At 60.2% G+C, this 115,343-nt stretch carries 85 protein-coding genes, 1 other RNA gene and 1 pseudogene (1 of these 87 running past the window's edge); 27 read left to right on the top strand and 60 right to left on the bottom strand.

Going from position 1 to position 115,343, the window contains the following annotated elements; translation table 11 throughout:
* The 4 genes in view from ACILSL_RS06980 to ACILSL_RS06965 are tightly spaced (at most 37 nt apart) and all read left to right on the top strand, a layout consistent with a single transcriptional unit that may run on beyond the window.
* On the top strand, positions 1–560 hold the 3' portion of the coding sequence (locus tag ACILSL_RS06980; protein ID WP_395731282.1) for an alpha/beta hydrolase family protein. 214 nt of this gene lie to the left of the window's left edge; the window shows 560 of its 774 coding nt (coding positions 215–774); the start codon falls outside the window, past its left edge; it ends in the stop codon at positions 558–560.
* A 37-nt stretch (positions 561–597) separates the two neighbouring features.
* The gene (locus ACILSL_RS06975; RefSeq protein ID WP_395731281.1) at positions 598–1,167 is read left to right on the top strand and encodes a hypothetical protein; all 570 of its coding nucleotides are present in this window, start codon (positions 598–600) and stop codon (positions 1,165–1,167) included.
* The gene (locus tag ACILSL_RS06970) at positions 1,164–1,607 is read left to right on the top strand and encodes a nuclear transport factor 2 family protein (RefSeq protein ID WP_395731280.1); all 444 of its coding nucleotides are present in this window, start codon (positions 1,164–1,166) and stop codon (positions 1,605–1,607) included. The genes ACILSL_RS06975 and ACILSL_RS06970 overlap by 4 nt, the downstream gene beginning before the upstream one ends.
* A 10-nt stretch (positions 1,608–1,617) precedes the next feature.
* Positions 1,618–3,618: an FG-GAP repeat domain-containing protein gene (locus ACILSL_RS06965; RefSeq protein WP_395731279.1), complete on the top strand. Its 2,001-nt coding sequence runs from the start codon at positions 1,618–1,620 to the stop codon at positions 3,616–3,618.
* Between the two features lie 157 nt (positions 3,619–3,775).
* Here ACILSL_RS06965 and ACILSL_RS06960 read toward each other — a convergent pair whose 3' ends face one another.
* The 16 genes and pseudogenes from ACILSL_RS06960 to ACILSL_RS06885 all read right to left on the bottom strand — a co-directional run bounded on the left by ACILSL_RS06960 (position 3,776) and on the right by ACILSL_RS06885 (position 29,173).
* A complete protein-coding gene (locus tag ACILSL_RS06960; protein ID WP_395731278.1) occupies positions 3,776–5,275 on the bottom strand; it encodes a sulfatase-like hydrolase/transferase in 1,500 nt (499 codons plus the stop codon).
* A gap of 57 nt (positions 5,276–5,332) precedes the next feature.
* Positions 5,333–7,657, bottom strand: coding sequence for a hypothetical protein (locus ACILSL_RS06955; protein ID WP_395731277.1), 2,325 nt, complete (start codon positions 7,655–7,657; stop codon positions 5,333–5,335).
* A gap of 23 nt (positions 7,658–7,680) precedes the next feature.
* The gene (locus tag ACILSL_RS06950; RefSeq protein WP_395731276.1) at positions 7,681–8,550 is read right to left on the bottom strand and encodes a hypothetical protein; all 870 of its coding nucleotides are present in this window, start codon (positions 8,548–8,550) and stop codon (positions 7,681–7,683) included.
* Between the two features lie 6 nt (positions 8,551–8,556).
* Complete coding sequence (locus tag ACILSL_RS06945) at positions 8,557–9,537, bottom strand: alpha/beta fold hydrolase (RefSeq protein WP_395731275.1); 981 nt, start codon at positions 9,535–9,537, stop codon at positions 8,557–8,559.
* 3 nt (positions 9,538–9,540) lie between these two features.
* Positions 9,541–10,293 (bottom strand): M14 family metallocarboxypeptidase, encoded by a 753-nt coding sequence (locus ACILSL_RS06940; RefSeq protein ID WP_395731274.1) that lies wholly within the window; start codon positions 10,291–10,293, stop codon positions 9,541–9,543.
* Between the two features lie 49 nt (positions 10,294–10,342).
* Complete coding sequence (locus tag ACILSL_RS06935; protein WP_395731273.1) at positions 10,343–11,764, bottom strand: sulfatase-like hydrolase/transferase; 1,422 nt, start codon at positions 11,762–11,764, stop codon at positions 10,343–10,345.
* Between the two features lie 83 nt (positions 11,765–11,847).
* Positions 11,848–13,233 (bottom strand): neutral/alkaline non-lysosomal ceramidase N-terminal domain-containing protein, encoded by a 1,386-nt coding sequence (locus ACILSL_RS06930; RefSeq protein ID WP_395731272.1) that lies wholly within the window; start codon positions 13,231–13,233, stop codon positions 11,848–11,850.
* Between the two features lie 100 nt (positions 13,234–13,333).
* Positions 13,334–17,590, bottom strand: a complete 4,257-nt coding sequence (locus ACILSL_RS06925) for a PVC-type heme-binding CxxCH protein (RefSeq protein WP_395731271.1) — start codon at positions 17,588–17,590, stop codon at positions 13,334–13,336.
* 90 nt (positions 17,591–17,680) lie between these two features.
* Positions 17,681–18,538: an alpha/beta hydrolase gene (locus ACILSL_RS06920; RefSeq protein WP_395731270.1), complete on the bottom strand. Its 858-nt coding sequence runs from the start codon at positions 18,536–18,538 to the stop codon at positions 17,681–17,683.
* Between the two features lie 30 nt (positions 18,539–18,568).
* Positions 18,569–19,321 (bottom strand): polysaccharide deacetylase family protein, encoded by a 753-nt coding sequence (locus tag ACILSL_RS06915; RefSeq protein ID WP_395731269.1) that lies wholly within the window; start codon positions 19,319–19,321, stop codon positions 18,569–18,571.
* A gap of 7 nt (positions 19,322–19,328) precedes the next feature.
* A complete protein-coding gene (locus tag ACILSL_RS06910) occupies positions 19,329–20,099 on the bottom strand; it encodes a hypothetical protein (RefSeq protein WP_395731268.1) in 771 nt (256 codons plus the stop codon).
* A gap of 2 nt (positions 20,100–20,101) precedes the next feature.
* Complete coding sequence (locus ACILSL_RS06905) at positions 20,102–20,977, bottom strand: SGNH/GDSL hydrolase family protein (RefSeq protein WP_395731267.1); 876 nt, start codon at positions 20,975–20,977, stop codon at positions 20,102–20,104.
* A 157-nt stretch (positions 20,978–21,134) separates the two neighbouring features.
* The gene (locus tag ACILSL_RS06900; protein ID WP_395731266.1) at positions 21,135–23,594 is read right to left on the bottom strand and encodes a c-type cytochrome domain-containing protein; all 2,460 of its coding nucleotides are present in this window, start codon (positions 23,592–23,594) and stop codon (positions 21,135–21,137) included.
* Positions 23,591–25,666: a hypothetical protein gene (locus tag ACILSL_RS06895; protein WP_395731265.1), complete on the bottom strand. Its 2,076-nt coding sequence runs from the start codon at positions 25,664–25,666 to the stop codon at positions 23,591–23,593. The genes ACILSL_RS06900 and ACILSL_RS06895 overlap by 4 nt, the downstream gene beginning before the upstream one ends.
* Positions 25,667–25,707: 41 nt before the next feature.
* Positions 25,708–27,906, bottom strand: a complete 2,199-nt coding sequence (locus tag ACILSL_RS06890; protein WP_395731264.1) for a DUF1549 and DUF1553 domain-containing protein — start codon at positions 27,904–27,906, stop codon at positions 25,708–25,710.
* 135 nt (positions 27,907–28,041) lie between these two features.
* Positions 28,042–29,173, bottom strand: a pseudogene (locus ACILSL_RS06885) (DUF1501 domain-containing protein).
* Between the two features lie 290 nt (positions 29,174–29,463).
* Between ACILSL_RS06885 and ACILSL_RS06880 the strand changes: the two are divergent.
* Positions 29,464–30,468, top strand: coding sequence for a hypothetical protein (locus ACILSL_RS06880; RefSeq protein ID WP_395731263.1), 1,005 nt, complete (start codon positions 29,464–29,466; stop codon positions 30,466–30,468).
* A 4-nt stretch (positions 30,469–30,472) separates the two neighbouring features.
* On the opposite strand, the gene ACILSL_RS06875 is transcribed toward ACILSL_RS06880, so the two are convergent.
* The 3 genes from ACILSL_RS06875 to ACILSL_RS06865 are packed head-to-tail and all read right to left on the bottom strand — an operon-like array spanning position 30,473 to position 33,548.
* Positions 30,473–31,912, bottom strand: a complete 1,440-nt coding sequence (locus tag ACILSL_RS06875) for a DUF1501 domain-containing protein (protein ID WP_395731262.1) — start codon at positions 31,910–31,912, stop codon at positions 30,473–30,475.
* Positions 31,913–31,956: 44 nt separating this feature from the next.
* Entirely contained in the window at positions 31,957–32,139 is a 183-nt protein-coding gene (locus ACILSL_RS06870) for a hypothetical protein (RefSeq protein WP_395731261.1), read from the bottom strand.
* Between the two features lie 47 nt (positions 32,140–32,186).
* Positions 32,187–33,548 (bottom strand): DUF1501 domain-containing protein, encoded by a 1,362-nt coding sequence (locus ACILSL_RS06865; RefSeq protein ID WP_395731260.1) that lies wholly within the window; start codon positions 33,546–33,548, stop codon positions 32,187–32,189.
* 87 nt (positions 33,549–33,635) lie between these two features.
* On the opposite strand from ACILSL_RS06865, the gene ACILSL_RS06860 reads away from it, so the two are divergent.
* Genes ACILSL_RS06860 through ACILSL_RS06840 form a run of 5 tightly spaced genes read left to right on the top strand, consistent with a single transcriptional unit; the run spans position 33,636 to position 37,550 of the window.
* Entirely contained in the window at positions 33,636–34,622 is a 987-nt protein-coding gene (locus tag ACILSL_RS06860) for a galactose oxidase (protein ID WP_395731259.1), read from the top strand.
* A gap of 36 nt (positions 34,623–34,658) precedes the next feature.
* Entirely contained in the window at positions 34,659–35,387 is a 729-nt protein-coding gene (fabG, locus tag ACILSL_RS06855) for a 3-oxoacyl-ACP reductase FabG (protein WP_395731258.1), read from the top strand.
* A 35-nt stretch (positions 35,388–35,422) separates the two neighbouring features.
* A complete protein-coding gene (locus ACILSL_RS06850) occupies positions 35,423–35,677 on the top strand; it encodes a phosphopantetheine-binding protein (RefSeq protein ID WP_395731257.1) in 255 nt (84 codons plus the stop codon).
* A gap of 23 nt (positions 35,678–35,700) precedes the next feature.
* Positions 35,701–36,711 carry a lysylphosphatidylglycerol synthase transmembrane domain-containing protein gene (locus ACILSL_RS06845; protein ID WP_395731256.1) on the top strand — a complete coding sequence of 337 codons (1,011 nt, stop codon included), beginning with the start codon at positions 35,701–35,703 and terminating at the stop codon, positions 36,709–36,711.
* Positions 36,708–37,550: a patatin-like phospholipase family protein gene (locus ACILSL_RS06840; protein WP_395731255.1), complete on the top strand. Its 843-nt coding sequence runs from the start codon at positions 36,708–36,710 to the stop codon at positions 37,548–37,550. Before ACILSL_RS06845 ends, ACILSL_RS06840 begins: the two co-directional genes overlap by 4 nt.
* Here ACILSL_RS06840 and mfd read toward each other — a convergent pair whose 3' ends face one another.
* Together mfd and ACILSL_RS06830 are read right to left on the bottom strand one after the other, a co-directional pair.
* Positions 37,551–40,754, bottom strand: coding sequence for a transcription-repair coupling factor (gene mfd, locus ACILSL_RS06835; RefSeq protein ID WP_395731254.1), 3,204 nt, complete (start codon positions 40,752–40,754; stop codon positions 37,551–37,553).
* A 109-nt stretch (positions 40,755–40,863) separates the two neighbouring features.
* A complete protein-coding gene (locus ACILSL_RS06830) occupies positions 40,864–41,586 on the bottom strand; it encodes a hypothetical protein (RefSeq protein ID WP_395731253.1) in 723 nt (240 codons plus the stop codon).
* A gap of 196 nt (positions 41,587–41,782) precedes the next feature.
* Between ACILSL_RS06830 and ACILSL_RS06825 the strand changes: the two genes are divergently transcribed.
* The gene (locus ACILSL_RS06825) at positions 41,783–43,147 is read left to right on the top strand and encodes a Gfo/Idh/MocA family protein (protein ID WP_395731252.1); all 1,365 of its coding nucleotides are present in this window, start codon (positions 41,783–41,785) and stop codon (positions 43,145–43,147) included.
* A gap of 57 nt (positions 43,148–43,204) precedes the next feature.
* On the opposite strand, the gene ACILSL_RS06820 is transcribed toward ACILSL_RS06825, so the two are convergent.
* The 9 genes from ACILSL_RS06820 to ACILSL_RS06780 form a co-directional block, all read right to left on the bottom strand.
* Positions 43,205–43,492, bottom strand: a complete 288-nt coding sequence (locus tag ACILSL_RS06820; protein ID WP_395731251.1) for a hypothetical protein — start codon at positions 43,490–43,492, stop codon at positions 43,205–43,207.
* 13 nt (positions 43,493–43,505) lie between these two features.
* Positions 43,506–44,258 carry a sulfite exporter TauE/SafE family protein gene (locus ACILSL_RS06815; RefSeq protein ID WP_395731250.1) on the bottom strand — a complete coding sequence of 251 codons (753 nt, stop codon included), beginning with the start codon at positions 44,256–44,258 and terminating at the stop codon, positions 43,506–43,508.
* A gap of 53 nt (positions 44,259–44,311) precedes the next feature.
* A complete protein-coding gene (locus ACILSL_RS06810; RefSeq protein ID WP_395731249.1) occupies positions 44,312–46,315 on the bottom strand; it encodes an FG-GAP repeat domain-containing protein in 2,004 nt (667 codons plus the stop codon).
* Positions 46,316–46,330: 15 nt separating this feature from the next.
* On the bottom strand, positions 46,331–47,935 hold the full coding sequence (locus tag ACILSL_RS06805) for a fucose isomerase (protein WP_395731248.1): 1,605 nt from the start codon (positions 47,933–47,935) through the stop codon (positions 46,331–46,333).
* A gap of 104 nt (positions 47,936–48,039) precedes the next feature.
* Positions 48,040–50,154 (bottom strand): agarase, encoded by a 2,115-nt coding sequence (locus ACILSL_RS06800; RefSeq protein ID WP_395731247.1) that lies wholly within the window; start codon positions 50,152–50,154, stop codon positions 48,040–48,042.
* 48 nt (positions 50,155–50,202) lie between these two features.
* Positions 50,203–56,880: an autotransporter-associated beta strand repeat-containing protein gene (locus ACILSL_RS06795; protein ID WP_395731246.1), complete on the bottom strand. Its 6,678-nt coding sequence runs from the start codon at positions 56,878–56,880 to the stop codon at positions 50,203–50,205.
* A gap of 233 nt (positions 56,881–57,113) precedes the next feature.
* Positions 57,114–58,520 (bottom strand): MATE family efflux transporter, encoded by a 1,407-nt coding sequence (locus tag ACILSL_RS06790; RefSeq protein ID WP_395731245.1) that lies wholly within the window; start codon positions 58,518–58,520, stop codon positions 57,114–57,116.
* Positions 58,521–58,958 (bottom strand): DUF5069 domain-containing protein, encoded by a 438-nt coding sequence (locus ACILSL_RS06785; protein ID WP_395731244.1) that lies wholly within the window; start codon positions 58,956–58,958, stop codon positions 58,521–58,523.
* A 34-nt stretch (positions 58,959–58,992) separates the two neighbouring features.
* On the bottom strand, positions 58,993–59,580 hold the full coding sequence (locus ACILSL_RS06780) for a DinB family protein (RefSeq protein ID WP_395731243.1): 588 nt from the start codon (positions 59,578–59,580) through the stop codon (positions 58,993–58,995).
* A 78-nt stretch (positions 59,581–59,658) separates the two neighbouring features.
* Here ACILSL_RS06780 and ACILSL_RS06775 point away from each other — a divergent pair, with 78 nt between their 5' ends.
* Complete coding sequence (locus ACILSL_RS06775; RefSeq protein WP_395731242.1) at positions 59,659–60,039, top strand: winged helix-turn-helix transcriptional regulator; 381 nt, start codon at positions 59,659–59,661, stop codon at positions 60,037–60,039.
* An 83-nt stretch (positions 60,040–60,122) separates the two neighbouring features.
* Here ACILSL_RS06775 and ACILSL_RS06770 read toward each other — a convergent pair whose 3' ends face one another.
* The 14 genes from ACILSL_RS06770 to ACILSL_RS06705 form a co-directional block, all read right to left on the bottom strand.
* Positions 60,123–61,571: a DUF1080 domain-containing protein gene (locus ACILSL_RS06770; protein WP_395731241.1), complete on the bottom strand. Its 1,449-nt coding sequence runs from the start codon at positions 61,569–61,571 to the stop codon at positions 60,123–60,125.
* Positions 61,568–62,440, bottom strand: coding sequence for a metallophosphoesterase (locus tag ACILSL_RS06765; RefSeq protein ID WP_395731240.1), 873 nt, complete (start codon positions 62,438–62,440; stop codon positions 61,568–61,570). The genes ACILSL_RS06770 and ACILSL_RS06765 overlap by 4 nt, the downstream gene beginning before the upstream one ends.
* Positions 62,441–62,543: 103 nt before the next feature.
* Positions 62,544–63,809 carry a polysaccharide pyruvyl transferase family protein gene (locus ACILSL_RS06760; RefSeq protein ID WP_395731239.1) on the bottom strand — a complete coding sequence of 422 codons (1,266 nt, stop codon included), beginning with the start codon at positions 63,807–63,809 and terminating at the stop codon, positions 62,544–62,546.
* A gap of 29 nt (positions 63,810–63,838) precedes the next feature.
* Positions 63,839–65,425 (bottom strand): FAD-dependent oxidoreductase, encoded by a 1,587-nt coding sequence (locus ACILSL_RS06755; protein WP_395731238.1) that lies wholly within the window; start codon positions 65,423–65,425, stop codon positions 63,839–63,841.
* An 8-nt stretch (positions 65,426–65,433) separates the two neighbouring features.
* Complete coding sequence (locus ACILSL_RS06750; RefSeq protein WP_395731237.1) at positions 65,434–67,476, bottom strand: FAD-dependent oxidoreductase; 2,043 nt, start codon at positions 67,474–67,476, stop codon at positions 65,434–65,436.
* Positions 67,477–67,512: 36 nt separating this feature from the next.
* Complete coding sequence (locus ACILSL_RS06745) at positions 67,513–68,433, bottom strand: DUF4886 domain-containing protein (RefSeq protein WP_395731236.1); 921 nt, start codon at positions 68,431–68,433, stop codon at positions 67,513–67,515.
* Positions 68,434–68,445: 12 nt separating this feature from the next.
* Positions 68,446–68,847, bottom strand: coding sequence for a YlbF family regulator (locus tag ACILSL_RS06740; protein ID WP_395731235.1), 402 nt, complete (start codon positions 68,845–68,847; stop codon positions 68,446–68,448).
* A gap of 55 nt (positions 68,848–68,902) precedes the next feature.
* A complete protein-coding gene (locus ACILSL_RS06735) occupies positions 68,903–69,616 on the bottom strand; it encodes an HpcH/HpaI aldolase/citrate lyase family protein (protein ID WP_395731234.1) in 714 nt (237 codons plus the stop codon).
* The gene (locus ACILSL_RS06730) at positions 69,613–70,683 is read right to left on the bottom strand and encodes a phosphotransferase family protein (RefSeq protein ID WP_395731233.1); all 1,071 of its coding nucleotides are present in this window, start codon (positions 70,681–70,683) and stop codon (positions 69,613–69,615) included. Before ACILSL_RS06730 ends, ACILSL_RS06735 begins: the two co-directional genes overlap by 4 nt.
* A 2-nt stretch (positions 70,684–70,685) precedes the next feature.
* On the bottom strand, positions 70,686–71,618 hold the full coding sequence (locus tag ACILSL_RS06725; RefSeq protein ID WP_395731232.1) for a bile acid:sodium symporter family protein: 933 nt from the start codon (positions 71,616–71,618) through the stop codon (positions 70,686–70,688).
* A gap of 32 nt (positions 71,619–71,650) precedes the next feature.
* Positions 71,651–74,311: a sialidase family protein gene (locus tag ACILSL_RS06720; RefSeq protein WP_395731231.1), complete on the bottom strand. Its 2,661-nt coding sequence runs from the start codon at positions 74,309–74,311 to the stop codon at positions 71,651–71,653.
* Positions 74,312–74,476: 165 nt separating this feature from the next.
* Entirely contained in the window at positions 74,477–75,025 is a 549-nt protein-coding gene (locus tag ACILSL_RS06715) for a DUF1648 domain-containing protein (RefSeq protein ID WP_395731230.1), read from the bottom strand.
* 6 nt (positions 75,026–75,031) lie between these two features.
* Positions 75,032–75,667 carry a hypothetical protein gene (locus ACILSL_RS06710; RefSeq protein ID WP_395731229.1) on the bottom strand — a complete coding sequence of 212 codons (636 nt, stop codon included), beginning with the start codon at positions 75,665–75,667 and terminating at the stop codon, positions 75,032–75,034.
* Positions 75,664–75,945, bottom strand: a complete 282-nt coding sequence (locus ACILSL_RS06705) for a DUF2089 domain-containing protein (RefSeq protein WP_395731228.1) — start codon at positions 75,943–75,945, stop codon at positions 75,664–75,666. Before ACILSL_RS06705 ends, ACILSL_RS06710 begins: the two co-directional genes overlap by 4 nt.
* A 127-nt stretch (positions 75,946–76,072) precedes the next feature.
* Between ACILSL_RS06705 and pepD the strand changes: the two genes are divergently transcribed.
* Together pepD and ACILSL_RS06695 are read left to right on the top strand one after the other, a co-directional pair.
* Positions 76,073–77,524, top strand: a complete 1,452-nt coding sequence (pepD, locus tag ACILSL_RS06700) for a beta-Ala-His dipeptidase (protein ID WP_395731227.1) — start codon at positions 76,073–76,075, stop codon at positions 77,522–77,524.
* A gap of 21 nt (positions 77,525–77,545) precedes the next feature.
* Complete coding sequence (locus ACILSL_RS06695) at positions 77,546–78,592, top strand: LacI family DNA-binding transcriptional regulator (RefSeq protein ID WP_395731226.1); 1,047 nt, start codon at positions 77,546–77,548, stop codon at positions 78,590–78,592.
* A gap of 86 nt (positions 78,593–78,678) precedes the next feature.
* Here the strand turns inward: ACILSL_RS06695 and ACILSL_RS06690 are convergent, their stop codons facing one another.
* The 4 genes from ACILSL_RS06690 to ACILSL_RS06675 are packed head-to-tail and all read right to left on the bottom strand — an operon-like array spanning position 78,679 to position 83,638.
* Positions 78,679–80,097, bottom strand: coding sequence for an FAD-dependent oxidoreductase (locus ACILSL_RS06690; protein WP_395731225.1), 1,419 nt, complete (start codon positions 80,095–80,097; stop codon positions 78,679–78,681).
* A gap of 49 nt (positions 80,098–80,146) precedes the next feature.
* Positions 80,147–81,943, bottom strand: coding sequence for a M3 family oligoendopeptidase (locus ACILSL_RS06685; protein WP_395731224.1), 1,797 nt, complete (start codon positions 81,941–81,943; stop codon positions 80,147–80,149).
* Positions 81,944–81,950: 7 nt separating this feature from the next.
* Positions 81,951–82,982, bottom strand: a complete 1,032-nt coding sequence (locus tag ACILSL_RS06680) for a PfkB family carbohydrate kinase (RefSeq protein WP_395731223.1) — start codon at positions 82,980–82,982, stop codon at positions 81,951–81,953.
* Complete coding sequence (locus ACILSL_RS06675) at positions 82,979–83,638, bottom strand: bifunctional 4-hydroxy-2-oxoglutarate aldolase/2-dehydro-3-deoxy-phosphogluconate aldolase (protein WP_395731222.1); 660 nt, start codon at positions 83,636–83,638, stop codon at positions 82,979–82,981. The genes ACILSL_RS06680 and ACILSL_RS06675 overlap by 4 nt, the downstream gene beginning before the upstream one ends.
* Positions 83,639–83,770: 132 nt before the next feature.
* On the opposite strand from ACILSL_RS06675, the gene ACILSL_RS06670 reads away from it, so the two are divergent.
* Positions 83,771–85,075 (top strand): ATP-dependent 6-phosphofructokinase, encoded by a 1,305-nt coding sequence (locus tag ACILSL_RS06670; protein WP_395731221.1) that lies wholly within the window; start codon positions 83,771–83,773, stop codon positions 85,073–85,075.
* Positions 85,076–85,232: 157 nt separating this feature from the next.
* Here the strand turns inward: ACILSL_RS06670 and ACILSL_RS06665 are convergent, their stop codons facing one another.
* Positions 85,233–87,563: a sialidase family protein gene (locus ACILSL_RS06665; protein WP_395731220.1), complete on the bottom strand. Its 2,331-nt coding sequence runs from the start codon at positions 87,561–87,563 to the stop codon at positions 85,233–85,235.
* Positions 87,564–87,767: 204 nt separating this feature from the next.
* Entirely contained in the window at positions 87,768–88,898 is a 1,131-nt protein-coding gene (locus ACILSL_RS06660) for a metallophosphoesterase (RefSeq protein WP_395731219.1), read from the bottom strand.
* 140 nt (positions 88,899–89,038) lie between these two features.
* Between ACILSL_RS06660 and ssrS the strand changes: the two genes are divergently transcribed.
* A non-coding RNA gene (ssrS, locus tag ACILSL_RS06655) (6S RNA) lies at positions 89,039–89,220 on the top strand.
* A gap of 70 nt (positions 89,221–89,290) precedes the next feature.
* Here ssrS and ACILSL_RS06650 read toward each other — a convergent pair.
* The 5 genes from ACILSL_RS06650 to ACILSL_RS06630 all read right to left on the bottom strand — a co-directional run bounded on the left by ACILSL_RS06650 (position 89,291) and on the right by ACILSL_RS06630 (position 98,414).
* Complete coding sequence (locus tag ACILSL_RS06650) at positions 89,291–90,184, bottom strand: polysaccharide deacetylase family protein (RefSeq protein WP_395731218.1); 894 nt, start codon at positions 90,182–90,184, stop codon at positions 89,291–89,293.
* Between the two features lie 106 nt (positions 90,185–90,290).
* Positions 90,291–90,995, bottom strand: a complete 705-nt coding sequence (locus ACILSL_RS06645) for a pseudouridine synthase (protein ID WP_395731217.1) — start codon at positions 90,993–90,995, stop codon at positions 90,291–90,293.
* A gap of 33 nt (positions 90,996–91,028) precedes the next feature.
* Positions 91,029–91,358 carry a hypothetical protein gene (locus tag ACILSL_RS06640; protein ID WP_395731216.1) on the bottom strand — a complete coding sequence of 110 codons (330 nt, stop codon included), beginning with the start codon at positions 91,356–91,358 and terminating at the stop codon, positions 91,029–91,031.
* A 28-nt stretch (positions 91,359–91,386) separates the two neighbouring features.
* Positions 91,387–92,877, bottom strand: coding sequence for an Hsp70 family protein (locus ACILSL_RS06635; RefSeq protein WP_395731215.1), 1,491 nt, complete (start codon positions 92,875–92,877; stop codon positions 91,387–91,389).
* A gap of 35 nt (positions 92,878–92,912) precedes the next feature.
* Positions 92,913–98,414 carry an FHA domain-containing protein gene (locus ACILSL_RS06630; protein ID WP_395731214.1) on the bottom strand — a complete coding sequence of 1,834 codons (5,502 nt, stop codon included), beginning with the start codon at positions 98,412–98,414 and terminating at the stop codon, positions 92,913–92,915.
* A gap of 164 nt (positions 98,415–98,578) precedes the next feature.
* Between ACILSL_RS06630 and ACILSL_RS06625 the strand changes: the two genes are divergently transcribed.
* Complete coding sequence (locus ACILSL_RS06625) at positions 98,579–99,394, top strand: hypothetical protein (RefSeq protein ID WP_395731213.1); 816 nt, start codon at positions 98,579–98,581, stop codon at positions 99,392–99,394.
* A 6-nt stretch (positions 99,395–99,400) separates the two neighbouring features.
* Here the strand turns inward: ACILSL_RS06625 and ACILSL_RS06620 are convergent, their stop codons facing one another.
* Positions 99,401–100,045, bottom strand: coding sequence for an FHA domain-containing protein (locus ACILSL_RS06620; RefSeq protein WP_395731212.1), 645 nt, complete (start codon positions 100,043–100,045; stop codon positions 99,401–99,403).
* Positions 100,046–100,181: 136 nt separating this feature from the next.
* Between ACILSL_RS06620 and ACILSL_RS06615 the strand changes: the two genes are divergently transcribed.
* The gene (locus tag ACILSL_RS06615) at positions 100,182–100,646 is read left to right on the top strand and encodes a hypothetical protein (protein ID WP_395731211.1); all 465 of its coding nucleotides are present in this window, start codon (positions 100,182–100,184) and stop codon (positions 100,644–100,646) included.
* On the opposite strand, the gene ACILSL_RS06610 is transcribed toward ACILSL_RS06615, so the two are convergent.
* Entirely contained in the window at positions 100,647–101,666 is a 1,020-nt protein-coding gene (locus ACILSL_RS06610; protein WP_395731210.1) for a metallophosphoesterase, read from the bottom strand.
* Positions 101,667–101,690: 24 nt separating this feature from the next.
* On the opposite strand from ACILSL_RS06610, the gene ACILSL_RS06605 reads away from it, so the two are divergent.
* From ACILSL_RS06605 to ACILSL_RS06595, 3 genes are all read left to right on the top strand, one after another.
* Entirely contained in the window at positions 101,691–102,530 is an 840-nt protein-coding gene (locus ACILSL_RS06605; protein ID WP_395731209.1) for an FAD:protein FMN transferase, read from the top strand.
* Between the two features lie 60 nt (positions 102,531–102,590).
* Positions 102,591–104,606 carry an ATP-dependent DNA helicase gene (locus ACILSL_RS06600; RefSeq protein WP_395731208.1) on the top strand — a complete coding sequence of 672 codons (2,016 nt, stop codon included), beginning with the start codon at positions 102,591–102,593 and terminating at the stop codon, positions 104,604–104,606.
* Positions 104,607–104,708: 102 nt separating this feature from the next.
* Positions 104,709–105,443: a hypothetical protein gene (locus tag ACILSL_RS06595; protein WP_395731207.1), complete on the top strand. Its 735-nt coding sequence runs from the start codon at positions 104,709–104,711 to the stop codon at positions 105,441–105,443.
* A gap of 110 nt (positions 105,444–105,553) precedes the next feature.
* Here the strand turns inward: ACILSL_RS06595 and ACILSL_RS06590 are convergent, their stop codons facing one another.
* On the bottom strand, positions 105,554–106,816 hold the full coding sequence (locus tag ACILSL_RS06590) for a Glu/Leu/Phe/Val dehydrogenase (protein WP_395731206.1): 1,263 nt from the start codon (positions 106,814–106,816) through the stop codon (positions 105,554–105,556).
* A gap of 95 nt (positions 106,817–106,911) precedes the next feature.
* On the opposite strand from ACILSL_RS06590, the gene deoC reads away from it, so the two are divergent.
* The 4 genes from deoC (at position 106,912) to ACILSL_RS06570 (ending at position 111,878) form a co-directional block, all read left to right on the top strand.
* Positions 106,912–107,850, top strand: a complete 939-nt coding sequence (deoC, locus tag ACILSL_RS06585; protein WP_395731205.1) for a deoxyribose-phosphate aldolase — start codon at positions 106,912–106,914, stop codon at positions 107,848–107,850.
* 11 nt (positions 107,851–107,861) lie between these two features.
* Positions 107,862–109,346: an aldehyde dehydrogenase family protein gene (locus ACILSL_RS06580; RefSeq protein WP_395731204.1), complete on the top strand. Its 1,485-nt coding sequence runs from the start codon at positions 107,862–107,864 to the stop codon at positions 109,344–109,346.
* Between the two features lie 147 nt (positions 109,347–109,493).
* Positions 109,494–110,363, top strand: coding sequence for an aldehyde dehydrogenase family protein (locus tag ACILSL_RS06575; protein WP_395731203.1), 870 nt, complete (start codon positions 109,494–109,496; stop codon positions 110,361–110,363).
* Between the two features lie 39 nt (positions 110,364–110,402).
* A complete protein-coding gene (locus ACILSL_RS06570) occupies positions 110,403–111,878 on the top strand; it encodes a carboxypeptidase M32 (protein ID WP_395731202.1) in 1,476 nt (491 codons plus the stop codon).
* Between the two features lie 11 nt (positions 111,879–111,889).
* Here ACILSL_RS06570 and lexA read toward each other — a convergent pair whose 3' ends face one another.
* The gene (gene lexA / locus ACILSL_RS06565) at positions 111,890–112,519 is read right to left on the bottom strand and encodes a transcriptional repressor LexA (RefSeq protein ID WP_395731201.1); all 630 of its coding nucleotides are present in this window, start codon (positions 112,517–112,519) and stop codon (positions 111,890–111,892) included.
* Positions 112,520–112,609: 90 nt separating this feature from the next.
* On the opposite strand from lexA, the gene ACILSL_RS06560 reads away from it, so the two are divergent.
* Positions 112,610–113,281, top strand: a complete 672-nt coding sequence (locus ACILSL_RS06560) for a tetratricopeptide repeat protein (protein ID WP_395731200.1) — start codon at positions 112,610–112,612, stop codon at positions 113,279–113,281.
* A gap of 3 nt (positions 113,282–113,284) precedes the next feature.
* A complete protein-coding gene (locus ACILSL_RS06555) occupies positions 113,285–114,382 on the top strand; it encodes an aminotransferase class I/II-fold pyridoxal phosphate-dependent enzyme (protein WP_395731199.1) in 1,098 nt (365 codons plus the stop codon).
* Here the strand turns inward: ACILSL_RS06555 and ACILSL_RS06550 are convergent.
* Positions 114,373–114,984, bottom strand: a complete 612-nt coding sequence (locus ACILSL_RS06550) for a hypothetical protein (RefSeq protein ID WP_395731198.1) — start codon at positions 114,982–114,984, stop codon at positions 114,373–114,375. The two genes, ACILSL_RS06555 and ACILSL_RS06550, sit on opposite strands and share 10 nt — an antisense overlap.
* Positions 114,985–115,343 lie beyond the last annotated feature (359 nt).

The raw sequence follows: 115,343 nt of genomic DNA, 5'->3' as shown, positions 1-115,343 counted from the left end.
TCATGAAAGCGGGCATCAGCATTGCGGGATACGATTTGGGGGAGGTGCGGGGCGCACCGGCCAGCACGGCGAAGTTCACGCTGTTTTATGAGGACATGGTGAAACGAGGCTATTCCGCCAAGCCGATCCTGCTGGGGCAAAGCCGGGGTGGCATGATGACGCTGGCCTGGGCCTTCCGGCATCCTGACAAAGTCCGTGCGTGGGTGGGCATCTATCCGGTATGCAATCTCGCGAGCTGGCCGCTGAAGAATTCCAAGGCGCAGACGCTGGCTGACTTTGGCATGCCGGAGAACGAGCTCGTCGCGAAGCTGAGTGATTTCAATCCCGTGGACAATCTCAAGGGGCTTCTCGAAAACAAGGTGCCGATGTTTGTGGTGCATGGGGACTCCGATGTGGTGGTGCCCTATGAGCTGAACACGGGACTGCTTAAAGAACGCTATACTGCGGGTGGCGGGCAGATTGAGGTGAAGATGATTCCTGGTGAAGGGCACAAAGTGGGGCCGTCTTTTTTTGAGTGTCAGGAACTGGTGGATTTTGTTTTGAAGCAGGCCGCTCAATGACAACCCGCTTTGTCACGTCCCCCTTCTTCCCAGCGTCATGCTCCGAGCCCTCCTTTTTGCTTCTGCCGTTCTACTGGTGTCACTTGCTTCCGAGGCAAAGGCGCAGCAGATCATCCTGCTGAAACTGGACGATGTGATCGCGCGGCGTGTGGGGGCGAAGCCGGTGTGGGACAGGTGGCTGAAGGATGTGCAGGCGTCCGGGTTGATCGAGTTCTGGATGCATGGCTATCACATGAAGACGGCGAGCGAGCCGGGGGAGTTTGAGCATGGGACGGCGGGGGAGCAGCGGACGATTTTGGCGAAGGGTGAAAAGCTGGCGAAGGAGAAGCTGGGATTTACGCTGCCAGTGATCAAGAAGTGGTCGCCGGACTGGCTGCTGAGCAAGCATGCCGCGCCGATGTATTTTGAGAACGAGTGGGGGATGACGAAGCCGGAGGACATCACTCAGAACAACTACGATGTGCACTCTCCGGCATGGGCGGTGGGTTTTCAGAAGCTTGCACTTGCGGCGGGAGCCACCTGCCACGTGAAGTATCCGGGTCACCCCACCGAGGGCTATGACGACATCTGGAATTTTATTGTGAAACAACTGACATCCCAACCATGAAAACACTGCTGACCTCCCTCCTCTGCCTGATCTCAATCATCTCGTTTGCCGAAGAAGCGCCGCTGGCTGCGGTGCAGGCCGCGGATGATGCGCGTGTGGCCGCGATGAAAGCGCCTGATCGTGAGAAACTGGGAGCCATCTTTGCGGATGAACTGCGTTACGCCCATTCCTCCGGTGTGGTGGATACCAAGGCATCGTTCATTGAGGTGCTGCTCAAAGGGACGACGAAGTATCTGGCTGTCGATTATGCGGAGAGGAAGTTTACGTTTCCGGCACCGGGGATCGCGCTGATGACTGGGAGCGCGAAGTTCAAGATCGGCACGGAGGCGGGGAACATCGAGCCGACGCTGGCGTTTCTGGCAGTGTGGAGACTGGAGGAGGGGAAGTGGCGCTTCCTGGCCTGGCAGTCGTGCAAGCTGACACCACCACCCGCGAAGTAATCGTTTTTGCATGAAGGCGAAAATCACTCTCGGCATTTTCCTCTTCGCCGCAGGTGTCTTAGCTGTTGAGCCCCATCTGCCGCCGGGCACGAAGGCGCTGGCTTCGGCGGCGAAGAACGGGCGCGGGCCTCTGGCGCTGGTGAACCTGAATCATCATGTGCTGGGGCATGCGAAGGTGTTTGGGGGAAGAGAGGATGATTTGTTTGTGGCGGGTTTCGGCGGGCCGCAGGCGGTGCATTTGTTTCGCTGGGTGGATAGTGCGGAAACGGGCGCGCCGGTGTTTGCGCAACCGGTGGAGGTGCAGTGTGCGTTTAAGGACAAAGGCAGTGTGTTTCAGCGGAAGGATGGCGCAATCGTCGGGCTGTGGATCGACCAGGATGAGGTGGTGACGACGGAGTTTGATCGTGAGAAGGTGGAGCTTCGGGAAACGAAACGCACGAAGCTGCCGGGTGCGGTGAAAGCGCCAGGGAGTCTGGGGGTGCTGTTGAAAGCGGATGGGAGTTATGATCTGGTGTTTGAGATGTCGAATGGTGGCAAGGGGGCGGAGGGGAGTCCGAACACGGAGGAATGGCGGCCATTCAACTCATCGGGCATTGCGATGGGGGAGCTGAGGTATCGCTATCTGATGGGAGTGACGGCGGACGGCAAGGCGAGGCAGATCACGAAGACGCGGAACGAGGTGTATTTCTCGATGCATGGCATCACGGCGATCAACCTGGGAGCCGGCCATGAACGGGATCTGGTGACGGGGTCGCGGCAGGGAAATCTGGTGTATTATCACAACAAGGCGTCGAGGGGTTTTGATCTGGAGAAGAAGCGCTTCATTGCGGGCGAGGATGGGAATGCGCTGCGGCATCCGAGCATCAACCCGAGTGTGTGCGCGTATGGTGATGGCTTGATCGCGTGCGGAGAGGGATCGCTGTATTTTTACCGGTTCACGGGGAAGTTCACTGAAGACGGGGTCCCTGTTTGTCAGGAGCCGGTGTCCGTGCTGCAGGAGAACGCGGATCTTTACGCGGGCACGCTGCCAACGCCCACGACGGTGGATTGGGATGGTGATGGGGTGCTGGACATTCTGGCGGGGAATTCGGAGGGCTTTGTGCTGTTCTTCAAGAACACAGGCAGCAACGACGAGCCGAAGTTTCTGCCGGCGACGCGAGTGAAAGCTGGTGGGCGCGAGATTCAGGTGCAGGCGGGCTATGCCGGCAGCTTGCAGGGATTGCAGGAGGCGCGGTGGGGGTATCTCTCCCCCAACGTGATCGACTGGAACGGGGATGCACTGCCGGACCTGATCACGGGAGACATCACGGGGAACTACCTGATTTATCTGAATCGCGGCAGCAAGACGGAGCCGAAGCTGGATGCGGCGCATCCGATCTATTGCGATGGCGTTGACCTGCACGGCATGTGGCGCTGCCGTCCGGCGCTGGCGAAGATCGGTGAGCGTGTGGCGCTGGCGATCGTGGATGGGGACGATCACTTCCATCTCTACTGGCGCATTGATGACTACAACGTGGAGGATGGCGGAAAGCTGCTGCTGGAGGATGGGAAGCTGATCGGCGCGAGCGGCGGAGTGGGAGGGATGAGCGGGCGCTGCAAGCTGGACTTCTTTGACTGGAACCAGGATGGCAAACTCGATTTTGTGATCGGGACGGGCCGGGTGTGCTGCATTCCTGATCGTGAGACGGGCTACCCAATGGCGGCGCTGGGGCAGAACCCGGTGGTGGGCGGACTGATCGGCAGGCTGGTGGATTCCGCGCTGCCGACCAAGCTGAAGAAGACGCTCGGCACACCGCTGGTGATGCTGAACATGGGAACGAATGCCAAGATGAAGTTCGCGAGGCCGCTGACGTTTCAGGATGAGGAAGGGAAAGTCATTCAGCCCGGTGGCGCGCATGAAACAGGTGCGGTGGGGACGATGCTGGGTGGCAACGGGCCGAATCTGCTGATCTGCAATGAGGCCGGGAGGATGTTTCTGCTGCCGGGGAAAAAGCTGCAAACGAAGCCGTGAGGTTTAGCCATGTTGCGAGGGTGACTGTCCAGCAGCCGCACATGGAATGTGCGGACCACTTCGCGATGGGATGGGTTTGGGCGCGGGTGTTTGCCATGCGCTGATGGACGGGTGGGCTGTCGCCACACCCATCCTACGTTTTGCCTTGGTGCATGCGTTATTTGACGAAGCCGGCTTCGGTGCGTTTGAGCTCGGCTTTCAGGGCGGTGCGGAGCTGGGTGATGCGGGCTGCATGGGAGGCTTCGCCGATGAGGTTTTTGAGTTCTTCGGGGTCGTTTTTCAGGTCGTAAAGTTCTTCGCCGGACTTGCCATCGAGGTAGTGGACGAGCTTGAACTGATCCAGCACGACGGCGCTGTACAAAGGCACGCCCTGATCATTTTTCTGCTCCGCGCCGGTGAGGATGGTCTGGCTGACTTTGGCACCGTATTCGTTGCCCATGTGCTCGTAGTAGCAGGGGTGCGGCCATGCGGTGTCGGGCTTTTCGAGCAGCGGGGTGAGATCGCGGCCATGGGTCTGCCATGGGACTTTGACGCCGGTGATGGAGAGAAAGGTGGCGGCGAGATCGGGGGCGGTGACGGAGGCATTGCAGACTTTGCCGGTGGGGAAGCGGGACGGCATGCTGATGATGAGCGGGGAGCGGTAGTTGGCGTCATACGGTGCGAGCTTGGTACGGAAGCCGTGCTCGCCCATGGAGAAGCCCTGATCAGCGGTGTAGATGATGAGGGTGTTTTCGTACTGGCCTGATTCCTTGAGGGCGGCGATGAGCTGGCCGACGCCTTCATCAATGGCAGGGACGCATTCGTTGACCTGGCGCACCCAGTCATCGAAGCGCCTGCCTTTTTTGCTCTCGCCAAAGGCTTCGCCTCCCTTGCCTGCCATGGGATGGCCGTCGGGGCCTTTGGTCCATGCCTGTTTTTTATCGAGGTAACCGGGTTTGCCTTCGCGGGGCGGGAAGATGTCGGCGGGAACGGGCACGGCGGCGTCCTTGTAGCTGCCTTTGTGACGTTTCGCCGGGATGGACGGGCCGTGGACGCTGCCGTAGCAGACCCAGAGGTACCAGGGCTTTGCTGCATCGCGGTTTTTGCCATGGATGTAATCCAGGGACCACTGGGTGTAGTTGTCAGCAGGATAGCCTTCGATGGTCTGCTCCCTGCCATCGACACTCATGATTTGCGTTTCGTAGTAGGCGCCGGCGTTTTCGGGATGAAGCGGGCGGTTCCAGACGATCTGATGATCCCAGTCGCGGCCCCAGCCGGTGTCAGTGCCGGTGTGCCATTTGCCGATCTGCGCGGTGTGGTAGCCCTGCCTGCGCATTTCGGCAGGGATGAACGGGCACTGCCTGGGATCGTAGGTGCTGCCGGGGTATTGACCTTCCATGGACATGGACTCGATGCCGTGAGGAAAGCGGCCGGTGAGCATGGTGGCACGCGAGGGCATGCACCAGGAACCGAGATAGGCGGCATGGAAGCGCACGCCGTTTTTTGCCAGCGCATCAATGTTCGGCGTCTGCACCCAGGGCCATGAGCCGGGGTAGCAACCCACGGTTTTGGTGGACTGATCGTCCGCGTAGATGAAGAGGATGTTCGGGCGTTTCGCCTCCGCTGCAAAAAGCTGAAACGCGAAAGTGCCGAGCAGGAGAGTGACAAAGGCTTTCATGGTGCGCGGTAAACGTCACGCACCATAGCATTGTAGCCGCAAAGCCACCGAATTTGATCAGGCGGCTGTGCCTTGGGATGGAGGCGGCAGCTTGGCTGCGGGCGGGCGGGCGACTGCCGTGGGAGGCCTCATCATGGGCGGAGCAGGTGGTTTCGCGATGGGTTTCGAAATGGGTGCCGAAGGCGGCCTGGCGAGAGGCTTGGTCGCACCCGTGTAAGAGGGTGGAGGTGGCGGCTTGGCACCGGGCACGACGGGCGGCCTGGCCACATGGGCTACGGGCGGCGCTGCAACCGGTACCGCTGGTGGGACCGCAAGCGGCTGCACTGGTGGCACCGCAGTGGGAATCGCAGGCGGCTTGGCCACGGGCACAGCCGAAGGCCGAATGATGGACGAGAGCACGGAGGACGGAGGCGGCCCGGGCGGCGTCTGCTTTGGCGCATGGATCTTTTGAATCATGTCCCAGAATCTGAGCTCACGCAGCAGCGGGTGTGAGCGCAAGGCTGCGAGCACGTTGTCCTTCGTCGCAGGCGGTTCAGTGGCGAACTGATCGTAGGAGCCTTCGCGCTGGGCGGCGAGCATGCGTCCGAGTGCAGACAAGATGGCAGCTTCGGCTGGGGGAATGTGATGGAAGATGTTTTTCGCCTTGAAGGCGTTGAGCAGTTCCATGGTGAGCTGGCCGGAAACTGGGGCGATGTCATTGCGCAGGAGCAGTGTGTCGCCAGCGGCTTCCCTGACCCGCTCCAGCACGGCAATGAAGCTGCCGCGCATGGCATCACTGGTGACAATGCGCACCCGGCTGCCGCCCCATTCGAACCAGCGGTCCGAGCCGTCGAAGTTGTCATAGGACTTGCGAATGTCGCCTTCGCTGATCGTCACCGGCGGGGCAACCATGAGCTCAATGAGATCGCGTGTACGTTCACCGAGATCGATGGCGCTGGGGGATGCTGTTTCCGCCCTGGCAGCCGCCACGGCCTGCTGGAGCAGTGCGTCAACTTTCTCCGCGAGGCTTGTCCTGGAGACTGCCTGAACGGCGGCAGGGGGAGGCAGAGGTGCAGGCTGCACAGCTGTCGGTACTGGTATGGCTGCGACTGCGGGGGCCTCCACCACGGCAACGGCCACCGGGAGTATTGGGGCGGAGACTGGAAGAGAAGGCACCGGAGGGAGGACAGGCTGCGCAGCGACAGCCGAAACTACTTCGGGGGGCGGCGCAGACTGCGTGGTGCGCAAGGCATAGACTTCGGCGGCTGCGGCCAGGAGATGACGAGGGAAGATAGCGCCACCGGCGGTGAGCCGGGCCACGTCTTCCTCCAGCAGGGGATGAATGGCTGAGGTGATGCCGTCTTTCCGACGCTGCTCGATGAGCGCGGGAGTTTCGAGCCGGCAGTTGAGCAGAAGGCGCTTCTGCTCGTTGGCGATCGGCAGCATGTCGATGACAGGCAGGCGGAAGCCAAGCGGTGCATTCGAATCGGGCACACCGACACGCCCGCGCAGAGCCTGCGAGAGTGCGGCGTCCCAGGCGGCGAAACGTTCCACCACAAGGCCGATCAGCACGACCCAGTTTTCGCTTTGATCAATCAGCGCAAAGAGCAGCCGCTGCATCTCATCAAACTGGGGCTGGGTGACGACGAGGTCGAGCTGGTCGAGCACGAGGACGACGGGCGAGCCAGCCTGCGAGGCCAGCCTGCCAAAAAGCTGGATGACGACCGCCATCTCCGAGCGCGCCAGCGGTTCTGGAACACCGAGGTATTTCAGCTCGTTTTCTGTGAGGTAGGCAGCGCCGGAAAGCCACTGGGCAGCGAGATGCTCCTTGTCATCACGCAGGACATTGAGCAGGCAGCGCAAGACGCTGCGGGGGACCATGGGATGATCGGCCTCCAGGAGCTGCACCGCCTGATGGATCATCTCCTTGCGGGTCTCCAGACTGATCGACGCCCAGGCCTCGTGCAGCTGAGGAAAGGTGAAATCCTGCTCCACGACCGGTTTGAGCAGTGCATAGGCGAGCAGGCGCAGCTGGCTGTAAGGCGCCTCTTTGCCCTCCTTGCTGCGTGCCGGATGACGCAGACTGCCGACGAACCGAGTGAGGATGAAATTTTCCAATGCCTCCGGCTGCAGCGGCGGATTGGGCGCATAGGCATAGAAGATAGAGTCCGCACACTCACGCCGAAGCCGCGCAAAGAGATGCGATTTGCCCGAACCGCCAGCACCCCGCACAAAACGGACCTGGCTGCGGTGCTGAGCCCGCACCTGATCCACCGCAGTGCGCAATGCGCCAAACGGCGCGGAGTGAATGTGAGGCACGTCCAGAAAGGAGGCTGCATTCCACAGATCATTCTCGCCCACACTGGTGGACATGAAGGGATTCAGGTCAGCATAGGAGGGCATGGTCTGGGGAGTGAGTTCAGAATTCAGGAGGAAGTGGAACTGGAAAGCCAGCACCAGGAGTAACCGGGGGGGCCGAGGGACATTGGAACGAGCAGGGCACGTTCATGCTCCGGGAGGTCCTGCGGCCTTTCGCAAGGTTCTAGCAGGAGGTGCCCATTGATGTAAAGCGTCTCAATCAAATTTCGTAAAACCTGACTATCAGCCACCCCTCCGCGCTCTGCAGCCCACGCCTGATAACGGGCGAAGGTCTGGGGGATGGGAATCATGACCGAGGAGGAGCGGATGCGGTCAAGATCATACCAAGCGTGTAGATCGGCCTCTTCAGGAGCGCAGGCGGATTCAACGGGTGGTGCAGACGGTGCCGCGTCCAGCCACGCGATCAGATCATCCAGGCTGGCAGGCGGCGTGCGGACGCTGTTCACCGTGCGGAGGACTTTTTGCAAAGAACGCCGCAGCGGGGCATCCAGGAGAGCGGAAGGCTGCGGTTTGTGCGCATACACCAGCGGTTTGGCCCCCGGGAGGACAAAGGCAGCGCCTGCGGCGACGAGGCTGTCCAGTGCTGCCTCAAAGCAAGGCTGGAGTCCGGGCGGCAGTTTGGCTTTCAACTTCACGACCTGCTGCTCTTTGCCGACGGCATGCAGCCAGTGTTTCAAAAGTGCAGAGGCGGCCGTTTCCAGGCTGTGGGGTGTGAAGAGAGGCTGTGGCTTGCTGCGAGTGCCGGCGGCAATGCTATTGAGTGCGCCTGATGAGGACAATGCTGCCAAGACTGCGGCCACGGCTTTGGGGGTGGCTTCCCGTCCGACCGCTGGCTTCACGAGCTTGACGATCTCCGCTGCTTTCAGCGGAAGTTCGCTACGGCTCAAGGCCTCGCGGATGGCGTGTTCGAGTGTCATGGCAGTTCAGCGGCGAGCGGCGTCCACCTGGCGGTTCAACCAATGCGTCACATCTTTCACCACCTCTTCATGCTGCACATCATGGAGCAGCAGATGGTAGGAGCGTGTGTACCAGAGCAGTTTTTTGTCCCGGCTGCGAATCTGAGCAAACAGGGCCTGGATCTGATCTGCGGAAGAGAGCACATCATTCGGTGATGCGACGAAGAGCACCGGCATTTTCAAACGATGGGCTGATTCAGTGTTTGCATCGAGCATGCCGCCGATCGTTGAGAGCAGGCGCAGCGAGAAGGCGCTGACATGGTGGGGGGTGACCGCCATCTGACCGCCATGAGTCGAGTGCGAAGTGACTTGAATCTTCGATTCATCCACGCCTGCCAGTTCGCCGAGGGTGTAGCGTGAGCGCGGGGTGAGCCTGGCTGCGGTGTCGAGCAGGAACCGCTTGAAGCCGCTCAAAGTCGTGCGCAGCCCGGCCACGGGTGATGCGAGTATGATCCCGTCGGGATCAGACCGATTTCCGAGCAGGTCCGCCGCTGTGTGCAGGGCGATGAGGCTGCCCAGGCTCTCTCCGTACCAAAACACCGGCGTCTTGGGATGCCGGCGTTTCACCAGCGTGTGAAAAGTGGCCAGATCACGCTGCCAGGCGCTCGCTTTCGAAATATCGCCACGCTCCGCGACCACGGGATCATTCCCCTGCCCGCGCAAATCGTACGCATAGACCGCATAACCATGCCGTGGCAGTTGTTCACCCAGATACCAGAAGTCCGACTTTGCACCGCTCAAGCCGTGAATGGTGATCACCACTCCGCGAGGCCTCACTCCGGCAGGTACCGGCCACGATTTCCATGGCATGGTTTTGCCATCGTAGCTCACCCAGTCCTCAGCGCAGAGCACACCGCGACCTGCGGCTATTTTTTTTACCGAAGCACACCCAGACAAGAATGTAATAACCGTGAGTACAAGCAGGCACTGGAGGAGCGTGGTGTTCATTGTTTAATCAAGAACGGCCAGTGCTGACTCGACGAATTTCACCTGCACGCGCACGCGCGTATCGAAATCAAACTCCGAAGGCGATTCAAACGTCAGAGTGATGGGACAGCCGCGCACATGCAGCTCAATGGCTTCCGGCATTCCGGGCAGATGCGTGGGCAGCGTGCGGCGGCGGATCACACCGCGATTTGCGCGCTGACCATCGATGCTCTTGCGCGGATCGGGTGCTATCACACGAGCGCAGCGCTCGATGATTTCATGACCCACCGTTTGTCGTGCGTGATTGAGTTCATAGAGGTAGACGCCCTGCGCGTCGTAATCCTCATGGAGACAGAGCCCAAAGCGCATCGCGCGCCCAGTGATCCACTGCTGCCATGGGCCGCAGATCTCATCTGCCGTATCGTGAAAGCGGCGGTTGATGTCAAAACCGCGATGGTCGAGACGCGTGTTCAGCACAAGGCCCACCGGATTGAGGCAGGGGGCGATCAAGAAGGATCCGCGTTTCAATTCGTGCACGTGCTTCTCGGCCCAGATGAGCAGGCCCCAGGCTGAACCCGCTTCATCGCCGTGCACCCCGGTGGAGAGATAGACGGCGGGTTCGCCGGCCTGTGCCGCAGGTGATTCGAGCACGATCACGGGCATATCACCCACCTTGCACAAGGTCCTGACCCGGCAGCCAGCGGTGCGTGCAAGCACGCGCCAGCGCTGGATGAGATGCCGTGCGTCATGCGCACGATGGTTGGGGAGCAGCTTCACGCTTCTGAGAATGGCGGGGGCAGCAGGTTCGTCATTCTGAATTCGTCGTTCACGCTTTTTTCTTCTTTCCCTTCCCCTGTTTTGCAGGTGGCGCTTCTTTGGTGCGGCCTTCGTTTTTGGCCACCTCTTCAGGCTCTGGGATTCTGCCCTGGTCGTTGGTGCGTTCAATCCACTCACTGAGGACTGAACTCAGGCGCTCACGGGCGGCGCGATGCTCGGGAATGTTTGATTTCGCGAGGTTGTGGATCTCATGAGGATCCTCCTGCAGATCGTAGAGCTCCTCCTCGGGCATGGTGGGCGCAGCCAGCACGGCCTGTGCCGGCGTGAGTTTGCCCTGCGCCGCGATCTCTTTGATCAGATTCCAAACTGGATACTGCTTTTCCTTGTAGGCGTTGTGCTGGAGGAAGGGCCGGTCCGGAGTGAAGTTTCGGATGTAGCGATACCGCGCATCCGCCACGGTGCGGAGGCGAAACACCGTCATGTCGCAGCGATCCCGGGCGCCGAAGACGTATTCGCGGGGTGGCTCCGCATTGGTGCCCATGAACACACGCCCCTGCATGCCCTTTGGTTTTGGAATGCCGGCCCATGCGAGAGACGTGGCGGTCAGATCAATGGACATCAGCAACTGGTCGCTGACTTTCCCTGCCACATAACCTGCGGGGGCAGGAATGCCGGGGGGCCAGCTCAGGATGAGCGGGGTGATCAGGCCCTCTTCGTAGCAGAACTGCTTGGCGCGGACATGGGCGGCACCATGATCGCCCAGGAAACAGATGACGGTGTTTTCCATGAGGCCATCGCGATGGAGGAGTTCCATCACTTTGCCGATTTTCCGGTCCAGCTCGGTGGCGGAGTCGAGGTACTCCGCCATGTCTTTGCGGGTGACTTCGTGATCGGGGTAGTAGGGCGGGATCTCCACCTTGGCCGGGTCTGCATGGGGTGGGGCGCGGAAGGTGCGGTGAGTTTCCGAAAAATTGAGCTGGGCATAAAACGGCTGGTGCTGCTTGAGGTCATCCCATTTGGATGAGTCGAAAGACCTGGAGGGTTCCTGGAAGTTCCAGTCGGTTTTGCCGGTGCCTTTGAAGCCTGCCTCCGGCGGGAGATCTTTGACATTGGCGGTGAAGTAACCGGCCTCGCGCATGCGCTCGCTGATGACTTTTACGCCTGCGGGAAGGGTGAAGCCATCATCGCGATGGGAGCGGTGATTGTGCGCACCGATGGTGGTCTGATACATGCCGGTATTGAAGGCGGAGCGGCTGGCGGAGCAGACGGGGGCGGTGGTGTAGTAGCGGGTGAAGCGCATGCCTTTGGCGGCGAGAGCATCCAGCACTGGAGAGGAGACCTCCTTGGCGCCGTAGCAGCCGAGATGCGGGCCGAAATCCTCGGCGATGAGCCAGAGGATGTTGGGGCGTTTTTCCTCGGCGCGGAGTGTGGCGGCCAGGCAGAGGCTGAAAACAAGGAGAAAACGGATCATGCGCACAGCATGGCCAAGAATGCCGTACCGATGCAAGAAAGTATTTCTAGCGAACGCCGGATCATCCGAGGTCGGGACGAACCTTATCGCATCATTTTTTGTGCCTTGGAGATGATGCGCTCCTCAAGTGTGTCTGCAAACTTGTCCGGATGCAGCGGGTTGGACCAGTACATGAGGGAACGAAACGCTTCATAGCCGCCTTCCAGCAGCACGCGTCTGCTCGGGATGTAGGCGAGGATGTCGTTGCTGTAGCCTGCGACCCACAATGCCCCCGGCCCCTTGAACTCGCGCTTGAGGCGCAACGAATAATCGACACACGTCTCACCGCTAAGCGCCACGAAGGTCAGGTCATGGCCGAAATGCACCACCTGAAGCGGGTAGTCGTAGTGGTCGCGCAATCCGCCATTCTTGATCGCATACAATCGCTTTTCATCCCACTTGCGCTGATAGACCTCGTAGCTTTTTTCATAGCCTTCGCCCGTGCTCAGCCGTTTTTCAATCAGGTCTGCCGTAGGAATGGACTGGTAGTCTAGCCGTGTGGTCTGCCAGTCAATGCGCAGCGGGCCGTGGAGCGGTTTGGGCTTCGCATCCAGCGCCGCCTCAACCGCTGTGGCGAGGCTTTGACCGTGGCGAAGGCTGAAGATGGGACTGAAACGGGGATAGGCGTTTTGATCGCCACCACAGCCCATCATGAACAATGCGATGGTGCCTGGATGCGCCTCCTCGATCAACTGCTGCGCATGACCGGCATAGTCACCGTGCCATTGTTTGATGCTCATCGAGGTATTGTGGCAGGCGTAGCCGAACACGATGGCGCTCAGCTTGCCAGCTGTGGTTTGAACCGTGAGCACGGGCACATCATGATCCACCACGCCCTCGGGATTCGGGCTGTTTAAATAGGGATCGCCTGCCGGCTTCTCGTTTTTCAGCCTGCGGTTCATGGCGAAGCCGCAACGGGCGTGGCCATAACTGATCGTGGCCGGCTCAAGCTGCTGCAGTGACTCGCCGATGATGGCGATGATCCTGTCTCTCAGCCATGCGTTGTAGCGCAGGCAGCGCTCTTTGCGGAGAGGATCGGTAAAGCCCAGGAATTCCAGGTCCGTGTAGCGCAGCTCCGGGCCGCAATGTGTATGTGAGCAGTTCAACAGCAGCGCCTTCTCAGGCAGATTGAACTTGGTCTTTACGGCCTCAGCCACGGCATCCCTGAGCTGAAGCGTCACCTCCACGAGATCGAGAGTGACCATGACGAAGCGCTGCCCCTGCGCGTCCTGGAGTGCCAGCGCTTTTGCGTGCAGCTCCATCGCCGTGCCCTCTGCGGGAACCTCCCGGTTTGCGAAACCGGCGAGATACATCGGCTCTGTGGGTGTGATCACCGTGCTGGCGGCCGCTGCTTTCCATTCCGGCGTCTGTGAAGAAGCCTGGACAAAGGATGCGAAAACGAGGGCAAGGATCGGGAAAACAGGCTTCATGATGGGAATCATACGCATCGAGCCATGCGGATATGCCAAGCCGATGTTTGGAAGGACGGGGATCGCTTCTGACGAAGCCGGGGGGGCCTTGGCGGAACGATTACTCGCGTTTGCTCAGCAGGTACTTGAGCAGCTCCAGGGCCTTGCGCTCGGGGAGGGATTCGAGGAGGCCGGGGGGCATGAGGGAGGCGGGCATTTTCTGGCGGTCTTTGAGGTCGGCTTTGGAGATGATGACGGAGTCGGTGACGGTGCGAGCGGTGATGGCGGTGTCGGTTTCCTGCTCGATGACGCCGGAGATGACGCTGCCGTCTTTCTTGGTGAGCACGTGAAGCTGGAAGTTGTCTCCGACGACGGCGTTGGGATCGATGATGTTTTCGAGGAAGTAGTCGAGGCCGTTGCGCCAAGAGCCTGCGAGGTCGGGGCCGAGCTTGCCGCCAACGCCACCCATGGCGTGGCAGACGGCGCAGACCTGCTTGAAGGTTTCCTCGCCCGACTTGGCGTTGAAGGCCCAGAGGGGCGCGGACTGATAGGCTTTTCTGAATTTGGCGATGCTGGCTTTGGCGGCTTCGCTGGAATCGTTCACTTTGCCCCAGGTGGCGTCGAGGAGGGTGTTGATCTCGGCGTTGTTCAGATTGCGCATCTGGCGAATCTGCAGGGAGCTGAGGTGCTTCTTTTCGAAGGCGCCTGCTTTGACGGCGGTGAGCAGTGGCAGGGCGAGTTCGGCGCGGCTGGTGAGGGTGCCGAGGGCTGCGCTGCGGTCGGTGTCGTTGAGTTTTGTGAAACGGTTTATGAGGGCGCTGGCCGTGGCGGGATCGGTGGAGCGTGAGAGCAGTGGGATGACGGCGCTGGTGAAGTCGGGCTGGTCGAGAAGTTTGGCGAAGATGGGGGTGGCCTCGGTGTCGTTGACGCGTTTGAGGAGATCGAAGGCGGTGCGGCGCTGGGGGAGCGGCTGAGAGGCATCGGCGAGGATGCTGCGCATTTTGGCGAGCACGGCTTTGTCGCCAAAGAGGGCGGAGAGCTGATCGGCGGTGGCTCCGGGGAATTTGGACTGTAGCTGCGGCCAGGCTTTGGGCATGGGGGCAGTGGCTTCGTCCTTCATGCCGAAGGCGAGGATTTTGAGATCGCGCTCGGTTTGGATGGTGGGGATCAGGGCTTCGCGGCCTGCGGAGCTGGTGGCGGCGAACCAGCGGATGGAATCGGCGAGGGATGGCAGAGGTGTTTTGGCGGCGAGTGCGAGGCCACGGGGCCAGTCCTCCGCGATGACGCGACCGAGGCCGAACCAGATCATTTTGGGGAGGAAGCGGTCGTCTTTGTCTTCGCCGTGCATGGCGAGGGCGGAGGCGACGTCCCATGCAGTTTTGGTGTCGAGATTTGGCAGTGCCGACGCGAGAGCGAGGCGGACGGTAGGTGAGGGATCGGTTTGGGCGAGCTTGAGGAGTGTGGCGGGGGTGAGCTTGGGCTTGCCGGGTTCTTCGGTGGCGAGCTGGATGGCCCAGGACCGGATGATGTCGTTCGGATGGATCAAAAACTGCTCGTAACCTGAAGGTTTGTCCAACAACCTGAACGCGTGGGCCGCCATCATCCATCGAAACGCAGACTCTGGTTCGTTCATCATGCCCTGCATGAAGCCAAAATGGTAGAGTTCGAGGCCTGGACCTCCACTTTCAGCGACCCGTTCTTGAAAATGCTTTAACGCAGTCCGAAACCACCATGCGTTTGGGTGTGCCAGCGCATCCAAGAACTTGTCGTCGTCGCGATTACCCCAATCCACCTTCACGGGCTTGTAGGTCTTCTTCCATGAGATGCGGTAGATGCGGCCGTTGGTGCGGTCCCATTTTTCGTCTTCGGGATTGTGGCAATGCTGGGTGTCGGTCCAGTCTATGACATAGACGGCACCGTCGGGGCCGGTCTGGAGATCGACGGGGATGTAGTCGGGGGCGGGGCTGTAGAGGAGATCGTAGCCGGCGTGGAAGGTTTCGTAACCGCTGCCGCTGCGAACCATGTGCTGCTGATTGATCTGATGGCCGTGGAGGTTGTGGGTGAAGAGGTGGTCGCGGTAGATGGCGGGCCAGTTGTCGCCGTTGTAGATCAAGGTGCCGACGTGTGAGTGGCCGCCATAGACGGCGGTGGTGCCGGGCTTGCCTGCACCGCCTTCGCCGCTGTCGTAACGGGCGGAGGCGGGAAGGTAGTTTTGCAGGTCGGGTGCGAAGTCCGGAGCGGTGGCGGAGATGAAGGGGGCGTATTTGCTATTCGCCTGATTCCAGAAGTGGCCGTTGCGGATAGCGTTGGTGGTGCCGCCTTTGCCCCAGAAGCTGCGGCAGTGGGTCATGAAGAAGTGGCCGTTGCTGTTGTAGTCGAGGCCCCATTGGTTGCTGCCGCCGTGACAGAAGATTTCGAAGACGTGGCGCACGGGGTGGTAGCGCCAGACGCCTGCGTTCAAGGTGATGCGCTGGTCATCGGGAGTGCCGGGCTTGCCGATGTGGGACTGGGTAAAGACGCCCTGATTGCCGTAGAGCCAGCCATCGGGGCCCCAGGTGAAGCTGTTGAGGGTTTCGTGGGTGTCTTGGTAGCCCCAGCCGTCGAGGAGGATGTGGACGGCAAAAGGGAATCCGGCGGCCAAAGGAAAGGACGAAAAAGACTCAAAGGACCCAAGGGACGGGGTCTTCGGCACGGCTGGCGATTTTTCATCGGGATGATCATCGTGATCCGCGTCGGGAATGAAGAGCAGATAAGGTGCTGCGCCGATCCAGACGCCGCCGAAGCCGACTTCGATGCCGCTGACGAGGTTGAGGCCTTCGCAGAAGATTTTCTTTGTTTCGAAGGAGCCGTCGCCATCGGTGTCTTCGAAGATGCTGATGCGGTCTTTCCCCTGCCCTTCGGGCTGGCGGTTGGGATAGCTGAAGGCCTCGGCCACCCACATGCGGCCGCGTTCATCGAAGCAGAAGGCGATGGGCTGGCGCACGTCGGGCTCGGCGGCGATGAGCTCGACCTGGAAGCCGTCCTGCAATTTCATACCAGCGACGAGCTTTTGTGCGGCTTCGTTTTTCACCGTCGTGGTTTTGGCGGGATTGGGAAGAAGGTGCCAAAGGACGGGGCTTTCATCGCCGCGCTTGGTGCGGTCTGCGCTGATGCTCAGGGCTGCGGTGGCGAAGGTGGGCTTTTGAGCGTGGAAGACGAAGTCATCGAAGTTCACGTGGCCCCAGCCGGATTTGGACTGATCGACGATGCGGATGAAGATGCGTTTGCCAGCGACGGCCTCCAGATTCACGGCGACGCGCTTCATGTTTTCCTGCTGGGCGGCGCTGCTGCTCTGGATGATTTTGCCGGTGGCTTCTTCGACGATCTCGACGCGTTCGGTGTTTGCATCTGGTGCGGCACCGATGAGGAAGCTGGCCCAGGGATGGGAGGCGACGAAGCTGGTGGAGGTGAGCGTGCCGGTGCCTTTGTCGCCAGTGCGCTCGTAGCCGCCGAGCCAGAATTTGCCGGCGTGCTGGGAGTTGCCGCGTTTGCGGATGGCGACGGTGTCGCCTTCGATGGGTTGCTTGTCCCAAGCGTCGCCTTCGGCTTTCCAGCCGGAGAGGGTGCCGGTTTCGAAGCCGAGGTTGAGCTCGGAGGGTGGTGAGATGGAAGGGACGTCGGCAGTGATGGGATTGCGGGCAGGAGTGCCCGCATCACTTCGGAGCGGCATGGCGGTTTTGCCGAGGTGGGTGAGCTGGATGTTGCGGAACTGCACTTTGGCCGGGCCGGGGCCGCTGTGGAGCTGGAAGGCGATCTTGCCGCTCCACTCGGCGGCCTTGGACTCGTGATCGTCGAGCACGCTCATGAGGACATCGTTCACGCGGATCTCGACGTGGGAGGCGGTGGCGGTGATGTGGTATTTGTTCCAGTCGTTCGCCTTGTTGACGCTGGCGAGGCTCTTGGGCTCGGCGAAGACATCGGCCCAGCGACGTCCATCGGGTGCGATGCTGACGCGTGAGCCGCGCTCGACCAGAAGCGCACGGCCGTGCTCATCGTAGATGCGGCCGAGCCAGACGGCGCCCTGATCGAGATCGGCCTGGTAACCGCTAGCGTGACCGTCTGGGCTCTGCTGGCAGCGGTACTGGATGCCGGAGTTGGCACTGGGGCCGCCGGTGATGCGGAACTCGACGGTGAGATCGAAGTCATGCACCTCGCCGTCCCAGAATATCCATTCGTTGCCTTTGAGCTGCTGGCCGGAGGGAATTTCGCCAGTGATGGCTCCGTCCTCCACACGCCAGTGCTCTGCTTTGCCGGACCAGTGAGATAGCGTTTTGCCGTCGAAAATCGACTCCGCGCAAAGCGGCTGTGTGGCAAGCAGGAGAGCGCAGAGGAGTTTCATGGCGGCTGGAGCAGGGTTGGCAACCCTGCTTATACAACCGCCGGCCTCAGCATGATGCAGACATGATTTTGGCCGAATCGGACGTGAGGGTCACTTTTTCAGCACGCCGGTCACGAAAGTGTCGAGAGCTTTCGTCGCGGGATCATCAGGGAGACCGAGGTCGTTGTTGAGCTTGACGTGGCTGGTGTCCTTGGCTCCGAAGACGCTGGTGGGGATGTCGGCTTCCTTGAGGCTATTGCCCAAGCGGGCGGCCTGGGCGCTGGTGTCTGGATGTGCGGAGACGTGCAGGATGAGGAAGGGCGGGATGCTCTTGCCTTTGGCGATGTGGGTGACGGCGGAGAAGTCGAGGTGCTTCTCGGGAGTACCGCCGAATTTTTCGCGATGGCCGTTCACACGGGGTGGAAGGTGATGCACGCGCAAGCGGGTCTCCGCTGTCTCGATGATGGCGGGGACGTCGTAGGTGTCTCCATCGACGGGAACGCAGCCGATGAGGCAGTCGAAGGCGGCGCCTTCGGCCTTCAGGTAGCGGTCGTCGGTGCAGATGAGCGCTGCAAGTTCGGCACCGGCGGAGTGGCCGCCGACGAGAACGCGTTTGGGGTCGCCACCGTATTCGGCGATGTGTTTTTCCATCCAGCCGAAGGCTTTGGCGACGTCACGCGTGAGCGTGCCCATGTCCACCTCGGGGAGGAGGCGGTAGTTGGTGGAGACAAAGACGAAGCCTTTGTCCATGAACCACTGGGGCTTGAATTTCACATCCGTTTTGTCTCCCTGAGTCCAGCCGCCGCCGTGGATCCAGAAGACGACGGGCAGGTTTTTGGCATTCGCCGGAGAGTAGATGTCGAGCACGTGCCGTGCGTGGCCGTTTTCGACGTAGGGAATGCTGGACTTCACATTCTGGGAGAAAGCCGTGGCGGCAAACGCGAGAGTGGCGAGAAGAGCGAGTTTCATGGCTGGTGATCAATACGCCGCGATTCCATCTTACTTCCGAGCAGGCAGATACTTGGCCAGATCGCGCATGGCGATGACTTTGCAGCCGGACTCCTTGAGGTGCTGCATGTAGGCTTCGAATTTGACGGGGTCGGTGTTTACCCAGGGGTGCTTGATGTCGGGCACGCCGTGGAAGGTCATGACGGCGACCTTGCCGTCTTTGGCCTGAGCAACGGCGGCCTTGAACTGCTCGAGCGTGCTGTCGGGCTTGCCATCAAATGCCTGGGGCATGGTGAGAGGATCGTCTTGGGCGGGATCAAAGGCCTGCGCACCACCTGCCCGTGCGAACTGGTAGCCGCGCTCTCGCAGGAGCTTCACCGCGGCATCGCTGGTCTGGTAGCCGGGGTAACAGAAGCTGACCGGCCTGGGGATGCCGTAGGTGGCGCACTGCTGCTCGATGTACTCCACGTCTGCCGCGAGCTGCTCAGGCTTTTGTTTGGCGACGCCAGCGTGCTTGCGGGTGTGATTGCCGATTTCGAAACCGTCAGTGTCGAGGGCTTTGATCTGCTCCCAGGTCATGTAGTGCTTCTTGTCCACGAGGAACTCGAAGCCTTCGGTGATGAAGAAGGTGGCGCCGAATCCGTGCTTTTTCAGCAGCGGTGCCACGAAGGTGGCGTGACTGGCCACGGAGTCGTCGAAGCTGAGGACGACAAGACGCTCTGCGGCGGGTTCGACGGCGATGGAGCGCCAGGCAAACGTGACGGTGAGAAAGAGGGCGGCGATGGCGATGTGAACGGGCTTCATGGGGGAATCACTTCACTTTCCAAATCTTCACATCGTCGATCCACACGGTACTGGGCACGAGAAAGCTGAACCAGCGTTTCATGGGATGGGCAAAGCCTTCGGAGTAGTGGCTGGCGATTACTTTGCCGTCGATGCTGAGGCGCATTTCGTCGCCTTCCGTGACGAGAAAGAGCTCGTGCCATTCGTGGTCAGCCTTCCAGGGGACGACGACTTGTTTGGTCTTGAGCAGAGCCTCAAGTTCAGCGGGAAGCTTTTCCTTCCGCGCCTGAGCTTCCTCCCGCTTTTTGCGGATTTCCAGATTCATGACACCGGTCTTGTGGTCGATGAGAGTGATGCTGGTCTGGCTGAGGATGCCGTAGCAGAGATGTCCGGCATGGACGCCTTTCAGCTCGCGGTCCACAAAGCCAAGCTGGAGTGACTCGGCGGGATTGAAGCCGGGAAAGCGGAAGCGCACAACGGCACCGCCGTAGGTAAAGCCTGCCTCGTGATGGATGTGGGCGGCGTGCTTTGCCTCCTTGGTGGCGCTGGCGATTTTCAAGATGCCTTCATCAAGATCGGCCATCTTGATCTGCGGCACGCGATCCGCCGTGGCGCTGTTCCAGCCATTGCCGATGGCTTTGGCGAGATTTCCGTCTTCCTCACGCTCGAAGGCGTCATGGAAGATCATCTGGCCTTTTTCGCGCAGCCATGTGGCATCGTTGCGCGTTGTGGCGATGTCGGCGGATTGAAGGGCTGCGAGCGGGGACAGCAGCAGCGTGGCGAAAAGAAATACCTTCATGCTTACTTCTTTGCGCTCGCGCCTTTGGCTTTGTCCGCAGCTTCCCTGGCTTTCTTTTCAGCGGCAGCTTTGGCTTTCGCCTCAGCGGCTTTCTGCGCCGCCATGATGCTGGCGGCTTCGAGCGGCGGCCAGGAGGCTCTGGCTTTGTCGAGTTCGGCAGCATTGAGGCCCAGAGCCTGCAGCAAACCGACGGCCATGAGCTTATTGCCTTCGACATTCATGTGGACGCCATCGCTGGTGAGCACTTTCACGTTGGGCTTGTTCTCGGCCTTGATGCGCTCCTGAAACATTGCGTTCAGGTCTGCCAGCGGGAGATGCTTTTCCTTGGCGAGTTCACGAAGGAAGGCGTTGTAGGGCGCAATGAGGCCGTTCTCCTTGCTGCTGAGATTTTCCTGAATCACGGTGGCTGTCAGCATGACGGGCTTCACACCCGCAGCCTGTGCCTGATCGATGATGGCGGTGATGTTCTTCTTGTAGGTGCCGCGGGTGGAAACCTTGTCATCGTAGGTGCCGGTCTTCGCCATGACCTCATCGAGGGGCACGCCACGCGGGCCGTGCCAGACATCGTTCACGCCGCAGCTCAGCGTCATCCATTGCGGCTTCTTGCTCAGCACATCCTTGTCGAGACGTGCGAGCATCTGATCGGATTTATGCCCGCTGATGCCTGCTGGAACCGCCTCGGCTTTGATGCCATTGGCTTCCAAGCCGGCGATCACCAACCGCACGTAGCCTGCGGGATTGCCCCAGCCGCCTGCGGTGATGGAGTCACCAAGGAAGGCGATTTTTTCACCGTTTTTCACGGCGATTTCGGCTTGGACGAAGTGTGGCACCGCCATGAAGGCGAGCACAGGAAGGAGGTGGCGATAGAGACAGTACATGGTGGTTGAGTGTGGAATGATACAGCAGGCAAACGATGTGCCTGCCGTATCCTTTCTTTCTCAATCGCGGCCATTCAGGCTTCGGAGAGAAAATGACAAGGGCGAATGCGGAGTGCTGAGGACTGAAGTTCGCGCTCCATGGGTGCTTGATCTGCGATCAGGGCTTGAAGACTGCGATCTCCTTTGCCGTGGCGACATCCCAGGCGCGGACGTTGCCATCCTGATCGCCGCCGAGAACGACATCACCGAACTTGCTGGTGGCGAGCGATTGGAGGAAGCCCGTGCTACCAGCCAGTTTTTTCACCTCGCCGCCGTCACTGGTGATGAGGCGGAGCTTGGTATCCCCAGCGCTGGTGGCGATCTGATCTGCGGCACCGAGGTAGTGAATGCCGGTGACTTCCTTGTCCCAGCCATCAACGCTCTTGCGGCGGTCGCCAGTGGTCCAGTCCCAAACTTTGACGACGTTGTCGGCGCCACTGCTGGCCAGCACGCGGCCATCGGCGCGCCATGACAGGCCGAGCACGTGGTGGGTGTGACCTTCAAACACTTTCACGACTTTGCCTGTGCTCAAGTCGGTGATGCGAACGGCTTTGTCCGCACCGCCGGAGGCGAGAAGCTTGCCATCGGGTGAGAAGTCGAGCGCGAAGATGCTGTCGAGATGGCGTTCGGCGTAGTTCGTGGTGAGCTTACCCGTGGCCACGTCCCAGAGTGTGATGTCACCGCTGCGGGAAGGCTCGCCGCTGCCGATGGCGAGCGTTTTGCCGTCGGGGCTGAAGGCGAGGCTGTTGGCGCGGTCGGTGAGCTGGGAATTGCCATCGCCGGTGCCGAAGGTGCGTTCGAGGGTCCACGTCGCACTCGTGCTACCCGGCGCGATGGGTTTGCCATTCACGGTGCTCCAGGCGAGCGGCGGGCCGCTGTCCTGTTCGGCGATGAGTTCGAGACCGTTTGCGGAGAACTGCAGTGACTTGGCTTTCTTGAGGCTGGTGGTGAGAGTTTTGGCAATGAGGTCGCGATCAGCGTTCGCTTTCAGCGCCTCCTTTTTCACGACTTCCAGGCGAGCCTTCTCATCAACGACGGCTTGTTTGGCCTTCGCTTCATTTTCGGTGACGAGTTTGATTTCGTTCGCCGTGTCGGTGATCGCGGCTTCAGCACGAGTGAAGGCTTCCTGTGCGAGTTTGAGATCCGCAGCGGACTTCGTGGCCTTTTCCTGGGCATCGGTGTTCTTTTTGGCCAGTGCTTCGTCGGGTTTGGCTTTGGGAGCCTTGGCGATTTGATCCGCGATTTCCTTCGCTGCTTTCTCTGCAGCGGCTTTGGCATCTTCCTTGGGCTTGAGAGACTTCCGCTTTTCATCGAGGCCCGTTTTCGCGAGTTCCACGAGCTCGGTCAACGCAGCCGCCTTTTTGGCATCGCTGGCGGCGGCAAGTTTGATTTCGGCGGCAGCGGTCGCCATGGCTGCTTCAGCGCGTTGGAGAGCAGCCTGAGTTTGAGCAAGGTCGGTTGCGGCTTTGGCGAGAGTGGCCTGTGATGCAGCCTGCTTTTGGGCCAAAGCTTCATCTGGTTTGCCAGCGCTGGCTTTGGCCACTTCATCCGCGATTTCCTTGGCGGCTTTATCGGCGGCGATTTTTGCGTCCTCCTTGGGCTTGATGTCCTTCTTCTTGTCTTCGAGGGCCTTTTTGGCGAGCTCGGCGAGTTCGTTCGCTTTCTTCAAGCGATCCGTCTGTTCGGTGACAGCTTTCTCCGCCGTCCGGATGGCCGCCCCCTGATAAGTCTCTTCCAGCGCAGCACGCACGGCGGTGAGTGTACGCTGAGCCAAGGCCTGCTCGGTAGCGAGATCGGATTTGATGTGGGCTATGAGTTTGCCGCCGGCGGTTTCGGTGAGCTTGATGGAGTTGTCCGCTTCCTGCGTGGCGGTGAATTTGGCAGAGGGGGCGTAGGTGGGAGCTGCGGGGGAGCTGCGCTTCCACAGTTTCACCTCGCGAAAGCTGCCGGTGGCAAGGCGTGTGCCATCGGGGCTGAATGCGACCGATTGAACGAGATCGCGATGGGCGACACCGGGCTGTTTGTAGAGGCCGGTTTTGAGCAAGGTTTCATCCGTGAGCTTGGTGACGAGACTCTGGGTGGGCAGATGGTAGATGCTGATTTGATTGGCACGAGCTGCCGCAGCAAAGTCCCCCAAGGGTGCAACGGCGATGGCATAGATGGGCTGCAAGCCGGCTGGCAGCGGCTCCCAGGCGATGACCTGCACTTTTTTGGGCGAGGCTTTCGCGCCTTGGTCGATCCACGCTTTGAAGAGTGCGAGCTGCTCCGGGGTGAGATTCACGGCACCGACTTTGTTGCCCTTTGGCGGCATCTCGGAATCCCAGGTATGAGCCGCGGCCTGATACATGACGCTCTCTGCGCCTTTGCCGGGAATGATGCCCTTGTCGCTCTCGCCGCCCTTGGCCATGAGCTCGGGCGTCTCCATGTTGAGGCCGCCCTTGGTGGTGGTCTTGTTATGGCAGGCGATGCAGTTGTCCTTCAGGAACGGACGGATCTGCTGGTCGTAGTCGATGGGCGTGGGAGCCGCGGCCATGACGAAAGACGAATTCAGGATGACGAATGACAGGGCCTTTTTCATTTTTTGGCGACCTCTTTCACGCGGATGCGGATGGGATTGGAATAGACAATGAAGGTGGCTTCTTTGGGAGCCGACTTCGCGGTGAGGTCTTTGACGAGCTTGTCAGCGGTGGCTTTCGTGGTGTCAGCCGTCTTGAGGGCAGCGGTGGCGACTTTGACGAGTTCGGCTTTTTTCGGCGTGGCGTCTGCATTCGCGCTGTCGAGCTGCTTCTTGGCAGCGGCCTGCACTTCAACGGCTTTTTTGGCGTCTGCCTCGGCGGCTTTGAGTTCTTCGAGGCCACGGCGGAATTTCATCTTTGCCGGGCCTTGGAGGATGAAGCCGTAATCCCCGGGAGCGAGCTTGAGGGCTTTCACATCGAGCGTGAATTTACCAGCGGCGGATTTGGCAGGGATGTCGGCTTCAGGGGCTTTGGCGACGTCGATGAGGCCGAGGGCTTTGAGCTTGAGAGCCTCGGTGAAGTCGGCGTGGCGGGTGACTTTGAGGGCGATTTCGAGTTTGGCATCCGCAGCGACTTCGAGGATGTCGGTCTTTTCCGTCTGCACGAACGCAGGAGAGGGTTGTGCACTGACACCGAGGGCGGGCGCGCCAGTGGTGCGGTAGAGGACGTTTTCCCGGGCGGCGTCAGCCACTGCGAAGCACACGAAGCGGCTCTGCGGAATTTCACTGAGGAGAGCGGCGCCGGCAGGGGCATCGGCGCTTGCTTGAAACGCGATGTAACCCAGAGACTGCCCTTTGCCGATGAAGCCACCGAGGCAGGTGACGCCCGCAGGGAGCTTGTCTGCCTTGAGCTCAAGAGGAGTGCTCAGGGCATTGCGATTGGGGGCGATGATTTCGAGCGCGGCGATGCCTCCGCGCGGGACATTGGCGCTGCCAATCTCGCCTCCTTTGGTCTTGGCTCCAGGCAGGATGGGATTGAGGGCGATCAGCAATGCGGGCTGCGGCGCTTCCTTGAGGATGCGCAGCTCATAGGGCTGGGTGGAGGCGAAGTTGTCGCTGAGGGTGATGCGGAAGGTGCCATCGGCCTTGGCTTCGTAGGCATACGAGGGATCGCGGCTGGGGAGGTTGATACTGGGTGCGGGCACGATGGCCGGTGCATCAGCGACTTCCGCCTGCGGTTTGAGCGTTTCTTTGCCTGCCGGATCTTTAGCAAGATTTTCAATGACCAGATGCGGATCGGTGGCATGGCCAAGCTGATGGGAGTGCACCTCAATGATGAATTTTTCGCCCGCCTTGAATGGCAGATCGAAGATTTGTGGCAGGCCCTGGGATAGGAAGGAGTCCCGAACAGTCTGGCCGATCTGGATGGGGCAAACGGCCTCAAGCTTGACGGTGCGAGGAGCCGGAGGGGCTGCGGATGAAAGAGTGATGCGGTAGCCGTAATCATCGCCGGCCCGGTACATCAGTTCGTTGAGGCGCATACGGTAAGCGCCATCGGCGGGAGGAACGAAACGCATGACGCCATTGCGCATGCGGGCGAGTTCTTTGCCATTGGTGCTGGTGATGACTCCGAAGAGTTCGGTGCGAGTGTCAAAGCGGCGGCCATCGAAGCTGGCGATGATGGACTGGCCTTTTTTGGCTTCGAACGTGAACCAATGCGGTGAATTGGATTTGAAGGCCCCTTGAATGACGGAACCGACCGCCACTTTGAGAGCATTGTCGGGCTTGGCGTTTGCCCCTGGGGATTCGACGGCGTCGAGCGTGCTGATTTCAAAGACACGTGGATTGGAGACACCGTAGCGGCCGACGAAGCGGCAATCGTAGATGGCAGGCTTCAGGTCTGCGGGGAGCGTCAGGCTGATGAGATTCGGCTTGGTGCTCTTGATCGGGATGGCGCGCTCGTTGAGCAGGATCGACTGCGGGCCATCGAGGTCTGCGCCACGGAGGGTGAGCTCGACTGTGGCACCGGGTTTTCCCCCGAGAGGAGAAATCGATGTCAGGGTGGGAGACGGAAAGGTGGCCTGAGAGAACGCTGGAGCAGCGAAGGCCAGCAGAACTGAACATTGTAAACTGAACCGGAGCGAAGCGGAGATAGACTGCCGAAGGCAGCCCGAAGGGCGAGTGTAACGAGTCAAAACTGAGAACTGAAAATTGGAGCAAGGCATGGCACGAGCGCTTAATGATTGAAGAGAAACTCTTTCGTGTTCAGCAGCGCCCAGAGGATGTCCTCATAGGCTTCCTTTTTGCCTTTGAAGGCTTCATCGCCCGTTTTGCCTGCGGTCTTCTTGTCGAGATGGGTGTGGGCGAATTTGACTTCGGCGGCGTTGGGGTCGCGGCTGAGCGCGATGTGGTAGAGGTCGGTGATTTTATCATCGTCAGGCCGCGTGTCCTTCGTGAGGGTGTCGGCACGGCCGTTGCCACGTGAAAGCTGGGTCTGGATTTCGGCGGCGTTCAGCAGGTGCAGGCTCTGCGCGAGGCTGGCCTCCTGGGTGCGCTCGCACTCGCAGGCGCTGGAGGAATCGGGACGACCGAAGACACTGAGGAAGTAGGTGGTTTGGTTGTAGCTGTTGTCCGGCAGGGCGACGGCGCGCGTGCCGGGGGCCTGACCGGCGAAGCTGGTCTGGACATCGAGCAGCGTGTTGACGGAATCGTAGAGGACTTCGGCATTGAGACGCTTTGGATAGTAGCGGCTGAAATTCTGGCGGTCCTTCGCGTTGTAGGTGTTTGGAACGGCGCTGAGCTGGTAGGTGGTGGAGTTGGTGATGGTGCGGATGAGCTGCTTCAGATCGTAACCGCTCTTCACGAAATCGGCCGCGAGGGCGCTGAGAAGCTCGGGATTCACCGGCGGATTGGTCTCGCGCATGTCGTCCTCGGGTTCGACGAGGCCGCGATTGAAGAAATGCTTCCAGTAACGATTCACCAGCGTGTGGGCAAAGAACGCATTGTCCTTCTGGCTCATCCATTCGGCGAGCGCCCGGCGTGGATCCTGTTCAGGCTTCAGCTTCAATGTAGGGCCGCCAAGACTGGTGGGGGTGACGGCCTCCTTGGTGCGAATGTTCGTGGCCTGGGCCAAACCGCGCTTGTTGAAGATCATTTCTTCACCGGCAAAAGTCGAGGGCTTGCGGCTGACGTTGCTGAAGAAGGCGGCGAAACCGTAGTAGTCCTGCTGACTCCACTTCTCGAAAGGATGATGGTGGCACTGCGCGCACTGCATGCGCGTGCCGAGGAAGAGCTGCGCAACGTCCTCCATCTGCTGCTTCATTTCCTTGACCTGACGATACCAGGCGACGGGAGGATTCTGATCGAGATCACCGGAGGCAGCGACGACCTCGCGCACGAACTGATCGTAAGGCTTGTTGTCGGCGATGCTGTCACGAATCCACGAGTAGAAGAGATAACTGCCGCGCGCGAAGGTGGGCTGCGTGCGCTGGTTGCGCAGGAGGGCGCTCCACTTGTTGGCGAAGTATTCGGCGTAGTCGGGGCTGTCGAGCAAACGGTCAATGAGGGCGCTGCGTTTTGCCGCATCTTTGGAGGCCATGAAGTCCTTCATTTCTGCGGCGGTGGGAAGACGGCCGGTGATGTCGAGCGTGACACGGCGGATGAAGGTGCCGTCGTCTGCGATCTCAGACGGCGGCATGCCGATGGTCTTCAATTTCGCGAAGACGAGATCATCCACAAAGCCACGGGAGGCAGGCAGTTTTTCCACAGGGGCACCGAGAGGAACGGTGGCGCGGAAGGTGGAGACCTTGCCCTGGTAGCGGACCATCACGGCGACATCACCGGGGAGGTCAAAAAGCTGCACGCGGCCGGTTTCACTGGTCTCGGCCATCGCTTTTTCGTTGGCTTCATACAGCGCGCGCTTGGTGACGTCACGGGTGCTGCCGTCGGTGTAATGTGCGGTGACCTTGAGCTGCTGCGCTCCTTTGAGCGGCATGGTGAGCTTCGAGGGCTCAACGCTGATGCTGGCCATCTTGGGGTCGCTGTCCTTGCCATAGGGCATGCCTTCGCGAATCCAGCGCGCCAGATCGGCGTAGTCCTCGGATTTTGGATCGAGCTTCTTGCCGCCGCCGTGCGGGAGCTGGGCGGTGCCTTTGGTCAGCAGCAGGCTTTGCTCCGCCGATGCCGGAAACACGCGGCGTCCACGCGCCTCCTTGACGATGTGCTCATAGTCTTCCTGGGGTTCGAAGCCGAGGAGCGAGAGCTTGAAACCGTTCTGTCCGCCCGATTTGCCATGGCAGCCGCCGGAGTTGCAACTGCCCTTGGTGAGGATGGGCACGATGTCGTTGGCAAAGTTCAGCGGGCGCAAAGCTTCGGCCGCAAAACAAGGTGCGGCGGCAGAGAGTGCGGCGATGAGGGTAAGGCGTGAGAAGGTCATGACAGCAAGAACCTACGGGGTGGAAGGACAATTTTTGTCGTAACAAACAAAGTATGATGGCAATAATTACGATTGAAGCGCCCTTCATTGAAGAACCCAAGGGGGCGCTGGTCCGAGCTTTACCCCTTGTTTCGATCAAACCAGCTCGGCCATCGGCAGATGGCTATCGACGAGATATTGCGGTCTGCCGGTGAGATCGGTGAGGGTGGCTTTGGTGACATCAATGCCCATCTGCTTGTAAAGTGTGGCGAAGACTTCACCAAAGGCGACGGGGCGTTCGGTGGGTTCGCCGGCTTGTTTGTCGGTGGCACCGATGACCTGCCCGTGGCGCATGCCGCCGCAGGCGAGGAGTGCCGATGCGACGCGCGGCCAGTGGTCGCGGCCTCCATTGGCGTTAATCAGCGGAGTGCGGCCAAATTCACCCCAGACGACGACGGAGACATCCTTGTCCATGCCCCGCTCATGCAGATCGGCGATGAGGGCGGAAAGTCCGCTGTCGAGCAGTGGCAGGTCTTCGCGAAGCTGGCCGAAGTTGTTGGAATGGTAGTCCCAGCGGCTGAAGGCGAGCGTGACGACGCGCGCGCTTACCTCCACCAGACGACGAGCAGCAAGGAAATGTTCGGGCAAACGAGGGCCGCCGTCGTCGCGATTGCGGTTTTCGCCTTTGCCGTAGCGCTCGACGACACGCGGATCTTCACGGCTCAAGTCGAGGGCGTGAAGCAGTTTTGGGCTGGTGAGCACATTGAGCGCCTGCTCGTTGAACACATCCACCCCGCCCATGAGGCCGGTGGCATCGAGGTCACGACGAAGAACGTCAAAACTGGAGAGCAGGGACTTGCGATCACGCAGACGATCGAGCGTGATGCCACGAAGGGACATGTCTTCCGTGCCGCCGCCGCGATTTGGCTGGAAAGGAGCATGCGAGACGCCAAGGAAACCCGGCTCACCGGTGCGCGCCCTCCATGTGGCCCATTTTTGGGGAGAGGCCGACGAAGGGCGGCATGGCAGGATTGGTGCTGCCCTGCAACCTGGAAACGATGGAGCCGAGCGAAGGCCAGCCACCGGGGGGCTGCTGCTTGGAGTTGCGACCGGTGAGGCACTGAAAGGCATCGTGGCGCGAGTCACAGTCGGCGAGCGAACGAATGAGGGTGCACTTGTCCATCATCTTCGCGAGGCGCGGCAGATGCTCGCAGATCTGGATGCCGGGGACGTTGGTGGAGATCGGTTTGAACTCGCCGCGAATCTCACTCGGCGCGTCCGGCTTCATGTCGAACATGTCCTGATGCGACGGTCCGCCGGGCAGGAAGATCATGATCACCGCCTTGTGCGACTTACCGGTCTTCTGCACGGACTCGGCACGCAGCACATCATTCAACGACAGCCCGCCCATGGCGAGTCCGCCGATCTTGAGGAAGTTTCGACGTGACACGCCATCGCAATAGCCGCCGCTGGGATGTGAGTAGAGATTGAGCATGGCTGGGTGGAGGACCCCAAACCTACGGGGCGAGGGATGGGACTCTTGCCAGACCGGTGATACAGAGTGCGTTTGGTTCCAACATGAGCGGACTGATCGGACACACGATGTATGGCATCCTCGCGCTGAAAGCCGCGAAAGGACGAGGGCTGCCCATCACTCCGCCTGTTGAGCGAAATTTGCCAAGCTTCCTCTGCGGCGCGTATCTCGGCTGCGACATCCAGGTGATGCCGGAAGCGGTCTGCGTCGATACCGGACGCGAAGTGGGCTTTGGCACGGTGCCGCTGGAAAAAAGCCCGATCACCGGCGGCGCGGTGAAGCCCTGGATGCTGGAGCATGACGGGCGCAAATACCGGCCCAAAGAGATTCACGAGCTGTTTTATGGCCGTGCACATCTCGTGTTTGGCTGGGCGAAACCGGAGGTGAATCTGCGCGTGCCTTGGGACCATCTGGCGGATTACTGCGCCCGGGCGATTCGCGATGACATGGGCTCTGAGCGCGGCCTGGCCTATGCGCTGGGCTGGATGGTACACATCGTCGGTGATTCGTTGATCAAGTCGGTCCAGCCGGGCATTCGCATGCATCTGCTGGATGGTGTTTACACGCCGAGAAACCGTATCGTGCAGGATCAGTTTACGTTTCACACGATTGGCGGCGAGCTGGGCATCGACTGGGTCAAAACTTTCCGTGACATGGCGGCGACTCCGGTGGAGCCGATCCAGCCGCACTACATGCGTGTGGGCGACAAGCGTGGCGATCTCGCGCAACTTTTTGATCAAGGCTGGAAGCCAGAGCTGCAATCGCTGCTAGCGGCCGTGCTCGCCGAAAACCGTCGCTGGCTGCCTTATCACACCACCGACGTGCTGCGTGTGGTGCAGCGTGAAAGCGAGGAGGCGAAGCGCGTCAGCGGCGGGCTGGAGTTTGCCGCGATGATCGAAATGGCCGAGAGCGCGGGCATGCGGGAGACGCTGGTGACGATCGCGGAGCAATGCGCCGACTTGATGGAGCAAACCCTCGCACAGGTGCCGGAGTGGCGGGCTTTGCCAAAGCAGCGCGCCGGAGGCTGGAACAAACTCAAACGACCCTGATGTGTTAAATCAGCCCTGAAATTGGCGAGCCCATGTACAGCGTGTGGGGGCGGCCGGTGAAGTCCTTCCAGATCGTTTCGCGTGACAGGCCGAGAGCTTCGTAGATCGTGGCAGCGAGATTTTCGGGCGTCTGTGCATCGCTGACGGGATAGCCGCCGATTTTGTCGGTGGAGCCAATGACACGACCGCCTTGGATACCACCGCCGGCGAGAAGAATGCTTTGAGCGTGGCCCCAGTGATCACGGCCCGGCAGGGCGGTGGCGGAGATGCTCTTGATTTTGGGCGTGCGGCCAAACTCGCCGCCCATGATGATGAGGGTCTCATCCAGCTGACCGCTGGCGTCGAGATCTTCAAGCAGAGCACTCAGGGCCTGGTCCATCGGCGGGAGCAGGTAGTTTTTCAGATTTCCCCACGCGGCCTGGTGCGTGTCCCAGGTCTCGTTGTTGCCGAGATTCACCTGCACCATGCGCACGCCGCTCTGGACGAGCCTGCGGGCCATGAGCAGGGACCAGCCAAAGCTGTGACGACCATAGCGGTCGAGCATCTTGGGATCGACTTTTTCCAGACTGAAGGCGTCATGCACCTTGCGGTTGCTCAGCAGGCCGATGGCCGCCTGCCGGGTGGAATCAAAGGCTTCATCACCTGCCAGCGCGGTGAGATCATTGGTCTGCTGCTCCAAGGCATTGCGGAGTGAGACGCGGTCCATCACGCGATCCAGCGTGAGTCCCTGCGGCAGCGAGAGATGCGGGGCCTGAAAGCGCAGGGTGGTATCCGTTTCCAAACCACGCTCGTGATGGAAGAGGTATTTGGGATAGGCGCCGTAGTGCTTGGGGTGGTAGGGCGACATCTCCAAAAACCATGGGTCATGTTGAGCGCCAAGCGTGCCTGCGAACTGTCCGGCAAGCGTGCGGCCTTCACGGTGCACGAGCTTGTCTGGCAGCACGATGGCAGGGGGCAGGTTGTCTTTGCGCTTTGGCAGCAGCGCGGTGGCCAGCGCGGCCATGCTGGGATGATCGGACTTCTTGGGCTTCGATGGATCGAATCCCAGAGGCGCATCGCTGCGGCCGGTGAGCATGATGTGATGGCCCAGCGAGTGATCATTGCTGCCATGGGTGAGCGAACGTACCAGCGACCACTTTTCCGAAATGCGCGCGAGATTGGGCAGGTGCTCGCAGATGTGCAGGCCCGGTGTGCGGGTGCGGATGGGCTTGAACTCACCCCGGATTTCCATGGGCGCGTCAGGCTTCATGTCGAAGCTCTCATGCTGCGCGAGCCCGCCGGAAAGGAAGATGTAGATGACGGACTTTGCCCGTGGCGGCTGCGTAGCCGCGGTCATCGCCTGAAGGGCGCTGAGGTGATTCATGCCGAGGCCCAGAAGCCCCACCGCCCCGGCCTGAATCACTTCACGGCGGGAAACGGGATGTGCTGGATGCGGCAAGGACATGCGCATGGGAATACGCCCGCTAACGCCAAGACTTTCCAAACAGACTACTTCCGGTTCCAGACACCCAGCTTGATCGTGTGATCAGCGGCCGGCACATCCGCTGCAGATTTGATTCGCAAAATTTTGGTCACCACAATCGCCCCATCCTGAATCACCACACGCAAATCGGCCTCATCACCTTCTTTGAGGACCAGCCCTTCCGGGATCGTCGTTTTGATTGGATACATGGCCACCCGTAATGCCTGAAGGGGGCATGGGCAAGCCGCCTTCCACCTCAAATCAGCTCCGGCATCGGCGACCAGCCGTCGACGAGATACTGCGGACGACCGGTCAAATCATTGAGCGTGGTCTTCACGGTATCAATGCCCATGTGCTGGTAAAGCGAGGCAAAGACTTCGCCGAAATGGACAGGACGTTCGGTGGGTTCGCCGCCGAGACGGTCCGTAGCGCCGATGACCTGGCCGGTGCGGAAACCGCCACCCGCGAGCAAAGCACCGCCGACACGAGGCCAGTGGTCACGGCCCCCATCTTTGTTCACCATCGGCGTGCGGCCAAACTCGCCCCAGGCGACAACGGCCACGTCTTTGTCGAGACCACGCTGATGGAGATCTTCGACGAGAGCGCTCATGCCCTGATCGAAAAGCGGCAGATGGCGGAGGAGCTGCGGGTAGTTGTTGTCGTGGAAGTCCCAGCGGCCGAAATTCAGCGTCACCACACGCGCACCGGCTTCGACGAGACGGCGGGCGAGGAGGAAGTGCTCAAGATTGAGAGGAGCGCCGTCACCGTAATTTTTCGAATCACCCTTGCCGTAGCGTTCACGGGTTTGGACGCTCTCCTGATTCAAATCGAGCGCGGCGAGGAGCTTGCTGGAGGTCAGCACGTTCAGGGCCTGCTGATTGAAGGCGTCCATGCTGCCAACGAGGCCGCTGGCGTCGATTTCACGGCGGAATTTGTCAAAGCCAGTGAGCAGTGAGCGGCGGTCTTCGAGGCGGTCGAGTGTGATGCCGTTGAGCTGGAGATCTTCCATGCCCGCACCGTTGGGGCGGAAGGCGGCGTGCGTGTTGCCGCAGAAGCCTGGATGGCCGGGCGAACCATAGGGCGGATGTCCGGCCTTGGGAGCGAGACCGATGAAGGCAGGCATGGCGGGATCCGCCTGACCTTTGAGCTTGGAAACGACCGCGCCCAAGGAGGGAGGGTCCGAAAGACGGCCCACAGGGGCACCGCCACCGTTTGGCGGCGGGGGCTTGCCGGTGTAGCAGATGAAGCTGTCATGCGCACCGTTCGGCGAGCCGTACATGCTGCGAATCGGCACCAGCTTGTCCATGATTTTGGCCAGCCGGGGAGCGTGCTCAGAAATGTGGATGCCGGGGACGGCGGTCTTGATGGGTTTGTAGGGGCCGCGAATCTCCAGCGGCGCGTCCATCTTCAAATCATACATGTCCTGGTGCGGCGGGGCGCCGCACATGTAGATCATGATCACGGATTTGAAGCTGCGGCCCGTGCGAGCCTCCGCCTCTGCCTTGAGCAATTCCGGCAACGACAACCCGCCCATGGCGAGTCCGCCGATGCGCAGGAAGTCGCGACGCGAGACGCCGTCGCAGAACTTGCCGTGAGATTTTCCAGAAATGGTGAGCATGTGAATCCAAAATAAGCACTCAATGTGCCGGAACTATCATCAAAACGACGTTATGTGCCGGTCATGCTTCGCCCGCTGCTATGCCTGATGTCCCTCACATTGACGGCCTCCGCCGCCGATCTGCAATGGTCGCGTCTGCCTGCCCTGCCCGATGAACGCGGTTTCGCCGGTTCATTTGCCGGGGTGGTGGATGGCACGCTCATGGTCGGCGGAGGCACGCATTTCACCGACAAAATGCCCTGGGAAGGCGGGACGAAGGTCTGGTATGACACGCTGTTCGCGCTGGAGCAGCCAGAGGGAGCCTGGAAGGTGGCGGGAAAGCTGCCGACAGCCAATGGCTACGGGGTGAGCATCACGACGCCCGCCGGCTGGATCATCCTCGGGGGAGGCAACGCCACGGAGCATTTTCGTGAGGTGTTCTGGGTGAACAAGGACGCCAAACTGCCACCGCTGCCGAAACCCTGCGCCTTCATGTGCGGCTGTGAGAGCGAGAGCGTGATCTACATTGCCGGAGGCATCGAAACACCGGCGGCCACCACGGCCTTGAGCACGTTTTGGTCGCTCGATCTGAAACAACCCGGGGCTGAGTGGCAGGTGCTGCCCCCCTGCCCTGGCAAAGCGCGCATCCTGGCCTGCATGGCTGCTGTGAATGGTGTGGTGCACCTGTTTGGCGGTGCGGCATTGCATGCGGGAAAGGATGGCAAACCTGAGCGCGAATGGCTGAATGATGCGTGGTGCTACGCACCGGCCACGGGCTGGAAAAAACTGCCCGACATGCCCCGCGTCGCCGTGGCGGCTCCGAATCCTGCGCCCGTGATCGGGGACAGGATTTACATCCTGGGCGGTGATGACGGGGCCAACGTGAACTTTGAGCCCAAGGAAAAGCATCCGGGCTTCCCACGGTCCATTCTGGTCTTCGAGGTGAAAACGCAAACGTGGAGCCAGGCGGGTGAAGTGCCCTTTTCGCTCGTCACGACCAATGCCGTGCGCTGGCAGGAGCACATCGTGATCCCAGGCGGTGAGGCGCGGCCGGGAGTGAGATCCCCACAGGTCTGGAGCGGGGCGAGGAAGTGACTTGCAACTCCTCCCGGCGAACTCCAATGCTTCACGATGAATCGCAGTATTTTGATCACCGGCGCGAACGGAGCGCTGGGCCTGGCCATCGCCGAATTTTTCCTGACACGGGAAGAGGACTGCCGCGTGTTTCTCGGGGTGCGGGAGCGGCGTGAGCGGGCGCAGGAGCTTGCGACGCGATTTCCTGGCCGGGCGGACTTGATCACGCTCGAAATCACCTCTCCAGACGCCTGGAAGGCAGCCCTGGCTGAAATCGAGAGTATGGCGGCTCCCGTGAGCGTCCTGATCAACAACGCGGGCTTTCATGAAGACGCGCTGCTGGCGAACATGGCGCAGGATCAGTGGTCACGGGTTTTGGACGCCAATCTGAACGCCGTCTTCCACGGCTGCCAGGCGGTTTTACCGGGAATGATGCGGGAGCGGCAGGGGCGGATCGTGAACATCGCCTCGCTCAGCGCCATTTCTTCGCCGGCGGGACAAACCAACTACGCCGCCGCCAAGGCTGGCGTGATAGGCCTGACGCAGAGTCTGGCCAAGGAATCCGCCCGAATGGGCATCACCGTGAATGTGGTCTGCCCCGGCTATATTGAAGGCGGGCTGCCTGCCGACTGGACCCCGGAACACCTCAAGACGCTCAAAATGCAGCTCCCGATGCGGCGTTTTGCCAAGCCGGCGGAGATTGCGGCGGCGGTTTTCTTCCTTGCGAGCCCGGATGCGAGCTATATCACTGGTTCGACCCTAAAAATTGACGGAGGCCTCCTTTAGCCTACCCTCTGGACCCTACGAAACGTATCCCCTACATGCCGACCCGCCAGCGCCTCAAGGAACTAATGATCAGCGAACTCATGCTCGACATGGCCGCAGATGAAATCGGCGATGACACCCCTCTCTTCGGACCCGCAGGCATCGGCCTCGATTCCGTGGACGCCCTGCAGCTCGTGGTGATGATCGAAAAACACTTTGGCTACAAAATGGCCGATCAGGACCAGGCCAAGCGCATTCTGCAAAGTGTGAACACGATCGCCGAGGCCGTGGATCAGAAGGCGGCGGCGTGACCTCCCTGCCCTAGCCCTGCGTTTTGAAACGCCTCATCTCCATTTCCCTGCGTCTGCTCATCAGCGGAGCGCTGCTTGCGCTGCTGTTTCGGGAGCATGATCTCATCTCCGACATCGCACCACGCCTGCGGGCCCTGCTGACGAACTGGCCGTGGACGAGCGCCGGGATTGCCTTTGCGTTTCTCTCCCTGTTTCTGGCCGCCGTGCGCTGGCACATCATTCTGAGCGGCCAGGTGCCCGATCTGCCGTTCAGCATTGTGCTGCGCACGGAAATCATCAGCGCTTTCTTCAACATCAGCTCCGTCGGCGTGGTGGGTGGCGACACCTATAAAATCATGGCGCTGTCACGATGCCTGCCCGGACAGACAATGCCGGTGAGCGTGTCGCTCGTGCTGGATCATCTCACAGGACTTATCTCCGTGGCCGTTTTGTTTGCGGCCTGCATGCTGGCCCGGGCATCGCATTGGAATGAAATCGGCTATGATCTGCGCATGCTGATCACCGGTTATGCCATGTATGTTGGCGGGGCGCTTGTTGGCCTCATTATCAGCTGGTTTTCCTTCAAGCCCAGCCTGCTGGCGTGGGGACGGGGCGCTTTCCCGCGCACCATGGGCAGTCCCAGGCTGGCCAGCCTTATCGCACGCCTCTCGCGGATTCATGAAGTGGCCGCCCGGCTCTGGCAGCGCACGCTTTCGGCCGCGGTCGTTTCCACAGGCATGCATGCGGCCTTTTTCATGAGCTTTTACTGCGGCCTGCGCGCAGTGGGCGGCGTGGCACCTGTGCTGGATGTGCTGACGGCCATGCCCATCGTCGATGCAGCGGCGTCACTGCCGGTTTCCATCTCCGGGCTCGGCGTGCGTGAGCGCACCTTTGAGGCGCTGCTGGCAGGCCTGGCCAATGTACCCGAGGCCGTGGGCATTTCCGCCTCCCTGGCGGGGTGGATCTTCAATCTTTTCTGGGGCATCATCGGAGGCGTGCTGTTTCTGCGCGTCAGGCATGCTGCCATCCTATCGCCGGAGGCACAGTGCGCATGAGTTCACCACCGCGCATCGCCATCGCGCTCGGAGCCTCTTTCATGGGCTATGCCACGCATGCGGGATTTATGGCGCGACTGCATGCGCTGGGGGTGCGTCCGGTCGCTGTCTCGGGCTCTTCAGCAGGTGCCATCACCGCAGGTCTTTACGCGGCTGGCCTGGAGCAGGAAGTCATCCGGCAGGCAGTGCTCAGTCCGCGCCTTCATCTGTCTTTCGCCAGGCGCACCAAGTGGCTCTGGCACCAGCTCATCAGCAGCTTCTTTTGCCGTCATCCCGGTCTCTTCGACGCACGGGGGGCGATCACCCATTTTGAGTCGGTCGTCGGCAAGCGGACCATCGAAACTCTGTCGAACCCCCGATTGCTGATCGCTTTGAGCGACCTGTCAAAACAGGAGACCCTCTTCGTTCGCAGCGGGCCACTGGCCACGGCGATGGCTGCCAGCTCCTGCGTGCCGATGCTCTTCACGCCGCTTGAGTTTGAAAACCGCCTGTGCACTGACGGTGGTGTTGCGCATGAGTCGCCGATTGATCCCTGGTTTGTGGATGACGACATCGATCACATCATCATTCACCGTATCGACCAGCCGAGTGGAAAGCCGCCGCTGATGCCTCTGAGACGCCTGCTGGCCACCATCGCCGCGACGCATGCATCGATGAACCGCCAGATTCTGAACGACCGCATTGAACTGGCGCGCCTGCACGGCAAAAAGCTCACCATCATCACGACGAATCATTCACGCCCTTCGCCGTTTTTTCCGGGAAGGCTCAAGCAGTGTTACGAGCTTGGGGATGCCACTGCGAAGACGTTATTCGACACGGTGCTGTCGAGCCAGGCCTGATCACAGCGTCCGCAGCATCTCCAGCGTCTCAGCGAGCTGCTTGTGCCCTTCGCGTGAGCCGAGGCGCGGGAATTTGCCCTGGATCATGACGAACTTGCCATTGCGCGTGAGCATGAGCTTGCGCTCTTTGATTTCGACATCGCTGATGCCGGCGTGCGCCGCAGCGAGACGGATGGCGGCGCAGGTGAGCAGGTTCTGCACGGCATGGGGAAGTTTTTCGCCAAACTGGTCACGCCACTGGCCTTCCAGTTCCTCAAGCTCCTTGCGGGTCATGATCTCGCCCACCTGCCGATAGGCCGTGATGCGGAGCTTGAGATCTTCGATGAAGGTGGAGGGCAGGAAGGCCGGTGTGGCGGTTTTGGCGGCCTGGACCATCATGGCCTCGTTCATGACGAGGAAGTCGGTGCGCAGGCCGACTTCGACCGGGCGGGCCACGCGGCGGCCCTGCATGCGGGCGACGCTTTGCTTGAGCATCTGGCAGTAGAGATCAAACCCGACGGCGGCGATGTGGCCGCTCTGCTCGGTGCCGAGGAGGTTGCCCGCGCCGCGAATCTCCAGATCCCGCAGCGCGATTTTGAAGCCGCTGCCGAGGCCGGCGTACTGCTTGATGGCGTTCACGCGCTTGCGCGCATCACCTGCGGTCACCGCATCCTGCGGCAGCAGCAGGTAGGCGTAGGCCTGCACACCACCACGGCCGACACGCCCGCGCAGCTGGTACAGATCAGCGAGGCCGAAGCGGTCTGCGCGATCAATGATGATGGTGTTGGCATTGGGGATATCGACGCCGCTTTCAATGATGGTGGTGCAAACCAGCACATCCGCCCCGCCATCGACAAAGGTGTGCATCACATCCTCCAGCAGCTCGCTGTCCATCTGGCCATGGCCGATGATCACACGGGCCTTCGGACAGAGGTCGCGGATGCGTTGCGCGACTTTTTCGATGGTCATCACGCGGTTGTGCAGGAAGAAAACCTGCCCGCCGCGCTCGATCTCCGCCTCGACAGCCTGCTTGATCGTGCGCTCGTCGTAGGGGCAGATCATGGTCTGCACGGCCTGCTTGTTCGGCGGCGGAGTCTCGATGGTGCTCATGTCACGCATGCCCATGAGCGCGAGGTAAAGCGTGCGAGGAATCGGCGTGGCGCTGAGCGTGAGCACATCGACGAGGCGGAAGAGGTCCTTGAATTTTTCTTTGTGCTTCACGCCAAAGCGCTGCTCCTCGTCGATCACGGCGAGGCCGAGATTTTTGAAACGCACATCTTTGGAAATGACGCGGTGCGTACCGACAACGATGTCCACCGTCCCCTCGGTGATGCCCCGCAGGATCTCTCGTTCACGGTTGGGCGGTGTGAGGCGGCAGAGCATTTCCACGGACACAGGGAACTCGCTCATGCGCTGGCGAATATTCTCCCAATGCTGGCGTGCCAGCACCGTGGTGGGCACGAGGATGGCCACCTGACGTCCACCCATGACGGCCTTGAACGCCGCACGAATGGCGACCTCGGTTTTGCCGAAGCCGACGTCGGCACAGAGCAGACGGTCCATCGGTTTTTCGGCCTCCATGTCGCGCTTGATTTCCTCCACACTGCGGAGCTGGTCTGGAGTTTCGCGGTACAAAAATGATTCCTCGAACTCGACCTGCCACTTCGTGTCTGGCTGGTGGGAGTACGCCTTCAGCGTCTGCCGTTCCGCCGCCACGCTGAGCATGCGCACGGCGAAGTCCTCGACGCTTTTCTCCGCGCTCTTGCGCGTCTTCTGCCAGCGCGCTTCGCTGAGCTTGCTGAGGGCGGGAGCCTTGCCGCCGACGCCAACGTAGCGTGTGACCAGATGCGTGTGGGCCACCGGCACGAAGAGCTTGGCACCTTCGGCGTAATGCAGCACGAGCACCTCCTCGCGCTTGCCTGAATCACGCACCTCGACGCCGCCAAAGCGGGCGACACCATGCTCGGCATGCACGACGATGTCGCCCTCACGCAAGTCGCGCATGACATCGCGCGCTTTGCGCAGCACTTCGGCTTCATCGAGCTTCGAGCCGCGCACTCGGCGGATGTTTTGATGACGGCCAAAAATTTCCGCCCCGGTCAGCACCGCCAGTTTGGCCGCCGGCACGGTGAAGCCGCGGTACAACAAACCCAGCTTTGTTTCTAGCGAGGCAGGAAGGCCGCTTTGAAGTTCCGAGAAGCGTTCACGTTCAGCTTCGTTATGAAAGAAAATGACGGTGCGCCAGCCATCACCATGCCATTCACGAATCTGCCGGGCGAAGTGCTCACGCCGTGCTTCATGCAGCACGAAGTCGGATGCATCGAAGACGCCAAGCGGGTTCTCATGAATCGCCGCTGAATAATCCTCCAAGCCCTCCACGGGAGCGGCGCCGCTGAGGATGCGCGCCTGCGCCGCGGCATCGCAATCAATGGCAACGATGAAGTCGTCCTGATGCAGATGCTCCCGCACCCGCGAAGCCTCCTCGGCATTGTCATTCATCTGCAGGATGACGCCCACGCTCTCCAGCCGCTTGATGGAGGACTGGTTGTGCAGATCAAAGGCGCGGATCGATTCGATCTCGTCATCGAAGAACTCCAGCCGCAGAGGTTCCTCCGCCTGCCAGGAGAAAAAGTCCACGATGCCGCCACGGCGTGCGAACTGGCCGCGCTCGGTGACGACGGGGACACGTTCATAGCCGGCCTCGCTCAGATCGCGCAGGAGGGCCTCCACATCCAGCTTCGCGCCGACGCTGAGCATGCGGCGCTGGCTGGAGATTTCAGCCAGGGCAGGCGCGGGCTCGTCCAAACTTTCCGCGCACAGCACCATGACCGGCGCATCTCCTTCCATCATGCGGCCAAGCACACCCGCGCGCTCCGCCAGCAGTTCAGGATCGATCAAGGCATCGTTCACCACCTGCCCAAGGCGTGGGAAATACAAGGCAGGACACTGCCACACACCGAGTTCCGCATGCACGTGATCCTGCGTCTTCACGTCCGCGCACAAGATCCAAACGCGACACCCGGGCATAGTCTTCTCCGCGTGCCGAACCATGAGCGCCGCCGCGAAGCCGAAGGCCTGCGGTGTGACGTGGTCGAGCACGACTTCCTTTCCGCCCAGCTTTCGCTTAAATTCGGCCGAAGCCAGGGTCAGATCCACCAGACCGAGTGCATCCCCCCGCGCACGCCCGGATGGGTGTGGCGGTTGACGTTTCGCAGCCTTTTTCACGCCGCGAGATTTGAGGGCGCGTCTGTCAGAGTCCAAAGCAAAGCGCGCCGGTTTAGTGCCGGCGCAGCCATGGAATTACGTAGCGCTCCCAATCGTGGACGCCAGCAAACTATTTCGAACTCGCGCGGGATTCAGAGTTGGAACCTCTTGCCTGCGGCGTGCCCACGGCTGCCACCAAGAGATCCTCCTTGGTCGCCCACTTGTAGACCTCCCGGCCCTTGCGGTCAAAGATGCGCAGGGCAAAGCCGCCCATGCCGTCAGACTGGATCGCGTCGTCCCCATTGATGAAATAGAAGCCTCCCGCCAGCTCCTGCTTGTGCAGCACGATTTCCGCAGTGTCCACAGTTGCCGTCGCAGACCCGGCCACGCTTGCGATTTTGGTGCTGCCGGAAGTTTCAATGCGCGCCGAACCTTTGCCTTTGCCCCCATCTTCGCGGCGGAAGCACCAGTAGTCCACACGCAGGTCACCCACGCTTGTGGGCTGACGGTTGCGGATGTTGATCTTGTAGATCCACGTCTCGTCCTCGTAGGTCACAGGGCCACGCTTCGTGCGCGTTTCGTTGAGCTTCTTCTTGGTGTAGGTGACCTCGAAACTGTACTTCGTGTTATTGTCCGCCCACTCTGTGATGAACTTCTGGTCTTCCGTGATGAACATGGTGGCCGCGACCGCAAAGAGACGGCCATCTGCACGCTTGAGTGTGACCTGCCCACTGGCGGCAGCGATGATCTCAGCATCAAGCTTGCGGCCCTGCAGATCGGTAAACTCTCGGGCAGGAAGCAACACGGTGGTGGCAAGAAGAAGGCAGAGGCTGGCAAAAAGGTGAGTCTTCATGGCGGTAAACTTTGTAACCAACGAGAGCATCATAGTATTTTTTATCCACCAGATTACAATCTACATTTATTTTACTAAGTAATATCATCTAATTAAATATCCTTATCTTGTCCATTTTAAACATTTAATGCTGAAGGCATTACCTGTTCAGACTTACTTGAAGGACCGTCTTTGAATCCACGTTTGAAATAGCGTCATGACATCCCCAGCCGCTCCCACCCGCCGCCAGTTCCTGAAACATGGCTCCGCCCTCGGAACCGTTTTGGGTTTTCCTACCTTCATCCCCGCTTCTGCCTTGGGAAAAAATGGCACCGTAGCCCCCTCCAACCGTACAACCCTCGCCCTGATCGGCTGCGGCGGCCGTGGGACGGATGTGGTGAAGAATTTCCTGCAGGATGAGCGTGTGCAGGTCATCGCGGTGTGTGATGTGGAGCGCGAATCCGACCGCTATAACAAGGGCATCATTAAAAAGGCGGGAACCCTGGGCCGCGAACCGGCGCGGCGGCTGGTGGACAAGACCTACGGCACTCAGGGCTGTGCCACGCATGAGGATTTCCGCGAGGTACTGGCACGCAAGGATGTGGATGCCGTGCAGATCGCCACGCCGGACCACTGGCATGCGCTGATGGCCGTGGCGGCGGCACGGGCCGGAAAAAACATCTACTGCGAGAAACCGCTGAGCCTCACCGTGGCGCAGGGACGGTTCATGAGTGACGTGGTACGGGACAGCAAGGTTGTGTGGCAGACTGGCAGCCAGCAGCGCAGCGACATCCACTTCCGCATGGCCTGTGAATACATGCGCAATGGCAGGATCGGCAAGCTGAAACAAATCCGTGTGGGTCTGGCGAGCGACAACCGCGACAACAACGGCTGTGCCGCGCAAACCGCGCCTGCACCGGTGCCCGAGGGATTGAACTACGATTTCTGGCTCGGCCCGGCGCCTGATGCCCCTTTCTGCCCGGCGCGGCTGCACTCCAACTGGCGCTGGTTTTTCGACTACTCCGGCGGCAACATCACCGACTTCGGCGCGCATCATCTCGACATCGTGCAATGGGCGCTGGGGCAGGATGAGAGCGGCCCGGTGGAGTTTTTCGACATGAAGGCCACCTGGCCCTTGCCCGGAAGTCTATACAGCACGCCACCGACGTTCGCCTTCGCCTATCGCTACAAGGATGGCACCACGGTGCGCGTGGCGGACAAGCAAGACTTTGGCTCCGGCATCATTTTTGAAGGTGAAGAAGGCAGCGTGCTCTGCACCCGGGGCAAGCTGGAGATCAAGCCCGACTCGCTGCGCAAGCCGCTGGCCGATAGTGATGTGCGCCTCTACGATAGCAAAGATCATTTCCGTAACTTCATCGACGCCATCCAGGACGGCGTGAAACCCGCCGCACCCATTGAATACGCGCACCGCAGCATCACCATCGCGCATCTGGCCAACATCGCCCTGCGGCTGAACCGCTCCAAGCTGCGCTGGGATCCGTCGAAGGAGCAGGTGCTGGAAGATGCTGAAGCTTCGACCATGCTGACGCGGCCGATGCGCGGTCCATGGCAGCTGGCGTGAGGGCTCCTCATCGTTTCCAGGCCGGAGCTGCACGGCCCGCTTGTCTGCACTCGCCCGTTATTGATTGACCTCGTCCGGCGGAGTCTCTCGCCGCTGCGGCTTCCGGTCGAGCACGCGCGTTTTTGTGCCGGACTGCGGTGACTCTGACTCCTCTACACTGACTGCATTTTTACGTCCCACCGCTTCAAAGGGAGCCGTCACCACTCTGCCTGTGGTGGATACCGTCGTGTTAACGACGCTGCCCGCCGTCTTCACCGGAACCGTGATGAGAGAACAGCTCGAAACGCCAAGGCCCATAGCGATGCAAAAGAGAAAGCCGGTTTTCATGATGGCAATGAACTTCATCAGGAGCCGCTTGTCATGCGAACTGCTTCCAAAACATGAGCACTGAAATGACCAGTCCGATGAGGGTGATAAGGTTTCTCACCCGCTGCGGCGGGATGCGCTGGGAGAAATGCGCGCCCAGGTAGTAGCCGACCAGCGCACCTGCCGTCAGAGCCAGCGCCTGCGGCCAGTTCACCATGCCGACGGCGATGAACCATACGGCGGCGATGACATTGATCAGCGAGCCGAGCACGTTTTTGAGAGCGTTCATCTCGTGGATGTTGGTCATGCCCATGAAACCGAACGATGCGAGCATCAGGATGCCGATGCCTGCGCCGAAAAACGCGCCGTAGATCGCCACAGGCAGCTGCAGCGCGAGGGAGAACCACAGCTCCTTGGATTTCGACTCCGTGGCGGACTTGCGCAGGAAACCCTGGAGAAAAAACAGCACGGTGGCGAAGAGGACGAGGAAGGGAATGAGCTTCGAGAACTGATCGTCGCTGGTTTGAGTCAGCAGCCAGCTCCCGATGACCGCGCCGGCGAGGCAGACCGGAATGAACTGCAGCAGCTTCGTGCGGATCGCCTGCAAATGCCCACGAAAACCGACGATGCTGCCCGCCGTGCCGATCACGAGCCCCACGGTGCTTGTCGCATTCGCCAGCACGGGAGGCGTGCCGAACATGAGCAGCACCGGAAACGTCAGCAGTGTGCCTCCACCCGCAATGGCGTTGATCGCCCCGGCAGCACAGCCTGCTGCGCTGAGGGTTAGGAGTTCGAGGAGCGTCATGCCTCGTCACTACTCAGCACACTGCGCAGCGCATGAGGAAAGTAGTCCTGGGACTATTTTGTCTTCGGATTCTTCAGATAATACAGATGCCCGTCCTCTGCTCCGCCGACGAAATCCGGCAGACCGTCGGCGTTGAAGTCCACCGTGGTGGGACTGACGTCGTGGCCTTCGATGTTGGCATCAATGAGTAGGCCCATGTCGGCGAAGTACCATTTGCCATCGCCGCTGGAGGTCTGGCGGAGGAAGTTGGCGTTGGCGGAATTGAGCAAGATGTCGAGTTTGCCGTCCTTGTCCCAGTCCATGATGCAGATCTTGCGGCGGCCGCTCTTGCCGGCGATGCCGGCATTGAGGCGCAGTGGCTCGCCGGGCTTCATGGCGACGGGTGTTTTGACTTTGATGGCCGTGAGGGCCTTGTCGAGCAGGCCGGGGGCCTTGGCATCCTGAGCGGCGCAAAGGACACGCTGCGGGTGCTTGAGGATGAGCTTGCCCTTCTGTTTCGCCCGCTCAAAAAAGGCGAGGTAGCCTTCCTGATCGAGCATGACGAGATCGGTGAGGCCATCCTTGTTCCAATCGACAGCGACTGGTGTGGTGCGCCACTGAGTGAGCAACGCCTTGCCCTCTGGACGCAGCCAGCCGTAGGCGAGCGAGGGCTGCGGGCCGTTCCATTCGACTTCGACGGGTTGTGCGGCGGCAAGCTTCGGCTTTTGACGTGTGCCGATGTTTTGATACCACACGACCTTACCAAGGATGGAGTTCAGAAGGAGATCGGGAAGGCCGTCTCCGTCCCAGTCGGCGACGGTCTGGGTGGTGTAGCCCCACTTGGCTTCGCATGGGCCCTGGATGGAGCCATTGGGGCCGGCCATCGGTCGGATGACTTTGCCTGCGGCTTCAAGACGAACGGGTGCCGCCCACTTTGGCTGCTCGACGCCTTTGCCGCTTAGGTTTTCGATGAAGGCGACGTAGCCTGCTGTGTTGCCGCAGATGATGTCTGTGTCGCCATCGCCATCCCAGTCGAAACCGACGGGCGTGGCGAGCGCGCCGAACTTCACCTGATCCGCCTCCTGCTGGAAGTAGCGCGGCTCGGCATAGACGGGTGCCTTGTTATCCAGCTTGCCGGTGTTTTCGATGAAGGCCACGCGACCGTCTTCGTCGCCACAGATGAGGTCGAAATCGCCGTCTTTGTCCCAGTCAATCGCGGTGGGCGTGATCATTTCGAGATCCATCGTGAGATAGCGGCCCGTGTCCGCCTTCAGACGCACGCTGAGGGCATACTTGGGCTTGGTGCGGGTGCCGGTGTTTTGAAAATAGGTGAAGCCGTCGAGGAACTCGCCGCAGAGCAGGTCGAGATCGCCATCGCCATCGAAATCCGCCAAGTTCGGTGAAGGCCAGCCGAAGGTTTCGACCGGGCGGTCGGTGGCCATGATTTTTTTGGGCTTGTCGTAGGCGGGTTTGTCGTTTGTGCCAGTGTTGCGCAGCACGTAAACGTAGCCGCGCAGGGGGCCGTTCATCCAGCGGCCGTTTTCATTGTAGGCATTGTCCCAGCCGTACTCGGTCCAGTCGCCGACGCCGACGATGAGATCCTGATTGCCATCGCCATCGAAGTCGGCCATGCGCCACATGTCGGCGCGTATTTTGTTGGGGTGCACCTTCGCGTCCACCGGCAGCTTCTGCTCATGATCGAGGCCGGTTTTGAGAAAGTCAGGGTATTCTTTGCCGGGTGAAAGCACCCGTGGCTGGCCGTCCACGTAACTGACCTGCACGTTCTGCTTCCCTGCACTGATGCGCCTGCCCGGCTTGAACACGGGCATCTTGTTCCTGGCTGTGTCGCCACTGGCGTTCTCGAAGAAATAGGTGCCGTTGTAGGGCTTGTCGGGACAATTCACCACAAGGTCGAGATCGCCATCGCCATCGAAGTCCATCGGCAGCGGCCAAGCCCACAATCCGACACCAAGATCGACCACGAGGCCGGGGTTGTTGTACTTGAGGGGCGTGAGGCCGTCAGCGGCAAAAGCGTGGCTGCAGAGACAGGCAAGCAGGAGGGGTTGGAGGAGCTTCATGGTTGGGTAAAACAATCAACGCGACAGCGTGCCGCATACATTCACCTGCATGCCCAGGGCGCGGGCCATGGCCGCCTTGGCAAACATGCATTCGTCCGCCGCCTTGGCGTCATTGGCATAGGCCACCTGGATGTGATTGGCCTGATGCTTGGCCATGAGCTGATCGCGGCTCACGCCATAAGTCACCGCGCTCATGATCGGCCACTGCGGCGTGGTGAGCTGCCAGCGGCGTTCGGTTTCCTCACGCGGGAGATCGACCACACAGCCGCGGCCGATGTCCATGTGCAGCGCTTCATCCTGCACGTAGATGCGCGACCAGACGATCTCGCCCGGCTTGGAAATGCCGCGCAGCGTGGAGCCGCCGCTGGGAAAGTACATCGCTGGCTGGCGGAAGCCCTCAGCGCTCTTCCAGCCTTCGGCGAAATGCGCGGGCGGCGCCGCACCGCTGATGAGAAAGACCCAGACGTAGTCCTTGCCGAATTTTTCGCCCCAGCGGATGTCGTGCAGGGTGGTTTCAACCGGCTGCTGCATGGCACGATGCACACGCTGTGTGAGCATGCCATCGAGTCCGGCACATTCGTCCACCTCATTGAAATGCAGCAGCGGCTGGCCTTCGAGAAGGGTGCGTTTGCGATCACGTGACTTCACCGGCGGGCGGTCCGAGTTGTTGAGCATGCCTTCCACGAGATCACTCGCAGGAAGGAGATCCTTCAGGCCCTGCTGATACTGGATGCCGATGGCATCGCAGCCGAAGTCATCCGCGATGCGCAGCGCGGCAGCGTACATCTTGCACTGCAGCCGCACCTGATCGCGCGTGAGCTGGGTCGGATGATTGTCGCCAAGCTGGAAGGTCATGCCGTGCTTCACCACCCAGGTGTGGATGGCCAGTGCGTCTGAATCGCTGACCTGCATCGTCTCATGATAAAGCGCCGACTGGCTCAGCCGCTCTTTGAACACGCCGCAGGCATGCAGCGCATGGTCTGGAATGATGGCATTGAACATGCCCATGCAGCCTTCATCAAAGATGCCCATGATGGCCTTGTGAGCACGCAGCGTGGCGGCCAGTTCCTTGCCCAGTGCCGCCGGCTTTGCGGGCACCTTCACCTTCTCCAGCTTCTGCACGTGGCTGAGGTCATGGGTGATGCTGCCGGTCTTGAGCCACTGCTTGAGCTTGGTCTTGAAAAAAGTGTCGGTGAAATCCTCGCTCCACAGCGTGGAGTATTTCACGCCCGCCTTGGTCAGCGAGCCATTCAGATTCAGCATGCCCACCAGCCCGGGCCACTGGCCGCTCCAGTTTGCCACGGTCAAAATCGGGCCGCGATGTGTGGTCAAGCCGGCCAGCACATGGTGCGAGTACTGCCATACCGCCTCCGCCACGATCAGCGGTGCCTCGGGGTCGATGCCGCGAAACACCTCCATGCCCATCCGCTGCGAATCGATGAACCCATGCTTCTTGGATGCGTCCAGTGCATGCGCACGTTTGACCTCCCAGCCCTCCGCTTTAAGAGCAGCGCCCAGCGCCTCCTCCATGGCTGCCTGGGCCGCCCAGCACGTTTGATTGGCAGAAAGGCGCAGGTCACCGCTGGCCACGAGCTGAACGATTTTGGATTTGGATGGCATAAACCACATCTTAGCCAAGAGACTTGCATTTCACCAGCACAAGTCACAACCCGCACCAGATGCGCATCCTTGGCACCTGGATGACCATCCTTGATCTGGCAGCTTTATTTTACCTCGGCACGGAAACGGGGGTCATCCCAGGCGAACGGCAGGCGCCTGCCAAGCAGAAGGTCATAGATGGTGTGGTTGGTCTTCATCATTTCGGCCAGCATGTCCTTCCAAGGACGGTCGGCCACGCTGACAAGGCCTGTGTTGTAGCTCTCGCCGTTGTACTTGCTAAACCAGCGCCCCGTGGTGGCCTGATCGATGAGCGTGAACCACTCAATGCCAATGACAAATCCGAGGGCGGCACTCTGCTCGACGTAGTTGCGATAGGCCAGTCCGCGCTCCTGCTGGCTGCTGACCTCGCGCCCGCCCACCAGTCCGCTGTCCTTGGGCGAGGCCCAGAAGAACTCGCTGAGCATCATCGGCTTGTTGCCAGTCCATTCGTGGAAGCGCTTCAAGGCTGCCGTATCGACGCCCATGGTGTAGTAGTTGTAAGATACGACGTCAAGATGCCTGCCCATGATGCGGCAGAGCTGCTCGTCATTGATGGTCACCGGCTGCAAACGGCTGCCAAGGAGCAGGTGGTGCGTGTCGTGCTGACGGAACAGCTTTTCGATCTGCGCGAAGTAGGTTTCCATGAACGCGCCCACGTATGCTTTCATATCTGCTTTGGCCGCGTCGGTGGTTACCGCGAGCCCGACATCGATCAACTCATCAAAGGAGGCCGCTTTGAGCTGCCATGCGGTGTTGAAAACATTGACCGAGTGGTACTTGTCCTTCAGCACCGCCACCAGGCGCCGCTTGCAGGCTTGTTTACCTGTGAGGGATGGAACGACGCGTGAGATCTCATCGTAGCGCGGCTCGTTCACGATGAAATAACCGATGAGCAGCGGATCATTCGCACGCGCAGGCAGCTCACGCGCGAGGTTCTCGGCGATCTTTTGCGCGGTCGCTGCATCATACGGATCCCATACCTCATGCACGCCGGGGATGCGCGGCACGCCTTCCCAGGCATTGATCGGCAGGCTGGTCACATAGGGGAAATCAGCCTTCACATGTGCCTTCTCCGGCGTTGGGCTGAACGCGCCGATGGAGTTGAAGCCCCATTTGCGCACCCGCTCGATCATGCGTGTGGCATGCGCTTCATAAGCATAGGGAGCGCCGAACTTGCGGATCACGTTCGCGAGATAGAAGGAGAAATTCGCCTCCCCATCCCCGGGCCGGAAGGCACTGGCAAATTCGCCCTCTGCCTTTGGCAACCACTCGTAGATGCCCTCGCGACCTGTGACGTAGGTATAGTCGTCGCTCGGCGCGAAGCCACAGACGCCGAGGTGGAAGAAGGCGTTTCCATCGGGGTCAACAAGCCAGGACTTGTCCTGCTTCTGCTCCACATGAAAAAAGCCGGTCTTCTTCAGGCCCAACGCTTCACCGCTTCCGGGCAGACCGCCGAAGCGGTCCAGCCTTGGTGCTTCGATGCTGGAGTAGTAAGCCTTGTCTGCCTCCACATCCGCTTTCAGATCGTTCAGGCTTTTGAGCTTGTTCGGGAACGAATCTTTGAGGCTCTGACCAAAGGGATCAACCAGCTTTGCGACGGCTGCTAGATCTGAAGTGATGTGAATTTTGGCCGTTGGCTGGTCCTTGTTGTACGGCACCATGAAGAACCAGTTGTAGATGGCCCAGTTCCACTCGCGGTTGTCCGTGAGCTGCTGAAACGAATAATCCGGCGTGTTGAAGCTCAGGCTCTGACCCTGCGCATTCTCCAGCAGGAAGCTCGTGCTGTTCAGGCTCGCGAAATGGGGTGGCGTGGACTTTTCCGCCGGGAAGGAGCCTTCCTTGTCTGCAATCTTCCACGAGCCGCCTTTGGCGAAGGCGATGCCGATGAGCATGGACATCTTCCACGACTTCGCACCTGCCGGCACGCCTTTGAAAGTGAGTTCAATTTCGTCTTTGCTGATGGAAACCGCGCACTCGGCCCCGCCTTCATAGCGCACCGTCGTATTCGCGCCTGCTGCCCTCACCTCGATCGGTTTGTACACCGGATCAAACTCAGGGTAGGTCAGCGTGAAGCTGCCAAGGCTCCCGGCTGAAATTTCGATGCCCGCGTTGGCGGTTTTGAGTTCGGCAGCGCTGGCAAAAGCGATGAAAAAGGCAAGGACGGGCAGGGTACGGAGCATGGGCGAGTGTGGCGGGAACCGGGCACCGCGCAACGTCTCACCTACAGATCATCGGCGGCGGCGGCAACAAAGGATCATGGCACCGAGCAGCAGGAGCATGACACGCCCGGGCTCGGGCACGACAACGATGACTCCGCTGGTGGTGAAGCGACTGATGTCCCAGGCCAGGCCGCCGGTGAGTTCCGGCAGATCGAACTGTGTGAGATCATCGCCAGCGCCGGTGCGAAAGTTTGTGCCGACAGCGAAGCTGCTGAAATCGGTGTTCACCATCGCAGTCCAGTCGAGCAGATTGAAGACCTGGCCTGCCTGAGCGGTCAAATGGTCCGGCAGCACCTGCACATTACCGCTGAACGTGAGCGTGGTCCCGGCAGCTCCGTCAAACTTGAGCAGATCATGCTGGCCCGTGCCGACGCCACCAAAAGCATCTACGTAGGCGTTATAGCCAGCGCTGCCGATCTCGTTGCCGCCGAAGAAGGGGTCGATGGCTGCTTGATTGTTCGCGGTAGTGATACCGAGGATAACCTGGGAATCAGTCTGCACGTCGAAGACTGCCTGGCCGGAGGATTGAAAAGTGAGCGTGCCGAGATCTCCCGCTGTCGTGCCGTTTCCGGCCTGCACTGTGGCATTGCTCTCCAGCGTGAAACTGATCCCCTGCACCACGCCGCTACCCATGAGCGAGGCGCCAGCAGCGACAGTGACAGCGCCGGTGCCTGTAGTGCCAGTCGCGCTGATGAGGAGCTCGCCTTCATTCACGCGCGTGGTTCCGCTGTAGGTGTTTGCTGCGGTTAATTCGAGAGTGCCCGCGCCTTCCTTGACGACGCCGCCCGTGCCGCTGAGCTGACCGGTGAGGCGTGCATCCACATTGGTGGTGCTGGTGCCATCGGCGACATCGATGATGCGTTCACGGGCACCGAGGTTGATGGTGTTTTGAAACTCGACGGTGTTCGTCGAATAGGCGGAGCCGAACATCAGGCTGTAGTTATTGTCGCCGCCGGGGCCGCTGAGGAAGTTTGCGGCGCCCCAGGTCAGCGCCGTCGGTGCTGCCGTGCCGCCGAGCGCCACGATGCGATCCGCACCATATGCGCTGAAACCGGCATTTCCCACCAGAGCCACCTGCCCTACGCCCGTGCCGACTGCACGGGTGAAATCACCGGCTGCGGCGTCGTTCAAGTCCGCCCCAATTTCGAGAACGCCGCCTCCATAGATGCGGAGGATGTTGGTGTTGTAGTCGCGGGCGGCTCCCTGCATGCGGAAAACACCGCCACTGACATAGAGGTCGGCGGGATTGCCGGTCTGGCTGTAGGTGGTGAGGCCGGTGCCGGCAATGATCACGGTCTGAGTGGCAAGACTGATGTCCAGAGCCAGGGTGCCTGTGCTGTCATTGGTGAAGTAAATGGAACCACCGGTGACAGCGCCTGTGCTTGCGGTGATGGTGGCATTGTGGGTGCCGGTGGCCAAGATACTGCGGCCGTTGGCACCGACGGTGATGTTGCTGGCACCCATGTCGAGCGTCACATTGCCCCCGGCGGTGTCGAGCTGGATGGTATTGAAAGAGAGACTGGCAGTGCGTGTCACATCGCCCGAGAGGATGAAGTTCGTGGTGCCAGATGTGTTGCTCACTGTGAGCGCGGTGGCGGCGGTGTAGCGCACGATTGCATTGCCTCCATTTTGGGTGGCGAACCCCAGACCGGCGTCATCCCGCACAAGCAGGGTGGCACGGTTGCTGCCGGTGCCCATCAGAATGCCGTTGATGACGCCGGCGTTTGTGAGCGAATTTGCCACCAAGGTGCCACCGCCGGTGACATCCAGAAGGAAAGGCGTGTACCCTTCCGCCGCGAAAGCGCTGGTGGTGATGGTGGCACCGTTTTCGATCCGCAGCACACCCGTGGTGAAGCCGGCATTCTGCACCTGGGTGATGGCGCCAATGGTCGCCGTGGTGGCGTTAGCAATCACCAGCGTGCCGCCGTTCATCTTGATGGTGGAGGTGGCGCTCAGGGGCACTCCTGCGCTGTAGTCCGACACCAGGGTCCCGTTGCTGATCGTGGTATCGCCGGTGTAGCTGTTGCTGCCGGTGAGTGTCAGCGTGCCGGTGCCGATTTTGGCCAAGGACACAGTACCAAGCGCAGTGCCGCCCGTGTTGTTCACGATCTGGCCCGCATAGGTGCTGGAGGCATGATCCACGCCGACCGTCAGGATACGGACAGCGCTGGTGGCGCTTTCGTTGGCGATGATGCCGGAAACCGCGCCTGCGGCACCGCTGAGCGCATTGACAGTGGTGCTGGTGTTGTTCAGATCAAGCTTGCCACCCGTGAGCGCGCCGCCATTGACCGTGAGATCACCATTGGCGAGCGCGCCGGAATTTGCCACCTGAAGCACGCCTGCGTTCACAGTGATGCCACCGGTGAAAGTGTTGGTCTGCGACAGCGTGGTAGTACCGGCCCCGTTTTTCACCACGGCCAGATTGCCGGTGAGGATGCCGGTGTAATTTGCGGCACCCGTTTCATTGATCGTGAGGGTGGACAATTTGCGGCTGCTGTTCTTCAGCTCCGCGTTGGTTCCTGTGACACCATCGTTGCGCAGACTGCCGATCATCTGATTGAAACCGTTCATCTCCACGCCTGCGTATTCGTTGTTGTTGGAGTTGGTGAAGTGAATGTCCAGAATCGCGGTGCTGGGCAGGGTGTTGTCCGCACCGAGGTAGACCGTGCCCCGCACAATTTCAGTCTGCCCATCCCAGGCATTGCCGGTGCCCGAGAGAATCACACCACCGGTGCCGGTCAGTTCACCACTGAGGCGCAGCGTGAAATTATTGGCACCATCGGTGATGTTGCCGCTGATAGTCAGGGTGCCGCCCTCCTGCACACCGATGCGTGCCAGATCCACGCCGAGAATGACATCTCCCGCCCATTCGGCGGTGGCGTTGACGCCAGCCTGCAAACCTCCGCGGTTTACCGTGGGGCTTCCTGTTCCGCTGGCGCCAGAGGGGCTGGAAACGGTGATCGTCTCGCCAGTGACAACGACGCCATCCTCCAGCTCCACATGCGAGGTGCCAGTGACGAACGTGGCGCCTGCGGTGGAACCGAGCGCCGTGTTGCTCAATACGCGCAGAATGCCGCCGCTCACATTGGTGGCACCGGTGTAGGTGTTGTTGCCGCTCAGCTCCAGAATGCTGATGTTGCTCTTGTTCAGGGTGCCGGTGGAGCTCACCACGCCGCTAAGGGCGAGCGTATTCAGCCCGCTGACTGTGGCAGCTCCCGAAAGCACGAGATTGTTGCTGACGGCACGCGCCGCACCATCTGCCACGAGGCTGCCACCGTTCACGGTCAGAACCCCCGATCCCAGAGCCTGATTGTTGCCGATGCCGAGCGTGCCACCGGTCACCGTCACACCACCGTCAAAGGTGTTGGCCTGGGTCAGGGTAAGAGTGCCACCGCCGGACTTGCTGAGGCCCGCTGCCGAGCCGGTCACACTGTTGCTGATCACGCCGGAAAGGGTGGCAGTGTTGGCATCCACCCGGATGCTGCGACTGGTGCCATTGAGATCAATGCCGTTCACCCAGTTCAACGCCGCCGTGGCGGTGGAGGCGTTCAACACCAGCGTGTAGGTATCAAAGTTCGTGCCACCCCACTGCAGGGTCGCGCCGCTGCCGCCGAGATTCACCGTCACTGCAGTGCCCGCCGCGCTGAACCCCGCCGCGCTGCCTGTCAGACGCACGTCACCCGCCGTGGTGCCGAGTGCACGGTTAAACGTGGCGGCGGTGGATTCAAACACCCCGCCATTCAGCAGCAGGGCGGATCCCGTGGGCAGGCCCGTGCCATCTGCCGCACGCAGCACGCCTTCACTCACGCGGGTGATGCCGGAGAAGGTGTTGGCACCGCTCAGGATCAGCAGGCCGCCACCGCTTTTGCCGAAGCCGGTGGCGCTGGTATTATTGGCAATGATGGAGGCGATCTCCAGTGTACCAGCAGTGTTGTACTGGCTCACGGTCAGATCTCCACCCACAGTGCCCTGCAACGTGCCGCCTGTGATGAGCGAGGCGCCGCTTCCCGCATTCGTCGTCATCAAAATGACATCGGTGTCGATCGTGTGTGTGCCAGCCAGCGTGACGGTGAAAGGCCCGACGGTGTTGAACCGCAGCGCAGCGATGTTGGTGGCGCCGTAGGCCGTCAAATTGCTGCCGGTCACGTCCATGGCACCGCCCGTTGTCCAAGTCGTCGTGCCGGTGGGAATCCAGCCGCTGTAGGCGGTGAGCACACCCGCCTGTGCCGCGATCAAATCGGTGCCATTGAGCGTGGCGCCCACCAGCAATCCATCGGCCACACTTCCAGCTCCGCCTGGCGCATTGGTGAAGACAATGCTGCCACCCACGGCCGGATTTTGGATGAAATTCACCGTGCCGCCGGTGCGCAAGTAGGGGCTGGCAGCGCTGAAGGTCAGCGTGGCGGTGGTGCTGGCTGCGGCCATCACATTCACCGTGTTTGCACCGCCGGAGATCGTGAGGCCGGCCAGGCTTTGCGTGTGCGATCCCGCTGCTGCGGACATCAGGGTGAATGTGCCACCACCCGAGGCATCGCCCAGGGTGAGTGCCGCCGCCGCGTTGATGCGGTTGGCCACGCTGTTGTTGTTCGCCGTGGTGGAACTGCCGTCCTGCAAAATACCACCATGGTTCACGATGAGGGCCGTCGTGCTGGTCAATGCACCGCTCGTGCCCGCCACACTGAAGGTGCCGCCACTGATGGTGGTGGTGCCGGAATAGCTGTTTACCGCAGTCACCTGCAGCAGCCCGGCGCCGGCTTTCACCAGACTGCCGCCCGCACCGCTGATGATCACGTTCGCGGTGGTCGTGCCATTGAGAACATTGAAGGTGCGTGAGGCCGAGCCGATCTCAAGGAGCGGCTGCACGCTGGAAGTCGCATTGGTGTTGAAGCTGTTCGTTCCAGTGCCGGTAAAGTCACCGTTCAGGTACAGAATCACGCCCGCATCCCCCACATTCATGGTGATGGTGCGTCCGGCCATGAACAGCCCGCCGGAGCCGATGGTCAGTGAGGTGCGTGGATTGGCCGCGCCATTGCTGCCTCCGATCAAAATGTCAGCTCCGGTGAGGATGGCGCTGCCGACATTCCAGCTCGCCGGAGTGGCGCTGCCGGGGTTGCTGTTGATGGTGAGCATGCTCCCTCCCGCCAGAGTGAGCGCACCGGTGATGGTGACATGCCCGATGTTGCTGCCGGTGATCCCGCCAGAATTCTGGGTATAAAATGCGATTGTTTCATCCGTGCTCCATCCCGCTATCACTCCCCCGTTCAGCGTGATGCCCGCCGTGTCGGCGATCTGGTTGCTGGTGCTGAGCTGCAATGTGCCGCCGGTGTTGGCAATGATGCTGCCAGCCACGGAGTTGACACCCGCCGTTTTGTTGAGGCGCAAGGTGCCCGCGTTGATGATGGTATCTCCGGTGTAGGTGTTTGCCTCGGTGCCGGTCAAAATCAATGTGCCGGCACCATTTTTGATCAAGGATGCCGTCGTGGCAGCGCCATTGTAGATGATCGGGGCGATGCTCAGATCCGCACCACCGCCGCCCACGGTGAAGGTCCGGCTCACCACTCCGGTGGTGCCACTCAGGCTGACATACGGCAGCAGCCCCGTGCCGGCCTCTCGCGTGATCGAGGAAGCGGTCGTGCCGCTGGTAGTGACATCGCCATTGAGGACCAGCTCGCTGCCGCTTGTGCCGGCGCTGAGGTGGATGATGCTGCCGTCCAGTGACAAACCTCCAGCGCCGATGGTGAGGGTAGTCCGATTGGCCAGGCTGCCGCCATTTCCAAAAATGGTGAAACCATTCGCCACAGCTGTTGCTGAAGCCACACCATTCATGCCCACGAGGCTAAGACTGCCGAAGGTCTGAATGGAGCCGCTATTGCCGACAAAGACCTTGTTCTCACCGGCTGCAAAACTCACTGCACCGATGTTCCAGACGCTGCTCGCTCCGGAATTGAAAGTGCCCCCGGTGATGATCAATGACGACAGCGTCTGATTCAGGCCGTTGCCAGTGTTTGCATTCGGGCCGGTGCCATTGAAAACACTGCTCATACCGCTCATCGATACGGCGGCCGTGGCTGCAATCTCATTCGTGGTGCTGTTGGTGAAATTGACCATCCCGCCTGTGGCGATGGCCAGATCCCCGGCGACCGCCGTGGCCCCGCCGGTCTTGTTCAGCGTGAGGAGGCCTTGGTTGACGGTCAGCAGTCCGGTGAGTGTGTTGGAGCTGCTCCCCCCCACGGTCAGTGTACCCGCGCCGTTTTTGAACCATGCCGTATTTCCCGCCAGTGTTGCGGAGATTGTTGCCGCGACATTGCTGGTGATCGTGGAGTTCACCAAGGTAAGTGAACCACCGCCGCCCAGGACGTAGGTGCCGCTGGTTGCTGCATTGAACGTCAGATTGCCCGCAGTGACCGGGCCGCTGAGAGTGATCGTTCCAGCCGTACCGCTGCCGGCACCAAACACTGCATCACTGCCATTGACCCAGGTCCGATTTTGGAGCGTTTGTGTCTGATTAAACCAATTGGCCAGCCCTGCTGTCCAGGTGCCAGTGCCGTCCTGGGCGCCATCAGTGATGATGTTAGTGTCCCAGACCAGAACATCGGCATGAGCGACAGCCGTCAGTGCGAGAGCGGCGAATAACGACCGAAGGATCGTTTGGGCTCCTCGAAGGCAGCGCAGGTGGTTGATTGGCATGGGGCTGTCCTGTACGTGAAGATGGTTTTTTGGGGGGGCTTTGATGCCATAAAAGCAACATTATTCAAATGGAAGGCTTGCCCATCTCCTTCGAAGTAAAGCCTGCCGCCACAGCTCACCCTTCCTTGAGATTAGTTGGCCGCATTTTCACCAGATCCATTCCATGCGCCAGCCCACTGCCATCAAGTCGCGACAGGCAATGTTTTCTGTTTCATGCAAGGACCAAGGTCGCTTCAAAGCTTCTGCGATTTCCACTTCCCTCTTTTGAAAAGCAGCCAGCTAAAGATAGCCAGCAGCGAATAGGCCACCGGCACGGCGATAAATGCCCCCACCGGGCCGAAACCAGAAGATTTCGACAACCCCCACGCGATGGGAATCTGCCCGAGCCACAGACAGAGGAAATTCAGCCGGGCAGGCGTCCAGGTGTCACCGGAACCATTGAACGCGGCCTCGAAGCACATGCCGGCCGCGTAAAGCGGGAAAGCGAGGCTCACGATCCAGAGTGCCTGTGTGCCGAATGCCGCCACCTCGGCATCCTGGGTGAAGAGACGAATCAGAGGATTCGCGAAAACAACGAAACAAATGCCGATCAAGCTCAGGACGATGACGTCGGACTTCACGGCGATCTTGACCGCTGCCTCCGCACGCTCCGGCTTATGTGCGCCGAGGTTTTGGCCCACCAAGGTGGCACCTGCGTTTGCCAGGCCCCACGCAGGCATCAGGGCAAAGATCACAATCCGAATTGCAATCGTATAACCTGCGAGTGCCGCACTTCCGAACAGTGCAAGAATCTTGAACAAACCGACCCAGCTCGTGGTGCTGATGAGAAGCTGGATGATGCCGCTGCCGGACTTGCTGAGCACCGCACCGATCACCTCCCGCTCCGGTTTGAAATGCTGCCAGCGCACTTTCACGCGGCTGTGATGCCCTGCGAGATGCCAGAGCTGATACAGCACACCGACACCACGCCCGATGTTCGTTGCCACCGCCGCCCCCGTGACGCCCAGCTCAGGAAAAATCCACCAGCCGAAGATGAAGCACGGTCCCAGCACAATGTTCAGCGCATTCGCCAGCCACAGCGTGCGCATGGCAATGACGGCATCTCCCGCGCCACGAAAGATGGCGTTGATCAGGAAGATCAAAAAGACCGTGGCATTGCCACCGAGCATCATGCGGGCAAAGCCGGAGCCGAGCGTCACGATTTCCTCACCCGCCCCCATGAATCGCAAAATGTCCGGGGCAAAATATCCCAGCAAGATGCCAATGCCCGCCGCCACCAGCACCCCAAGAAGGACAATCTGCCCCGCCGCCTGAGCTGCGAGCTCCGGTTCCTTTTCGCCGATGCGGCGGGAAACAATCGCGGTCGCGGCAATCGAGATGCCAATCGCCACCGCATAGATGAGTGTCATCACTGACTCGGTGAGGCCCACGACCGCCACGGCTTCCTTTCCGAGATGGGAAACCCAAAACACATCCGCCACCGCGAACAGCGATTCCATGACCATCTCCAGCACCATCGGCACTGCGAGCAGGATGACCGCACGGTTCAGCGGCAGCGCGGTGTAATCATGCTCCTCACCACGCAGTGACTGCCGCACGCTTTGCCAGAATGAAACCGGGGGTGATGCCTCCTCACTCATTCAAGGCAGCCTTCCCTCATCCACATCAATGTATTTCGTGATGGTCTGGATGTCGTCACGATCACCGAGTCCTCCGTCAGCCTTTCGTTTCGCCAAAATGTCGGTGATGTGGTCATTGATGCCGAGTTTCAGGATGTAGTAATTCCAGACGAGCTTGTCGGTGTCATTCAGCGGACGGCCGCGCACCTGGCACCAGTGCAAAATCTCCTCGTCTGTTCCACCTTCCAGCACGCGGGCTTTGAGATCGTCATAGTTCACATGCAGGAATCCGACGCAGCTTCCGTCGCTGCCTTTGCCCAGATTCGCGTGCAAATCTTCCCACAGCCTGCCAGCGGCATGCAGACGGATCTTGCCCAGCATCCGCGGGAAATACTTCAAACCGGCGGTTTCATCAAGAGGGCTGCAAGGCAGCGTGGCGGGGTCAGGTTTGGCGGACATGCGGGATGCCTCGCCGGTGCCGCGAGTTTGTCAATCATGTGCTGCTCAATCCTGCCATGATGCTTTGAATCTGCACACGATGAATGCCCATGTGCGTACCCGCCAGCGCCGCCCAGCCGAGAGCATTCAGCGAACCGAACCACGGATGTGCAAAGCGCAGTTTTGTATTCAGTTCGGCAGCCTCGGAGATCGCAGTAAGCACTCCATCACACGAACGCTCGAAGTCTGTCTCGACGGTTGGAGTCAACGAGGTGCTCGGTTTAACCGCTGCCGTGCTCGCCTTGCCCGGCGGCACTTTCCCATGAGTGAGTGCATTGATGACCCGGGCGAAGGCCGTGTTGGTGATGCGCAGATGATCCAGAGTCATCCACACAGACCAGTTGCGGCTGCTGTCCTCCAGTCCGCGCAAACGTGTGATGAGCACCGGCTTACTCCGCTGCGCTTCAGGGCAGGAAGCCATCAGCGCACGGATCGCCGCACGCTCCTGCTCAAACTTGGCCACAAAGGTCTCACGACTGCCTCGAAGGCGTGTCAGCGCGAACAACAGCCTGGCGGCCCAAAGTTCCATGATGGGCAGCCCGGCTCCTGGTGGGGCGAGTTGAGGATCAGTGGTGGCGCGCATTGGATTAAATTTGTTCATTACTTGCATTATGCAAGTTTTTTACTTTTGAAACGCAAGCGTTCGCCATGATAGTTTACCATGCCCAAGGCCAAAGCATCCCGACGCCCGCACAAAGCGCCACCACCCTCGCGGCGCTCCCCCTGCCCTGTGTCCTGCGCGCTTGATCTGTTTGGTGATCGCTGGACCCTGCTAGTCATCCGCGATCTCATGCTGGGCCGAAGCCGCTTCAAAGACTTTGTCAGCTCCCCGGAAGGCATTCCCACCAATATTCTCAGCGATCGTCTGGAACGTCTGCTCGAAGCAGACATTGTGCGCCAGATCCCCGCCTCTGACGGCGGCAAGCGCATGGCCTATGAGCTCACTGAGAAAGGCGACTCCCTCCGGCCAGTGATGAAATCCATCCGTGACTGGGGGCTGACTTGGGAACCGGGCACGAAAGCCATCTTGCAGCAAGGCTGACAAGGAATCCGGTTCCCACACCGCTCTCCCCAGCATGGATGCTCAGGACGCACTTGTTCTCCGGCATCAGATCGGCGGTGAAATCAGGACTTCGTAATTCGTGAAACAATCACCTCAGAGGTCTTCCGGTCGATGGAATACAATATTCCGGCTTCAGTGCGATTCCAGGCGAAGGCCTGGCCGTGGGCGCTGATCGGGGTCGCGCTCTTCCAGCTCAACACCTCGCCCTTGGCCGGGAGATCGAGCACATAGAGCTCCTGCGCATCATGCCCGGTGATGAAGAGAAGCCCGTCCGGCCCAAAGCTGCCGCCGGAACTGCTGTTCTTGCCAAACTTGGTCACCACCTCGCTCGGAAATTTCAGCTCTCCGCGCTTCTTCCACTGGGCATCAAACATCACGATCCGCGTTTTGGCAGGATCACCGGTCTTCGCGTATTGCGCAAAGCAGGCATACCAAAGTCCATCGCGCCGGTCCACCCAGGTCAGCGAACCTTCGGCGTCCGTCAGGTCAATGGACTCCAAATGCTGCATCGTCTGAGGATCCCAAATCTCCACCGAACTCTTCATCGGCATTTCAGGGTAGTTCGAATGCGCGCAGTAGAGCTTTCCATCGAGCACGAGACCTGCGTTCAAATGCTTGATGCGCCCATCCTTCGCTTCTTGCCAGCCACCAATGCGTTCACCGTTGTCCTTGCGATATTTGCCAATGGCCGCGTTTGTAATCGCATAAAAAAAGGTGTCATCCACCGCCACGCCTTGATGCGCTTCCTCGGCCTTGAAGCGTTTCAGCTCTTGATGCTGCCATGCAGATTTCTTCGCGGGCTTGGGTTTGGGATTCAGCAGTTCCTGGATGCGCAGTTGTTCCTTTTTCAGTGCAGCCTCGGATACGGGCATGGGCGTGAGATTCTCACTCACCACCGGCTCATCGGCTGGAATCGCGCGCCAGCGCAGGTTCTTGAACCACACATCAGCGCCATGGTCCTGCAGCCAGAGCTTGCCACCCCGCTTTGTCAGATCTGTGCCTCGGTAGCCCACCAGCTTGACTGCATCCCGCCAGCGTGGATCGGCATAGTCGAAATCGACCACTTTCTCGCCGTTCAACCAATGCTGGATCACGCTGCCCTTGCAGACGACACGCGCCTCATTCCACTGCTCAAAGGGCCGCACCACATCCTTGGTCGGGGCCATGCAGAAGAACAGTGAGCCTGCGCTTTGCCGCGGATTCTCGCCATAGGGGCTGTTGGCGTTGTCGAGCAGCTGATACTCATACTGACCCGGCCGATAGTACACGCCGCTGTTGCAGCCCTTCGCCACTTTCCAGTCGAAGCGCAGCTCGAAATCATCCGGCACCTTCGCCTTTTCATAGGTTAATGAGCCGCCCTTTTTGACACGGGCGATCTCGCCGTTCACGACCGACCAGTTACCGTCGTGTTTCCAGCCATCCAGGGTTTTCCCATCAAAGAGGGATTCAAAGCCGGGCTCCAGCGCGAGCGCGGAGCTTGTGAATGCCAGGAGAAGGAGAATGGGTTTCATGCGTGATTCAAAGTGCGGTTTACCTGCCTGCGGAAGCCGTTCAAGCGCAGCGAGCCGTCGGCCATGATGCCGAGCAGCGAGTAGCCGTTGTTTTCCAAACCGCTGCCTTCCACCATCGCCACGAGCGTGGTGTAATGAATGCCGGCAATTTGCTGATAGTCGTTCTTGTGCGAGTGGCCTTGGAACACCGCGAGCACCTTGCCCGACTTCTCCAGCAACGCACGCACCGCGGCGGCGTTGCGCACGGCATGTGCCTTGTCCATGTCGAGGCGCTGATGCGCGAAAATGATCACCGGCCCGCTGGCTTTTGCCAGCGCAGCCTCCAGCCATGCCAGCTCCGCCTTGGGCAGGTTGGCATCCTGCCAGTTGAAATTCTTCCGTTCATACGGTGTGCCATCTTCACGGAAGCAGGCGTCGAGAATCAAAAAGGTTACCCCATTTTCTTCGAATGCTGCATGTCCGCCCGACGCCTGGGTGTGCGTGGCAAACTCCTGCTTCGTCAATGTGCCCACGCAGTGATTTCCCAGCACATAATGCCTGGGCATCGAGAGCTTCATGAAATGCGACTCCATTGTCTTCAGCCACTCGATCTCGCGCTCCACCGAATCTGCCTGATCAATAAAATCGCCCAGCTCCACCACCACGTTCGGTTTTTCACGATTCATGAGCTCCACTGCCTCATCCAGCTTCGTCAATGCCTCGCGATAGAATCGCGTTTTCGTCGGTTCCTTGTCCGCGTAGTGCAGATCCGTCATCAACCCGACACGCAGAGTGGGGGCGGCCGCAGCATCGGCTGCGAGAAGTCTGCCCCCGCCGAAACCGGCGAGGCAGAGGCTGCTGTGTTGGAGAAAGGCGCGGCGAGAAATCATGATTGTTCATAGCGTCATTCGACGGTGCCGACTTGCAGCCAATTCAACAGACCTCGCTCACGGCAGGGCATGTTTCGGACCAGCACCAGCTACCCTCAAATGATCATGCCCGGATAACACTCCGCACGTGCTTCATTGATCCTGCGAAACACTCATGCACATAAGCCATGGCCTTTTTCACTTTTCCCTGAGCCGCCGGGTAGTCAGCATCAATGGCGAACAGCGTCTCCGCCATTTTGTCTGCCGGTGTTTCGTCCATTTCCAGCAGCCACTCGCCCAAACCGATGTCCTTGAACATCCAGCACTTTGGCGAATGGAATTCGGAGTAGGTGTGAATGATCGGCGTGCCGTTTGCCAGCGCGATGATGGGTGAATGCGGCTCGTGGCACACAATGGTGTGCGCCCGCGCAAAGACGGACGCGGCCTCATCGGCGTTCCAGAAATACTCCAGGTTCACCACGTGCTTCTGAATCTCCGGCGGCAGCGGATCGTGAATGAGGCGCTTGTTGTGGCCCATCTCCTTGATCGTCTCCGGCGCGATCAGAACCTTGTGCCCGGTCTTTTGAACCCACAGCGTCACGAGCTCCCGATATTTCGCCGCACGACGTTCATCATCGGCGATCTGCTCTGGGGTGGGATGCAGCGGATTGAGCTTCGGCGTGCGGGTGTCGTCCACACCGGGCAGTTTCGCTGTGTTGGTGCGCAGTTGCAGGGTGATGAACTTCCGCTCCTCCAGTCCGAGCTTTTTCATCGTCGCCAATCCGCGCAGGTCATCGCGCACATCGATGCCAAAGCAGCCATCCGGGCCGAATTCGAGCACAGGGGTCTTGATTCCAGCACGCTTGAGGATGCTCAGCGTTTTGCTTTCACGCGTGTAGATGAACGAAGCCACATTCAGCAAGGCGATGCGTTCTTCCGCGCCTTTGCCCTCCACCATGCTGGCAAAATACGACTGCCCAAACAGTCCGTAGGGTTTGCCTGCTTTCTGACAAAACTGCATGAAGCTTGTGTCCTGCCCCATGCCGGAATTGCGAATGAAGAGATCGCAGTTCATAATCGCCTGCCGCAGCGCCTCGTCCTTTTCGCCTTTGCCCGTGAGGCTGCCCTGCAGGATCTCCACTTTGGGGAAGCGCGTCTTGAGCATGGCTGTGACGCGTTCATCCAGCTTCATCGCCCACAGCACCACCTTCACCTCCGGCAGATGTTCTTCAATGACGCGCAGTGTTCCAGGCGTGTGGCCGATGTCTCCGATGTTCACCGTGTCCCAGCCCGATTGCAGAAGAAGGGTCTTTGGTTTGCCATCAGCGGCGTAGACGGAACCGCCAAGCGCAGCGGTGATGGAGGCGATGAACTGGCGGCGCGTATTCATGGTGGGAAGGCAGGAAACAGAATGGAACGTTAAAATTCCGGCGGGCCGTTGAGGTGCTCGCACTTCTCCGGCAGACCGGGGATGAAATCGACCACCTGCTTCTGGGCGCGCAACTTGTCCTGCAATGGAGCCAGCGACACGTTCTGCACAGTCGTATCGTTTTTCACCGCAAATGCAGCGGCGATGCCCGAAGCATGGCCGGTGATCATCCACACGCTCTCCAACCGCAGCGTACAAAAAGCCACGTGGGTGTAGCTGGCCGCGCCGGGAACCAGCAGGTTGGTGCATTCGGCGGCTTTGGGTGTGAGCGCCCGATACGGAATCTGATAAGCATGGCCCATGCGCCAGATGCGCCCCTCATTGACGAACTCATTTTCATTCAAAGCCACACGCTGAACGTGATGGCAGTCGATGAAATGGCTGCTCATGCCGATGCTGTCCGGCTTGCGGCGGTCTGCCTGCACATCCTGCTGCGTCACGACATATTCCCCGCGCATCCGCCGTGCCTCCCGCACGTAGAGTTGATAAGGCAGGTGTCCGTTGTCCACAAACTCGTCTTTGTGCAAGCCCAACGACTTCATCTCCTCCTGAACATTCGCAGGCACAGAGTCGTCCGTGGCAAGGAAATGCAGCAGACCGAGGGTGTAATCCATGTGATCTTGGTAAATGCGGGCGCGCTCTTCGTAAGTGGCGTTGGGCCACTCAAATTGGCCGCCAAAATGTCCCAGGGAGTAGATGGCGGACTGCTTGTTGTTCATTTCGAACTTGCCGTTGCGCCGCCGGTAGAGGTCGATGATGTCCTCAAGTTTGACCGGCTTCTTTTGCTGGGTCTGATCGCGGAACCAGCTGGCCAGCAGTGCGTAACGCTTTTGGTCGTAATGCTTCGGCGCGGGGATGGGCACCTGCAGCTTGGGATCCTTTGCCACCGTGAGGCGGAAATTGTAGTTCATCGGTGCACGATGAGCATCGCCTTCATGCAAATCTTTGGCCCACGCGCTGATGCCAGGCAGCAACGTACCAATCTCGTCCACCGTCCGGGCACTACGCGGTGTCTTGTCAAAACGAATGCCCGCAGCTTCTTCGCCAAACTCCGTCTTCGACTCGCGGCCGACGGCGTATTTGACACCCGCACGAGCCATGAGGTCACCTTCATAACCTGCGTCGATGAAAACTTGAGCCTGCAGCCTGGAGCCATCTGTCAGAGTGATTTCAGTGATGCGTGCACCCTCTTTGGCCACCTTGTCCACGGATACGCCGAAACGCAGCTCCACTCCTGCCTCGCGCAGCATGTCGAGGTAGATTTTCTCGGCCACACTGGATTCAAAGAAATACTCCGGTCCGCCGGTCTGATAGTGCGCTCCGAGGCGGCGGTAAAATTCATCCGCGAAGCCGCCGATGGTCCATTTCAGCATGTGCTCGCTCTCGGCGGTATTGATACCACTCGTGCTCAATCCGCCGACATGCCTGGTCGGTTCGATGAGCACCACTTTCGCGCCTTCACGCGCTGCTGCGATGGACGCAGCGATGCCACAGGGCACGCCTCCATACACCACGATGTCTGCGGCGTTGAGTTGGGTGATGCAGATCAAGCAGGCGAGGAACAGTGACTTCATCATGGATGGGTTCAGTTAACTTCAATAAGCTGCAACGCATCCAAAATCACAAAACCGTCAGTGCCTGCATTGCTCACCGTGATGGTTGTCTCAACAGCGCCATCAAGCTGCACGCTGCCAATGGTGCGAAACGCCTCTCCGGCGGCCAGCGGCAGCGTTTGATCAACGGTGATGTCTGTTTTGCGCCCGCTGCATTGAATCGTTACAGGCACCTTCGTCGCGCGCGTTTCATGAGGTGAGTAGGCCATCCGCAATTCGTAGCGTCCTGTCTTGAGCGCTTTAAAGCCAAAGACAGCGATGGACTGGCCGTCAGCACGTTTGTCGTCGTGAAGATAGCCCGTGCCGATGTGCGGCTTGAAGCCGGAAGAGCGGCTCCACTGGCCCTTGAGTTCGGCCTGCGCATCATCGAGCACGATGCCCGGCAGGGTCTTCGGATCAACGTTCATCACGCCTTTCGGTTCCGGCGGCAGATCCGGCAGCACAGGCAGTTCGAGCACCTGCTTCTGAGCCAGCAGACGCTCGCGCAGCGCTGGATACGGCAGCTTCTGCACGGCGAGATTTTGCTTTGCACTCAAAGCAGCGGCGATGCCTGCGCTCTGCCCGAGGATCATCCACGTAGGCTCCACGCGGATCGAGGAGATGCCCACATGCGTGCAGGACAGCGCCACCGGCACGAGCAGGTTGTCACACTCGGCGGCTTTCGGCGTGATGGCCCGATATGGGATGTGATACGGATAGCCATGCTTCCGGCCCGCCATGCGCACCGGCATGATGGTGCCTTCATCCACGACCATGTCCTTGGTCCCCACGCGCTGGCAATCGTGCGAGTCGATGGGAAAAGATGACACAATGATCGGATCATTCTTCTTTGGCTCGTCCATGATGTCTTTCTGCGACACCACATATTCGCCGATCATGCGCCGCCCTTCGCGCACATAGAGCTGAGGTGACCAGTGACCGTACGCTGCGAATTCATCACGACAGAGCCCGATCTCCGCCATCTGCTGCCGCAGTTCAGCAGGCACGGCAGGGTCCGTGCTGAGGAAGTGATGCATCTCCAAAGTGTACTGCTTGTGCGCCTCCCAGATCTTTGCGCGTCCGGCCTCATCTGCCTCGCTCCAGCCATTGCAGGCACCCACGAGGCCCATGGAGAACTGCTTCCCGATGCCATTGTTTGCATCCAACTTGTTGCCCGGCAGCGGATACAGATCCCACAGCAAATGCGGCCTCTTTTCCTGCGCAAAATAGCGCCGCACGACCTCAAAGCGTGCCGGGTCATAATTGGCAGGTTGTGGAAACGGGACGCGATTTGCGGCATCTTTGGTCACGCAGAGCCGGAAGCTGTAAACCATCACGTTCTTGTCTCCCTCATCGTCCGGGCCTGCATCCGTCGTCGTGATCAACGGCAAGGGGTTACCAGAGTTATCGAGGCCGGAGATTGGGAGCTTTGCCTTGGAATACTGCTTTCCGGCCAGGGGTTCGCCAAATTCTTGCCTACCTTCGCGACCAATCGTCCAGCTCACTCCTGCTACTGCCATCAAATCGCCCTCGTAGGTGCCATCGACGAAGACCTTGGCGACGAAATCGCCGTCACTTGTGACCAGTTTTGTAACGTGAGTGCCTTGTTTTGCCACGGATTGCAAAACCCGCTTCGTCAGCACTTTCACACCGGCTTCATCCAACATCTGCTGCGTGATCTTTGCGGCCACATGGGGCTCGTAGGTCCAGGGTTTGTGATCTTTGTCACTTACGGTGTAAGGAAGTGCAACACCGCGCATCTGGTAGTCTTTTTCGACACGCGAATGCCATTCCTCGAACAGGCCGAGCACCGTGCTGCGCACGGTTTGATTGGAGTCGCTGAAGCACAGGCCGCCGGTGTTTACGCCGCCGACATGGGCGGTAGGCTCCAGAAGGATGACGGAGGCGCCTTCACGGGTTGCGGCGATGGCGGCACAGAATCCGCCCGGGGTGGCTCCATAGACAATGACATCCGCCTCCGTGGAGGCATGTGCTGTGAAACTGAGCGCAAAGAGAAGCAAGACGAGGCGATTCATGGTTCACATAAGAACACGCCCCTCTCATTTTGGACATCATTTTGTCCGTTCGATCACGGCGCGATGCGCAGTCTCCTGTAAAAAACGGGCGTCCGCCGAATCCAGTCCCTTGGGCATGAAGGTGTTGCCTACGGAGCTCTCGCCAAACAGCACCTCGTACCAGACGCAGGCTCCGAGGTATTCGCCGGCCATGTTGGCGTGATGGCCGTCCATGCCCAGAGCCACCGGGCCCTTGCCGGTTTTGGGCTTGGCCCAGCGCCAGCCGACGTGCAGTGAGTGTGTCTGATTCGGCAATTCTGGCTGCTTGGCGGCTTTGGGATTGAAAGTGGTGTCGGTTTGATAGGCCCATTCCTTGTCGGTGTCCGCGAGATGGAAGGCATCGCCGGTTGGGATGATGCGGGCATTGAATTCGGCGGCGATTTTGTCATAGGCGGCGCGCAGCCCCTGATACATTTCATCCTGCGTTTGGGGCTCGCCGGGTTTGCCTGATGGCCTGGTGAAGCGAGGGTCGTCTTTGCGGTACTCCCAGGTTTCATGCACCAGCAGTCTGGCCTGCGGCGCGTGTTTGATGATGTAGTTGCGCAACCAGCCGGCGTAGGGCTGATAGGTGGCGAAGTCATGGCTCTTGATGCTGGCCTGCTGGATGGTGACGTAGTCCCACTTTTGCAGCTCGAGATTTTCCTTCAAGCCGCGGCCGCTGATGTAGAGGCCTGCTTTGTCCTTGGGATCTGCTTCGTGCTTTTGTGCTTTCTCGGCGTGCACCTGAAATGAGGCACCGCCGATGACGAGGGGCTGATGAATCAGCGTGTGCCCGCCCGCCTTCGCCAGATCACCCAGATAGTGAGTGGCGTTGGCAGAGAAGCTGTTGCCAATGGTAAGCAGCTTCACCGTTTTGGCCTCTCCCGCGAAGGATGAGACGCAAAACAGCAGCGCAGCGATCAGGACGAACGCTTTCATGGAATCTGGCGATTAGTGGCAGCCGCAGCCTTCGCCACAGCCTTTGGAGAACACTTCGGATTCGGCAGGCACTTCACCACGCTCGAGACTTTTGCCGACGAAGCTGGTCACCACTTCGGCGATGCCGCGCAGGACGTCCTGAGCTTCGATGAAGCTGAGGATGGCGGTGTTCGCATCGCACTGGTCCTGGAGGTCGGTGAAGCGGGAGATTTCTTCTCCGCTGGGCTCTTCGCCATTGTGCTGCTTCTGATGCAGGGCGCGGCCGAGCGTGGCCATCTCACGATAGAGAGACACGGCTTCTTCATTGGCGAGAAAGGCTTCCGCTTTTTCGCGGGCATTTTTCACGTCGCTGTCGGCCACGAGGGTTTCGCACAGTTCGACGATTTTGGATTTGATTTGGGGGGAGGCGTTCATGGGGGAGGCGAGATTATAGGGGAAACGCCTTTGAACAGGAAAAAGTCAGACTTTTTCACCAAGCCCGCGCCGTGGCGAGATTCCGTTTGAAGCCCTCACGCACGAGCGAGAGGTCGGAATCCATGGCGATCCAGGTGAAGCCGAGAGCCTTGAGCTTTTCCTTGTCATCGGCATGACGCACGAGGATGCCGCAGCCTTTGCCGTGATCTTTGGCCGCCTTGACGATGCTGCTGACGCAGTCGTCGTAGCTGCGGGGGGACTGCTGTGCCTTGAGATCAAAGGACAAATCGGCAGGACCGATGAAGAGCGCATCGACCCCCTCCACGGCGGCGATTGGTTCTGCATTCGCCACCGCCTCGGCGGTTTCGATCTGGGCGAGGATGATCGGTTTGGGCATCTCACCTTCTGGGAGGCGCATGCCATAGCCAAAGGCTCGCACGGTGCGTGACACACCGCGATGGCCCTGCGGTGGATAGTAGGCTGCATCCACACAGTGACGCGCCTCGGCGACTGTGTTCACATGCGGGACCATGATGCCCTGCGCACCCCAGTCGAGCACGCGGGCGATCAGATCTGGATGCGGCGCACTCACGCGCACGATGGCGATGGTATCGCTGCCACGGAGGGCGCGCAGTTGATCAGGCAGCGCGGCTTCGGATTCACAGCCGTGTTCGAGGTCGATCAAAACCCAGTCAAAGCCGCACTCCGCAGCGAGTTCAGTGACAGCAGGTGAGCCGATGGAGAGAAAAGTGCCGATGTGAGTTTTCATGGTCGAAGAATGTCGATGCTGCTGGAGTTGCGCAAGCCCTGCAAGGCGAGGTTCAGGCGTGAATGCGTGAATTCGCGCAGCGACCGGCCAGAGGTGCCGGACGAGATGAGAAAGAAGCCATCGTCACGGTCAAAGTAACCCGCGCCGACACGGATCACGGCTTTGACAATCATGTTGCGCAGCAGGTGCAGCCAGAAGCGGCGCAGATGATCGGGAGGAAGCGTGCGGGTGCTTTGATAGCCCTCAAACGCATGACGAAGGAAGACGTCGTCATGGAAGCAGGCGAGGAGCGAGAGGTCGTCCATGGGGTCGCCGCAGATGGCGTCGTCGAAGTCGATGAAGGCGGCGATTTCGTGTTCGCTGCCGAGGATGTTCCAGAGGGCGAGGTCCTTGTGGACGAAGCAGCCGGTGCCGAGCTGGAAGAGGGAGCGGTGGTTTTCGATCTCTGCGAGGATTTCAGCACTCTGAGATTGCGTGAGGAAGCCGCGGGTGGCGAGGAAGGCCAGGTGTAGATCGAGGCGAAGATGGAAGTAGTCGGCGTAGGTGGCGTGATAGCCTGACATGGACTCATCCAGGATTCCAAAGCCTGGCAGCGTGATGGCCTGCCATTTCGCCACTGCCGCGCCGATGCCGAAGGCGATGCGTGGGACGTCCAGACGGCCCAGCTTGAACCAGTGATTGAGATCGGGCGCGGAGATGCGCTCCAAGGCCTGCCAGGCGAAGGGGACGCTGGAGCGCGTGGCATCGCAGGCATACACGCGAGGCGTCATCACCCCCGCCTCACGCACCCTGTCCAGCAGCGCCGACTCCACGGCTAGCTGGCCGTCCTTTTCAGGCCCGTTTTCGACACGGATGAACATCGACTGTCCGGCCACCCTGGCATTCCAGGTGAGGTGATTTCCCTGACCGATTCCCGCGCTCAGTTCAACGACCTGGGTGATGAAGTGGCGCCGCAAAACTTCGCCAAGCTGCCGCTCGATTTCCACATCCGCCGCGCCGCGTGTCTGCGTGCCGTGAAAGGCCGCAGGGCGGTCGCATTTCCAGTAATAGATGTCGCGCCGGCTCATGATCAGGCCTCCGGCGTGCGGCGCTTCCACCAGGCGGCCATGAGGCCGCCGACGATGTTTTGCATCACACCGCTGAAGACGGCGGCGGCAGCAGCGAGCGGCATCAGGGGAAAATGCTCACGGGCGAGTGCGGCCGCCATGCCGCCGTTTTGCATGCCGACTTCAATGCTCACCGTGCGAGCAACCGATTCGGGATAGCGCAGCACTTTGGGAATCATGTAGCCAACCACAAAGCCAAAGACGTGCAGCAGAAATGCGGCGAGAGCCAGACGGCCAAAGTGTGAGGCAACGGCATCGGCACTGGCGGCCACGATGCCACCGCTGACCAGCGTAAAGGCCAGAACGGCGACGGTGGGGCCGCAGGCGCCGATTTGATCCGCAGTGCGCGGCAGCTTCCAGCGAATCAGCACCCCCAGCACCACGGGAGCGACCGTGAGCTGCAAAGCGGACAGGCACAGCCCCCAGGCATCCACGGGCACATATTTTCCGGCGAGCGTGCTGGTCCACATGGGCGTGAAAAAGAAGGCCAGCAGGGTCGAGGCCAGCGTGAGCACGACTGAGAGCGCCACATTCGCGCGGGCGAGGTAGCTGATCATGTTGGACGCCATGCCACCAGGACAGCTCGACACCAAAATGATGCCCACCGCGAGTCCGGCTTCGAGATTCAATACCGTGGCAACCAGCCAGCCGGTGAGCGGCATGATGGTGTACTGCGCGACAAAGCCCAGAGCCACGCTGCCGGGCATGCGTGCGATAGCCTTGAAATCATCAAGGCTCAATGTAAGCCCCATGCCGAGCATGGAGGCCGCGAGCGACCAGAAGATCCATGGCTTGTCGAACCACAACATGGTCTGCGGGCAGAAAAACGCGAGCGTCGCGAGGCTCACGAGCCACACGGGATAGAGATTGTTAAACCAGTTGAAAAAGCGGATCATGTATCGGTGATACCAAGAGGATGTGGATTTGATCAAGGATGGATTTCGCGCAGCAACACCCCGGTGCCGCTGATCAGCAGCACCAGCTTCTTGAAGTGCAGTTGCTCGCCCGCTTTCACCTCTTTGCGATAAAGGCTCACGCGATTGATCGCGCCGGGGAAAAGCTGCACCTCGGGTGCATCCACCTTGGTGAATCCGGCGCTCATGAGTGCCGCCTCCTGGCTGGCTGCCTGGGGTCGAGGGGACGGAGTGAGCGCGTAAAGCGTGCCCGGCTTGGTGACCTCGACGTTGGTTTTCTCAATGCCCGTGCGGAGAAATGGCAGACCGCTGAGCTGCTCAAACACGCCCTCAATCACGTAGTCACGATCCGTGAAGAGCTTCACGCCCACCTTCATCACGGCCGCTTCCTCCGGTGGTGGTGCAGGCCAGACGATGCGCTTTTCCCCGGCCTGCGGCTCGAACTGGCCTACGTCTTCGAGTTTGCAGAACATGATGCGCTCCTTGCGGCTGGCGTCTTTGTCGCCCTGGGTCACGACGAGCCAGATCACACTGTTGTGTTCGTGGAAGGTCGGGTATTGGAAGGACTTCGGCGTCTCGAAGCGGTATTTGCGCTCCCACGTTTTACCATCGCGCGAGACATCCACATTGAACACGCTGCGGCCGACGCCCTGGATGCGGGTGGACTCCTGCCAGCCGAGGTAATAGACGCCGCCGAACTTGTCGAAGGTGGGTTTCGAGTTCGCACCATTCGGCACGATGGGCAGCGGCCTTCCGGTGCTCCAGGTTTTGCCATCGGCGCTGGTGGTGAAATGGTAGTTGCCCTTGTCGTTGCGGCAGATGGCCATCCAGGTGCCGTCGGGCAGGCGGTTCACGGCTGATTCGCTCAAGGCTTCGATCTGCGGTTCATTGAAGTGGCCGAGGACTTCAAAGGTGGAGAGATCTTCATGAACCCGCGCCAGGGCGTTTTGTTTGCCGCCGAAGTTGTTCAAAGCGACGTAGGTCCTGCCATCGAATTTTTTGAATGAATCAAAGATGAAGAAGGACGAGTCGCTGGCTTTCTTCGTGAAACCCTGCGCCGCCGCGTCCGCGTGAAAGTACTGCGGCTGGAAATCAAAGGTGCCCACAGCGGTCTTCAGCTTTGCCTTGTGAATTGTGGGCATGAAGTCACCGGACTTCAGATCGAAATCGCGATACCACATCTGCGACTGCCGCCTGCCGGGATCTTCGCTGGTGAAATAGCAGCGCAGGGTGCTGGCATCTTTTTGCAGGATGCGGGGTACAAAACATGCGCCCACGGGGAGGGTTTCATTCGCAAACTGCTGCCCGCTTTTCGCGAAGTCGACAACCTTTTCCAGCGCGAGCGTTTTGAGGTTCACGATGGAAAGCGTGGCATAGATCTCCGGCCACCCGGCGCTCTCCCCTGGCCTCACATCATTCGCTTCCGTCACGATGTAGGCACGGTCACCGACACAGACGAACTCGGCATCATGCGCGCCTTTTACTTGAAGTGCAGAGGTATTGACGAGGCGCTGCATGACGATGTCGCCAGCGAGAGCGGGGTCCCACTTGACGGGCACGAGCTGAGGCTTGTCGAGTTTGCTGATGACCTGCTTCAACGTGACTGCACCGGAGGTGTTTTTGCCAGTGGCGACATCTTCCTCGCGGAACTTTGCGAGCAGGATTTCGCCATCGCCGCCGCGATCCCGATCATAAGTGATCCAGATGAGGCCATCGCGATCCTGCACGCCATCGGGATAGGAAACGCCTTTGCGCTCATCGAGCAGCAGGCCTTCGTTCCATGTGTGGCCGTCATCGGTGGAGATCTGTGCGGTGAGGTGGCTGCGTGTCTTGCCAGTGAAGCCGTGATGGTTTACCAGCAGCAGGTTTCCTGATGCGAGGCGGCGGATGAAGAAGCGGGAGCCGGGATTGGGGATGGTGCTGGCTTTGGCCTCTGACCAGGTGCGGCCTTTGTCTGAGGAATGGCTCTCCCATAGGAACCCGCCGCCGGTGCGGGTGAGGAGCCAGAGGCGGCCGTCTTTGAGTTCCGTGATCATGCACTCCAGCGCCCATTCGGGGGCTTTGAGCGCGCCGTGGAGCTGCCAGGTTTTGCCTTCATCCGTGGAGATGCCGACGCCCTGTAGTTGCTTGGGGCCGGCGAACCATGAGTGGATCGGCTCGGTGGCATGCGTGACGGGCATGATCCATTCGCCGGAGGAGAGCACGGTGGGCTTGTTCATGCGGAAGGCGTAGGGGCCTTCGTAGCCGACGCGGAACTCAGGGCCGAAGACCGGCGGGGAGGCGTCTGGATCCTCACAAATGCGCGCATGGACATCGTGGACGGCGGTGTCTTGATTGCCGCGATTGAAGATGTACCAGAGGCGGCCTTTGAGGTCGAGCCAGAGGGTGGGATCAAAGCAACGCGTGCCGTTCCCAGGCTCAGCCATGACTTGAGGACGCGTGAAAGTCTTTGCCTGATCATCGCTGTAGCAGAGGAGGACGATGTTCTCCGGGGAGGGCTCCTTGGAGCCGCCGGTGAACCAGGAGGCGAAGACGCGGCCTTTGGCGGTACGTTCGAGTCCCGGGATGCCCTGCCAGGTCTGGTGGCGCTGGCCCAGGGGCTCGGCGGCACGGGCGCATGTGAATGCGAGGGTGAGGGTGAGGGCGATGAGAAGGCGGAGCTGGTGGAAAGTCATCGGGCATAGCAACGTGCGCAGGGCGATGCATTTCAGCGCAGAATGAAGCCATGGGGTGTTATGATAACATGCCTGCTCCTTTCGGATATCGCGGCCAATTTTGCGACCGCAGAAGACTGGTTGTCACGCAGATCTCTCAACACGAACAAAGGGTGCCGCATCGAATCATGACCCCGCCGCCATGGATGGAGGGGCCGAGTGTCCGGCAGCCGGAGCATCCGTCTTTCGAAAGCGCCAGATCAACGCAAGGATGGATGCGGCGATCATGATGAGAAATCCCGCAGTCAGATACCAGGTGTCCTCTGCTGGCAGCCGAGGTGGCTGGAGATGATTGGCAAGCACGATCTGACGATTGAGCAGTGTCATCCAGAGCAATTCGCCAGTGGCCAACCATTGCGCCCAGCTCTGCATGATGGCGCAGGCCTTGGGGTAGTTTTCAGGAGCGCGCCAGTAGTCGGGCCTGGGGACATTCAGCAGAGAGGAAGGCAAAAACCTCATGAGCCAGATCAAGCACAGAATGAAAAGGGGAAGACCAAGGCCTGAGAGCAGCATCCAAAGGCCGTGATCCTGGCGCGTCATCCAGCCGTTTGGTTTTCCTGCACCGTCGAAATGCGTGGCCAGCCTCTGCGGCAAGTCACCCAGCCAGATGAAATGGGTGATGACAAAGACGAGTGCAGCAAGCACCAAGGCGAGCAGAGTGAAGCGACGTTTCATGAGGGCTCAAAGAAACTTCAACAACTGGCCGAGGCCGAGCTTCGACAGGACTTCAGCGATGAGCAGTCCGACAACGAAGCCTGCCACGGCCTTCCCGCCACGCACGTTGCAGCAGTGGGAGAAGGACTTCCACATGAGCATCACCATCCACAGCGTGCAGACGAGCATGATGAGAGTGACCAATCCGAACACCGCCCCATCCATTCCCAAGGGAGGCAGAGCAAGCTTCGTGGGCTCGAAGGCCATTTTTTGCGCGGACTTCAGCAACTGATCGGAGAAGCGATGAAAGCCCGGAAGCAGACAAACCAGGCTGACAATGACGGTGGGCCAACGCGCCAGAGCCTGAGTGCCCAGGAGATCGACGGCCCGGAAAGCGGTGCGCGAAATGATACGACCCACGATATGAAGCACCACGGCAAGCGAAAACCAGTCGAGCAGTCCTTCAGCCACAGAGAACCAAACTGGCAGCTTAAGCCCCACATGGGCATCCAGCACGCCATCAAAATGAAGCCCCTGCCCTGCGCCGATCAGGCCCGCAAGAAGAATGGCCGCGAGGCCGAGGGCCAGGGATGCCGCACCTGCCACGCGGACAAAAGGGTGAAACAGGAACTGAGAAACGCGGTTGGTATGGGGCGATGTCATGGGGTGTCCTCCTGAGGGAAGATTTTCAGTTTGGAGATCACGTCATCCAGACGATTGCGCACTGTCGGGTAGCTTATCTTCATGATCGAGGCCATCTCCTTGAGGCTGCCGCTGGCCTTCACGAACTCGCAAACAAAGGCCTGATCCTCCGGCGAAAGCGCCGTGAGTACGGGCAAGGGATAGCGGCCTTCCACCTCGGTCCCGCAGTGCGCACAACCGAGTCGTTTCACCTCCAGCGAGTGGTCGCAGCTCGGGCATTGAACGGGAAAGCGTTTCATTTTTTACACGCCTAATTTAACATTATTAATATTTAGATCAATATTATTTACATCAATGGCAATTTTATACCTCGCCGCCGGTTGAAGGCGCATGCGCGGGACTCTAGCTCATGCTACTGATCAACTCATGACCCACGACATCCGCGCCCTCGAACCCAGTGCTCTCTGGAACTGTTTTGCCGACCTTAATGCCGTGCCACGCCCTTCCAAACGCGAGGAACGGGTCGTGGGATTTGTGCTGGGATTCGCCGCACGCCATGGCCTTTCGGCACAGCTCGACAGTGCTGGCAATGTGATCGTCAAAAAGGCGGCGTCGGCAGATAAGCAGGAGCGCCCGGCGGTGATCATGCAGGCGCATCTGGACATGGTGCACAAAGCCGGAGACGGGGTGACGTTTGATTTCGACAAGCAGGGCATCGACATGTGGGTGGATGGCGACTGGGTGCGGGCACGCGGGACCACACTGGGCGCGGACAATGGTCTGGGTGTGGCGGCGATTTTGGCGGTGCTGGCAGCGAATGATTTGTCCCACCCGCCGATTGAGGCGCTGTTGACCCTGGATGAAGAACAGGGCATGGGCGGTGCGCTGGGGCTGCAACCGGGACTGCTGACGGGCAAGACGATGCTGAACCTGGACTCTGAGGAGGATGACACGTTCACCATTGGCTGCGCGGGCGGGATCGACACGACAGGGAGCTTCAAATACCCTGAGGTGGCGCATGAAGCGGCGACGGCAGTGGTGAACATCCAGATCTCGGGACTGCGCGGCGGGCATTCGGGACTGCAGATTCACGAAGGGCGTGCGAATGCGATCAAACTCATGGCGCGGCTGCTGAGCGCGTGTGGTGAGGATGTGGTGGCGCTCTCAACGATGCGTGGCGGCAGCGCACGCAATGCGATCCCGGCGCAGTGCGTGGCGCAGGTGGTGGTGCTGGATGAAGCAGCGTTTGCGGAGCGCTTTGAGCGGGAGGCGGCGGGCATTCGGGAGGAGTTTCGGCTGATCGAGCCAGGGCTGAGCATTGTCGCGATGCCTGTGGAGGTGGCTGCGGGTGAGATCGGCATCATGGGAGCGGAACATCAGAAGTCCTTTGTGCTGGCGATGCAGGCGGTGGTGAATGGCGTCTATCGCATGAGTCCTGTGGTGCCCGGACTGGTGGAGGCGTCTTCGAATTTTTCCACCATCGCCCTGGGCAATGGCAAGGCGGAGTGGGGCAGCCTGCAGCGAAGCTCGGTGGAATCGAGCAAGGTGGATGTGGCGCGTGCTTTTCGGGCGCCGTTTGAACTCATCGGCGCCGAAGTCAAATCGGGCGATCCGTATCCGGGCTGGAGCCCGAGTGCTGAGTCGCCGATCCTGGAGAAGATGAAGGTGATTTATCGTGAGCTGTTTGGTGAGGAGGTGAAGGTAGGGGCCTGCCATGCGGGGCTTGAGTGCGGGGTGATCTCCATGGCGTATCCGGGGCTGGACATGATTTCGTTTGGACCGAATATTCATGAGGCGCATTCGGAGAAGGAGTGCGCGAGTGTTTCATCTGCGCAGAAGTTCTGGAAGCTGCTGACGGCGACGCTGGCTGCTCTGTAGCTCTGACTGCCGTTCAACACCATGCCCGCCACCGCCGCGCCCACGCTCAAGGACATCGCCCGTGCGACGGGATTTTCGCTGATGACCGTGTCCCGCGTGCTGCGGGGAGCGCCGAAGGTGTCGGCGGAGAAGCGTGAGCTGGTGCTGAAGGAGGCGAAGCGGCTGAACTACCAGCCGGACCCGCATCTGGCGCGGATGATGCAGGTGGTGCGGGGCAAGAAGCAGCAGCGGGTGCGGGCGGTGATCGCGGTAGTCCGCGAGCATGTGCCGCAGGATGAACTGCTGAGCCCTTCGTACCAATATGTGCCGATCGAGGACATCCGCAGCCGTGCGCATGGCCATGGCTATGCGGTGGAGGAGTTTTGGCTGGGGAAGGACGGGCTGACGCCGAAGAAGCTGCAGAAGATCCTGCATGCGCGCGGCATCGAGGGCGTGATCGTTTCACCGCAGAGCATGCAGCTGCCGTGCAGCAAGATGGATTTTTCACCGTTTGCCGCCGTGACCTTTGGCAATGCGATGAGCAGCCCGGCGCTGCACATGTGCGCGGGCAACATGACGCTGGGGATTCACATGGCGGCGGATCAACTCAGTGCGCGAGGTTACAAACGCATCGGCGTGGCGGTGACGAAGTGGATCGTGAACCGCTCGCAGTTTGGCTACAGCGGCGGTTTGTTTCACTGGCAGCAAAGCCTCGCGCCGGAGGACCGGGTGCCGCTGCTGCTGTTTCCGAGCAATGACATCAGCAAAGGCTTTGAGGCTTTTGCCAAATGGATGCGGGAACATCAGCCGGATGCGCTGATCACCTTTGACACGCATGTGCCCCACTGGCTGCGGCGGCTGGGTCTGCGTGTGCCGGAGGACATCGGCTTTGTGGTGCATGACTGGACGCCGAGGATGCAGGAGTTTGCGGGCATCTACCAGCAGCGCGAACACCTCGCAGCGGCAGCGGTCGACTTGATCGTCACGCAGCTTTCCCAGCATGAGCATGGAGTGCCCGCAGTGCCGCGCCAGATCATGATCCCGCCCAAGTGGGTGGACGGGCCGAGCGTGCGGGGCGTGAGAGAGTAGCGACCCCATGCAGCAGGCGCAGATTATTTGTGCGTCTGAGGGGATCTGTGAGCGCTGATCAACGGACAGCAACTGTGTCCATCGTACTAGATGCGCTGGCCCATGGATTTTAGTTTGGCTTCGCCCTCGCTCCAGGGAACTTCGTGGGGCATGCGTTTGGAAGTGGCGGCGAGAGCGGCGATGACGCCGGCACCTTCGCCCATGCCGACGGCATTGCCTGTGACGCGGTAGCTAGAGTGCGCGATGAAATCGCCGCTGATGCAGCGACCGGCCATCATGAGGCCATCGACATCTTTGGCGATCAAGGCGCGCAAGGGGATGTCGTAGGGCTTCACTTTGATGTTGGTGGAATGAATCGCCGCTTTCTGATTGAACTCCGCGGTGGTGGCATGGATGTCCACGCCGAAGGTGGCACGCACGACGGCGTCATCGTAGCGCGCGCCTTTGATGAGGTCTTCCTTGTTCACGAGGTAGCGACCGACGATGCGACGGCCGTCACGCACGCCGATCTGCTCGGCGGTGGCGACGATTTGGATGCCCTCCCATGGGCCACCGAGACTGCGCAGGCCATTGACCATGAGATGCATCTCCGCACGGGCGCGCACGGTGGCGGCGGTGATCTCGGCGGCGTCCCAGGGCTTGATGCCGAACTCCTGATTCATCATGGCGAAGACGAGATTTCCGCTCACATGCCAGAGTGTGGCACCGGCGTAGGAGGGGAAATGGCCGGTGCTGACGATGGCGTCCTTGATGCGCTTTTTCTTTTCACCGTCCGTGTTTTCGCCGGGCTTTGGCTGGCCAAAGCGCACGAATTCACGCAGCTTTTCGACATCTTTCACCACCAGCAGCGCATTCAGAGACAGAGGCTGGCAGGGGCACTCGGCAGCTTCGCCAATTTCGAAGGCGCAACCCGCTTGAAATCCGAGATCGCCATCACCGGTGGTGTCGATAAAGACTGGGGCTTTCCATGCCTGGCGGCCAGATTTGGATTCGGTGACGATGGTGGTGAGGCGCTTGCCTTCGCGGAAGGCGGCACACACCTTGGTGTGATACTGGAATTTGACACCGGCCTCCATGCATAGCTCTTCCAGCAGCAGTTTCAGCGCCTCAGGATCGTAGCAGAAGCGGCTCATGCTGGTGGAGTTCGCACGGGCGCCACGGGCATCCAGCTTGTCGCGGAGTTCCTTGGCGAAGCCGGGCTTGTTGAAGTCGAGGAAGTAGCCGAGCAGGCCGGCCGTCCAGATGCCGCCGAGGCAGCCGCGCCACTCAAACAGGCGCACTTTTGCGCCAGCGCGTGCGGCGGTGATGGCGGCCGTCACGCCCGCAGGGCCGGCACCGCAGACGATGACATCGGCATCCTGCGCCAGCGGGATCTCGTGGGCGGGTTCGGCGAAGACGCCTGCTTTTGGAGCCGCGTCTGCCGCTATAACCGGGCTCTGGCTGACCGCGCCACCGGCGAGGGCAGCGTGAAGGAAATGACGGCGGGAAACGGGCGAGGGTTTCATGGGCCCACTAACACGAAGAGCCGGGCATTGAGCTATCAAGGACTTGCTCTCACTTCAGCGCCTCATAGGCAGCGAGCGTCGGTTCAATGGCTTTCAGGGCCGTGGCCCAGAACTCCGGCTGGGTGATGTCTTCACCGAGGCTTTGCTTCACGACTTCCTCACAGGTCGCGCTGCCGGTCATGGAGAGGAAGGCCTCGTAGCGTGGCAGGAAGGCCGCGCCTTCGGCTTTGAAGCGTGCGAACAGAGCCTGGCTGAGGAGGTAGCCGAAGACGTAAGGGAAGTTGTAGAAGGAGACGCCGGTGATGAAGAAATGCATCTTGTAGGCCCAGAACATGGGATCGGTGCCGTCATCGAGGAGGGTATCGCCATAGAGCTTGCGCTGTGCTTCGTTCATGAGCGCGCTGAGGCGGCTCACGCTCACCTCACCGCTGGAGCGCTCGGTGTAGAAGGCTTTTTCAAACTCGTAGCGCATGGGGATGTTGATGAGGTAGGCGTGCGCGCGGAGCATTTCCTGATCGAGCAGGTAGGCCTTGGTGGCCTCGGTGATGCCGGGATTGGTCATGAGGCCGTTGAGGAGGATCATCTCGCCAAAGTTTGACGCCGTTTCCGCGAGGGTCATGGGGTAGTTTGCCGCAAAGGAACGCGCGGGGCGCAGGACGCAGGAATGCCAGGCATGGCCGACTTCATGGGCCAGCGTGACCATGTCATGCACGGTGCGGTGGAAGGTCATGTAAACGCGTTCTTCGCGCTTGAGCTGGGAGCCGGTGCAGAAGGCGCCGGGGCGCTTGCCGGCACGGGGCTGGGCTTCGATCCAGCGCTGCGCGAGCATCTCGCGGAAATATTCGCCGAGTTTTGGATAGGCGGAGGTGAAGGCGTGATCGACCGTGGCGCAGGCTTCGTCCCAGGTGAGCTCTTTTTCATCCGGGGCGGCGATCTGGGGGGCTTCGAGATCGAAGTAATGCAAGGCGGAGGTGCCTTGCAGCTTGGCGGCTTTGCGCAAGGCGCGGCGTGGGAGCTCGATGTGCGTGTGGATGGCCTCCAGCATCGCGTCGAGGGATTTGCGGCTCATCGCGCCATCAAACAACGGGGTGTCGAGGAAGTGAGTCAGGCCGCGGCGGCCGTAGAGGCTGAGGCGCGTGCCGGCGATGCCGTTCAATCCGGCGGCGAGTGTCACGGCATGATCGTTCCATGGCTTCTGTCCGTCATTGAAAGCGGCCTCGCGCAGTTTGCGGTCGGGTTCGGACATCAGTGCACGACGGCGTGACATCGGCACGATTTCCTTGTGGCCGTCGGGGAAGGTCATCTCGAACTCCATCTTGCCAGTGAGGGTGTCGTAGAGACGGCCCCAGGCGTGGAGGCCGTTGACGTTGAGATCGGCGGCGAGGGCCTCCATTTCCGACTTCATCTGGTGCTGGCCTTCGTGACGCATGCGCTTCACAGCGTGTTCGGCATTTTTCAAAGAGGGATCGGCGAGCAAGGTGGCGAATGCGTCATCACTCAAAGCCGCCAGCGCCGCACGCAGCGAGGCCATGAGCTTGGTGCTTTCGGCTTCGAGCGTGGAGATCCATGCTTCATCGGCCTTCACGGCCTCGTCGTTGGCGTCATCTGCGGAGAGACAGCCGAGATAGGCGGAGAGGTGGCCGAGGCGATCGCTCAGCGATTCCAGGGCGTTGATGACGCGGGCGATTTCAGCGGTGTCGGCACCGAGAGCGGCGGCCTGTGTTTTGAGCGCCTCGACATCATGCACGAGCACGGCTTTGAAGTCGGTGTAGTCGGGAGCGCCGAAGGCCGAGAACCAGGATTCGAGGGACCAGCGGTCGGGATGGGTGGTGGCAGAGTGGGACATAAAAAAATCAGCGGCTGACGCGGCCTCCGCCGTCGCCTTGCATGAGGGTTTCGATTTCGGCGCGGGTGCTGTAGTTGTAGTCGCCCTCGATGGAGTGGGCGAGGCAACCTGCGGCGGTGGCAAAGGCGATGGCGGTGGGAGGCGGAGAGTTTTGGAGGAAGGAGAAGAGGAGGCCGGCGGTGAAGGCATCACCGGCACCGAGGCGGTCAATGATCTGGGTGATGGTGTAGCGCGGAGCGGTGTGCAGGGTGCCGGTGGCAGCTTCGTAGAGAGCGCCGCTGAAGCATTGCGCGGCGGAGGTGCTGCCATCGCGCAGAGTGAAGGCAGCGTGGGTGAGATTGGGGAACTGGGTGATGATCTGCTGCGCCAGCGTCTGAAGATCGGCGCTGTGCTCGATGCCGAGCATGGCGGTGGCATCGCTGATACCGCCGACGAAGATGTGCACGAAGGGAAGAAGCGATCTCATGGTGCGGGTGGCGAGATCGCGGGCGCTCAGTGGCGGGTCCCAGTGCCAGAGTTTGGTGCGGTAGTTCATGTCGCACACGACTTTGATCTGACGGCGTGCGGCTTCCTGCACAGCGACGAGCGCTACTTCGGCGGCGTTGCGGGAGATCGCGGGCGTGATGCCGGAGATCACGAAGCATTCGCAGCCGGAGAAGATGGCGTCCCAGTCGTAGGCAGAGGCTGGTGTGATGGCCACAGCAGAGCCGTCGCGATCATAGATGACATTGCCGCCGCGTTGATTGGCACCGTGTTCGAGGAAGTAGGTGCCCAGGCGGCCTTCAAGCGTGCGCAGGATGTGTTTTGTTTCGACACCGAGGCTGCGCAGATCGGCGATGCAGGCATCCGCGATGGCATTTTCAGGGAGTGCGGTCACAAAGGCCGCATCAATGCCGAGGTAGGCCAGTGAAGCGGCGATGCTGGCCTCGGCTCCAGCAAAGCTGGCATTCAAGGCGCCTGGCATGGCCTGCTGAAAACGTGCGAATCCCGGCGTGGCGAGACGCAGCATGATTTCGCCGAAAGTGACAACGCGGCTCATGGACGGACTTGCTTGACAATGTCCGTGGCCTCACGCGCCAGCGCGGTGATCACATCCCACCCGCCTCTGGCCACAATTTCTTTTGGTGCCAGCCATGAGCCACCAAGGGCGAGCACCGCAGGTTCGCGCAGGTAGTGTGCGGCATTGGCAGCTCCCACGCCCCCCAGGGGAATGAACTGTACGCCGAGATGCATGAAGGGCGCCATGATGCTGCGCAGGTAGGCCAGACCACCACTCGGCTCCGAAGGGAAAAATTTCAGCAAACGGCACCCGGCTTCGAGTGCGATCTCAATGTCTGTGGGTGTGCAAATGCCGGGTGCGAACGGCAGACCGATACGAACCGCTTCGGCCACGACACGTGGATTCATGCCGGGAGCCACGCCAAAGCTTGCGCCAGCCTCCTTGGCCTCGTTCACCTGCTTTGGCGTGAGGATGGTGCCCACGCCGACGGTCATCTCCGGCACCTCGGAGCGGATGCGCCGCAGTGATTCCAGCGCCGCATCGGTGCGCAGCGTCAGCTCGATGCCGTTCACGCCGCCTGCGAGCAAGGCCTGCGCCAGCGGCACGGCATCCTCCACACGGTCGATCATCAAAACGGCAATCACGCCGGTCTGGTGGAGTTGCAGACGGAGGCTTTCGGGAAAGGCGGTGCTCATGGCTGGAAGCAGGAGGGGATGCGTGCTTTTGCAACTGACATGTACAGTTAGCGAAAAGCCAATTGTGTCTGGCGAGTGCTACGAGGAGCGGGAGAATGGCACTTCTCCTGCTTTACACCTTACCGACCCGCCATGACCCCTGCCCCTTCCGACACGAGCATCCCCACGCTCGGCCCCTGTTTGATTCATTCGCCCCTGCACCGAATCGGCGGAGTGGAAGCCCCCTACAAAACGGACGCGGTGGACCGCATTCTGTACCACAGCCATCTGCTCGAAGACGGGCGTGATGTGTCAAAGCCGAGCTACGAAGAGGCGGGGCCACGGGAGATGATCTACTTTGACCCGGCCAAGACCACGGTCGGCATCGTGACCTGCGGCGGTCTGTGCCCGGGCTTAAACGACATCATCCGTGGCATCGTGAACCGCTGCCATCAGCAATACGGCGTGGCACGCGTGTATGGATTCCGCTACGGCTACGAGGGGCTGGTGCAGCGTTTCGGCCACACACCGCTGCTGCTGAAACCTTCGTCCGTGGAGCAGGCGCACCATTTTGGCGGAACCCTGCTAGGGAGTTCGCGCGGGAAGCAGGACATTGGGGAGATGGTGGACACGCTGGAGGACATGAAGGTCGATATTCTTTTTGTGATCGGCGGTGATGGCACGCTGCGCGGTGCGGCGCAGATCGTGAAGGAAATCGAACGACGCGGACTGAAAAAGGCGGTCGTCGGCATTCCCAAGACCATCGACAATGACATCAGTTTCCTCGACAAGAGCTTCGGCTTTGAAACCGCCTTCGATGCCGCCGTGCAGGCGGTGAAGTGTGCGTATGTGGAGGCCACCGGCGCGGTGAACGGCGTGGGTTTGGTCAAGCTCATGGGGCGTGATTCCGGCTTCATCGCGTGCTATGCCGCACTGGCGGGCAGCAACGTGGATTTTGTGCTGATTCCCGAGGTCCATTTTGAACTGGACGGCGACGGCGGCTTTCTTGAGTTTTTGCGCCAGCGGCTGATCAAGCGCGGCAGCGCTGTGATCGTGGTGGCGGAGGGGGCCGGGCAGCACCTCATGCAGACCGGCGATGACACCGATGCGAGCGGGAACAAGCGGTACGGCGACATCGGCCCCTTTTTGAAAGACCGCATCAATGGCTTCTTCAAAGAGCGGAAGACCGAGGTGAATCTCAAATACATCGATCCGAGCTACATCGTGCGCAGCGTGCCGGCCAATGCCCAGGACAATGTGTACTGCTCACGCCTGGCCCAAAACGCGGTGCATGCCGCCATGGCAGGCAAGACCAACATGCTGGTGGGCCGCTGGCACAATTCCTTCGTGCATCTGCCGCTGGAACTCGTGATCCATGGCCGCCGCAAGGTGGACCCGACGCAGGAGCTGTGGCACAGCGTGCTGGAATGTACGGGGCAGCCGATGGTGATGAAGTGATTTCTTCGATTTTCTTCTTCGTCGCACTCCTTCTCTCACTCCCGGTGGCCCGGACTCCGGGAGGAGGAGTATGAGTAAGAGAAGGAGGAAGATTTTGGCGTTTCGCCCGCGCTATGACTTTACGCGGGCACCGGGCTCCTGTCGCGGAGCGAGAAGGCTACTTTAGTGGTGGCAGCTTGGCGCTGTAATGCACGGCGCGGTGGCGGTTGTCGTCGAAGGCGAAGTGGAGCCACTGGCCGTCTTTGCTGACGAAGCCGTCGGGGTAGTTCATGCGGCCTTTGGGGCCATCGACGGATTCCTGCTGGAGGATGCGCTGGTAGGGCCAGGTCTTCATGCCGTCAAAGCTGATCCAGAGGGCCATGGGGCTGCGGTGCTTGCTGTTGGGATTGTGCAGGATGGCGACACGATCTCCGCCGAGATTGTAGAGGGTGGTTTTGCTGCCGGGATTAGGGATCTGCGTGATGGAGGCGAACTCGGGCCAGGTCTTGCCGCCGTCTTTGCTTTCCGCTTTGTAAAGCATGCCGCCGAGGCCGTCGGCGCGGATGACCATGGTGATGCGGCCATCGGGGTGCTCGAAGAGATCGTTCTCCGCCCAGCCGAAGTAGCGGCTGTTGGGCGTGAGGCGGATGTTGCCATGCTCGGTCCAGGTTTTGCCGCCATCGCTGCTGATGAGGACGCCGTTGCGTGGGTTGGTGAAGTCGCGATCGAGGGGCGCGCGATCCTGCTGATCATCGGGGCCGATGTAGTGCTGGAAGGGAATCATGATGCGACCGTCTTTGCAGACGATGTGCTTGCGGATGAAGGTGCGCTCCTTGAGGCGACCGGGGACTTCAATGGGCTTGCTCCAGGTCTTGAAGGAGTCGTCGCTGGTGAGATACCAGGAGCGCCAGTCATTGGCCCAATGCTTGGAATGGGTGGAGAAGAAGAGGGTGCTGCGCTGGCCGAGGATCATGAGTTCTGTGGGGCCCTGGCCGATGGTTTTGCCTTCGCGAGGGAAGCCGACATCGAATCCTTCCAATGGGGTCCAGGTCTTGCCCATGTCGTGGCTGCGGGTGACGCCGGTGTAGTTCAGGGGGCTGGGCTCGGTGTCACCGCCAGCGAGGATGAAGAGAATCCAGGAGCCGTCGGGCAGTTCACGCAGGGTGGTATCACATACCATTTTGTTGGGCGTGATGCCGTCATACGGGATGCTTTTGAAGTCCTGCTTTGCATCCTCAATGGCCTGCGCGGCCCATACGGGGTCAGGTGTGATGGACTTCGGCAGCTTGGGTGCATGTGCTTTATTGACGACGGTCTTGCCGACCGTGGCGCGGCGTTTGATCTCCTCGGGGTCCATTGTCAATTTGCCGATCTCCGCCTGCTTCTGCATGGCCTCCTCGGTGAACTTCACATGCAGGATCTCGGCGTCGGTGTGGCGGTTCCAGTCATAGAGGATGTGGATGTCGCCATTCGGGGCCTGGAAGCCATCGGGGTAAGAGACTTCCGCGCGATCGTCGATGAGGAAGCCTTTGCCCCAGGTCTTGCCATCGTCGTCGGAAAGGAAAGCTTTCAGGTTGGAGCGGCGTGGGAGCCGCAAATTGATGGGGCCGTTTTTCACCAGGAGGAGTTTTCCTGAGGCGAGGCGGCGGATGAAGAAGCGGGCGCTGGGATTTTGGATTGCGGAGGGCTGGGGCTCGCTCCAGGTGGTGCCTTTGTCGGCGGAGGTGCTTTCACTGATGCCGTCCTTGGTGCGGGCAAGCATCCAGAGGCTGCCGTCTTTGCGCTCGACGATCATGTGCTCATCGAAGTCGGTGCGTGGAAAGACCACGCCGCCGCGGCGGGTCCAGGTCTTGCCCTGATCGGTGGAGGCGAAGACATTCGCCATGCGGATGACGTCGAGGTCTTTGTGCGCTTCCTTGTCCACGCCGGGGCCGTGCATGCGGTCGCGGGTCCAGAGAGCGACGGGGAGGAGCCAGTCGCCGTTGGAAAGAACGGTGGGCTTGTTGAGGGTGCAGCCATGGGCGAAGCGCGTGGGGGCGGTCCACTTGGGTTCGGCGGCATCGGGGTCATCACAGCGGATGTACCAGTCGCCGCAGCGGCCGTCGAAGTAGCCGAGGCTTTGATCAAAGAAGCACCAGAGGCGGCCGAGGGGATCGGTCCAGAGGTTGCCGACGAGGGCGCGGCGCTCGTATTTGACGCCATTGAGTTCACCGTCCTGGGGATCAATGACGACGCGAGGCTTGGACCATGATTTGCCATCGTCCTCGCTGGTGGCGAGCATGAAGAAGCCGTTGGGCGAATCACCGTTGCCGACCCATGCGGCCCAGAGGCGGCCCTTGGGTGTGCGGTCCATGCCGATGATCATGTTTCCGGAGCGCTTCTCGGCGTCGTACTCGGGGCCGGGCTGCGTGTTGATGGCCGGTGGTTCCAGAGCGAGATCGAGCAGGGCTTTGTCCTGAGCGGTGGCTTGCAGAGCAAGCAGGGAAAGAAGCAGGAGCGTGTGTTTCATGGTTGGATGTGGAAGAAGAACGCTGCCGGGGGCGGGGTTCATGGGCTGGAAGGAGAAATCAAGGTGTTATGTTACCACATTCGAACACGATGGACACACGACCCAGCTCCGCGAGGCCGGAATTCCGGGAAGAGGAAGACCCTGGTGCAGCATGCCCGCCATGGTTTGCGCAAATGCCGGGGGCATCTCGGCGGAGCGAGATGGCTACTGTGCGGAAGGCTGTTTTCCAGGCACGTTCTGGGCATCGAGGACTTTCCCGGCCAGGCTCTTGATCTCGATCTTCATGGGCGATTTTGGTTTGAAGGTGAGCAGGATGTAACTGTGCTCGCTGGCGAAGAAGGCGGACTTGGGATCGGGATATTTGTCGCCGTTGCCCTTGAGGGCGGTGTTGTAATAGGGGAAGCCGTCCACCATGGCGCGCTCCGCGAAGTAGCCGAAGCCGGTGATGACGGCGGTGCCGCGCTGAAACAGGCGGCCCCATTCGCCTTTCAACTGGCTGCGCATGGTGGCGTTGCGTTCGTTTTGGATGCTGATGGTGTGACCGACATGTGGCTGCGCCATCTGCTGGCGATACCAGGTGAGTTGAGCGGAACCCTCTTCGAAGGGGTGACCGGTCTGCCATGTGGTGCCCATGTCTTGAATGTGCTCGAGGTCGAGCGCGAGGAAGCGTGCCTCGAAATCGGGGAAAGCGAGCGTCCAGTTCCACTCATTGCCGGGCAGCGCGAAGAAGTCCCGGTAGGCTTTTGCCTCGACGTCATAGACGGCCTCGGGTGGCGGCTTGGGGCCGCGCGAGCGGATTTCGCGGTCGTGATTGCCGAGTACTGGCATGAAGGGTGTACTGTGGAAGAGTTCTGGCTGTGAATCGATCAAGGCGCTGAAGGCCTTGGTGCCTTCCCTGCCCTGCTGGTGGAGGCTGCTGACGTTGTCGCCGGCGGTCATGAGCACATGCGGATCGTCTTGGATCAAGGCGGCGAGGTCCGGCTGGGCGAAGCCCCAGTCGCCAACGACGGCGATGCGCAGTTCTTTGGCGGGCATGGCTTTGAAAGTGTGAACCGCGGATGTCTCAGCGCCTGAGCGCACCTGGTAATGATACGTCACGTCTTTCCCGGGGATCGGGATCTCGATGTGATGCAAGGTGACCTGCTCCGCTTTGGCCACCTTGCCGCCGAGTATGGCGCTGGTCCCAAAGGACACCTCCGAATCGGCGGGCTGCGCGGTCTCCCAGTTGACTGTGATGTGGCTCGGAGTCTCGCGCTGAAAACTCAGCCAGATGCGCTGGATGGCGGCGGCTTCAGCGACGGAGCCGAGCAGGAGGAAAAGGAAAAAACGCGTCATGATTGTAGGAGGAAACAAACGCATGCCATGCATGGATTTCTCCGATGAAGACAAGCGACACAGCTCTTGATCATGCCCATATCTCAGGATACCCTTTGCCCATCTTGGTCCGGTGTTTTGCTGCGGCCTGCTCTTTGAAACATTTCCTGCGGTGTTCGTTTTCGAGCTTTGTGGCCCGGCCCGATTCATCAACTGCGGGGGCTACGCGCTGAAGTGACATGTCATGCCTTCACTGGAAGACAGAGCTTCATCACGCGGGTTCCCACCTGGTCTCATGGGATACGTGAGCCCTTTGTATTCGGACGGCACAGGCGGGTCTGAAAGCGTCCCGGCTCCGCCCGGGGCGCTTTCTTTTTTTCAGCGCACAAGGCAGGCATGCCTTGCTGCTGCCCTCAAGCCTTCGGCTTCTTCTCCGGCAGCGGCTTGGGATCTTTGTCGCCGATGGTTTCAGCGGGACGGATGATCACGCCGACGGGCATCGAGGCCTTCTCCATGTTCAGGAGCTGGCTGACGGTGACGAATTGATAACCTTTGGCTAGAAGCTGGTCGAACATCGCCGGCATGGCGGTGATGGTGGGCGAATGGATGTCATGCGAGAGCATGATGGCTCCTGGGTGAGCGCCATTGACGAGGCGGCTGGTCACAGCGGCCACACCGGGACGGCGCCAGTCCTGGGGATCGACCGACCACATGATGGTGGAGTAGCCAAACTCGGTGAACATCAGGTTTTTGATGCGGGTGTTGATGGCACCATAAGGCGGACGCACCAGGTGGGGGCGAACTCCGGCCACTTCGAAGACGGCGTCTTCGGACTTTTTCAGCTCACTGCGGATCTGCTCATCCGAGCGGCTGGTGAGGCTGCAGTGGGTCCAGGTGTGATTGCCGATTTCATGGCCTTCTTCAATGATGCGACGCACGATGGCGGGATACATCTTCACCTGAGCACCAATGAGGAAGAAGGTGCACTTGATGTTCCGCTCCTTGAGGATGTCGAGCAGTTTGGGGGTCAGGCTTGGATGGGGGCCGTCATCAAATGTCATCGCGAGCGTCTTCTGCGCGATCTTGACGGAGGAATAGGAGAGGCGGACGCCAGCAGGAGGCACCACGGGCATGGAGGAAGGATTGTTCAGCCGCTTCACGAGCGGATTTTCCTTTTCCTTCTCTTCGACGAGCGGCAGCGCTTTGCGCGCCTCTTCAATGGCGAGTTTGTCCGGCTTTGCAGCCTTTTGAGTTGTACAGCCCGACTGGCCTGCCAACATGATGCCAAACCAAATGCTAAGATACATGCGTGGGGGGATCACAAGAGGTGGAGATTAAGGGGTGAAATTCATCTGCGAAAGCTGGATTTTCCGAAAAACAAACAACTGCCAGAAATCTGACCGTGATTGAAGATCAACCACCACCGGCTGCGGCCAGAACTTCCTGAGGTGAAAGCGCCCGCCAGGCTCCCGGCGGCAGATCGGCGGGCAGGACCAGTGAGCCGATGCTCTCGCGATGCAGGCTGATGACACGATTGCCGACACGGTGGAACATGCGCTTCACCTGATGATAGCGCCCTTCATGGAGCGTGAGCCGGGCCTGATTGGCGCCTAAAAGGACGAGCTCCGCCGGCAGTGTGGTGATGTCCTCGGTGTGGAAGTAGAAGCCGCGCGCAAAGGCCTCCACCGCATCTGGGACGACAGGGTCGAGAGTTTGGACAAGGTAAACCTTCGGCACCTTTTCCTCCGCCGCCATCAGCCGTTTGGACCAGCGGCCATCGTTTGTCAGCAGGACCAGGCCTGAGGTGCTGCGATCCAGCCGCCCGGCGATGTGCAGGGTGTGTTTGTCGGGATCGTCGATCAAATCGATCACGGTGGGGTGCAGATCGTCCTTGGTGGCGCTGAGGATGCCCACCGGCTTGTGCAGCATGAGATAGAGCGCGCGCTCAGACGCCTGAACGACTGAATCATCCAGCTCCACCAAGGTGAAGCGATCCACGGGATGGTGGCCGTCTGTCACACAGACTCCATCCACCCGCACGCGGCGTGCAGCGATGGCAAGATGGGCGGCCTGGCGCCCCATGGCCTCATACCCGGCGATGAGTCGGTCCAGTTTCATGCCGTCACTGCGTCCAGGTCGTGAACGACAAAATCAAATTTCGCCGAAGTGCTTCTCACGCACCTGCACGATGGCATCGAGCATCTGGTCCGCCTCACCGCGCAGTTTGGCATCCAGACTGGAGGCGCTGCGGTTGTAGCGACGGAACAGCATCTTCAACCGGGCCTTGATCTCGTCTTTGGGCATCTTGGGCGTGATGCCGCAGAGTTCTTCGGGACTTTTGGAAGACTCCACCTTCGCGGCGACGGGAGCCCCTTTGTTGACCTTGTCGAGCAGGCTGCGCTCTTTGGCCGCGGGTTTGGGTTCAGCGGCGGGTTTGGAAACACCGAGAGATTTGGAAAGCGATTTGAGGATCTTGAACATGATGCTGGCTCCTTCTGTGACTGACCGTTTATTCGATGCGCATGGTGCGAAGATGCTGGCTGCGGCGCTTTAATTCTTCTTCTGAGAGCACGCCTGAGCCCTTGTAGGTCACGGCAACTTCCTTGCTGCGACCGGACTGCTTGTCCACCACGAGGGCACGCACGCGCTGGTTTTCATCGTAGCTGAAAGTCACGGCCACTTCGCAGCCTTTGGGGCGGTTCGGCGGCACTTCCAAGGTGAGGCGACCGATGACATCGACGAATTTCGCGTCTTCATCCTCGCCCTGGGTGATGTCGACTTCGATGATGCGCTCATTGTCTTCGGAGGTCTGGTAAACCTGCGTGCGTGAGCAGGGAATCGATGAGTTCTTGGGGATCACGATGGAGTTCATCAGCTTCTCCTCCTTCGTCTTCGCATTGTAAACCATGGCCAGCGTGCCGTAGCTCGCATTGCAGACTTCCTGGATGCGCGCCGATTTTTTGGCGAACAAGGCAGCGCCAAGCGCCACGCACTCATCCACGTTGCCGCAGGATTTGGGGGTCTTGCCGAACATCTTTTCGAGCATGGTTTTCACCTTCGGAATACGCGTGGATCCGCCCACGAGCACGACGTGGTCGATGTCGGAGGCCTTCAGCTTCGCGGAGTCCAGCGCCTGCTCGACGAGGAACACGGTGCGGGTGAGCATGTGGCGGATCAGCTTTTCGAAATGATCGCGGCTCAGGTCAATGCGGGCGATGCCGCTGTTCTGGTCGTTGGCGACGGTGTCGTTCACGCGCTGGAGCTTGGAGAGCATCTTTTTCGCGTCTTCCGTGGCCTGCAGCACACGGCGGCGGTGGCGTTCGTCGCTGTAGAGCGCCGCGCCCGTCTGCTTCTTGTACTGCTCGGCATAGGCTTCGAGCAGGATGTCGTCAAAGTTGCTGCCGCCGAGATGACGGGCACCTTCGGAGGTGAGGATCTTGATGTTGTCGCTATCGACCTCAAGGATCGTCGTGTCCAGGGTGCCGCCGCCGAGGTCAAACACCAGGATGCGACCTTTCACGCCCTGGGAGTGGGCGTAGTAAACCGCCGCCGCTGTCGGCTCGTTCACCAGACGCTTCACCTTCATGCCGGCCATTTCAGCGGCGGCGATGGTGCTCTTGCGGGCCAGTTCGTTAAAGTTTGCCGGCACGGTGATGACGACTTCGGTGATGTCTCCGCAGATCTTGGAACAGTCACGCTTCAGCTTGGAGAGGATCAGCGCGGAGATTTCCGCCGGCGTCCATTTCTTGCCGTCGATCTCGACCAGGTGCTCCGGGTCGTCCATGTAGCGTTTGATCTGGAAGATGGTGCGGTCGGGTTCGCCACCGTCGCGAGCGGCGCTGCCGACGAGCTTCACGTCCTCATGGGAATCGAAGAACACCACGGAGTGCGTCAGTCGCTCACCGTCGGCGTTCGGCACGATTTCTGGGTTGCCATCAGGTTTCAGGTAGGCCAGCCCGGAGAGGGTGGTGCCAAGGTCGATTCCAACGTATTCAGCCATAACAATGAGTGTGTGAAAATTATCCGGAAGCGGGGCTATTGGCTGGAGGTCCGGACCTCCACTTTGCGCAGGATAATCTCGTGTCCCTCGCCACGCGAGAAGATAAAGCCGGAGCGGCAGCTTTCAGTGACGCGGGGTTTTGACTTGCCGGGCAGTGAATCCACGACGGCAATGCGTTTGCGCAGCTCAATATCGACTTCGGTGCCATTTGGCACGTCAAATTCGGTCACCCCGTGCTGGTGCAAAATATCCTCGAATGAGGCGCGCAGCGTGACGAGCTGCTGGGGGACGTCGCTGCCGTTTGCCCCGGCGTAGCGGGCCACCAGGGCGTCGATGAGGTCGATGCGCTTGATGATGTCGTTGGCAAACATGACCACAGTGCTCTCCTCCGTGGGCAGGCCGCGGCGCATGATCTCGTGCTTTTCTTCGAGCTCCATGAGCTGGCCGCGCAGGCGTTTTTCGATGTCCTGCCAGTGCTTGAGCTGGGCTTCAGCCTGGGAAAACTCCCGCTTTTTGCCCTCGAGCCGGACCAGTTCGGCCTTGGTTTCATCAATCTGGCCCAGGGCACGCTGCTGCGTGCTGCCCAGGTCGGCGATGCGTTTTTCCATCTCGGCAATGCGCTTCTTCTGCTCCAGCTCGTAATTTTGCAACGCTGCAGCCTGCTTCTGAATATCGGCGCTGAATTTTTTGAATTCGGCATCGGCGGCCTCACGATCCTTGCGCGCCTGCTCGGCACGTGCGGTTTCACGATTCAGCGCCTCCTGCGCAGCGTTCAGTTTGATCTGGATCGCCAGATCCTCCTCGGAGGCCTTGCGCAGCGATTTGTTGATTTCCGTCTGACGTGATTCCAGCCCCGCCAGCGCCTGGCCAAGGCCGAGGATTTTGCCACCGACATTGATGAATTCGCCCAGTTCGTTCTTTCGCGCCTCGATCTTGGTGTGCAGTTCCTTGTGGGTCATTTCCACCCCTGCGAGTTCTGACTTCTGCGCCTCGATGACTTTGAGCAGGCGTTCCTCATCGGCTTTGAGGTTCTGCACGCGGTCAAGCCGCTGCCGCAGTTCGCCCTCGATCGCGGCGGCATCTTTCTTCGCTGCGTCCGCCTTCATTTTGGCATCTTTGACCTCTTTTTCCAGTTCAGCAAGCTGCGACTCGGCAGCACGGGAATGCTCCTGCGCCGTCTTAAGACGCGCGGATTCCTTGTCCACTTCCGCCTGTGCTTTCATCACGCGTTCCTCCCGTACTTTGTGGGCCTCTTCCAACTGGGTGACCTGCTGCTGCAGTTCGGCGAGCTTCTTGTTCTGGCCGTCGGTGCTCACGTTCAGGCGTGTGACGAACTGCGAAGCCTCCTCGCGTTCTTTCGTCACAGTGACCAGCAGCGCCTGGATGCCTGCCAGCTCGGTGGTCAGCGCAGGGATCTGTTTCCGCAGGTTCTTTTCCTCCGCACGCGCCTTCTCGGCAGCGGCTTCGGCTTCGATGCGCTTGTGTTCGGCCACCTGCTGGGCGGCAACGGCTTTATCCGTGCGTTTTTCAGCCTCCAATGCTTTGGCCTCACTGGTTTTGACGACCTTGGTGAGCTCCACAAGCTTCGCATTCTCGGTCTTCAGGGACGCATCGAGCGTGGCGCAAGCCTTCGTGAGCCTGTCCTGATTGAGGGTCAGTTCCGCCAGCGTCTTTTCCTCTGTCTGCCGCAGCGTTTCAGTCTCTTTGAGAGTCTTGGTGGCGGTGGCGATGCGCGCATCCACCTCAGCCAGTTCAGCCAGCCGCTTTTCAGCGGAGGCAATGCGCTCCTGCACGCCCTTGAGGCGCGTTTCGGCGGCGCTCGTCTCCGCCAGCTTCGCTTTTATTTCGGCTTCGAGATTGCTGCGCTTGTCGCTCAGAATTTTGTCGAGATTGACCGACTCGATGCGCAGAGCTTCGACGGCGGCCTCGGAAGCCTGGCGCTGAGCCAGCGATTCCTTCAGGGTCGCCGCAGCGGCGTCACGATCCTTGATCAGGGCCGCGAGCTCGGCTTTCAGATTGTCCGCCTCGGCGCGGGTTTGTGTCACAGTGCCGCGCAGATCTGGCAGCACCGACTCAAGCTCGGCGCGCTCTTTGGCCAGACGCTGTGTTTCGGCCTGCAACTTGTCACGCTCCTGGGTGGCAGTGGTGATAGCACCGTTGAGTTCGGCGTTCTGCTTGTTCGCGGCGGCAAGTTCCTTCAAACGGTCGTCGAGGCCTGCGGTCTGCTGCGTGAGTTCGGCCACACGAGCTTCCGCCCCGGCGATTTCCTTCTGCCGTGCGGTCAGGCGATCTTGCAGATTCTGGTGGTCAGACTCGGCGGCGGAGAGTTTCTGCTGGGTGCTGGCGTGAGTCGTCGTGAGGGTTGCGATGACGGATTCCAAGCCGCTGATTTTTTCCACCAGCATGAGCTGTTGCTGAGAACTTTTCTCCGCAGCGGCGGCGGCGGTGGCAGCGTCTTTTTTCTTTTCAATCGCCGCGGCCACCGACTGCTCAAGATCGGCTTTGGCCAGGGCGAGCTGCTCGGTGACCTTCTTGTGCTCGGCCTGCAAGGTTTTGAACTGCTGATCAGCGGTGGCGGCGAGTTCTTCGGAGTTTTTGGTGCGCTGCTCGACGGCGGCGAGTGCGGACTCGCGCTCCTTGAGCCCAGCTTCAGCCACACGCACCTGCTCGCGCAGCCTGCCCATGGCCTGGGAAAGCTCGGTCTGCTGCTCCTCGATGTGATGCACCTCTTTTTCCAGAGCCTCGCGGCGCTGGGTGAGTGTTTGTGTCAGCAACGTTTGCGCACGGCCGTGCTCGGTGGCGGAGAGAAGCTCGCGAGTGCGTTCATCACGGTCTTTCACCAAGGCGGCCACTGCAGCCAGGACCTCGGCTTTGTGCGATTCGACGGCCTTCAGCGCATCGGTTGCGTCTTTGAGTTTCGAATCGGTGGAGGAAAGGTCATCCAGCTTGTTGGTGAGATCTGCGGCCTTGTCTTCAAGTTCTTTCACCCGGGCCTGCACCTCGGCAAGACGCGCCCCACGCGCTGCGATCTGCGCGTTGAGGTCTGCCTGGCGCTTCTCCGCCTCCAGCCGCTCAGTCTCGTCCAGCTTGCGCGTGTCCCTGGCCTGCCGTTCAATGTCTGCGAGTTTCGCCAATGCTTCCTTCTGCTGGGTGGCGAAAGCGGTTTCAGCCTCCGACTTCTGCGTGTTCAGCGCCGCAAGCTGCTGCTCGGCGGCGAGATGCTGCTGCTCCAGTTCGGTCAGCTCGGCACGAAGGGCCTTCATGCGCTGCTCGGCGGTGCTCGCATCCGCCTCATGGGACTGCTGCCTGCCAAGCAGGGCGGCAATGGCGGCATCAAGCATGCCACGCTGATTTTCCATCTGCCCCAAGGTCAGGGTCAGGGCATTGAGGCGTTCTTCATTGCCGCGCAATTCGCCAACACGTGCGGTGATGGCCTTTTCTTCGCCACCCAGCTGCGCGATCTGGCTCTGTGCATGCTGCACCTGCTCCTGAGCCTTGGCCAGCGAAGCATTGACGGCCTCGATTTCGTTCTGCCTGGTTTGCCGCTCTTCTTCGAGCTTTGCCAAATCAGCGCGGCGCAGGTCGAGCTGCTTGTCGAGGTCCTGCAAATCAGCGCTGCGTTTTGTGCGCAGTTCGGTCTCGGATGTCTGCGCATCGGCCTGCAACGCGGTGAGTCGTTTCACCTCAGCATCGGCATCACTGATCTGCTTTTGCAACCTGACAAGCTTCTGCGCGGCGGCGGCCTCACGCGCTTTCGCATCTTCCGTGGTCTGGAGGAGAGTGTCCTGCTGCGCGGCAAGATCACTTTGGGTTTTCGCCAGATCGGCCTGTGTCTTCTTCAGTTCAGCGCTGCTGGTCTCGAATTGCTGATCGAGCCTCTGCAGTTCTCCGCTGCGTTTGATTTGCTGCTCCGCGTCGGACTTGTGTGTATCCGCCTGCAAGGAGACAAGGCGCTGCACCACCGCTTCGGCACTGGTGACCTGATCCTGAAGTTCGCCAAGTTTTTTAGCTCTGGCAGCTTCATCGGCGATGAGCTTGGCAACGGCAGCCTCACGCGAAGACGCCTCCACGGCGGTCTTTTGCAGCGCATCGCTCCGGCTTGCCAGATCCCCCTGAACCTTTGCCAGTTCAGCCTGGGTCTTCTCCAGGTCGGCACGCCGGCCAGCCAGCTGGCTTTCGAGATCTTGAAGTTCGGCACCCCGTTTCGTGCGCTGCTCGGCCTCGGATTTCTGCGCATCCGTCTGCAAGGCAGTGAGACGCTTCACTTCCGCATCCGCAGCGGCCGCCTGCTGCTGCAAACCAGCCAGCTTCTGCGCAGCCGCAGCTTCGTCAGCTGCCAGTTTGGCCAGTGAGCTCTCCCGAGACTGGGCTTCTCCCGTGGTTTTTTCCAGCGCCGCCTGCTGTGCAGTGAGCTCTGCCTGGGTTTTTGCCAGCTCGGACGTTTTGGCCGCAAGCCGGGCTTCGAGCTCCAGGAGTTCTCCGCTGCGCTGGGATTTCAGATCCGCCTCAGATTTTTGTGCTGTGGCAAGAAGCTGGTTGATGGCGGCCACCTTTTCCTTCGCAGCCGATTCCTCGGCCGCGAGCCTGGTTATCGCAGCTTCACGATCCTTGCGCTGCTTGTCGGCCTCAGCGTGCAGGGCCTGCAGACTCTTCTGAGCGGTGCCCAAGTCCTCCTCGGCCTTGGCAACGAGGGCGCGGGTGGATTCAAGCTTGCTCTCGGTGTTGCTCAGATCGCGGCGTTTGGCGTCAAGCTTGCCGACGTCCGTCTTCGCGCTCTGCACCTGGCCGCGTAGTTTTTCGAGTTCGCTTTTGAAGCCGGTGATCTCGGCCTGCGTCTGGCTGAGTTCTTTGCGCCGAACCTCAAGCGTGGCCTCCAGTGAACGGATTTCGTCACGCCGTTTCTGCTCCACGTTACTTTCTGCAGGCAGGGAGTCAGGCGGCTGGGGGATTTTTTCCTTTTCGACCGCCTGCTTGGAAGGCGCAGGAGAAATGAAAGCGGACGGCTTGGGAATCAGCGCAGCAGGCGGTGTGCTGCCGCCGGGCGGGCGAGGAGCATCGGTCTGGGACCGCTGAACAACCGGCTTGGTAACCTCAATCTTGCCCGTTTCAGGGGTGGACTTTGGCAGATCATCCTTGTGCCGTGCCGGGATGCTTTCGGTGTCGCCTTTTTTACCATCCTCCCGACTTGGCTGTACCTTGGCGATGGAAACGGATTTGGAACCGCCATCCGGGGCCAGCCCCTTCGGGGCCCGCTCTCGAAACCGGCTTTCCAACTGGCCGAACATGATGCGATCCCCCCCTTTGACGCGAAAACGTTCGACGCGTCTGCCGTTGACGAAAGTGCCGTTGGAGGACTTTAAATCGACGATTTCGTAGCTGCCATCCGGCTGGCGGATAAACTCCGCGTGAAAGCTGGAAATGAAGGTGTTGTTGATGACGATGTCATTGCTGGCTTCACGTCCGATGGACAACCGTTCCTCGAGGATGTCGAAGACGAACTCATTTCCATCATTAAGATTGAAGGCCAGATATGGCATGCCGGACGCGCAGAAAGAACTAAAGGGTCGAAAGAATAAGGGTGGAAAATCAGTTAATCAAACTTAATGAAATCAGTCGATGGGGAAGATGGGTTAAGAACCTATTGTTACAAAAACCACTCCGATTGCACAGCATCATTTAAGATTTCTAAAACATGAAAGGCATGCGATTCATCAAATATTTCGGCCTTCTGGCTTTGGTTTTGAGCAGTTTGGAAGGTTGTGCCGAGGTTCCCGCGCCCCATGGCGGTGCCGGAACGCGTCTATCGGCAGCTCAAATGGACCGCGTCGGCAGGAGGATCTGGCAAAACGAATGCGGCGGCACTGTGGCGGGGCTGACCAGCTGGAATGGGGGGGAGGATTTCGCCTCCCTAGGCATCGGACACTTCATCTGGTACCCGCAGGGGCGCAGCGGTCCCTTTGCAGAAAGTTTCCCGCCGTTGCTGGCTTTTCTGGAGGCTCACGGCATTGCGCCCCCTGCCTGGGCGCGAGGCGCCTGCCCATGGCCGACCAAAGCTGCCTTCGAAGCAGATCGGAACAGCGAGCGGCAGCAGGAACTGCGGGCGCTGCTCAGCCGCACGGTGAGGCAGCAGACGGAATTCATCATGGCCCGCATGGAGGCTGCGCTGCCCAAGATGCTGGCGGAAGCTCCGGCCAGAGAGCGTGCCTGGGTCAAAATGGCCTTTGAATCCCTGAAAGCAACGCCGGAAGGCACGTTTTGCCTGATCGATTACGTGAATTTCAAAGGCGAGGGCACCAAACCAACGGAACGCTACAGGGGACAAGGCTGGGGACTGCTTCAGGTTTTGCAGGCCATGGGAGAATCTCCCAGCAGTTACACTGCCTGGAATGTGCAGTTCGCCGAAGCAGCCAAGCGCGTGCTTAGCCGCCGGGTGGCAAATGCCCCGGCGGAGCGCAAAGAACAACGCTGGCTCTCCGGCTGGCACAACCGGTGTGACAGTTACCGGCGGTCTTTGTGAAGACCTCTATTCATCTTTGCGCTCGATTTTGATTTTGGGCATGGAGCCAAAAACCTTGTCCTTCAGATCTTCAAACAGGTTACCATCCATTTCTTTCGAGTGGCGCATGGCCAGTCCCACGACAAAAGCGATGACGAACATGCCGGTGACAATGATCCCGGTCATGCAGCCGCTTTCGGTGGTGTCTGGATAACTGCCTGCGGCAGGCTTGCCATAGGCACGCCTCACCGGACTGAGGGGGCGTCCGGCAGGCACGGGCCTGGCCGCCGGGGTCGAAGGATCACCATGGACGGGAGCCGGCGGTGGCAGCGAGTTTGAAAAACGAGGCGTGGTGAGCGGTTTTTCCTCCAGCACCGCAGGCGGATCCCCAGCGTAGAACACGGCCTGAACGTCCCCAAAGCCCACGCGGTCGCCATCCTTGAGGAGGGCCTCTTCGATCTCCGCGCCATTGACGCGGGTGCCATTGCTGGAGCCCAGATCCTGCACGAAAACACCGTTGTCTGACGCCTTGATGATGGCATGCCTCCCGGATGAGGACGGGCAGGTGAGCACGACGTCGTTATCAGGGTGCCTGCCGATGGTCGCGACATCACTTTCCAACTTATGAACGAGCGTAGTGCCGTCCTCCATGTAAAAGACTACAGAAGCCATGAATGAGGGGGATTAAGGGGGGGGTAAATATTCGTAAAACCAGAAAAGGCACGAACGACGGAACAGAAACTTGGGATTTTCCTGATGCAACGGCTATGTTCGCGTGTGAGAGTGAAATTTCTCAGCCTTACGTGTCATGCGCACCCCAGCCGCCCCCACCCCCTTCGTTTCCGTTGCACTTTGCCTCTTGATGCTGCTTACCCCTGCGGTCTGGCTGCATGCGGGTGACAATGAAGACGCCGAGAAAGCCGCCAGCGCCCTGGCCTATGATCAGGAGGCGGAAGGCTACAACATCCGCGCCGAGGTCAGAACCTACGTGCTCCAACCGAAACTCGGCAAGGCCACCCGCATGCAGCTTTTCAAAGGCAATGAATACTGCTTCTGCATCGCGGTGCCGAAACACTCCGGTGTCCACGTGACCGGCGCAGTGCTCGACCTCGAAGGCAAACCGTCCGGTGACATCCTGCCCGTGCTCGACGGCTGGGGCTTTGTGCTTTTCTACAAGCCGAAGAAAACCGGCATGTACATGGTGGCCATCCATCAGACGGAGGAGGGCAAGCGCAAAGAGGTGCCCTGCGCCATGGTCACCGGCTACAAGTGATCAGCCGACTTTGAAGCTGCCATCCGGCAGCTTCGTCACGGAATGCAGGACTCCGCCATCCGCCGAGTGATGCGTGAAGGTCAGCGCCTCTGCGGTGATCTGCAGATGGGTGAAGCCATGCACGTCCTTGCCAAATGGCACCTCATGCTTGCCTTCGAGTTTGCGCGTCCTCGCACCCCCGCCGCCTGAGAGCAGATGCGTGGTGAAAAGGCCCTTCATCTCCAAATGCTGCAGGTCATGATCATGACCGCACAGATAGGCGTGAACCTGGTGCTTCTGAAACAGCGGCTCCCACTGCGCGATCAGTTGCTTCGTGTCGCCATGATCGCCGTTTGAGTAAAGGGGGTGGTGGCCGATGACGATGGTGAAGGGTGCACGCGGCTTCTCCAGCTCCGCCTTGAGCCAGGCGAGCTGCTCTTTCTCCTCGGCAGCAGTGAGGCAGCCTCTCGGTTTTTTGGTTTTCTTGTCCACGCCACCTGCAATGGTCGGGAAATTGGTGTCGAGGCAGATGAACGTCGCCAGGGGCTTGCCTGCGGGTCCAAGGTCAAAACGATACCACTTCGCCGGCATCTTCCAGCGGACTCCGGGCTGCGACGCGTAAGCCAGCTGCACCTTTTCACCGCCCGGGTTGTCATGGTAGTCGTGGTTTCCCAGCACGCTCCACATGGGGCCTGGAAAGACGCTGGCCGGGTACATTTTCTCGATGTCTTTTTGCCAGCGCGGAGAATCCACGCTGAAGCCCCCCTTCACGGGACCGTAAAAGTTGTCTCCCAGCAGCAGCAGGCCTTCCGGCTTCACGCCACTGTCTCCCACGAATTTCTGCATGGCTCCCGCCACTTTGAGCTGATCCGCTCCGCCAGTCCCAAAGTCACCGATCATGAGCAGATGAAGCGCTTCCTTGGCGATCTCCGCAGCCGCCCGGTCAGGCCGCACATTCAACGCCAGCGCAGCGGAGGAGCAAAACAGGGTCTGAAGAGCGCGCTGCTCCTGCTTCTCAGCGGCTGCTCTCGTGATGACCAACCCGTCATTCTCGGGGGGCGAACTATGGGCACCACCTGGAGCCTGCGCGTGGATGGCGGGGCTGGCTCCATGTCTCAAAAAGAGATTCAGCGGCAACTCGATACCTGGGAGTCCATCCTCAGCCACTGGCAGCCTGACTCCGCCGTTTCACGCTTCAATGCCTCCGCCAGTACGGAGTGGGCGGATGTCCCGGCTGAACTCGTCGAGGTCGTTGAACTCGCGCAGCAAATCGGCAGCGAGAGCGATCATGTGCTCGACATCACCATTGCTCCGCTCATCGACCTGTGGGGCTTCGGTTCCAAAGGCAGACGTGACGAGCCGCCGACTGCTGTTGAGATCGCCCAAGCCAAGGCGCAATGCGGCTGGCAGCACCTGCACATGCGCCATGAGCCCCCTGCCCTGCGCAAAGACATTCCCAGGCTGCGCATCAACGTCAGTGCCGTCGCGGAAGGCTGGGCCATGGATCGACTCGCACAGCATCTGGAAGCAACCGGAGCCACGCGTTTTCTCCTGGAAATCGGCGGTGAAGTCCTCGCGCGTGGGGAATGGCGCGTGGGCATTCAAACGCCTGCGGCACCGCCCGGCGAAGCCGCGCAGACTCTGCTGCTGAAAGACCGGGCCATCGCCACCAGCGGTGTCTATCGCCAGCGTTTCTCTGCGGCAGGAAAGGAATACGCACACATTCTCGATACGCGCACAGGGCGCCCGATTGAGCACTCTCTCGCCTCTATCAGTGTCATTCACCCCAGCGCAGCTCAGGCGGATGGCTTCGCCACGGCATTGCTGGTCCTGGGGCCGCAGGTGGGTCGTCAGCTGGCGGAAAAGCAGGGGCTGCAGGTGGTGTGGTTCGAGCGCGAAAAATGACACCTTGCTCAAAAACCACGTTGTCCTGACGGCTCCGCTCTCTGTTATCAATACTCCCGCATGTTTCACGTCGCCGAAGATCACGAAGAAGGAATGACAGGCCGCATTTCGCGGCCGCCACTGGCGCCGCGCATGCACTATGCCTTCTCGAACCAGGGCAAGATGTCCGAGTCGCCGCAGTTCGAATACCGGCCGCAGCAGCAGCGCATGGCGGAGCTGGTGGGCGCGGCGCTGGATGGCAATCACGCCTTTGTGTGCGAAGCGGCGACGGGCGTCGGCAAATCGCTCGCCTACCTCGTTCCTGCCGTCACGTTTGCGCTGGAGCAGAAGCGCAAGGCCATCATCTGCACCCACACGATCAATCTGCAGGAGCAGCTCATCACGAAGGACATCCCCATCGTGAAACAGCTCGTGGGGGACTTTCATGCCGAGATCCTCAAAGGCCGTGGCAACTACATCTGCCCCACGCGCCTCAAGCGCGCTCTCAATGAGTCTGGCGATCTCTTTTCCTCCTCGGAAGCCAGCGAATTGAAGCTGCTGCTCGACTGGGTGGCTACAACCGAGGACGGCACGCTCAGCGATCTCGACTTCACGCCCAGCGCGCGCGTGTGGTCGCTGGTGTGCAGCGAACCGCATGCCTGCACCCCGCGCCGCTGCCCGCCTGGCAGCCGCTGCTGGTATCAGGACGTGCGCCGCCGCATGGAGCAGGCGGATGTGGTGGTGCTGAACCACACGCTCTTTTTCACGCTGCTGGCCTCCGCCGATGAAACCAGCACCGAGGACTGCAATTTCCTTTTCCCACGTGATTTCGTCATCCTCGATGAGGCCCACACCATCGAAAACGTGGCCGCGAAGGCGTTTGGCCTTCACATCAGCGAATCGAACATCAAATTCGAACTCGGCCGCCTACACAATCCGAAGAGCCGCAAGGGATTCTTCCAGCTCGTGGGCGACAAGGACGGTATTCGAGAGGTTTTGCAGACGCTGGACAACGTGGACACTTTTTTCCGCGACGCCGAGGCCGCCTGCAAATTCAACGCCATGGGCCGCGAATTCCGCGTGCGTGAAGCGGGGCTCATTGAGGACACACTGAGCCTGCCGCTACAACGCCTCTCCCTGCGCGCGCAAAAAGCAGGCGACGCCGTGGATCGCGAAGGGACCAAGCTGGAGCTCCTCGATCTCTCCAAACGCCTCACGGCCGTTCGTGTAGGCATCAAGGCCTTCCTGGATCAGGAAAACGAAGACCACGTCCATTGGGTGGAGCGCACCAGCCATGAGAACCGCATCGTCTCCTTCCACACGGCGCCCGTGGATGTGGCGCCGCGCCTGAGGCAGATTTTTTTCGCCAGCCACAAAGCCTGTGTCTTCACCAGCGCCACGCTTGGCATTGGCGACGACACCGAGCTGAACTACTTCCGCAATCGCGTCGGTGCGGAAGACGCGCGTGCGGCATGCATCGAAAGCCCCTTCGATTTCAAGAAGCAGATGAAGCTCTATCTGCTCAAAAAAATGCCGCAACCGAGCGAGCCCGGCTATCTCGAAAAACTGGAGCACTGGATCACCCATTTCATCGACCTCAGCAGCGGCCGTGCCTTCATCCTCTTCACCAGCTACAGCCAGATGACCTCGCTGGCCGACAATCTCGAAGCCCACTGCGAGAAGCGCGGCTGGCGGCTGCTCGTGCAGGGACGCGGCATGCCACGGCATCAGATGCTCGCTGAATTCAAGAACGACACCCACAGTGTGCTCTGCGGCACGGACAGCTTCTGGACAGGGGTCGATGTGCCCGGCGAAGCGCTGAGCAATGTCATCATCACACGTCTGCCCTTTGCGGTGCCCGATCACCCGCTCACCGCCTCGCGCATCGAGCACCTCGAAGCCCAGGGCCTCAACCCCTTCACCGAGTACAGCGTGCCCGAGGCCATCCTCAAGCTCCGCCAGGGCGTCGGCCGCCTCATCCGTACCGCCACGGATAAAGGCATCTGCGCCATTCTGGACAACCGCATCCTGACGAAGCCGTATGGCCGTGCGTTTCTGTCATCTCTGCCGGAATGCCCGACGGAGATCATGCAGTGAGTTTGAATTCGCCTCTTCGTGCTCTTTCTCGATACAGCAAACACAAGCCGGACGGGTGTTTGCCATTGATCGCGTCACTCCACAACGGACAATGCCCGCCATATGTGGACCCCAGCCAGGATTGAATCACGAAGCACGACGCTCGATCTGAGCGCCTCGGACCAGGGACTGCGCAAGGTGCGGCAGGTGCTCTGCGACAACGTCCTGGTCTGCAATGCCGTGGATGCCATCGACTGGGCGGAACCGCCGGTGCAATGGGAGCTGTGTGAAGCCTGCCTCTGCCCCGGCTGCGTCCCAGGCGGACGCGTGGCGCTGCGGCGCACTGACTCCCATGTCCTCATCCTGCCAGACTTTGCTGCCATGAGTCAAAGTGACTGGGCCCACCTAGAGCATGCGCCCCCGCGCTGGATGGCCAGTCAGGGCGTGCTTTCCTTTTCTCAAGCGGACTGGAAGATATTTCGCACGGCCTGCGGCGGAGCGCCCTCTATGGACGACATTGCTCCCGCATCCACCACAGAACTGCTGCGTCTCTATCACTTCCAAGCGCCGCGGGCGTTCCTGCCCGACAGCCTCTCGCCCTCTCTCGCACGCTGGGAGCTGATTTTATGCACCAGCGGGCACGACTCCGCGGCTGACCTCGTGCATTTGAAGCGTCTGTTTTCCGAGCCGTCCGCATTTGACGGGCATCATTTCTGTATGCCCGCGCAGGAGAGCCACACCATTTCCGCTTTTCTGGAGGTGATGTCCATTGAAGAGTGGCCCCTCTTCAGTTCCGAGCCCGAACCCGCCATTCGTTTATCCGACGAGATCCACTTCCGCCCACGTCTCCGGACCTGACTATTCGCCAAGTCTGCAGTTGGAATCCGAAAAATCGTCCTCCTCTTAACATTCCTCCCCTTGCCGATAATTTGGATTCCGGGGAGGAGGAAGATAAAGCGGTGTAATCATCACGGAAACAACCCGCGCATCTGCTTCGCCTCATGCACGCGCTGGATGCCGAGGCTGAGGGCGGCGAAGCGCATGCTGACGTTGCGTTTCTTGCTGAAGTTCAACGCCTGTACGAAGGCTGTTTCGAGGATTCGGTAGAGTTTGCTCATCACTTCGCCCTCGTCCCAGAAGAAGCTTTGCAGATCCTGCACCCACTCGAAATAGGAGACGATCACGCCGCCGGCATTGCACAGGATGTCGGGGATCACGAAGATTTCGGGACGCTGGGCGATGATCGCGTCAGCCTCCGGCGTGGTCGGTCCATTGGCGCCTTCGGCGAGGATGCGGCACTGGATTTTTGCGGCGTTGTCTCCGGTGATCTGGCGCTCCATCGCAGCCGGCACCAGCACATCGCAGGGAGTGACTAGCAGTTGCTCGTTGGTGATCGCGTCCGCGCCTTCGAAGCCGACGATGCTGCGAGTTTTGGCCACGTGTTCGTCGAGCTTGGCGAGATCAATGCCATTCGCATTGTACAATCCGCCAAACGCATCGCTCACAGCGATCACTTTCAGCCCCATGCGGTTCAAGGACGCTGCCGCCACGCCCCCCACGTTGCCGTAGCCTTGCACCACCGCCGTCGCGCCCTGGGCCGGGATGCCCACGGTGTCCATGGCACGAGAAATCAGATAGGCCACACCGCGACCGGTCGATTCGCGCCGCCCAAGCGAACCACCCAGCGCCACCGGCTTGCCTGTGACCACGGCTGGCACGCAGTGACCGCTTTGCAGTGAATACGTGTCCATCATCCAGGCCATGGTCTGCTCATTGGTGCCCATGTCCGGCGCAGGAATATCAATCTGCGGGCCGATGAACGGGATCAACTCCTGCGTGTAGCGCCGCGTCACACGCTCCAGTTCATTGAGCGAAAGCGCGCGCGGATCGCAGGTCACACCGCCCTTGGCGCCGCCATAAGGCAGACCGGTGAGCGCACATTTCCAGCTCATCCACATGGCGAGAGCCCCGACTTCTCCGAGCGTCACATCCGGATGAAAGCGCACGCCGCCCTTCGTGGGCCCGAGTGTGAGATGATGCTGGACGCGGTAGCCCATGAACACCGTGGTGCTGCCATCATCCCGCCGCACGGGCATGGCCACGCTCACGGCACGCTTGGGCATTTTCAGGCGGTCACGGGCATTTTCAGGAATGTCCAAAAAGTCGGCCACCAAATCAAACTGCTGACAGGCCATGCGGAAAATCGGCGAGTCGTACACTAGAGGGATCATGTTGCTCATGGTAAAGAAGCATACGCGTGCCGAAGAATCTGCGAGCACAGATTCTGTGATTGTCAGCAAGGTAGTCTCACATGTAAATGACTGCCATGCCAGCCGCCAAAGCGCCCACCAGCCTCCGCCGCCTCTTTGATGAGATCGGCACCGTCGATCAAGTCGGCATCGAGGAGCGTGTGGCCAAGTTCGCCACCCGCAGCCTCAAAAAGAATTCGAAGGTCTTCGGCCTGCGTCTGGCCGTGTCGATGGTCGATCTGACCACGCTCGAAGGCAAGGACACGCCCGGCAAAGTGGCCTCCCTGTGCCAAAAGGCGCTGCGCCCGCATGACACAGGCGACATCCCCCCCACCGCCGCCGTCTGCGTCTATCCCTCCATGGTGAAGCACGCAAAGAAGCATGTCGGCGGCACCTCCGTGAAAATTGCCTCCGTTGCCACCGCCTTCCCGAGCGGGCAGGCACCGCTAAAAACGCGCCTCGCCGAAGTCCACGCCGCCGTGAACGATGGTGCCGATGAAATCGACATGGTGATCAATCGTGGCGCCTTCCTCAGCGGTGAATTCGGCCGCATGCAGGATGAGATCGCCGCCGTGGTCGAGGCCTGCGGCGAGTCCACGCTCAAGGTCATTCTCGAAGTCAGCGAACTTGAAACCTACGACAACATCCGCGCCGCCAGTTTCCTGGCCATGCGTGTGATCCGCCCAGGCGACTTCATCAAGACCAGCACGGGCAAAACTTCCTCCAACGCCACGCTCGGCAACAACCAAGTGATGCTGGAGGCCATTCGCGACCACTTTCTCGCCACCGGTATCCCCATCGCCATGAAGCCTGCCGGCGGAATCCGCACGGCCAAGCAAGCCCTGCACTTCCTCATCGCCGTCAAAGAAACCCTCGGTGATGAATGGCTCAACAACCGCCGCTACCGCTTCGGTGCCTCCGCGCTGCTGAACGACCTGGTGCGTCAGCTCGAAAAAGAACGCACGGGGGCTTATCAGACCCCGTGGAATTTCAGCGAAGCCACTGAAGGTTATTAACCTCTTTTTGCATGCCCAAGACCTCTTCCAAAACCAACCCTGCCCGCGAACTCGTGTTCGGCGATCTTTGGGAATACGACCCGGCGCCGGAGACGGCGGACCCGAAGCTGAAGAAGCGCTACGATTTGTTCATCAATGGGTCATTCGTAGCGCCGCAGGCGGGGAAGTATTTTCCCACGATCAATCCGGCGAATGAAACAAAGATTGCCGACATCGCTCTCGCGGATGCTGCGGATGTGAACTCCGCGTGCATCGCGGCACAGAAGGCATTTGTGGGTGTCTGGGGCAAGATGCCGGGGAAGGAACGAGGAAAATATCTCTACCGCATCGCAAGACTTCTTCAGGATCATGCACGTGAATTTGCCATCGCCGAGACATTGGATGGTGGGAAGCCGATCAAGGAATCGCGCGATTTCGACATCCCGATGGCGGCGGCGCATTTCTTTTATCATGCAGGCTGGGCGGACAAGCTGGAGCATCTCGCGCCCGGCAGGAAGGTCGCGCCGCATGGCGTGGTGGGGCAGGTCATTCCGTGGAATTTTCCGCTGTTGATGCTGGCGTGGAAAATCGCTCCGGCGCTCGCCGCAGGAAATTGCGTGGTGCTGAAACCGGCGGAAACCACCAGCATCACCGCGCTGAAGTTTGGTGAGATCTGCCAGGAAGCAGGCCTGCCAAATGGCGTGGTGAATATTGTCAGCGGTGCGGCAGAAACCGGCGCGGCGGTGATCATTCATCCACTGACCACGAAGGTGGCCTTCACGGGCAGCACGGAGGTGGGGAAAAGCATCATGCGCAGCCTCGCTGGGACGGACAAGAAGATGACCCTGGAGCTCGGGGGCAAGGCCGCCAACATCGTCTTTGATGATGCGCCGCTGGATCAGGCCGTGGAGGGCATTGTGAACGGCATCTTTTTCAATCAGGGCCACGTATGCTGCGCGGGCTCCCGCCTGCTGGTGCAGGAAAGCGTCGCTGATGCGGTGCTGGCCAAACTGAAGCGCCGCATCGCTGTGCTGCGCGTGGGCGATCCGATGGACAAGAACACCGACCTCGGCGCGATCAACAGCCGCGAACAGCTCGCGAAGATCACCGACCTCGTCAAAAGCGGTGTCGAAGAAGGCGCGGAGAAGTGCGACAACGGCTGCAAGCTTCCCGCCAAAGGCTTCTTCTTTCGCCCGACGATTTTCACGAACGTGAGCATGAGCCACCGCATTGCCCGAGAAGAAATTTTTGGTCCCGTGCTGAGCATCCTCACCTTTCGCACGCCCGAAGAAGCCGTCGAGAAAGCCAACAACACGCCCTACGGCCTCAGCGCCGGCGTCTGGACCGACAAGGGCAGCCGCATCCTCAAGCTCAGCACTCAGCTCAAAGCTGGTGTCGTCTGGGCCAACACCTACAACAAGTTTGATCCGACGAGTCCATTTGGAGGATTCAAAGAGAGTGGCTTTGGTCGTGAAGGCGGGAAGCAGGGAATGCTGGATTATCTAAGCGTAGGCTGATGCGATGCCTTTTTTTGACAGGATTCACAAGATTACTGAATTTCAGGATTTCTTCAGACAACCCTCTTCACCTCAATCCTTCCAAGTCATCAGCACCCCATCCTGCGATCCTGAAATTCTGTTAATCCTGTCCCAATTTTGCTCTTTATGTCTCATCGGCTCCTCATCACCAAAACCCCCAAATGCTACGTCGGCGGAGCTTTCATCCGCAGCGAGAGCGGCCGCGTGACGGCACTGAATGACGCCTCCGGCGCGTTCGTTGCGAACATCCCGCAATGCACCCGCAAGGATCTGCGCAATGCCGTGGAAGCAGCAGCGAAAGCGGGACCCGGCTGGGCAAAACGCTCGGCCTTCAACCGTGGACAAATCTTGTATCGCCTCGCGGAGATGATGGAGGCGCGTGCGGCGGAACTGGCCGAAGCGATCGCATTGAGCGGCATATCCAAAGCGGGAGCTGCGCGTGAAGTCGCCGCCAGTATTGAGCGCGTGGTGCATTACGCTGGATGGACAGACAAGTATGAGCAGATCCTCGGCAGCGTGAACCCGGTGGCCTCCGCTCATTTCAACTTCACCGTGACAGAGCCGATGGGCATCATCGGCGTCATTGCCCCCGATGACTCACCTCTGCTGGCCCTGGTGTCACTCATCCTGCCTGCGATCACCAGCGGCAACTGTGTCGTGGCGCTTGCCAGCAGCACCCAGCCCTATCCCAGCATCCTGCTCGGTGAAATGCTGGCCACCAGCGATCTTCCCGGCGGCGTGGTCAACCTGCTCACCGGCCAGCGGAGCGAGATGCTGTCCACCTTTGCCACCCATGAACACCTCCGCGCGTTGAGCGGTGCTGTGAATGCCACCGAACGCAAGACGCTGAAGCTCGGCGCCGCAGAGAGTGTGAAACGCGTGCGCCTGCTGAAGGCCGAAGAACCCATCGACTGGTTCGCTGACACGATGCAGGGCGCGGAAGAAATCCGCTCGCTGATCGAATTCAAGACCACCTGGCATCCGGTGGCTGCTTGAAGTTGCTCTCCCGTGCTTGTGCGTCAGATTAGAGGCTGCATGACCGCCTACCAATCCCTCCGCGAAGTTGTTTCTGAAATCGCCCTCCTGACTTCCACCGAAGCGGTGCTGGGCTGGGACCAGGAGACCTACATGCCAGCGCATGCGCTGGAGCACCGGGCGCGCCAGTTGTCTTACCTGACGGGAAAAGCGCATGGACTACTGACTTCCAAGAAAACGCTGAAGCTGCTGGAACGTGCCGAGAAGGAAATGCCGGAAAATCCGACTCACGCAGCCAACGTGCGCGGGCTGCGTCGCGACATCGACCGTGCAACGAAGCTGCCGCAAAAGCTCGTGGAAGAAGAGAGCGAGGTCTGTGCGCATGCCAAGGCGGCCTGGGTGGAGGCGCGGGGGAAATCCAATTTCTCGATGTTTGCACCGCATCTGGAGAAGGTGCTGGGCATTGCACGCAAAAAGGCCGATCTGTTTGGCTACGAGGACGAGCCCTATGATGCGCTGCTGGATCTCTACGAGCGCGGCGCGAAAACACGCGAAGTAGCGGCGCTGTTTGCCAAGCTGCGCCCGCAGCTGGCGGAAATCGCCCGCGAGGCGGTGGCCAAATCCACGAAGGTGAAGCCGGGCACGCTGAAAGGCCGCTACCCTATCGAGAAGCAGCAGATTTTGAACCGTGAAATCGCGCAGAGCCTGGGGTTTGATTTCGAGGCGGGACGCATCGACACGACAGCGCATCCGTTCTGCACCACACTCGGCCCCGGCGATGTGCGGCTGACAACGCGCTATGATGAGAAAGATTTCCTGTCCTCGCTCTTTGGAGTGATGCACGAAGCAGGGCATGGCCTGTATGAGCAAGGGCTTCCCGGACTGGATTACGGCCTGCCCAGCGGCAGTGCGGCCTCACTGGGCATCCACGAATCTCAGAGCCGCCTGTGGGAAAATCATGTGGGCCGCAGCCGCACCTTCTGGGCCAAGTGGCTGCCCCGCGCCCAGGAGCTCTTCCCGCACCTGCGCAAAGTGAAGCTGGATGCGTTCATGCAAGAGATGCTGCGCAGCGAATTCAGCTTCATCCGCGTGGAGGCAGACGAGGCCACCTATGATCTCCACATCCTCCTGCGCTTCGGCATCGAGCGCCGCCTCGTCAAAGGTGAGCTCGCAGTGCAGGACGTGCCGAGAGTGTGGAATGAGGAGTATCGCGAACTCTTTGGCATGACACCTCCGGACGACCGCCATGGCTGCCTGCAGGACATTCACTGGAGCATGGGCGGGCTCGGCTATTTCGCCACTTACACGCTGGGGAACCTCAATGCAGCGCAGCTTTTCGCCTCTGCGAAAAAGAACAGGAAGATCGCAGCCGCCCTGGAAAAGTGCGACTACGCGCCGCTGCTGCAATGGCTGCGTGAAAACGTGCACAGCAAGGGCGCCGCCCTGCTGCCGCAGGAGATCATCACGCAGGCAACGGGCAAACCGACGGATGCCAAGTGGCACATCAAGCACCTGCGCGAGCGCTACGTTGGCTGAACCGGCCTGCCTTAGCGCACATGCCGTATGAGCCCGATCATCACTCCCTGGATGAGAAGTTCACGTGCCGGAATGAGATCAGGAAACTCGGGGTTCTCAGCCTGAAGGTAGGGCTGGGAATCTTTGATGACATAGCGTTTCAAAGTGCTCTCCCCGTCGATGAGCGCCGCGACAATGTCTTTTGGGCGCGGTTCACGGATTTCGAGAATGACGAGGTCGCCATCACCGATGAGGGCACCGATCATGGATTCGCCACGCACTTTGAGGGCGAAACTTTTCGCGGAGCGTGGAATGCCGAGGGTGTTCACATCCACGGAGATGCAGCGGTCGGCATGCTGCACCATGTCCGCAGCGGCCATGCCGGCGGGGATCTGGCCAAAGACAGGAATGTCGACGATTTCCGCACGGTCGAGGTCTTCCGGAAACACCACCGCACGGGCCTTGTGCGCATGGCGCTGGATGACGCCCTTTTTTTCCAGCGCACGCAGATGACTCATGGCGGCCGTCTGGCTGGAGAAGCCGAAGTGGCGCTGGATGTCACGCGTGGAAGGCATGACACCGTTCGTACGCTGGTAGCTGCGCAGGTACTCGAGGAGTTCCTGCTGGCGGGCCGTGAGGCGGGAGTCAGTGTCTGTGAACATGATGAATAAAGGCTGTTCGGGCGAACATTCCCGCTGATGCTCCGTACGCAAGATGTTTTCCTGCGTCAATTTCAGCGCATAGTCACAGTCATGTTGTGTTCGAATCACCTGAAAATCTCCGCACTGCTGCTGCTGGCCACGGTCAGCCGTGCGCAGGAGGCCGCGCCGATCAACCCGGCCAAGATGGATAAAACCGGCATGCTGCCGCCTTTCACCAAAGTGCTGGGAGAACGTGCGGCGGCAGCCTTCGGCAAGCAGGACTGGCCCGCAGCCCGCAAGGCCTACCAGGAAATGCTGGAGCTCGATGATGGCAACGCCCTCATCTGGGCCAATCTGGGGGCAGTGGAGCAGCAGGCAGGAAACGCGAAGCAAGCCATCGAATGCTTTGAGAAATCCGTGCAGATCAATCCGCAGCTTGCGCAAACGTGGACGGCGCTGGGGCTGCTGCTGCAGAAACAAGGAGACACCTACCGGGCCATTTCCTGTTTCTCACGCGCCATTCACGAAGAGCCAGAGGATGCACGCGCTCATAATTACCTGGCCATTGCCGCCAAAGGCCTGGGCTGGGCGGATGCAGCCGAAGCAGAACTGCAGCGCGCGATCGAACTGAAGCCGGATTACGGCATCGCACACTTCAACATGGCCCTGATGCTTCTGGAGCGCCGCCCGCCAGCCATTGAGCTGGCACGCCGGCACTACGAGAAGGCGCTCACTCTCGGGGTGGCGAAGGATGATGTGGTGGAACGCCGCCTGAAGGAGTAACACATGCAGGAACACACAGACCCATGGGACATCACCGCTCAGCTGGATGAACTGCGCACGCAGGGACTCTGGCGCGAGCTGCGACCGCTGAATGAACTGAACGGAGTCACCGTGCGCGCCGAAGGCCGCGAGTGGCTCAATTTTTCCTCCAGCGCCTCACGTCTGGTGTGCGGCACGCATCGTGTGCATGCCGACTTGGAGGAAGCCCTGGCGGATTTCAAGGGAACGGAGGCCGCGCTGACCTTCAGCAGCGGATTTGCCGTGGCACTGGGGACGATCCCGGCGCTGATGGGTGCAGGCGACACGATCATCCTCGACAAGCTCTGCCATGCCAGCCTCGTCGATGCCGCACGTTTGAGCGGGGCAACGATCCGTGTTTTTCCCCACAACCACCTCGAAAAGCTCGAACGCCTGCTGCAAACGGCCCAAGGGCGAGTGCTGGTGGTGACGGAGTCGATTTTCAGCATGGACGGTGATGCCGCCCCGCTTCGGGAAATCGTAGAGCTCAAGGCCCGGTACGGAGCCTGGCTGCTGGTGGACGAAGCGCACGCCGTGGGTGTTCTTGGCCCTCAGGGACGTGGGCTGGCCGCTGCACTCGGCGTGGATCAGCAGGTGGATCTGCATCTGGGCACGCTGAGCAAGGCCTTCGGCCTCAGTGGTGGCTATCTGGCTGCCTCACGTCAGGTCATTGACCTGTTGATCAACCGCGCACGCAGCTTCATCTACTCCACCGCTCCGCCCGTTCATCTGGCCCATGCGCTGGGCTCCATTTTGAATTTGATTCGCGGTGAGAAAGGCGATGCCTTGCGGGCACATGTCCTCAGCCATGCAGCACAAACACAAGCCCTGCTGTCTGAAATCGGTGTCACTTCACCGCCCGGCCCGGCAGCCATCCTGCCGGTCATTCTGGGTGAAGCGCCGCGCGCGTTGGAAGTCAGCGCTCGCCTGCGTGAAGCCGGCTTCCTCATTCCCTGCATCCGCTACCCTACCGTCGCCCGCGGCAGCGCCAGACTGCGCATCACGGTCAGCGCATTGCACTCAGCGGCGCAGATCGATTCGCTGGGCATCGCTCTCAGGGAAAGGCTTGAGCCTCATGGCTGAGGCGTCTGCCCCAAAATCTCCAGCGCCCGTTTTCTCGCGTCCTTGATCTCCTGGGGGTTCAAAGAAACGCCATTCTTCCCCGAGGCCATCAGGTTGGTGCGTTCCTGGCGATGCTGCAGGAACAAAACGTGACCCAGTTCATGGGCCGTCACGCGGGCCACGGGATTGTCTGCGCCGCCTGAAACCTTGTGAAATTCGGGGGTTTCACAAACCACCACCGGCTCGCCATAAAAAAAGCCATTGGGGCCCATGTCCTTCACAAAACAAACGTCAATTGCTGTAGGGCTGAATTGATTCGTTGGAATCGCCGATTTGACCCAGTTTCGATCCTTGATGAACCATTTTTTGGGAGCGAGATCGAGTGCTTGGAGGCTATCCACCGCCTCCAGTTCGAATCGAATACCCGCCTGGGACCAAATGTCATTCACTTCCTCAAAAATGGCGCGCGCTTCCATTTCCGTAAGCGTTGTTTGCAACCTTTGATTCATATTGGACTGCATAAGGTGCACTCGAACCCTCAAATGAATGAGAGGAAAAGGCTCATGGGAATGCAGTGGCAGCGACCATGCCATGAGCAAAGTAAAAATCAGCAGACGAGACATAGCGGAGGGGTAATCATCTTCCGCAATCCATTCAATCTCAAGATTTCAAAGATATTGGCATGAAGGCTGCGTGAATGAGGACAACAGCTATAAACAAGGCAGCAATTAGGGACGCAAAAAAATGTTCCATAATTGCAAAAATTGCTTTTCACGTGTGGCGGCCCCTGCTAGATTCTGGACTGAACGGCTCACGTACTATGGATTAAAACCCCGGTTTTAATTCGTCCCATGCGAGTGTCCGACCTCAACCCAACCAACCTACTACCAAACTAATCAGACTATGAAATTGAACGCATTGCTGAAAACGCTGGGGTTCTTGGCACTGGCCGCCACTCCCGTTGTGGCCGGACCATCCGCTC

This window comes from Prosthecobacter sp. (genome assembly GCF_044222345.1).
Classification (GTDB): domain Bacteria; phylum Verrucomicrobiota; class Verrucomicrobiia; order Verrucomicrobiales; family Verrucomicrobiaceae; genus Prosthecobacter.
The sequence above is the reverse complement of the archived record's forward strand: the minus strand, read 5'-3'. Positions and strand labels throughout refer to the sequence as shown.

Bases quoted from the DNA above. Each gene is read 5' to 3' on its own strand.
- ACILSL_RS06945 (WP_395731275.1), bottom strand. From the start codon at position 9,537: ATGAACACCACGCTCCTCCAGTGCCTGCTTGTACTCACGGTTATTACA.
- ACILSL_RS06950 (WP_395731276.1), bottom strand. From the start codon at position 8,550: ATGACACTCGAACACGCCATCCGCGAGGCCTTGAGCCGTAGCGAACTT.
- ACILSL_RS06865 (WP_395731260.1), bottom strand. From the start codon at position 33,548: ATGCTCACCATTTCTGGAAAATCTCACGGCAAGTTCTGCGACGGCGTC.
- ACILSL_RS06760 (WP_395731239.1), bottom strand. From the start codon at position 63,809: ATGAATACGCGCCGCCAGTTCATCGCCTCCATCACCGCTGCGCTTGGC.
- ACILSL_RS06745 (WP_395731236.1), bottom strand. From the start codon at position 68,433: ATGAAAGCGTTCGTCCTGATCGCTGCGCTGCTGTTTTGCGTCTCATCC.
- ACILSL_RS06925 (WP_395731271.1), bottom strand. From the start codon at position 17,590: ATGAAACTCCTCTGCGCTCTCCTGCTTGCCACACAGCCGCTTTGCGCG.
- ACILSL_RS06680 (WP_395731223.1), bottom strand. From the start codon at position 82,982: ATGAGCCGCGTTGTCACTTTCGGCGAAATCATGCTGCGTCTCGCCACG.
- ACILSL_RS06725 (WP_395731232.1), bottom strand. From the start codon at position 71,618: ATGATCCGCTTTTTCAACTGGTTTAACAATCTCTATCCCGTGTGGCTC.
- ACILSL_RS06920 (WP_395731270.1), bottom strand. From the start codon at position 18,538: ATGAAACTCGCTCTTCTCGCCACTCTCGCGTTTGCCGCCACGGCTTTC.
- ACILSL_RS06795 (WP_395731246.1), bottom strand. From the start codon at position 56,880: ATGCCAATCAACCACCTGCGCTGCCTTCGAGGAGCCCAAACGATCCTT.
- ACILSL_RS06800 (WP_395731247.1), bottom strand. From the start codon at position 50,154: ATGCTCCGTACCCTGCCCGTCCTTGCCTTTTTCATCGCTTTTGCCAGC.
- ACILSL_RS06970 (WP_395731280.1), top strand. From the start codon at position 1,164: ATGAAAACACTGCTGACCTCCCTCCTCTGCCTGATCTCAATCATCTCG.
- ACILSL_RS06615 (WP_395731211.1), top strand. From the start codon at position 100,182: ATGCGCACCCCAGCCGCCCCCACCCCCTTCGTTTCCGTTGCACTTTGC.
- ACILSL_RS06905 (WP_395731267.1), bottom strand. From the start codon at position 20,977: ATGTACTGTCTCTATCGCCACCTCCTTCCTGTGCTCGCCTTCATGGCG.
- ACILSL_RS06580 (WP_395731204.1), top strand. From the start codon at position 107,862: ATGCCCAAGACCTCTTCCAAAACCAACCCTGCCCGCGAACTCGTGTTC.
- ACILSL_RS06875 (WP_395731262.1), bottom strand. From the start codon at position 31,912: ATGTCCTTGCCGCATCCAGCACATCCCGTTTCCCGCCGTGAAGTGATT.
- ACILSL_RS06870 (WP_395731261.1), bottom strand. From the start codon at position 32,139: ATGTATCCAATCAAAACGACGATCCCGGAAGGGCTGGTCCTCAAAGAA.
- ACILSL_RS06975 (WP_395731281.1), top strand. From the start codon at position 598: ATGCTCCGAGCCCTCCTTTTTGCTTCTGCCGTTCTACTGGTGTCACTT.
- ACILSL_RS06900 (WP_395731266.1), bottom strand. From the start codon at position 23,594: ATGAAAAAGGCCCTGTCATTCGTCATCCTGAATTCGTCTTTCGTCATG.
- fabG (WP_395731258.1), top strand. From the start codon at position 34,659: ATGAATCGCAGTATTTTGATCACCGGCGCGAACGGAGCGCTGGGCCTG.
- ACILSL_RS06930 (WP_395731272.1), bottom strand. From the start codon at position 13,233: ATGAAGCCTGTTTTCCCGATCCTTGCCCTCGTTTTCGCATCCTTTGTC.
- ACILSL_RS06550 (WP_395731198.1), bottom strand. From the start codon at position 114,984: ATGTCTCGTCTGCTGATTTTTACTTTGCTCATGGCATGGTCGCTGCCA.
- ACILSL_RS06790 (WP_395731245.1), bottom strand. From the start codon at position 58,520: ATGAGTGAGGAGGCATCACCCCCGGTTTCATTCTGGCAAAGCGTGCGG.
- ACILSL_RS06555 (WP_395731199.1), top strand. From the start codon at position 113,285: ATGCAGGAACACACAGACCCATGGGACATCACCGCTCAGCTGGATGAA.
- ACILSL_RS06675 (WP_395731222.1), bottom strand. From the start codon at position 83,638: ATGAGCACCGCCTTTCCCGAAAGCCTCCGTCTGCAACTCCACCAGACC.
- ACILSL_RS06780 (WP_395731243.1), bottom strand. From the start codon at position 59,580: ATGCGCGCCACCACTGATCCTCAACTCGCCCCACCAGGAGCCGGGCTG.
- ACILSL_RS06805 (WP_395731248.1), bottom strand. From the start codon at position 47,935: ATGCCATCCAAATCCAAAATCGTTCAGCTCGTGGCCAGCGGTGACCTG.
- ACILSL_RS06575 (WP_395731203.1), top strand. From the start codon at position 109,494: ATGTCTCATCGGCTCCTCATCACCAAAACCCCCAAATGCTACGTCGGC.
- pepD (WP_395731227.1), top strand. From the start codon at position 76,073: ATGACCCACGACATCCGCGCCCTCGAACCCAGTGCTCTCTGGAACTGT.
- ACILSL_RS06775 (WP_395731242.1), top strand. From the start codon at position 59,659: ATGCCCAAGGCCAAAGCATCCCGACGCCCGCACAAAGCGCCACCACCC.
- ACILSL_RS06910 (WP_395731268.1), bottom strand. From the start codon at position 20,099: ATGAAGGTATTTCTTTTCGCCACGCTGCTGCTGTCCCCGCTCGCAGCC.
- ACILSL_RS06960 (WP_395731278.1), bottom strand. From the start codon at position 5,275: ATGAAAGCCTTTGTCACTCTCCTGCTCGGCACTTTCGCGTTTCAGCTT.
- deoC (WP_395731205.1), top strand. From the start codon at position 106,912: ATGCCAGCCGCCAAAGCGCCCACCAGCCTCCGCCGCCTCTTTGATGAG.
- ACILSL_RS06830 (WP_395731253.1), bottom strand. From the start codon at position 41,586: ATGAAGACTCACCTTTTTGCCAGCCTCTGCCTTCTTCTTGCCACCACC.
- ACILSL_RS06840 (WP_395731255.1), top strand. From the start codon at position 36,708: ATGAGTTCACCACCGCGCATCGCCATCGCGCTCGGAGCCTCTTTCATG.
- ACILSL_RS06630 (WP_395731214.1), bottom strand. From the start codon at position 98,414: ATGCCATATCTGGCCTTCAATCTTAATGATGGAAATGAGTTCGTCTTC.
- ACILSL_RS06665 (WP_395731220.1), bottom strand. From the start codon at position 87,563: ATGAAACACACGCTCCTGCTTCTTTCCCTGCTTGCTCTGCAAGCCACC.
- ACILSL_RS06765 (WP_395731240.1), bottom strand. From the start codon at position 62,440: ATGATTTCTCGCCGCGCCTTTCTCCAACACAGCAGCCTCTGCCTCGCC.
- ACILSL_RS06695 (WP_395731226.1), top strand. From the start codon at position 77,546: ATGCCCGCCACCGCCGCGCCCACGCTCAAGGACATCGCCCGTGCGACG.
- ACILSL_RS06685 (WP_395731224.1), bottom strand. From the start codon at position 81,943: ATGTCCCACTCTGCCACCACCCATCCCGACCGCTGGTCCCTCGAATCC.
- ACILSL_RS06955 (WP_395731277.1), bottom strand. From the start codon at position 7,657: ATGCCCTCCTATGCTGACCTGAATCCCTTCATGTCCACCAGTGTGGGC.
- ACILSL_RS06810 (WP_395731249.1), bottom strand. From the start codon at position 46,315: ATGAAGCTCCTCCAACCCCTCCTGCTTGCCTGTCTCTGCAGCCACGCT.
- ACILSL_RS06785 (WP_395731244.1), bottom strand. From the start codon at position 58,958: ATGTCCGCCAAACCTGACCCCGCCACGCTGCCTTGCAGCCCTCTTGAT.
- ACILSL_RS06595 (WP_395731207.1), top strand. From the start codon at position 104,709: ATGTGGACCCCAGCCAGGATTGAATCACGAAGCACGACGCTCGATCTG.
- ACILSL_RS06825 (WP_395731252.1), top strand. From the start codon at position 41,783: ATGACATCCCCAGCCGCTCCCACCCGCCGCCAGTTCCTGAAACATGGC.
- ACILSL_RS06690 (WP_395731225.1), bottom strand. From the start codon at position 80,097: ATGAAACCCTCGCCCGTTTCCCGCCGTCATTTCCTTCACGCTGCCCTC.
- ACILSL_RS06625 (WP_395731213.1), top strand. From the start codon at position 98,579: ATGCGATTCATCAAATATTTCGGCCTTCTGGCTTTGGTTTTGAGCAGT.
- ACILSL_RS06650 (WP_395731218.1), bottom strand. From the start codon at position 90,184: ATGTATCTTAGCATTTGGTTTGGCATCATGTTGGCAGGCCAGTCGGGC.
- ACILSL_RS06850 (WP_395731257.1), top strand. From the start codon at position 35,423: ATGCCGACCCGCCAGCGCCTCAAGGAACTAATGATCAGCGAACTCATG.
- ACILSL_RS06965 (WP_395731279.1), top strand. From the start codon at position 1,618: ATGAAGGCGAAAATCACTCTCGGCATTTTCCTCTTCGCCGCAGGTGTC.
- ACILSL_RS06705 (WP_395731228.1), bottom strand. From the start codon at position 75,945: ATGAAACGCTTTCCCGTTCAATGCCCGAGCTGCGACCACTCGCTGGAG.
- ACILSL_RS06730 (WP_395731233.1), bottom strand. From the start codon at position 70,683: ATGAGCCGGCGCGACATCTATTACTGGAAATGCGACCGCCCTGCGGCC.
- ACILSL_RS06640 (WP_395731216.1), bottom strand. From the start codon at position 91,358: ATGTTCAAGATCCTCAAATCGCTTTCCAAATCTCTCGGTGTTTCCAAA.
- lexA (WP_395731201.1), bottom strand. From the start codon at position 112,519: ATGTTCACAGACACTGACTCCCGCCTCACGGCCCGCCAGCAGGAACTC.
- ACILSL_RS06880 (WP_395731263.1), top strand. From the start codon at position 29,464: ATGAGCGGACTGATCGGACACACGATGTATGGCATCCTCGCGCTGAAA.
- ACILSL_RS06820 (WP_395731251.1), bottom strand. From the start codon at position 43,492: ATGAAGTTCATTGCCATCATGAAAACCGGCTTTCTCTTTTGCATCGCT.
- ACILSL_RS06740 (WP_395731235.1), bottom strand. From the start codon at position 68,847: ATGAACGCCTCCCCCCAAATCAAATCCAAAATCGTCGAACTGTGCGAA.
- ACILSL_RS06605 (WP_395731209.1), top strand. From the start codon at position 101,691: ATGGGCACCACCTGGAGCCTGCGCGTGGATGGCGGGGCTGGCTCCATG.
- ACILSL_RS06755 (WP_395731238.1), bottom strand. From the start codon at position 65,425: ATGATGAAGTCACTGTTCCTCGCCTGCTTGATCTGCATCACCCAACTC.
- ACILSL_RS06715 (WP_395731230.1), bottom strand. From the start codon at position 75,025: ATGAAACGTCGCTTCACTCTGCTCGCCTTGGTGCTTGCTGCACTCGTC.
- ACILSL_RS06600 (WP_395731208.1), top strand. From the start codon at position 102,591: ATGTTTCACGTCGCCGAAGATCACGAAGAAGGAATGACAGGCCGCATT.
- ACILSL_RS06815 (WP_395731250.1), bottom strand. From the start codon at position 44,258: ATGACGCTCCTCGAACTCCTAACCCTCAGCGCAGCAGGCTGTGCTGCC.
- ACILSL_RS06560 (WP_395731200.1), top strand. From the start codon at position 112,610: ATGTTGTGTTCGAATCACCTGAAAATCTCCGCACTGCTGCTGCTGGCC.
- ACILSL_RS06645 (WP_395731217.1), bottom strand. From the start codon at position 90,995: ATGAAACTGGACCGACTCATCGCCGGGTATGAGGCCATGGGGCGCCAG.
- ACILSL_RS06935 (WP_395731273.1), bottom strand. From the start codon at position 11,764: ATGATCCGTTTTCTCCTTGTTTTCAGCCTCTGCCTGGCCGCCACACTC.
- ACILSL_RS06890 (WP_395731264.1), bottom strand. From the start codon at position 27,906: ATGACCTTCTCACGCCTTACCCTCATCGCCGCACTCTCTGCCGCCGCA.
- ACILSL_RS06660 (WP_395731219.1), bottom strand. From the start codon at position 88,898: ATGACGCGTTTTTTCCTTTTCCTCCTGCTCGGCTCCGTCGCTGAAGCC.
- ACILSL_RS06620 (WP_395731212.1), bottom strand. From the start codon at position 100,045: ATGGCTTCTGTAGTCTTTTACATGGAGGACGGCACTACGCTCGTTCAT.
- ACILSL_RS06590 (WP_395731206.1), bottom strand. From the start codon at position 106,816: ATGATCCCTCTAGTGTACGACTCGCCGATTTTCCGCATGGCCTGTCAG.
- ACILSL_RS06710 (WP_395731229.1), bottom strand. From the start codon at position 75,667: ATGACATCGCCCCATACCAACCGCGTTTCTCAGTTCCTGTTTCACCCT.
- ACILSL_RS06915 (WP_395731269.1), bottom strand. From the start codon at position 19,321: ATGAAGCCCGTTCACATCGCCATCGCCGCCCTCTTTCTCACCGTCACG.
- ACILSL_RS06770 (WP_395731241.1), bottom strand. From the start codon at position 61,571: ATGAAACCCATTCTCCTTCTCCTGGCATTCACAAGCTCCGCGCTCGCG.
- ACILSL_RS06750 (WP_395731237.1), bottom strand. From the start codon at position 67,476: ATGAATCGCCTCGTCTTGCTTCTCTTTGCGCTCAGTTTCACAGCACAT.
- ACILSL_RS06635 (WP_395731215.1), bottom strand. From the start codon at position 92,877: ATGGCTGAATACGTTGGAATCGACCTTGGCACCACCCTCTCCGGGCTG.
- ACILSL_RS06735 (WP_395731234.1), bottom strand. From the start codon at position 69,616: ATGAAAACTCACATCGGCACTTTTCTCTCCATCGGCTCACCTGCTGTC.
- ACILSL_RS06670 (WP_395731221.1), top strand. From the start codon at position 83,771: ATGACCCCTGCCCCTTCCGACACGAGCATCCCCACGCTCGGCCCCTGT.
- ACILSL_RS06570 (WP_395731202.1), top strand. From the start codon at position 110,403: ATGACCGCCTACCAATCCCTCCGCGAAGTTGTTTCTGAAATCGCCCTC.
- ACILSL_RS06720 (WP_395731231.1), bottom strand. From the start codon at position 74,311: ATGACTTTCCACCAGCTCCGCCTTCTCATCGCCCTCACCCTCACCCTC.
- ACILSL_RS06860 (WP_395731259.1), top strand. From the start codon at position 33,636: ATGTCCCTCACATTGACGGCCTCCGCCGCCGATCTGCAATGGTCGCGT.